Annotated in this window: 107 protein-coding genes (2 of these 107 running past the window's edge); 71 read left to right on the top strand and 36 right to left on the bottom strand. The window is 29.6% G+C overall.

Translation table 11 applies throughout. From position 1 onward, the window contains the following. From ACSIGC_RS11510 to trxA, 3 genes are all read right to left on the bottom strand, one after another. Positions 1–994, bottom strand: partial view of a ribonucleoside-diphosphate reductase subunit alpha gene (locus ACSIGC_RS11510; protein WP_442264970.1) — the beginning only. 1,397 nt of this gene lie to the left of the window's left edge; only the first 994 of its 2,391 coding nucleotides appear in the window; the start codon lies at positions 992–994; the stop codon falls past the left edge of the window. 89 nt (positions 995–1,083) lie between these two features. Next, positions 1,084–2,055 carry a ribonucleotide-diphosphate reductase subunit beta gene (locus ACSIGC_RS11515; protein WP_442264971.1) on the bottom strand — a complete coding sequence of 324 codons (972 nt, stop codon included), beginning with the start codon at positions 2,053–2,055 and terminating at the stop codon, positions 1,084–1,086. A 503-nt stretch (positions 2,056–2,558) separates the two neighbouring features. Further along, on the bottom strand, positions 2,559–2,918 hold the full coding sequence (trxA, locus tag ACSIGC_RS11520; protein WP_299672485.1) for a thioredoxin: 360 nt from the start codon (positions 2,916–2,918) through the stop codon (positions 2,559–2,561). A 146-nt stretch (positions 2,919–3,064) separates the two neighbouring features. Between trxA and ACSIGC_RS11525 the strand changes: the two genes are divergently transcribed. The 4 genes from ACSIGC_RS11525 to ACSIGC_RS11540 all read left to right on the top strand — a co-directional run bounded on the left by ACSIGC_RS11525 (position 3,065) and on the right by ACSIGC_RS11540 (position 7,588). Then, positions 3,065–5,218 carry a prolyl oligopeptidase family serine peptidase gene (locus ACSIGC_RS11525; protein ID WP_442264972.1) on the top strand — a complete coding sequence of 718 codons (2,154 nt, stop codon included), beginning with the start codon at positions 3,065–3,067 and terminating at the stop codon, positions 5,216–5,218. A 64-nt stretch (positions 5,219–5,282) separates the two neighbouring features. Next, positions 5,283–5,747, top strand: a complete 465-nt coding sequence (locus ACSIGC_RS11530) for a hypothetical protein (RefSeq protein ID WP_442264973.1) — start codon at positions 5,283–5,285, stop codon at positions 5,745–5,747. A gap of 111 nt (positions 5,748–5,858) precedes the next feature. Continuing rightward, on the top strand, positions 5,859–6,596 hold the full coding sequence (locus tag ACSIGC_RS11535; protein ID WP_442264974.1) for a DUF3667 domain-containing protein: 738 nt from the start codon (positions 5,859–5,861) through the stop codon (positions 6,594–6,596). Between the two features lie 65 nt (positions 6,597–6,661). Beyond that, positions 6,662–7,588 (top strand): ABC transporter ATP-binding protein, encoded by a 927-nt coding sequence (locus ACSIGC_RS11540; protein ID WP_442264975.1) that lies wholly within the window; start codon positions 6,662–6,664, stop codon positions 7,586–7,588. Here the strand turns inward: ACSIGC_RS11540 and ACSIGC_RS11545 are convergent. Further along, positions 7,578–8,027 (bottom strand): GreA/GreB family elongation factor, encoded by a 450-nt coding sequence (locus ACSIGC_RS11545; protein ID WP_442264976.1) that lies wholly within the window; start codon positions 8,025–8,027, stop codon positions 7,578–7,580. The genes ACSIGC_RS11540 and ACSIGC_RS11545 overlap by 11 nt on opposite strands. Next, the gene (locus tag ACSIGC_RS11550) at positions 8,024–9,130 is read right to left on the bottom strand and encodes an NAD(P)/FAD-dependent oxidoreductase (RefSeq protein ID WP_442267761.1); all 1,107 of its coding nucleotides are present in this window, start codon (positions 9,128–9,130) and stop codon (positions 8,024–8,026) included. The genes ACSIGC_RS11545 and ACSIGC_RS11550 overlap by 4 nt, the downstream gene beginning before the upstream one ends. 83 nt (positions 9,131–9,213) lie before the next feature. Between ACSIGC_RS11550 and ACSIGC_RS11555 the strand changes: the two genes are divergently transcribed. From ACSIGC_RS11555 to ACSIGC_RS11575, 5 genes are all read left to right on the top strand, one after another. After that, entirely contained in the window at positions 9,214–9,693 is a 480-nt protein-coding gene (locus ACSIGC_RS11555; protein ID WP_442264977.1) for a hypothetical protein, read from the top strand. A 105-nt stretch (positions 9,694–9,798) separates the two neighbouring features. Beyond that, entirely contained in the window at positions 9,799–10,731 is a 933-nt protein-coding gene (locus ACSIGC_RS11560) for a hypothetical protein (RefSeq protein ID WP_442264978.1), read from the top strand. A 138-nt stretch (positions 10,732–10,869) separates the two neighbouring features. After that, entirely contained in the window at positions 10,870–11,625 is a 756-nt protein-coding gene (locus ACSIGC_RS11565; RefSeq protein WP_442264979.1) for an SDR family NAD(P)-dependent oxidoreductase, read from the top strand. Then, positions 11,615–12,487 carry an aldo/keto reductase gene (locus ACSIGC_RS11570; RefSeq protein ID WP_442264980.1) on the top strand — a complete coding sequence of 291 codons (873 nt, stop codon included), beginning with the start codon at positions 11,615–11,617 and terminating at the stop codon, positions 12,485–12,487. Before ACSIGC_RS11565 ends, ACSIGC_RS11570 begins: the two co-directional genes overlap by 11 nt. Position 12,488: 1 nt before the next feature. Then, a complete protein-coding gene (locus tag ACSIGC_RS11575; protein ID WP_442264981.1) occupies positions 12,489–13,628 on the top strand; it encodes an ATP-binding protein in 1,140 nt (379 codons plus the stop codon). Here the strand turns inward: ACSIGC_RS11575 and ACSIGC_RS11580 are convergent. Both ACSIGC_RS11580 and ACSIGC_RS11585 read right to left on the bottom strand, forming a co-directional pair. Then, entirely contained in the window at positions 13,625–14,248 is a 624-nt protein-coding gene (locus tag ACSIGC_RS11580) for a DUF6973 domain-containing protein (protein WP_442264982.1), read from the bottom strand. The two genes, ACSIGC_RS11575 and ACSIGC_RS11580, sit on opposite strands and share 4 nt — an antisense overlap. Positions 14,249–14,339: 91 nt before the next feature. Next, on the bottom strand, positions 14,340–16,469 hold the full coding sequence (locus ACSIGC_RS11585; protein WP_442264983.1) for a T9SS type A sorting domain-containing protein: 2,130 nt from the start codon (positions 16,467–16,469) through the stop codon (positions 14,340–14,342). Positions 16,470–16,682: 213 nt separating this feature from the next. On the opposite strand from ACSIGC_RS11585, the gene ACSIGC_RS11590 reads away from it, so the two are divergent. From ACSIGC_RS11590 to ACSIGC_RS11605, 4 genes are read left to right on the top strand one after another with little or no spacing between them, the layout of a single operon-like run. Continuing rightward, complete coding sequence (locus ACSIGC_RS11590) at positions 16,683–17,378, top strand: response regulator transcription factor (protein ID WP_442264984.1); 696 nt, start codon at positions 16,683–16,685, stop codon at positions 17,376–17,378. A gap of 59 nt (positions 17,379–17,437) precedes the next feature. Beyond that, entirely contained in the window at positions 17,438–18,436 is a 999-nt protein-coding gene (locus tag ACSIGC_RS11595) for a sensor histidine kinase (RefSeq protein WP_442267762.1), read from the top strand. A 47-nt stretch (positions 18,437–18,483) separates the two neighbouring features. Next, complete coding sequence (gene uvrC / locus ACSIGC_RS11600) at positions 18,484–20,283, top strand: excinuclease ABC subunit UvrC (protein ID WP_442267763.1); 1,800 nt, start codon at positions 18,484–18,486, stop codon at positions 20,281–20,283. After that, a complete protein-coding gene (locus tag ACSIGC_RS11605; protein WP_442264985.1) occupies positions 20,280–22,478 on the top strand; it encodes a patatin-like phospholipase family protein in 2,199 nt (732 codons plus the stop codon). The genes uvrC and ACSIGC_RS11605 overlap by 4 nt, the downstream gene beginning before the upstream one ends. Positions 22,479–22,538: 60 nt before the next feature. Here ACSIGC_RS11605 and ACSIGC_RS11610 read toward each other — a convergent pair whose 3' ends face one another. Together ACSIGC_RS11610 and ACSIGC_RS11615 are read right to left on the bottom strand one after the other, a co-directional pair. Next, entirely contained in the window at positions 22,539–24,080 is a 1,542-nt protein-coding gene (locus ACSIGC_RS11610) for an Rne/Rng family ribonuclease (RefSeq protein WP_442264986.1), read from the bottom strand. A 282-nt stretch (positions 24,081–24,362) separates the two neighbouring features. After that, complete coding sequence (locus ACSIGC_RS11615) at positions 24,363–24,653, bottom strand: HU family DNA-binding protein (protein WP_075340504.1); 291 nt, start codon at positions 24,651–24,653, stop codon at positions 24,363–24,365. A 142-nt stretch (positions 24,654–24,795) separates the two neighbouring features. Between ACSIGC_RS11615 and mutY the strand changes: the two genes are divergently transcribed. Genes mutY through ACSIGC_RS11645 form a run of 6 tightly spaced genes read left to right on the top strand, consistent with a single transcriptional unit; the run spans position 24,796 to position 29,416 of the window. Next, positions 24,796–25,839: an A/G-specific adenine glycosylase gene (gene mutY, locus ACSIGC_RS11620; protein ID WP_442264987.1), complete on the top strand. Its 1,044-nt coding sequence runs from the start codon at positions 24,796–24,798 to the stop codon at positions 25,837–25,839. 33 nt (positions 25,840–25,872) lie between these two features. After that, the gene (locus ACSIGC_RS11625; RefSeq protein ID WP_442264988.1) at positions 25,873–26,298 is read left to right on the top strand and encodes a single-stranded DNA-binding protein; all 426 of its coding nucleotides are present in this window, start codon (positions 25,873–25,875) and stop codon (positions 26,296–26,298) included. Between the two features lie 19 nt (positions 26,299–26,317). After that, positions 26,318–27,646, top strand: a complete 1,329-nt coding sequence (gene gldE, locus ACSIGC_RS11630; RefSeq protein WP_442264989.1) for a gliding motility-associated protein GldE — start codon at positions 26,318–26,320, stop codon at positions 27,644–27,646. After that, the gene (gldD, locus tag ACSIGC_RS11635; RefSeq protein WP_442264990.1) at positions 27,639–28,199 is read left to right on the top strand and encodes a gliding motility lipoprotein GldD; all 561 of its coding nucleotides are present in this window, start codon (positions 27,639–27,641) and stop codon (positions 28,197–28,199) included. The genes gldE and gldD overlap by 8 nt, the downstream gene beginning before the upstream one ends. Positions 28,200–28,209: 10 nt before the next feature. Further along, positions 28,210–28,611: a hypothetical protein gene (locus ACSIGC_RS11640; RefSeq protein WP_442264991.1), complete on the top strand. Its 402-nt coding sequence runs from the start codon at positions 28,210–28,212 to the stop codon at positions 28,609–28,611. A gap of 16 nt (positions 28,612–28,627) precedes the next feature. After that, complete coding sequence (locus ACSIGC_RS11645) at positions 28,628–29,416, top strand: hypothetical protein (RefSeq protein WP_442264992.1); 789 nt, start codon at positions 28,628–28,630, stop codon at positions 29,414–29,416. Here ACSIGC_RS11645 and ACSIGC_RS11650 read toward each other — a convergent pair. Next, entirely contained in the window at positions 29,408–30,472 is a 1,065-nt protein-coding gene (locus ACSIGC_RS11650) for a COX15/CtaA family protein (RefSeq protein ID WP_442264993.1), read from the bottom strand. The genes ACSIGC_RS11645 and ACSIGC_RS11650 overlap by 9 nt on opposite strands. A 117-nt stretch (positions 30,473–30,589) precedes the next feature. Between ACSIGC_RS11650 and dinB the strand changes: the two genes are divergently transcribed. Next, positions 30,590–31,672: a DNA polymerase IV gene (gene dinB / locus ACSIGC_RS11655; protein ID WP_442264994.1), complete on the top strand. Its 1,083-nt coding sequence runs from the start codon at positions 30,590–30,592 to the stop codon at positions 31,670–31,672. On the opposite strand, the gene ACSIGC_RS11660 is transcribed toward dinB, so the two are convergent. The 6 genes from ACSIGC_RS11660 to ACSIGC_RS11685 form a co-directional block, all read right to left on the bottom strand. After that, positions 31,669–33,609, bottom strand: a complete 1,941-nt coding sequence (locus ACSIGC_RS11660) for a tetratricopeptide repeat-containing sensor histidine kinase (protein ID WP_442264995.1) — start codon at positions 33,607–33,609, stop codon at positions 31,669–31,671. The genes dinB and ACSIGC_RS11660 overlap by 4 nt on opposite strands. Before the next feature lies 1 nt (position 33,610). After that, a complete protein-coding gene (locus ACSIGC_RS11665; protein ID WP_442264996.1) occupies positions 33,611–34,354 on the bottom strand; it encodes a LytR/AlgR family response regulator transcription factor in 744 nt (247 codons plus the stop codon). A gap of 146 nt (positions 34,355–34,500) precedes the next feature. Continuing rightward, positions 34,501–35,283: an enoyl-CoA hydratase/isomerase family protein gene (locus tag ACSIGC_RS11670; protein WP_442264997.1), complete on the bottom strand. Its 783-nt coding sequence runs from the start codon at positions 35,281–35,283 to the stop codon at positions 34,501–34,503. A gap of 3 nt (positions 35,284–35,286) precedes the next feature. Continuing rightward, on the bottom strand, positions 35,287–36,699 hold the full coding sequence (locus tag ACSIGC_RS11675) for a sensor histidine kinase (protein WP_442264998.1): 1,413 nt from the start codon (positions 36,697–36,699) through the stop codon (positions 35,287–35,289). Between the two features lie 52 nt (positions 36,700–36,751). Next, positions 36,752–37,243 (bottom strand): hypothetical protein, encoded by a 492-nt coding sequence (locus ACSIGC_RS11680; RefSeq protein WP_442264999.1) that lies wholly within the window; start codon positions 37,241–37,243, stop codon positions 36,752–36,754. A 1-nt stretch (position 37,244) separates the two neighbouring features. Continuing rightward, a complete protein-coding gene (locus tag ACSIGC_RS11685) occupies positions 37,245–38,396 on the bottom strand; it encodes a DNA polymerase III subunit (protein WP_442265000.1) in 1,152 nt (383 codons plus the stop codon). A 126-nt stretch (positions 38,397–38,522) separates the two neighbouring features. On the opposite strand from ACSIGC_RS11685, the gene ACSIGC_RS11690 reads away from it, so the two are divergent. The 7 genes from ACSIGC_RS11690 (at position 38,523) to ACSIGC_RS11720 (ending at position 46,400) form a co-directional block, all read left to right on the top strand. Further along, complete coding sequence (locus tag ACSIGC_RS11690) at positions 38,523–38,753, top strand: FeoA family protein (protein WP_299672588.1); 231 nt, start codon at positions 38,523–38,525, stop codon at positions 38,751–38,753. Next, the gene (gene feoB, locus ACSIGC_RS11695) at positions 38,754–40,850 is read left to right on the top strand and encodes a ferrous iron transport protein B (RefSeq protein WP_442265001.1); all 2,097 of its coding nucleotides are present in this window, start codon (positions 38,754–38,756) and stop codon (positions 40,848–40,850) included. Next, positions 40,847–40,963, top strand: a complete 117-nt coding sequence (locus ACSIGC_RS11700) for a FeoB-associated Cys-rich membrane protein (protein WP_442265002.1) — start codon at positions 40,847–40,849, stop codon at positions 40,961–40,963. Before feoB ends, ACSIGC_RS11700 begins: the two co-directional genes overlap by 4 nt. A 42-nt stretch (positions 40,964–41,005) precedes the next feature. Continuing rightward, positions 41,006–41,497: a hypothetical protein gene (locus tag ACSIGC_RS11705; RefSeq protein ID WP_442265003.1), complete on the top strand. Its 492-nt coding sequence runs from the start codon at positions 41,006–41,008 to the stop codon at positions 41,495–41,497. A 220-nt stretch (positions 41,498–41,717) separates the two neighbouring features. Beyond that, positions 41,718–42,248 carry a hypothetical protein gene (locus ACSIGC_RS11710; protein WP_442265004.1) on the top strand — a complete coding sequence of 177 codons (531 nt, stop codon included), beginning with the start codon at positions 41,718–41,720 and terminating at the stop codon, positions 42,246–42,248. A gap of 212 nt (positions 42,249–42,460) precedes the next feature. Continuing rightward, entirely contained in the window at positions 42,461–45,835 is a 3,375-nt protein-coding gene (locus tag ACSIGC_RS11715) for a hypothetical protein (protein WP_442265005.1), read from the top strand. Positions 45,836–45,923: 88 nt separating this feature from the next. Then, the gene (locus ACSIGC_RS11720; protein WP_442265006.1) at positions 45,924–46,400 is read left to right on the top strand and encodes a hypothetical protein; all 477 of its coding nucleotides are present in this window, start codon (positions 45,924–45,926) and stop codon (positions 46,398–46,400) included. On the opposite strand, the gene brnQ is transcribed toward ACSIGC_RS11720, so the two are convergent. Together brnQ and ACSIGC_RS11730 are read right to left on the bottom strand one after the other, a co-directional pair. After that, positions 46,397–47,671, bottom strand: coding sequence for a branched-chain amino acid transport system II carrier protein (gene brnQ / locus ACSIGC_RS11725; RefSeq protein ID WP_442265007.1), 1,275 nt, complete (start codon positions 47,669–47,671; stop codon positions 46,397–46,399). The genes ACSIGC_RS11720 and brnQ overlap by 4 nt on opposite strands. A gap of 7 nt (positions 47,672–47,678) precedes the next feature. Next, positions 47,679–48,467, bottom strand: a complete 789-nt coding sequence (locus ACSIGC_RS11730; RefSeq protein ID WP_442265008.1) for an alpha/beta fold hydrolase — start codon at positions 48,465–48,467, stop codon at positions 47,679–47,681. Between the two features lie 45 nt (positions 48,468–48,512). Between ACSIGC_RS11730 and ACSIGC_RS11735 the strand changes: the two genes are divergently transcribed. From ACSIGC_RS11735 to ACSIGC_RS11750, 4 genes are all read left to right on the top strand, one after another. Next, positions 48,513–49,298: an alpha/beta fold hydrolase gene (locus ACSIGC_RS11735; RefSeq protein WP_442265009.1), complete on the top strand. Its 786-nt coding sequence runs from the start codon at positions 48,513–48,515 to the stop codon at positions 49,296–49,298. A 45-nt stretch (positions 49,299–49,343) separates the two neighbouring features. After that, a complete protein-coding gene (locus ACSIGC_RS11740) occupies positions 49,344–50,474 on the top strand; it encodes a helix-turn-helix domain-containing protein (protein WP_442265010.1) in 1,131 nt (376 codons plus the stop codon). 4 nt (positions 50,475–50,478) lie between these two features. Beyond that, the gene (locus ACSIGC_RS11745; protein ID WP_442265011.1) at positions 50,479–51,597 is read left to right on the top strand and encodes a helix-turn-helix domain-containing protein; all 1,119 of its coding nucleotides are present in this window, start codon (positions 50,479–50,481) and stop codon (positions 51,595–51,597) included. A gap of 132 nt (positions 51,598–51,729) precedes the next feature. Continuing rightward, positions 51,730–54,102 (top strand): TonB-dependent receptor domain-containing protein, encoded by a 2,373-nt coding sequence (locus ACSIGC_RS11750; protein ID WP_442265012.1) that lies wholly within the window; start codon positions 51,730–51,732, stop codon positions 54,100–54,102. Between the two features lie 80 nt (positions 54,103–54,182). On the opposite strand, the gene ACSIGC_RS11755 is transcribed toward ACSIGC_RS11750, so the two are convergent. Beyond that, on the bottom strand, positions 54,183–54,968 hold the full coding sequence (locus ACSIGC_RS11755) for a hypothetical protein (RefSeq protein ID WP_442265013.1): 786 nt from the start codon (positions 54,966–54,968) through the stop codon (positions 54,183–54,185). A 115-nt stretch (positions 54,969–55,083) separates the two neighbouring features. Between ACSIGC_RS11755 and upp the strand changes: the two genes are divergently transcribed. After that, complete coding sequence (gene upp, locus ACSIGC_RS11760; protein ID WP_442265014.1) at positions 55,084–55,737, top strand: uracil phosphoribosyltransferase; 654 nt, start codon at positions 55,084–55,086, stop codon at positions 55,735–55,737. On the opposite strand, the gene ACSIGC_RS11765 is transcribed toward upp, so the two are convergent. Continuing rightward, entirely contained in the window at positions 55,738–56,640 is a 903-nt protein-coding gene (locus ACSIGC_RS11765; RefSeq protein ID WP_442265015.1) for a DUF6427 family protein, read from the bottom strand. Positions 56,641–56,682: 42 nt separating this feature from the next. Here ACSIGC_RS11765 and ACSIGC_RS11770 point away from each other — a divergent pair, with 42 nt between their 5' ends. From ACSIGC_RS11770 to ACSIGC_RS11895, 26 genes are all read left to right on the top strand, one after another. Then, on the top strand, positions 56,683–56,901 hold the full coding sequence (locus tag ACSIGC_RS11770; protein WP_299672638.1) for a DUF6341 family protein: 219 nt from the start codon (positions 56,683–56,685) through the stop codon (positions 56,899–56,901). A gap of 17 nt (positions 56,902–56,918) precedes the next feature. Continuing rightward, complete coding sequence (gene trmB / locus ACSIGC_RS11775; RefSeq protein ID WP_442265016.1) at positions 56,919–57,590, top strand: tRNA (guanosine(46)-N7)-methyltransferase TrmB; 672 nt, start codon at positions 56,919–56,921, stop codon at positions 57,588–57,590. Between the two features lie 69 nt (positions 57,591–57,659). Then, a complete protein-coding gene (locus ACSIGC_RS11780; protein WP_442265017.1) occupies positions 57,660–58,271 on the top strand; it encodes a hypothetical protein in 612 nt (203 codons plus the stop codon). Between the two features lie 3 nt (positions 58,272–58,274). Next, positions 58,275–58,604 (top strand): MGMT family protein, encoded by a 330-nt coding sequence (locus ACSIGC_RS11785; RefSeq protein WP_442265018.1) that lies wholly within the window; start codon positions 58,275–58,277, stop codon positions 58,602–58,604. Between the two features lie 125 nt (positions 58,605–58,729). Then, entirely contained in the window at positions 58,730–59,860 is a 1,131-nt protein-coding gene (locus ACSIGC_RS11790) for a P-loop NTPase (RefSeq protein ID WP_442265019.1), read from the top strand. An 11-nt stretch (positions 59,861–59,871) separates the two neighbouring features. Further along, positions 59,872–60,105, top strand: coding sequence for a NifU family protein (locus ACSIGC_RS11795; RefSeq protein WP_299672661.1), 234 nt, complete (start codon positions 59,872–59,874; stop codon positions 60,103–60,105). A gap of 13 nt (positions 60,106–60,118) precedes the next feature. Next, entirely contained in the window at positions 60,119–61,174 is a 1,056-nt protein-coding gene (locus tag ACSIGC_RS11800; RefSeq protein WP_442265020.1) for an NAD(P)/FAD-dependent oxidoreductase, read from the top strand. A gap of 1 nt (position 61,175) precedes the next feature. Next, entirely contained in the window at positions 61,176–62,081 is a 906-nt protein-coding gene (locus tag ACSIGC_RS11805; RefSeq protein WP_442265021.1) for a sterol desaturase family protein, read from the top strand. A 104-nt stretch (positions 62,082–62,185) separates the two neighbouring features. Continuing rightward, positions 62,186–62,623 (top strand): hypothetical protein, encoded by a 438-nt coding sequence (locus ACSIGC_RS11810; protein ID WP_442265022.1) that lies wholly within the window; start codon positions 62,186–62,188, stop codon positions 62,621–62,623. 1 nt (position 62,624) lies between these two features. Beyond that, a complete protein-coding gene (locus ACSIGC_RS11815) occupies positions 62,625–62,960 on the top strand; it encodes a 2Fe-2S iron-sulfur cluster-binding protein (RefSeq protein ID WP_442265023.1) in 336 nt (111 codons plus the stop codon). Positions 62,961–62,996: 36 nt separating this feature from the next. Continuing rightward, positions 62,997–63,299, top strand: coding sequence for a hypothetical protein (locus ACSIGC_RS11820; RefSeq protein WP_442265024.1), 303 nt, complete (start codon positions 62,997–62,999; stop codon positions 63,297–63,299). Positions 63,300–63,395: 96 nt separating this feature from the next. After that, positions 63,396–63,902 (top strand): ferritin, encoded by a 507-nt coding sequence (locus tag ACSIGC_RS11825; RefSeq protein WP_299618465.1) that lies wholly within the window; start codon positions 63,396–63,398, stop codon positions 63,900–63,902. Between the two features lie 303 nt (positions 63,903–64,205). Further along, positions 64,206–65,363, top strand: coding sequence for a homogentisate 1,2-dioxygenase (locus tag ACSIGC_RS11830; RefSeq protein WP_442265025.1), 1,158 nt, complete (start codon positions 64,206–64,208; stop codon positions 65,361–65,363). A gap of 259 nt (positions 65,364–65,622) precedes the next feature. Next, positions 65,623–66,783, top strand: coding sequence for a 4-hydroxyphenylpyruvate dioxygenase (gene hppD / locus ACSIGC_RS11835; protein ID WP_442265026.1), 1,161 nt, complete (start codon positions 65,623–65,625; stop codon positions 66,781–66,783). A 139-nt stretch (positions 66,784–66,922) separates the two neighbouring features. Further along, on the top strand, positions 66,923–67,840 hold the full coding sequence (locus ACSIGC_RS11840; RefSeq protein ID WP_442265027.1) for a tryptophan 2,3-dioxygenase family protein: 918 nt from the start codon (positions 66,923–66,925) through the stop codon (positions 67,838–67,840). Positions 67,841–67,981: 141 nt separating this feature from the next. Then, entirely contained in the window at positions 67,982–68,635 is a 654-nt protein-coding gene (locus tag ACSIGC_RS11845) for a hypothetical protein (protein ID WP_442265028.1), read from the top strand. A gap of 94 nt (positions 68,636–68,729) precedes the next feature. Further along, positions 68,730–69,248, top strand: coding sequence for an RNA polymerase sigma factor (locus ACSIGC_RS11850; RefSeq protein WP_442265029.1), 519 nt, complete (start codon positions 68,730–68,732; stop codon positions 69,246–69,248). A 3-nt stretch (positions 69,249–69,251) separates the two neighbouring features. Then, entirely contained in the window at positions 69,252–70,181 is a 930-nt protein-coding gene (locus ACSIGC_RS11855) for a FecR family protein (RefSeq protein ID WP_442265030.1), read from the top strand. Further along, positions 70,178–72,736, top strand: a complete 2,559-nt coding sequence (locus ACSIGC_RS11860) for a TonB-dependent receptor (RefSeq protein WP_442265031.1) — start codon at positions 70,178–70,180, stop codon at positions 72,734–72,736. Before ACSIGC_RS11855 ends, ACSIGC_RS11860 begins: the two co-directional genes overlap by 4 nt. 65 nt (positions 72,737–72,801) lie before the next feature. Further along, entirely contained in the window at positions 72,802–73,581 is a 780-nt protein-coding gene (locus ACSIGC_RS11865) for a DUF3108 domain-containing protein (protein WP_442265032.1), read from the top strand. Positions 73,582–73,672: 91 nt separating this feature from the next. Beyond that, positions 73,673–74,989 (top strand): peptidoglycan DD-metalloendopeptidase family protein, encoded by a 1,317-nt coding sequence (locus ACSIGC_RS11870; RefSeq protein WP_442265033.1) that lies wholly within the window; start codon positions 73,673–73,675, stop codon positions 74,987–74,989. Between the two features lie 7 nt (positions 74,990–74,996). After that, on the top strand, positions 74,997–76,565 hold the full coding sequence (pgi, locus tag ACSIGC_RS11875; RefSeq protein ID WP_442265034.1) for a glucose-6-phosphate isomerase: 1,569 nt from the start codon (positions 74,997–74,999) through the stop codon (positions 76,563–76,565). A gap of 124 nt (positions 76,566–76,689) precedes the next feature. Then, positions 76,690–79,917 (top strand): TonB-dependent receptor, encoded by a 3,228-nt coding sequence (locus ACSIGC_RS11880; RefSeq protein ID WP_442265035.1) that lies wholly within the window; start codon positions 76,690–76,692, stop codon positions 79,915–79,917. 97 nt (positions 79,918–80,014) lie between these two features. Further along, positions 80,015–80,428, top strand: coding sequence for a hypothetical protein (locus ACSIGC_RS11885; protein WP_442267764.1), 414 nt, complete (start codon positions 80,015–80,017; stop codon positions 80,426–80,428). A 49-nt stretch (positions 80,429–80,477) separates the two neighbouring features. After that, positions 80,478–81,209 carry a lysophospholipid acyltransferase family protein gene (locus ACSIGC_RS11890; RefSeq protein ID WP_442265036.1) on the top strand — a complete coding sequence of 244 codons (732 nt, stop codon included), beginning with the start codon at positions 80,478–80,480 and terminating at the stop codon, positions 81,207–81,209. Positions 81,210–81,221: 12 nt separating this feature from the next. Beyond that, positions 81,222–82,202 (top strand): acyl-ACP desaturase, encoded by a 981-nt coding sequence (locus tag ACSIGC_RS11895; RefSeq protein WP_442265037.1) that lies wholly within the window; start codon positions 81,222–81,224, stop codon positions 82,200–82,202. 51 nt (positions 82,203–82,253) lie between these two features. Here ACSIGC_RS11895 and ACSIGC_RS11900 read toward each other — a convergent pair whose 3' ends face one another. The 4 genes from ACSIGC_RS11900 to ACSIGC_RS11915 all read right to left on the bottom strand — a co-directional run bounded on the left by ACSIGC_RS11900 (position 82,254) and on the right by ACSIGC_RS11915 (position 85,163). Continuing rightward, positions 82,254–82,793 carry a DUF4377 domain-containing protein gene (locus ACSIGC_RS11900; protein ID WP_442265038.1) on the bottom strand — a complete coding sequence of 180 codons (540 nt, stop codon included), beginning with the start codon at positions 82,791–82,793 and terminating at the stop codon, positions 82,254–82,256. 82 nt (positions 82,794–82,875) lie between these two features. After that, positions 82,876–83,709, bottom strand: coding sequence for a rhomboid family intramembrane serine protease (locus ACSIGC_RS11905; RefSeq protein WP_442265039.1), 834 nt, complete (start codon positions 83,707–83,709; stop codon positions 82,876–82,878). A gap of 56 nt (positions 83,710–83,765) precedes the next feature. Continuing rightward, a complete protein-coding gene (locus tag ACSIGC_RS11910) occupies positions 83,766–84,386 on the bottom strand; it encodes an acyloxyacyl hydrolase (protein WP_442265040.1) in 621 nt (206 codons plus the stop codon). After that, the gene (locus ACSIGC_RS11915) at positions 84,387–85,163 is read right to left on the bottom strand and encodes an amidohydrolase (RefSeq protein WP_442265041.1); all 777 of its coding nucleotides are present in this window, start codon (positions 85,161–85,163) and stop codon (positions 84,387–84,389) included. Positions 85,164–85,308: 145 nt separating this feature from the next. On the opposite strand from ACSIGC_RS11915, the gene ACSIGC_RS11920 reads away from it, so the two are divergent. Beyond that, positions 85,309–88,059, top strand: a complete 2,751-nt coding sequence (locus ACSIGC_RS11920) for a PD-(D/E)XK nuclease family protein (protein WP_442265042.1) — start codon at positions 85,309–85,311, stop codon at positions 88,057–88,059. Here ACSIGC_RS11920 and ACSIGC_RS11925 read toward each other — a convergent pair. Further along, positions 88,040–88,618 carry a hypothetical protein gene (locus ACSIGC_RS11925; RefSeq protein ID WP_442265043.1) on the bottom strand — a complete coding sequence of 193 codons (579 nt, stop codon included), beginning with the start codon at positions 88,616–88,618 and terminating at the stop codon, positions 88,040–88,042. The two genes, ACSIGC_RS11920 and ACSIGC_RS11925, sit on opposite strands and share 20 nt — an antisense overlap. A 66-nt stretch (positions 88,619–88,684) precedes the next feature. Next, positions 88,685–89,215: a GNAT family N-acetyltransferase gene (locus ACSIGC_RS11930; RefSeq protein WP_442265044.1), complete on the bottom strand. Its 531-nt coding sequence runs from the start codon at positions 89,213–89,215 to the stop codon at positions 88,685–88,687. Positions 89,216–89,352: 137 nt separating this feature from the next. Here ACSIGC_RS11930 and ACSIGC_RS11935 point away from each other — a divergent pair, with 137 nt between their 5' ends. The 4 genes from ACSIGC_RS11935 (at position 89,353) to ACSIGC_RS11950 (ending at position 92,605) form a co-directional block, all read left to right on the top strand. After that, positions 89,353–90,540 carry a phosphoglycerate kinase gene (locus tag ACSIGC_RS11935; protein WP_442265045.1) on the top strand — a complete coding sequence of 396 codons (1,188 nt, stop codon included), beginning with the start codon at positions 89,353–89,355 and terminating at the stop codon, positions 90,538–90,540. Positions 90,541–90,607: 67 nt separating this feature from the next. Beyond that, positions 90,608–91,207: a hypothetical protein gene (locus ACSIGC_RS11940; RefSeq protein WP_442265046.1), complete on the top strand. Its 600-nt coding sequence runs from the start codon at positions 90,608–90,610 to the stop codon at positions 91,205–91,207. A 2-nt stretch (positions 91,208–91,209) separates the two neighbouring features. After that, positions 91,210–92,250, top strand: coding sequence for an NADP(H)-dependent aldo-keto reductase (locus ACSIGC_RS11945; RefSeq protein ID WP_442265047.1), 1,041 nt, complete (start codon positions 91,210–91,212; stop codon positions 92,248–92,250). 4 nt (positions 92,251–92,254) lie between these two features. After that, positions 92,255–92,605 carry a c-type cytochrome gene (locus tag ACSIGC_RS11950; protein ID WP_442265048.1) on the top strand — a complete coding sequence of 117 codons (351 nt, stop codon included), beginning with the start codon at positions 92,255–92,257 and terminating at the stop codon, positions 92,603–92,605. Positions 92,606–92,687: 82 nt separating this feature from the next. Here the strand turns inward: ACSIGC_RS11950 and ACSIGC_RS11955 are convergent, their stop codons facing one another. The 5 genes from ACSIGC_RS11955 to ACSIGC_RS11975 all read right to left on the bottom strand — a co-directional run bounded on the left by ACSIGC_RS11955 (position 92,688) and on the right by ACSIGC_RS11975 (position 97,472). Then, positions 92,688–94,115 (bottom strand): S41 family peptidase, encoded by a 1,428-nt coding sequence (locus ACSIGC_RS11955; protein WP_442265049.1) that lies wholly within the window; start codon positions 94,113–94,115, stop codon positions 92,688–92,690. Between the two features lie 254 nt (positions 94,116–94,369). Then, a complete protein-coding gene (locus tag ACSIGC_RS11960) occupies positions 94,370–95,620 on the bottom strand; it encodes a hypothetical protein (protein ID WP_442265050.1) in 1,251 nt (416 codons plus the stop codon). A gap of 82 nt (positions 95,621–95,702) precedes the next feature. Further along, on the bottom strand, positions 95,703–96,671 hold the full coding sequence (gene trpS / locus ACSIGC_RS11965) for a tryptophan--tRNA ligase (protein ID WP_299672760.1): 969 nt from the start codon (positions 96,669–96,671) through the stop codon (positions 95,703–95,705). 1 nt (position 96,672) lies between these two features. Then, positions 96,673–96,852 carry a hypothetical protein gene (locus ACSIGC_RS11970; protein ID WP_442265051.1) on the bottom strand — a complete coding sequence of 60 codons (180 nt, stop codon included), beginning with the start codon at positions 96,850–96,852 and terminating at the stop codon, positions 96,673–96,675. A 143-nt stretch (positions 96,853–96,995) separates the two neighbouring features. After that, a complete protein-coding gene (locus ACSIGC_RS11975) occupies positions 96,996–97,472 on the bottom strand; it encodes a hypothetical protein (protein WP_442265052.1) in 477 nt (158 codons plus the stop codon). A 79-nt stretch (positions 97,473–97,551) separates the two neighbouring features. Here ACSIGC_RS11975 and ACSIGC_RS11980 point away from each other — a divergent pair, with 79 nt between their 5' ends. Together ACSIGC_RS11980 and trhA are read left to right on the top strand one after the other, a co-directional pair. After that, positions 97,552–98,340: a lysophospholipid acyltransferase family protein gene (locus tag ACSIGC_RS11980; RefSeq protein ID WP_442265053.1), complete on the top strand. Its 789-nt coding sequence runs from the start codon at positions 97,552–97,554 to the stop codon at positions 98,338–98,340. Beyond that, complete coding sequence (trhA, locus tag ACSIGC_RS11985) at positions 98,315–98,956, top strand: PAQR family membrane homeostasis protein TrhA (protein ID WP_442265054.1); 642 nt, start codon at positions 98,315–98,317, stop codon at positions 98,954–98,956. Before ACSIGC_RS11980 ends, trhA begins: the two co-directional genes overlap by 26 nt. Here trhA and ACSIGC_RS11990 read toward each other — a convergent pair whose 3' ends face one another. Then, a complete protein-coding gene (locus ACSIGC_RS11990; RefSeq protein WP_442265055.1) occupies positions 98,957–99,427 on the bottom strand; it encodes a CYTH domain-containing protein in 471 nt (156 codons plus the stop codon). A gap of 68 nt (positions 99,428–99,495) precedes the next feature. On the opposite strand from ACSIGC_RS11990, the gene porZ reads away from it, so the two are divergent. From porZ to ACSIGC_RS12010, 4 genes are read left to right on the top strand one after another with little or no spacing between them, the layout of a single operon-like run. Further along, on the top strand, positions 99,496–101,817 hold the full coding sequence (porZ, locus tag ACSIGC_RS11995) for a type IX secretion system anionic LPS delivery protein PorZ (protein ID WP_442265056.1): 2,322 nt from the start codon (positions 99,496–99,498) through the stop codon (positions 101,815–101,817). Further along, positions 101,817–102,539 carry a DNA repair protein RecO gene (recO, locus tag ACSIGC_RS12000; protein WP_442265057.1) on the top strand — a complete coding sequence of 241 codons (723 nt, stop codon included), beginning with the start codon at positions 101,817–101,819 and terminating at the stop codon, positions 102,537–102,539. The genes porZ and recO overlap by 1 nt, the downstream gene beginning before the upstream one ends. A gap of 3 nt (positions 102,540–102,542) precedes the next feature. Beyond that, positions 102,543–105,014: a TonB-dependent receptor gene (locus ACSIGC_RS12005; RefSeq protein ID WP_442265058.1), complete on the top strand. Its 2,472-nt coding sequence runs from the start codon at positions 102,543–102,545 to the stop codon at positions 105,012–105,014. A gap of 8 nt (positions 105,015–105,022) precedes the next feature. Then, a complete protein-coding gene (locus ACSIGC_RS12010) occupies positions 105,023–105,304 on the top strand; it encodes a DUF3817 domain-containing protein (RefSeq protein ID WP_442265059.1) in 282 nt (93 codons plus the stop codon). On the opposite strand, the gene ACSIGC_RS12015 is transcribed toward ACSIGC_RS12010, so the two are convergent. The 3 genes from ACSIGC_RS12015 to ACSIGC_RS12025 all read right to left on the bottom strand — a co-directional run bounded on the left by ACSIGC_RS12015 (position 105,301) and on the right by ACSIGC_RS12025 (position 111,734). Further along, a complete protein-coding gene (locus ACSIGC_RS12015; RefSeq protein WP_442265060.1) occupies positions 105,301–106,053 on the bottom strand; it encodes an ATP-binding cassette domain-containing protein in 753 nt (250 codons plus the stop codon). The genes ACSIGC_RS12010 and ACSIGC_RS12015 overlap by 4 nt on opposite strands. 173 nt (positions 106,054–106,226) lie before the next feature. Further along, positions 106,227–108,692: a DUF5686 and carboxypeptidase regulatory-like domain-containing protein gene (locus tag ACSIGC_RS12020; protein WP_442265061.1), complete on the bottom strand. Its 2,466-nt coding sequence runs from the start codon at positions 108,690–108,692 to the stop codon at positions 106,227–106,229. 411 nt (positions 108,693–109,103) lie between these two features. Continuing rightward, positions 109,104–111,734: an AsmA family protein gene (locus ACSIGC_RS12025; protein ID WP_442265062.1), complete on the bottom strand. Its 2,631-nt coding sequence runs from the start codon at positions 111,732–111,734 to the stop codon at positions 109,104–109,106. Between the two features lie 116 nt (positions 111,735–111,850). Between ACSIGC_RS12025 and queG the strand changes: the two genes are divergently transcribed. Next, positions 111,851–112,786, top strand: a complete 936-nt coding sequence (queG, locus tag ACSIGC_RS12030; RefSeq protein WP_442265063.1) for a tRNA epoxyqueuosine(34) reductase QueG — start codon at positions 111,851–111,853, stop codon at positions 112,784–112,786. 38 nt (positions 112,787–112,824) lie between these two features. Here the strand turns inward: queG and ACSIGC_RS12035 are convergent, their stop codons facing one another. Next, positions 112,825–113,451, bottom strand: a complete 627-nt coding sequence (locus ACSIGC_RS12035; RefSeq protein ID WP_442265064.1) for a PAS domain-containing protein — start codon at positions 113,449–113,451, stop codon at positions 112,825–112,827. Between the two features lie 134 nt (positions 113,452–113,585). Here ACSIGC_RS12035 and glpK point away from each other — a divergent pair, with 134 nt between their 5' ends. Then, positions 113,586–115,343 carry the 5' portion of a glycerol kinase GlpK gene (gene glpK / locus ACSIGC_RS12040; RefSeq protein ID WP_442265065.1) on the top strand. 1,413 nt of this gene lie beyond the right edge of the window, so the window shows 1,758 of its 3,171 coding nt (coding positions 1–1,758); its start codon is at positions 113,586–113,588; its stop codon lies beyond the right edge, outside the window.

Consider the following 115,343-nt stretch of genomic DNA (forward strand, 5'->3'; position numbering starts at 1 on the left):
ACATTGCATAGAATAAATCTCTAGCTCTCATTTCTTCTTTACCATGATTTTTCTTTAGGTCAAGAAAATCAAAAATATCAGCATGCCAAGGTTCTAAATACATTGCAAAAGAACCTTTACGCTTTCCTCCACCTTGATCTACATAACGAGCAGTGTCGTTAAATACACGTAACATTGGTACAATACCATTTGATGTTCCGTTAGTACCAGCAATATAACTACCTGTAGCACGAATGTTATGAATAGATAAACCGATACCTCCTGCAGATTGAGAAATTTTAGCAGTTTGTTTTAGGGTGTTGTAAATACCATCAATACTATCATCTTGCATTTGTAATAAGAAACAAGAAGACATTTGTGGTTTTGGTGTACCAGAGTTAAATAATGTTGGTGTAGCATGAGTAAAGTATTTTTTACTCATTAATTCGTATGTAGCAATTGCTTCGTCAATATCTTCTTTGTGGATACCTATAGAAACACGCATCAACATTTGTTGAGGACGCTCAGAAATTTGTCCGTTTAATTTTAGTAAATAAGAACGCTCTAATGTTTTAAAACCAAAGTAATCATAATTAAAATCGCGACTATAAATAATAGTAGAATCTAATTTATCAGCATTTTTCATGATGATTTCGTATACATCATCAGCTAATAAAGGAGCTTTTTTTCCTGTTCTAGGGTTAATGTAATTATACAAATCAGTCATCGTTTCAGTAAATGACTTTTTTGTATTTTTATGTAAGTTTGAAACGGCGATCCTTGCGGCTAGTTTAGCGTAATCTGGATGAGCAGTTGTCATAGTTGCTGAAACTTCAGCAGCTAAATTATCTAATTCAGAGGTTGTAACCCCGTCGTAAAGCCCTTCGATTACTCTCATGGCTACTTTAACTGGATCAACAATACTGTTTAATCCGTAACACATCTTTTTTACTCTTTCTGTGATTTTGTCAAACATCACAGGTTCTTTTCTGCCGTCTCTTTTTACTACATACATGATTGATTTTGGTTTTATATAGATTAGTCTTAGGGAGAATTTTTCCCTAAGATTTAATTGTTTTATATGTTTTTATATGATGTAAACTCTTAAAAATCAGCATCAAAGCTGATAGAGCCTGTTCCCCCAGATTTTACTCCTGCTTTTTGATATTCAGATACTCTTTTTTCAAAGAAATTGGTTTTCCCTTCTAATGAAATCATCTCCATAAAGTCAAAAGGATTTGATGTATTATACTCCTTTTCACAACCAAATTCTAATAATAAACGATCTGTTACAAACTCTAAATATTGAGTCATTAAATTAGCATTCATACCTATTAAACTAACAGGTAATGATTCTGTGATAAATTCACGTTCAATGTCTAAAGCAGAAATTATTATTTCCTTGATTCTATTTTTAGAAACTTTGTTTTGTAGATGATTATTGTGTAAGTGTACTGCAAAATCACAGTGCATTCCCTCATCTCTAGATATTAATTCGTTTGAAAATGTTAATCCTGGTAATAAACCTCTCTTTTTTAGCCAGAAAATAGAACAGAAAGATCCTGAGAAGAAAATACCTTCAACAGCAGCAAAAGCGATAAGTCTTTCCGCAAAAGAATCAGATTCAATCCATTTTAAAGCCCAATCTGCTTTTTTCTTAATAGCAGGAAAAACTTCAATAGCTTTAAATAAATTATTTTTTTCATCATCATTTTTGATATAAGTATCAATTAATAATGAATACGTTTCAGAATGGATATTTTCCATCATAATTTGAAAACCGTAGAAAAATTTAGCTTCAGAATATTGAACTTCGTTTACAAAGTTTTCTGCTAAGTTCTCATTTACGATTCCATCAGAAGCAGCAAAAAAAGCTAAGATATGCTTTATAAAATAACGTTCATCGTCTGATAATTTATTGTTCCAATCATCAAGATCTTGATGTAAATCAATTTCTTCAGCTGTCCAAAAACATGCTTGTTGTTTTTTATACCAGTCCCACAAATCATTATGTTGGATTGGAAAAATAACAAATCGATCTTTATTTTCTTGTAAAATTGGTTCTAATACGGCCATTTTTGTACGTTCAAATTTTTGTTAAAAAGTTACTGCTAGGGGGGAGAACAAAGATTCAAAATTTTGTGAGAAAAATAAAGGTATACTTATCCACAAACTCCTTGAAGTTTTTAACAAATAACTTAATTTTTGAAAAAACGACAAATAATTTTGTTTTGTTTAATGTGTTGTAAAACAGTTGTTTGGATTGTTGTTTTTTGTTCAACTCCTTGTGTTTGTTGACATTCTTATTTTGAAAAAATCACAAGAAAAAGTTGTTGTTTTTTGAAAGAAAAAAGACAATAAAAAAAGCAACGTCTGAGAAACGTTGCCTTTGATTCCATAATTCGAATAATCCCCAATATTACGATTTATGATTGTGTAAATGTTGAATACATAAAAGTACATCGCGAATATACACAGTTTACATAATCTGGAATTTGTTTTTTGTATAAATGGTTAAATTTTATGTGTATTTGGTAAGCAAAAGACGTTGGCTTTAAAAAACATACAATAAAATCACCTTATTTAGACACCTTTAAAACATCTTCAATGATTTTTTCTATCTGTTGTTTAGGTAAAGCACCATGTGCCATTTGAGGATCTTCACCTATTGGGCAGAATAACATTGAAGGGATACTTCTAATTCCAAACATGGCAGACAATTCTTGTTCAGCCTCTGTGTCAACTTTGTAAATAACCACTTTGTCTTTGTATTCTTCTCCTAGTTGTTCTAAAATAGGAGCTAACATCTTACATGGTCCACACCAATCGGCATAAAAATCTATAATTGCAGGTAATTTTCCTGAGTAATTCCATTTTTTATTTTCTTCATAGTTAAACACTTTTTCTAAAAATGTATCTTTTGATAATAATTCAGTCATTTTAATCTTGCTTAAGTTTTTAGTTTAGACGTTAAATGTAATCGAAATTACAGATATAGACTACAGATGTTAAAAAGCTCTTAAATTGTAACGTTTGATAAATTTTTTAATCTAATTTTGATAGTATTAACTAATCTATCTAAATAATGAAAAGAATATTTATACCAGTAATAACAGGGTTATTACTTGTTGGATGTCAGCAAGAAAAACCCAAAAATGTAATAGAATTGAACTATCCTGAAACAGAGAAAGTACCAGTAGTAGATACTTATTTTGAAACTCAAGTAACTGATAATTACAGATGGTTAGAAGATGATAGAAGTAAAAAAACAGAAGAATGGGTTAAAGCAGAGAACGCAGTAACTTTCGATTATCTAGACAAAATCACTTACAGAGATCAACTAAAAGAAAGGTTATCTGAGCTTTGGAACTATGAAAAGTTAGGGGTTCCATTCGAGAGAGGTGATTATACATATTTCTACAAAAATGATGGTTTACAGAATCATTATGTATTATATAGAAAAAATAAAGAAGGGAAAGATGAGGTTTTCTTAGATCCTAATTCTTTTTCAGAAGATGGAACAACTTCTTTGAGCACAGCAAGTTTTTCAAAAGATGGAAAAACATTAGCTTACGCAATTTCAGAAGGAGGTAGTGATTGGAGAAAGATCATTATTATGGATGTAGAAAGTAAAGAAATTAAAGAAGATACTTTAGTTGATGTTAAATTTTCAGGAATTTCTTGGAAAGAAAATGAGGGTTTTTATTATTCTAGTTATGACAAACCTAAAGGAAGCGAATTATCTGCTAAAACAGATCAGCATAAACTGTATTATCATAAATTAGGAACAAGTCAGAAGTCTGACAAAATTATTTTTGGGGATAAACCAGAAGAAAAACATAGGTATGTAGGAGGAAGTGTTACTGAAGATGGTAAATATCTTTTTATATACCCTAGAACTTCTACATCTGGAAATAAATTGTTAATGCAAGATTTAACAAAAAAAGATAGTCCAATAATTACTATTCTTGATGATACTGGAAGTGATACATATGTAATAGAAAATGAGGGTAGTAAATTGTTTTTAGTGACAAACTTAGATGCTCCAAATAAAAAAATAGTAACTGTGGATGCTGCTAATCCAGGTGTAAAAAACTGGAAAGATTTTATATCTGAAACAGAAAATGTATTAAGTCCGTCTACAGGTTCTGGATATTTCTTTGCTAGTTATATGGTAGACGCAGTGTCTAAAGTATTTCAATATGATTATGAAGGAAAATTAATTCGTGAAATCGAATTACCAGGCGTAGGTTCTGCTGGTGGTTTTGGAGGAAAAAAAGAAGCAAAAGAATTATATTTTTCTTTTACAAATTATAAAACTCCAGGAACATCTTATCAGTTAAATCCAAAAGATGGTACTTATAAAAAATATTGGAAACCAAATATTGCTTTTAATTCAGATGAATATGAAAGCAAGCAGGTTTTTTATACTTCTAAAGATGGAACAAAAGTTCCTATGATTATTACACACAAAAAAGGAATTGAACTTAATGGAAAGAACCCAACCATTTTATATGGTTATGGAGGATTCAATGTGAGTTTAACACCTAGTTTCAGTATAACAAATGCTGTTTGGATGGAACAAGGAGGTGTTTATGCGGTTCCAAACTTACGTGGAGGTGGTGAATACGGAAAGAAATGGCATAAAGCAGGAACTAAAATGCAAAAGCAAAATGTTTTTGATGATTTTATCGCAGCAGCTGAGTTTTTAATTAAGGAAAAATATACGTCTTCGGATTTCTTAGCAATAAGAGGAGGGTCAAATGGTGGTTTATTAGTTGGAGCAACAATGACACAACGTCCAGATTTAATGAAAGTGGCATTACCAGCAGTAGGAGTTTTAGATATGTTACGTTATCATACATTTACAGCAGGAGCAGGTTGGGCATACGATTATGGAACAGCAGAAGATAACAAAGAGATGTTCGAATATTTAAAAGGATATTCACCAGTTCATAATGTAAAGTCAGGAGTAGAATATCCAGCGACAATGGTTACAACAGGAGATCATGATGATCGTGTAGTTCCAGCTCATAGTTTCAAGTTTGCTGCTGAGTTACAAGAGAAGCAAAAAGGAACAAATCCAGTATTAATTAGAATTGAAACTAATGCAGGTCACGGCGCAGGAACTCCAGTAGCTAAAATAATTGAGCAAAGTGCAGATATTTACGGTTTTACGTTGTTTAATATGGGGTTTGAAACTTTGCCGTATTCTCCAAAAACTAAAGTTAAAGGTTAATTCCTGTAACATTTTATCTAAAAATGATTCTTATATAGCGTAAAACAAATTAATTAAATTGTTTATGGAAATTATAGAATTGAAAAAAAACAATTATTTAACTCAGAAAGAAACAACGAAAAAAGCATTTTCTAATTTAGAAAAAACTTTAGTTGCTTTAAGAAGGTTAAATTTATCAGAAGATTCTGTGATAAAAATTAATGATAAAATTCAAGAGATTAATTCTTTTAATGAAGATAGTGAAAGAAAGTTTCGACGAAAAATTTTAATTCAAAAAAGCAATATTATCAATCTAATGGTAAAAACAGAAGGTTTAATTCCAGAAAAACACTATCAAAATCAATGGTTTGTTTTAGGTATGACCACATTTGGAATTCCTATAGGTTTAGTTTTTTCTATGGCTATAGGTAGTACTGCTTTTTTAGGATTAGGTTTTCCGCTTGGAATGTTAATTGGTTCTATGATTGGAAAACAAAAAGATGAGAAAGCTAAAAAAGAAGGTAAGCAGATAAGCTTATCATTTGAGTAGTTTTTAGATAACATATAATTTATACATAAAACCGATACGAGAGTGTCGGTTTTTTATTGAAATCAAGTGTGTAGATTTCTGTATTTTTGGATGTTATTTTAATTTTTCTTCATGAATTGTAAAAATTGTAATGCAGAGGTTAATGGTAGTTTTTGTTCAAATTGTGGACAGAAAACAAACGTAGGTATAATAGATTTTAAATATCTATTATCAGAATTAAACAATTCATTTTTTCAGGTAGATCATGGTTTTTTTTATACAATAAAACAATTAGCAATAGCGCCAGGATACAGTATAAAAGATTTTATAAATGGAAAAAGAAAAAACTATTTTAAGCCTATAACTTTTGTGTTAATTTTATCAACAGTTTATGCTTTAATTGCTGGTTTTTTTGATGAAAGAACAATGCTTGGTGATTTTGTAACGGGTTGGAGTAATTATAAAAATTCTAAAGTCAGCTCTAATGACAAAATACTTGTTTTTCAATGGTTAGTTAAGAATTATGCATACGCTATGTTGTTATTTTTACCTGTGTTTTCTTTAGGTTCTTATTTGTCTTTTAGAAAGCATAAATACAATTATTTTGAACATTTAGTATTGAACTCTTTTGTGACTGGTCAACAAGCAGTTATTTATACTTTTTTTCTCATTTTAAAATCAATTACAAAAGACAGTGTTTTTATAGAGGCAATTTATATGTTATTTGTTTTAGGTTATGCTTTTTGGAGTTACTTGCAGTTTTTTAATAATTATAAAAAAATAAAAACGATTCTTCTAACAATTCTTACCTATGTGTTTTATTTAATTTTTATGAGTTTAATAGGTCTTGTTTTATCACTTTTAATATGAAATTTAGTTCAATAAGTTTATAAATCTATAGAGGTCTTTCTTAGAATAGGTTTATTTTTACACTCATGCTACAAGTAAATAATATTACATTTTCATATTCAGAGAAAAAGAAAATTCTTAAGAATATTAGCTTGAAACTTTCAGAAGGCGAACACTTAAGTGTTATGGGCGAAAGTGGATGTGGAAAATCAACATTGTTGAAGGTTATTTATGGATTGTTAGATCTTGATGAAGGAAATATTTTTTGGAAAGATCAAGAAGTTTTAGGTCCAGCTTATCATTTAGTTCCTGGAATGGAATTTTTTAAATACGTTCCTCAAAACTTCGATTTAATGCCTTACATAACAGTTGCTGAAAACATCTCAAAATTCTTATCTAGATTTTATCCAGAAGAGTCTGAAAGAAGAACAAATGAATTGTTAGATGTTATAGAAATGAAAGCGTATGCAAATGAAAAAGTAAAAAACTTAAGCGGAGGCCAGCAGCAACGTGTCGCAATAGCAAAAGCTTTAGCAAAAGAGCCAGAATTATTATTGTTAGATGAACCTTTTAGTCAGATTGATAATTTTAAAAAAAATGCTCTAAGAAGAAATCTTTTTTCGTATCTAAAAAAGAATAAAATTGCTTGTATAGTAGCAACTCACGATGGTAACGATGCTTTGTCGTTTTCAGATCAGTTAATTGTAATTCAACACAATGAAATTATAGCTTCCGGAACTCCATCTGAATTGTATCAAAAAAGAAACAACAAATATGTGGCAGCTCTATTTGATGATGTAAACGAAGTTGTAATTCATAATAAAATAAAACTGTTTTACCCACATCAAATAAAGTTTGTAGAAGATTCAGAGTTTAAAGTAACGGTACTTAAGAACTATTTTAAAGGATTTTACTGGTTGGTTGAAGTGGCTTACGATAATCAAAGTCTTTTTATTGCTAGTGAATTTGAATTAGAAGTTACATCAGAAAGGTTTATCAATTTTAAAGAATAGATTGTATTGTTATAGATTTTCCATTGAAAACTACTTCATCACCTTCCTTTTTACCTAAGAACATTTTTCCAATTGGAGAAGAACTAGAAATGATAAAGTAATCTTTATTATCGATAATTGTTTTACCTAAACTTATTGCGATAAAATAATTCATGTTTTCGGTGATTATAACACTACCTAAACGGACTAAATCGTGAGAATTTACAGTATCAACTTTAGCTAGAGTTTCTTTCATTTGATGTACGACAGCAATTTGCTGACCAGCTTTTTCCATTTCTAATTGAAGCATAGCTCGCCCAGTTTCATGCTTGTCACCAGCCGAACTTTTGGTTTCAGAAAGTAATGCTTTTTTGTTGGAGCTTATAATTTCTTGAATTGTTTGTTCTCGTTTTTCAACATAAAAAACACATTCTTGATATAGTTTTTCTTTTATACTCATAATAAATCCGCTAATTCTTGTCCGATTAAACTACCAATAGCAACACCCATTCCGCCTAATCGTATTCCGCAAAATACATTTTCAGATATTGGTTTTACAATACTTTTTTTCTGATTTCCTATTCCCATAATTCCGCTCCATCTATGATCAATTTCAAAAGCGGTATTTGGTAAAATGGTATCTTTTAAAATTTCTTCTAATTTCTTTTGAATCAATTCTGTTAGAGAAAACTCAGTAGTTTCTTCGGTTTTAAAATCTAAATTTCTACCACCTCCAAACAAAATACGATCATTAATATTTCTAAAATAATAATACCCTTTATCTAAATGAAAAGTTCCTTTAATATGAAGGTTTTTAATAGGCTTTGTAATTAAAACTTGAGCTCTAGCTGGTTTAATATCCTCATTTAATAAAGTTTTAGAAAATCCATTTGTAGCGATAAAAATTTTATTTGAATTAAAGGTTAGTAAGTTAGTTTTAATATGAACAGCGTTTTTGTGATCTTGAATTTCCTCAACAGTAATATTATTGATTATTTTAACTCCAAGTGATTGAACTTTTTTAAGAAGTTCATGCATCATTTTCCCTGTATCGATCTGACCTTCATAATTATTTATAACGTATTTCTCTTCTATTTTTTTGAAGTTAAAAGTATTGTTTGATGTTGAAAATACTGGAGTATCAAAAACACCTGAAAGTAACTTGTTAATTGTTTTTTTCTGAGATAAACATCTGTCTAAAAGTTCTTTGTTTTGAAATAATTCAAAACCTTTATTTTGTTGGAAATCAATGTTTTTATCACCTAAGTTTTTTCGTAATAATTGTAAGCCGTTCCAACGTTTTTTAACTAAGCCTAACACGTCATCTTCTGTGTGATTTTGTAAATCATCAACAAGTTCAGATAAGCTTCCAAAACATGCGAATCCGGCATTTTTAGTGCTTGCACCATGTGGTAAAATACCTTTTTCTATAATTAAAATATTTGATTTAGGAAATCGTTGTTTTAATTGTAAAGCACAATTTAATCCTACAATTCCACTACCAACTATGGTGTAATCTACATTTGTAAACCATTCTTTAATTTCCCAATAACTTAGTTGTATCATGCGTTAAAACTATAAAAAAGGTTTCATTTAAATTTGTACATTGGTATAATCCTTGAAAAAACATTTAGAAAATACATATTATGAAGATAATTAAGAACAAAAAGATAATTTTTCCACTTTTTATTTTGGTTATTGTTAGTTGCGGTAGCTATCAATTTGAAAAAAAAACACCTTTTAAGGTTTTGTCAGGAACGTATACAAGTTGGGTAGGAGGAGTACGAGGTGTCTCTGGAGTTAATATCAATATTGTATATTCTTCTGAACAAAAAATAAAGTTTGAAAATATATTTTATAGAGGAAGAAAAGCACCAGTAAGTTATAAGGAAAATGGTAATCAAACTTCAATATTAGGACAGTTTAGAAATCAATCTAATGATTTTCAATTGCATGAAGATCCTAAAAATGAATATGGTAATACTCCTCCAAAAGATGTAACAAAAGAAGATTTTCCATTTAAATTAGATGGAAATGAAGTTGTGATAAGTTATATTGAAAAAGGGGAGGTAAAGTATTTTAAATACAGTGGTTTAACTGAAGGAGAGCAGGTGTTGTATCAGTAAAAGAACACATAAAAATAGAGTAAAATGAAGTCATTCGAAAGAGTGGCTTTATTTTTTTGGCACGTATTTTGAAATTATCTCTATGTAACCGTAAAACTTAAACTTATGAAAACAGTAAAATTACTTTTAACGCTATTTGTAGCCGCCACAACTTTAACTTCTTGTGTTGTAAGAAACGACGAAATCATTGTAGATAATTTTGTGCCTACTGAAGCAATTGTTTCAGGTTATGATTTATGGTATGTAGATTTTCATAGAACACAAGGAAGTGCAGAAATTCCGTTTTTATCAAAAGCATTTACTGTTTCTTTTTTAAATGGGAATATGTATGCAAATAATAATATTGTAGATATAGGAAGAACAGGAAATGGTTTAGGAATTAATGTAGGAAGTTATAGAACTTTTGATGATGGAGTTATTGAAACTTTTCATACACAAGACGGAAATTACAGTTTTGAAGTGATAGAATTAAGTAATAATGAAATCCGATTAAATGATTTAAATAATAATGTGAGTTATTTTTTAGTAGGGTATCAGAGAAATAATTTTGATTATGATATGTTATTTTATGACAATATTGAGTTCTTTTTACAAGAATATATTGCTTGGGAAAGAATAGAAACAAGAGATGGAGTACCAAATCCATTTGATGCTGAACATTTTTTACAATTTACTCCAGAAAATAACACAACTTTTTACTCATCTCATGATGATTTTGGCACAAATGTTGCTTCTATCAATTGGGACTTTACGGGAGGTTATACAATAGATGATATAAGAGATTACAACGATGTTAAGTTTTTAACACTAAATTATGATGGAGGAGATACTGAAGAGTTCGAGTTAAGCGTTGTTAATGATGGCGAAATAGAATTATTCCATATCACTACAGAAACAACATATGTATTTAAAGGTAGAGGATATATTCAGTTCTTAAAAGGAAAAGAAGTAAAAGGTTCTCAAAAACCAGTAAGGAATAGTAATAGAAAACGTACTAAAATAAAAAGAAAAGAAATTACAAGAAAAATATTAAAATAAAGTTTGGTTAGTTGATTTTTGGTTGGTTATTTCTCAAAATAGCCAATTAGAGATGCCGCCCCTCAGAGGGCGGTTTTCTCTTTATATAATATAAGGTTTACATTAAAATCTTTATTTTTATAGTAAATAATAAAATTTATGTCAACCGTATTAATTACTGGTGCTACATCTGGAATAGGTAAAGCTTGTGCTTATTTATTTGCAAAACAGAATTATAATTTAATTTTGTGTGGCAGAAGATCAGAAAAATTAAAAAGATTAGAAGAAGATTTATCAAAACAAACCAAAGTACATACACTACAATTTGATGTTCGTTTTAGAAAAGATGTTTTTAAAGCTATTGAAAGTCTCCCTTCAGAATTTAAAGCAATAGATATTTTAATTAATAATGCAGGAAATGCACATGGCTTACATTCTATTCAAGAAGGAAGTTTAGATGATTGGGATGCAATGATTGATGGAAATGTAAAAGGTTTGTTATATGTTTCAAAAGCTATACTTCCAACAATGATAGAAAGAAATCAAGGTTTTATTGTGAATATTGGATCTATTGCTGGGAAAGAAGTGTATCCTAATGGAAATGTATATTGTGCTTCAAAATTTGCGGTTAATGCTTTAAATAAATCAATGAGATTAGATTTAAATAAATATAATATTCGTGTCAGTGGAATTCATCCTGGTTTGGTAGAAACTGAATTTTCTGATGTTCGTTTTAAAGGAGATTCTGAAAGAGCAAAACAAGTTTATAAAGGTTACAAGGCACTTCAAGCTGAAGATATTGCAGATATTATTCATTTTGTAGTAACAAGGCCGTATCATGTAAATATCGAAGATTTAATTGTTTATCCAACAGCACAAGCAAGTGCTACAATGTTAAATAAGAATGAAGACTAAACTTTCAGACATAATTATAGGGTGTATGTCTTGGGGTGTATGGGGGAAAAATTTTTCAACTAAAGAGATGGTTGATCTTATATATTTTTGTGTTGAAGAAGGAAATATCACTTTCGATCATGCAGACATCTACGGAGGTTATACTACTGAAGCAGCTTTTGGAAAAGCATTTGCTGAAAGTGGTCTAGAACGTGAACAAGTTCAATTAATATCTAAATGCGGAATACAATATATTACAGAAGAAAGAAATGAAAATAAGATAAAACATTACGATTATTCTAAAGAATATATCATTTGGAGTGTAGAACAATCGTTAAAGAATTTGAAAACAGATTATTTAGATGTTTTACTATTACACAGACCAAGTCCTTTAATGCAATCTGAAGAAATTAACGAGGCAGTTGTTAAGCTTCAGAAAGAAGGAAAAATTATTGATTTCGGGGTTTCAAACTTTAATTCTAGTCAGATGGAATTGCTAAAAAAAGATACAGCTTTAACATGTAATCAATTAGAGTTTTCATTGGTTCAAAACTCAGCAATAGATCAAGGTACTTTAGATTACCTAATTAAAGAAGATATGAAAGTGATGAGTTGGAGTCCTTTGGGAAGTTTTTTTAATTTGGAAACTGAACAAGCAAAGAGAATTAAACAGGTCTTAAAACCAATGTCCGAGAAGTATAATGCAACAAGTGATCAGTTATTATTAGCTTGGATTTTAAAACACCCATGTAATGTTGCTCCGGTTATTGGTACATCGAATAAAGAAAGAATAAAAATGTCAAATCAGGCTTTACAAATTAATCTAAATTTACAAGATTGGTTTGTTCTTTATGAAGCTAGTAGAGGGCATAAAGTAGCCTAGTATGATTAATAAAAGGTTGCTAATAAAGAATTTACTTTCTCATAATGATGAAAACAGTTTTTACGATAAAAAACAAAAACTTTCATTAGGTAGTAAAGAAGGAAAAGCAAAATTTATAAAACATATTTGTGCTTTATCTAATTCTAATCCAGAGAACAATTCGTATATCTTAATTGGTATTCGTGATGAAGACAACGAAGTTATAGGGGTCGATTTTTTTGATGATAGTAAAATTCAAAATTTAGTTAACGCCTATTTAGTAAATCCACCCAATATTCAATACGAAAACATACCTTTTCCAGGTTTACCTCGATATAAAGTTGTCGGATTAGTTACCATTCACCCTAAAGAGAAAATTTCTCATTTATCTAAGTTTGTATGGAAATATCCTAGAGGAACTGTCTTTTACAGAAGAGGAAGTAATTCGATGCCATTACTGGAAGAATTTAAATTACCCAATAGTAATAGAGAAATTGTAGAGTCTATTGAGAAAAATGCTAGAAATAATATTGAACTAACACTCGATGGAGTTTTCGATTTTTTTAATAGACATAAAGATGAATATCATCCAAAATATAAAGTTTTTAAGGAACAGTTTGTTTTATGTTGGGCAGGAAAAAAAACAATGGTAAACGAAGAAGAGTTTTATTCTAGAGTTGATATTGAATTGATCAATGAGCAAGTACAGCTTTTCTATTCAGCATTAGATGAAGTAAAAATCAAAATCAACCATCATTCTTTTATAATTATTGAATATATAACTTTAGGTTTAGAAAGAAACGAGGTAAAATTTCCGTTAGAGAAAACAATTGTTCATTTTAAAAACAATGGAAAGTTAGATATTATAAAAGAGTTTTTATTTGAGCCTCCAACTTACGACAGTAAGATTATTAATCATATTTATGAGAATAGTAATAATATAGTTAATAATATTGAAAACAATATTCCTTTATCTGTAACAGAGCATGAAGATGTATATCGTTTACCAAACAACTATTTAATCTGTTACTTAAATGGGTTTTTAGATGCTAGAGAACAATTAGAAAAAGCTAAAGATTATATTAAGAATTTAGAAGATAAAACAACATACATTAAGTATAAAGAAGTAAATAGAGTGCTTAGAAAAGTAAAGTATCATTAATTTCTTTTGTAGTCAGAATTAACCAAACATTTATTGTTTTTCCACTTGCCTTTCAAAGAATTAGGTTTAATTACTTTTCCTTCGCAAGTTAAAAATTCTCCCCTTTTGTTTTTCTTAATCATTTTCATTTTACCTTTATTAAGAGTATTAATAACTTTATAAATGAGTCCGTTTTTTGGGGTTTTGCAGTTTTTTATAGTTAAAGTAAGTCCAATTTCATTGTTGTACAAATCCATTTCAGAAGAGATTTTATCAGGCACAACACCTTCCTCTAATTTACGTTTTTTATACATTAAGTAATTTTCTTTTTCGTGTGCTTTTCCAAGAGATCTTGCCGCAGATTTTCCGATTTCCTGACGTAATCTTGCCATCCAATATGCGTGTCTAAAAGCATCTACTTGTCCACCAGCATGATCACCATCTAATAAATTAGTTTTTCGAATACTATCTGAAACTCGATTTGCTTCTTTAGAAATTTCCAAAGCTTTTTTTGCTTTAAAAGGATGAAAAATAACCCACCATTTTTTAGGAGAAGAAAGCTTTTTGAATTTTTTGTAGTTAGATTGAGAAAATCCAAAATTTACAGATAAACCAAGAATTATAAAGAAAACTTTTTTCATGATAAGAAAGATACTATGTTTTTTATAAATGAAAAAAGAGAGGTTTTTTAACCTCTCTTTTTACCAACAATATATTATAAAGTATAATTCATTATTTAATGATTAATCTTTGTGTAGCTACTTTATTAGACTCTACTACTTTTAAGATATACATTCCTGAACTAATAGATGAAACATTTACATCTTTTTTAGTTCCTGAAACAGAAGTCTCGTATACTTTTTTACCAATCATGTTAAAGATTTGAATGTCTTTTACATCAACTGAAGCAGAAGTAAGTGTGAATGTTTTGTTATTTGTAGGGTTAGGATACACTCCAAAACCATCTATTTCATTTTCTATTACTGAAGCTGTGGAATTATCTTTAGGTGTAACTTCAGCCCAAGTTTTAGCTATTCTTAATTCATCAATTTCAATAGTAGGAGTTTCATTTGTTGAATCCTGTCTTAAAATAAAAGTATTAATAGAAGATGGAGCATTAGTGTCATTTCCTCCTAAATCTGGAGTAGGTGCAGCTCCTTCAAAAGTTGCAGCATCTGGATTAATCCATAAGCTTACAACATCATTATCTAAATCGTAAGCCATTATGATAAATAATACGTCCCCTAAATTATAAGTAGATGTTGTAAAAGGTGGATTTGAACTTTCTGGTCCAAAACCAATATCAAATGTAGTTCCGCTAGTATCTGGATTCGGTCTAACCCATAATCTAGCATCATAAGATGATGTACCTGCAGCTAAACCAGCAAAATACCCACCATCTGTAGTATCAGGATTACTGCCAGTTTGGAAAGCAGAAACTTTTAATAAAAAAGAACTATATACTGTACCTGAGGATACATCAGTAAATTTAGTAAAGGATTCAGCCCCAGACCCATTAAACGTAATTTTATTCCCTTCAGAAGGCTTTAATCCACTATAAGTTAAACTACCTGTAGTAGTAACTATATCGTCTCCGGAGTTAGCACTTTCCCAGTCAGCTTGATCAGATAAAACAGAGGCATCAGCATAATCAAAGGTTTCAATAAAAGGTAAACCTTTACAAGTTGGACTTGAAATATTTCTCGTAAAATCACAACTACTATTGCTAGTATCTCCTTTAACAGTAAAAATAATATTTGTTCCTTCGGTTATTCCAGAGATAGTAATTGTTCCTGTTGCCATCATTGAAGGATTATCTCCTCCTATTGTTCCATTGTCAGTTGTTAACATATAAGTTGAGGTTCCTCCTCCTGTGAAATCAATAGAAACATTGTAAGTGTCTATACCAGAAGTTTCTGCAACACATGATGTTGTGATCGTACTGATTTGAATGTCACAAGGAAGTCCTACAGTAAAAGAAATTGTTTGATTAACAGGAGTTGATAAAGCATTTCCAGCATTATCAACTAACTCCATAAATACTTCATAAGTTGTTCCACCTGTAGTGGCAAAAGTAATGTCATCAGTATCAAATTTATCAGCTTGAGCTACACTATTTAATGTCCACTTTATATAACCGTCTCCTGTACTACCAGCAGCAATGTTGAAATTACTTACTGAAAACTTAACTGTTGCCATATCTGTAAAAGATATTGTAGATCCGTTTGAAGGAGAACTGATTGTTAATGAAGGTGTCGAAGAAGCTGTGGCTGTGTATGTTCCAACAGGAAATACAGAAGAACAGTCAGTGTTTATTCCAGAATCATCACTTTTATCACATCCATCAACAGCATTTGGTCCACTAAATGTCCATTGATTTGGATCAAAAGTAGCACTTGGTCCTTGCCCGTCTTTTCTGTATGCCCATCCATCAACATAATCCCAATCTTTACCAGTACCATCTTCGCCAATTCTTCCTAATAGATCTTCTATTGTTCCATTCTTATACAAAATCACAGTATCATCCCCATTTACGTTTATTACATTATCAACATATTGAGGAGTTATTCCTAAATATTGATTAATAAGTGTATCTTCAAAGGATAAGTAAATATATGTACCGGCTGTTACCGCATCAGCAGGAAATGTATACTCAACTCCAGCCGCAGCGGCACCATTTGTTGTGGATTCAATGCCATAAATACTTAAATCAGCAATATTATTTACTGCATATAATTCAATAGCTTTTGGAGCACCTGAAGGTAAAGGGCCATCAATAGCTCCAGTTATAATTAAGTCCTGAGAAAAAGCAGAACTAAATAAAAAAGTTAGTAAAAAAGTTAAAAAGTAATTTTTTTTCATATTATCCCGTTTTAAAAAAAATGCTCTCAAAATTAGGGAATTATCTGACTTTTTGTTAGTTTTTTTAGATTAATTTAATGTTAAGCGTTTTATATTTACTATTTACATAAAAATTATTATTAATATTAAATCAACATTAAGTTAAAGTCTCTTTAACTATTTTTGTTATTTAATCGCTACTTTTGGGTTGTTTAGCACAATAATTATAACTGTATGAATACTAACGATATTAAAATTTTATTAGTTGATGATGAACCAGATATTTTAGAGATTGTAGGATACAATCTTAGATCTGAAGGTTATCAGGTTTTTACTGCAACTAATGGGGCTGAAGGAGTTAAAATCGCTAGAAAAATCACACCTCATTTAATTTTGCTAGATATAATGATGCCTGAAATGGATGGTATTGAAGCTTGTGAAAAAATTAGAGATATTAAGCCTTTAGAAAATGTTATAATTTCTTTTTTAACCGCTAGAGGTGAAGATTACTCACAAATGGCAGGTTTTGATGCTGGTGCAGACGATTACATTACTAAACCAATAAAGCCAAAAGTATTGGTTAGTAAAATCAAATCATTATTAAGAAGACTTAAAACAGATACTGTTTCTGAAGCCACTACTAAAATTGGTGATATTTTAATTAATAGAGATGAGTATGTAGTGTTTAAAGGTGATGAAAAAATTACATTACCAAGAAAAGAATTTGAGTTATTCTCTTTATTAACATCTAAGCCAGGAAAAGTTTTTAAAAGAGAAACTATTTTAGATAGTGTTTGGGGAAACGAAGTTGTAGTAGGAGGTAGAACGATAGATGTTCATATTAGAAAATTAAGAGAAAAAATTGGAGATCATCACTTTAAAACTGTTAAAGGTGTTGGTTATAAATTTGTTTTAGAAACAGATAAATAAATTTTAATTTATTATTGAATAAGCTAAGAAAAACATATAGATACGCACTTACTTCTGCGATGTATTTAACAGTAATATCAGTTGTTATTGCTGTTTTTTCGTATTTGTCATTTTTTAAATCGTTAGGTTTAGTTGCTATTATTATCTTCGGAATACTACTGTTTACAATTTCGTTTTTTGTAATTCAGTACAGAGCAGAACATTTTATATATCAAAGGGTTAAGAAATTATATCAAGATATTTCTATTCTAGATATTCAAGATTTAAAGAGGGATAAAATTACTACAGATATTGAAGATTTTACAAAAACCGTTCAAGAATATGTAGAAGATAAAAAAGAAGAGATTGCTAATTTAACTGAAAGAGATTCATTTCGTAGAGATTTCTTAGGGAATGTTGCTCATGAATTAAAGACCCCCCTTTTTACTGTTCAAGGTTATATCTTAACTTTAATTGAAGGAGCAGCCAATGATAAAGTAATCCGAGATAAATATTTAGAAAGAGCAAATAAAGGTGTAGAGCGTTTAACTTCCATAGTGAAAGATTTGGATATGATTGCCAAATTAGAAACAGATGGAATGAAAATGAAAATAGAACCTTTTAATATTATTGAATTAATTCAAACGGTTTTTGATCTGTTCGAAATGAAAGCTAAAAAGAGAAATATTCAGTTAGTTTTCGATAAGGTTTATGATTTTCCTTTGTTTGTAAAAGGAGATGTAGAACGAATAGAACAAGTACTAATTAACTTAATTGTAAATTCTATTAAGTACGGTAAAGTTGATGGAGTTACTACTGCAAGTGTTGAATCGTATAACGAAAACAAGTTTGTAATTAAGATTTCTGATGACGGAGAAGGAATTAAACAAGAACATATTCCTAGATTGTTTGAACGTTTTTATCGTGTAGATCAGAGTAGGTCTAGAGAACAAGGAGGTTCAGGTCTCGGACTTTCTATAGTAAAGCACATCATAGAAGCACATAACGAAACAATTTTACTTAAAAGCATTTTTGGTGAAGGATCAGAATTTTCTTTTACCTTAGAAAAAGCAATCTAATTTATAACAAAAATACAATTTAATTGAATAAATTGTATTTTCGTTATATGCCAATAGACTTAGAACTACAAGTAAAAACGTTACCAAATTCACCAGGGGTTTATCAATATTTTGATAAAGAGAATACTATTATTTATGTTGGTAAGGCAAAAAATTTAAGGAAGCGAGTTTCTTCATATTTTACTAAAAATCATGAATATGGAAAGACAAGAGTCTTAGTGAAAAAGATTGTAAAAATTGAGCATATTGTTGTTGATACAGAAACAGATGCTTTATTATTAGAAAATAACTTAATTAAGAAATATCAACCAAGGTATAATGTGTTGCTAAAAGATGATAAATCGTATCCTTGGATTTGTATAAAAAAAGAACGTTTCCCTAGAATATTTATTACAAGAAGAGTTGTTAAAGACGGATCGGAATATTTCGGGCCATACACAAGTGTAAAAACTGTACATAATCTATTAGATTTAATAAAACAATTATATCCCCTTCGTACATGTAATTACGATCTTAGTGAACCAAAAATACAATCAGGAAAATACAAAGTTTGTTTAGAGTATCATCTTAAAAATTGTAAAGGACCTTGTGAAGCTTATCAAAATGAAGAATCTTACGCAAAAAATGTAAGAGAGATAAGAAATATCATCAAAGGAAATTTTAAAGAAAGCCTAGAAAGTTTACATAAAATAATGATGGGTTATGCTGCTGATATGAATTTTGAAGAAGCGCAACGTATTAAAGATAAATTAGATTCATTAAAGAATTATCAAGCAAAGTCAACCATTGTAAATCCGAGTATTAATAATGTTGATGTATTTTCAATTATCTCTGATGAAACACATGGTTATGCGAATTTCTTTAAAATAATGAATGGGGCAATTGTACAATCATATACTACAGAAATCAAGAAAAAATTAGACGAATCAGATAAGGAGTTGTTAGAGCTTTTTATCGTTGAAACTCGTCAGCGATTTAATTCATTATCAAGAGAAGTTTATGTTCCGTTTGAACTCGATTTAGGAGAGAAAATTAAGGTTACGGTTCCTAAATTAGGAGATAAAAAAAGAATTGTAGATTTGTCATTACGAAATGCTAAATATTATAGACAAGAGCAATTCAAACAAATAAAAATTGTAGATCCAGATCGCCATACAAAAAGGATTATGGCGCAAATGCAAAAGGATTTACGTTTGAGCAAAGAACCAAGACACATAGAGTGTTTTGATAATTCAAATATTCAAGGAACAAATCCTGTAGCAGCTTGTGTAGTTTTTAAAGACGGAAAGCCAAGCAAGAAAGATTATCGACATTTTAATATTAAAACAGTAGAAGGACCAGATGATTTTGCTTCTATGGAAGAAGTAGTTTTTCGAAGGTATAAAAGACTTTTAGAAGAAGATAAACCATTGCCGCAATTAATTGTTATTGATGGAGGTAAAGGTCAATTATCATCTGCTTTAAAGAGTTTAGATGTTTTAGGATTAAGAGGAAAGATAGCTATTATCGGAATCGCAAAACGCTTAGAAGAAATTTATTACCCAGGAGATAGTATTCCATTATATTTAGATAAGAAATCCGAATCTTTAAAAATCATACAATACCTTCGTAATGAAGCACACCGATTTGGAATTACGTTTCATAGAAATAAGAGGAGCAAAAGTGCAATTCAATCTGAGTTAGAACAAATTCCAGACGTAGGCAAACAAACGATAACGAATTTATTACGAAAATTTAAATCAGCAAAAAGAGTTAAAAGTGCTACTTTAGAAGAGTTAATAGAGGTGGTTGGAAACGCTAGAGCAAAAAAAGTTTTCGATTATTACCATACAAAAAAAGACAAATGAAAAAGCTAATTCTAATATTAATATTACCATTATTAATTTATGCTCAAGAGCAACCAAAAGTAGGTTTAGTTCTCAGTGGAGGTGGAGCAAAAGGTTTTGCTCATGTAGGTGTATTGAAAGAATTAGAAAAGCTTGATGTACAGATAGATTATATCGGGGGTACAAGCATGGGAGCTATAGTTGGAGGAATGTACGCTTCTGGTTATAGTCCAGATCAAATAGAACATATTATTACTGATATAGATTTTTTATCAGTAATTCAAGATAATATTTCTAGAGAAGACAAATCGTATTTCGAAAAAGCATTTTTAGAGAAAACTGCAGTTAGTCTTCCTATTAAAAACGGAAGTATAGGCTTACCTTTAGGATTGTCTAAAGGACAAAACGTTTTAAATTTTCTTACAGAACTTTTAGCTCCAGTTGATAATGTTGATGATTTTACTAAACTTCCTATACCTTTTTTTTGTATAGCTACAGATACTGAATCTGGTGAAGAAGTGATGATAGAAAAAGGTTCGCTTCCTTTGGCCTTAAGAGCTAGTGCATCTTTCCCTTCATTGTTAAATCCTGTTGAAGTTGAAAATCGATTATTGATGGATGGTGGTGTTGCCAATAATTTTCCTGTTGATAAAATGCAAGAAAAAGGTTTAGATATAATTATAGGAGTTAATGTGCAGGGAACATTGTTAAAAAGAGAAGAATTAACTTCAGTAGCATCTTTATTAAGTCAGATTGTAAATTTTCAGATGTATAAAAAATCTGATCAACAAGTAAAAAGACTAGATATTCACCTTCACCCTAATATTGAAGATTATAATGTAGTTTCATTCGATAAAAAAAGTGAGATTATTAGGGCAGGTGTAAAATCGGTAAAACCTTATTTAAAAGTTTTTAAGGAAATAGCTGAAAAACAGAAGATAAAAAGAGAAAAAAAAGAAATTGTTTATAAGGATAAGCAATTTTTAATTGATAGAATTATACTTAAAGGAAATAAATATTATACTCAAGATTACATCTTAGGTAAGTTAAGATTGAAAGAAGGAGATTCTGCTTCATATAGAGATATTTCGAAAAAAGTTAACACACTTACTGCTTCAAAAAATTTCCAAAGAATTGATTATACTTTAAAGAATTCATTTAAAGGAAAAAAATTAGAAGTTGTTGTAAAAGAGAATGATATAAAAAGTTTTTTAAGTTTAGGAGTGCATTATGATTTATTGTATAAGACAGGAGTTCTATTAAATTATAATCAGAAAAAAATACTTTCTTCTAACGACGAAATATCTTTAGATTTAGTCATTGGAGATGATGTTCGTTACGATTTTCAATATTTTATAGACAATGGTTTTTTGTTAAGTTATGGTGTTTCATCGAGATTTAATTCTTTTGAAACAGATGTGCTCTTTAATGAAAATAACTTAAATAAGATTAATGTAAACTATAGAGATTTTACAAATAGAATTTTTGCTCAAACAGTTTTAAATAAAAGAACGGCTTTTGGTTTAGGGTTAGAATTTAAAAATCTTAAAGTTTCTTCCGATACTTTTTTAACAAATGAGGAAGAAACAATTTTTGATAGCAGTAACTATTTGAGTTCCTTTGCTTTTCTGAACATAGATACTTATAACAAAAGCATGTTTCCGACAAAAGGATTTTTGGTAAATGCGAATTTTAAGTGGTTTATGTGGTCGAATAGAAATAGTAGCCTTACAGATTTCGCAAATGGTAGTGTAGGTTTTAACCAATACTCGCAAGTAGATGCATTGTTTAGTTATGCAACAACATTTTGGGAGAAATTTACATTTTTAAATTCATATCAATTTGGAGCTACTTTAGGAGAAGAAGATTCAGAAATTTTTGATTATCGTATCGGTGGGTATAATCAAAATTATATCAATAATTTTATTCCTTTTTATGGTTATGGTATTTCTTCTCTGTCAAATCAATCATTCTTAAAATCAGAATTTCATCTGCGATATCAACCTTTTAAGAAGAATTACATCAGTTTAATTGCAAACTATGGTAGAGTAGCAAAAAATGTTTTTAGAAGAGGAGAGCTTTTAAAAGACACCAAATCTGGTTATGGGATAGGTTATGGATTAGAAACTATAATTGGTCCTATAGAGTTAAAGTATACATGGTCGCCTGATCACGACGATAAGTTTTTGGTTTTTAACTTAGGTTTCTGGTTTTAAAATAAAAAACCTACCTGAAATACATCAAGTAGGTTTTGATTTCTTAATAAGAAAATTGCCTTATTTATTTTTCTTCTTGTAAGAGAAATGGTATTGTAAATACTGATACGCATCTCTAGGTATAATTTTAATCCATTTTTTATGTCTTAAAAACCAATTAAAGCGAATAGATTTTAGTAAACCTTTAGTTAAATAGGCGTAAATAAATGGATGCACATTTAACGTGATCTCTTTGTATTCTGTTTGACTATTAACTATTTTATCTAATTCTGCTTCAATTTTATCAATTAAAACAATTGGAGCTTCTACTTCTCCATTTTTGTTAGGATTAGGTTCACGTGTTTTAATTTCGAGTTCAGGTCTAACTCGCTGTCTTGTAATTTGAACAAGTCCAAACTTACTTGGAGGTAGTATTTTATGCTTTGTCCTATCCAAAGCCATAACTTCTCTAAAGTGTTGAAATAGTTTTTGTCTGTTTTCTGCAGACTTCATATCAATAAAATCAACAACTATAATTCCTCCCATATCGCGAAGTTGTAATTGTCTGGCTATCTCTGTAGCAGCAATTAAGTTCACTTCTAAAGCAGTTTCTTCTTGATTTTTTGCTTTATTTGAGCGGTTACCACTATTTACGTCAATAACATGCAGTGCTTCTGTATGTTCTATAACTAAATAGGCTCCCTTACTCATAGATACGGTTCTACCAAAGGAAGTTTTAATTTGGCGTTCTATACCGTACTTTTCAAAAATTGGAATGTTTGATCTGTGAAGTTTTACAATGTTTTCTTTTTCAGGAGATATTTCTTGTAAATACTCCTTAATTTCTAACATTAAACTTTCATCATTTGTTACAATACTTGTAAAAGAGTCATTCATAACATCTCTCAATATAGAAGATGCTCTGTCTAATTCACTTAAAACTTTTGTTGGTGTGTTTGTATTTGGAATTCTTTTACATAAAGATTTCCACCTGTTAAGTGAATTTTGTAAATCTTTATCAAGCTCTGCTACTTTTTTACCTTCAGCAACAGTACGCAAAATAAGCCCAAACCCTTTAGGTTTAATGCTTTTTGCTAGCTTTTTTAAACGCTCTTTTTCGTTATTATCAGTAATTTTCTGAGATACTGATACTCTGTTAGAAAAAGGGACTAATACTAAATATCTACCAGCGATTGATAATTCTGAACTTATCCTTGGACCTTTAGTAGATATAGGTTCTTTTACAATTTGTACTAATAAATTTTGACCTGATTTTAGTACATTGTTAATACCTCCGTCTTTGTCGATATCATCTTCAAAGCGAAAGTTTTTTAAAGTGAACTCTTTAAATTTACCCGTGCTTACTTTTTTAATAAACTTGTTTAATGATTGAACTTGCGGACCTAAATCATGATAATGTAAAAAACCATCTTTAGGATAACCAACATTTACGAATGCAGCATTTAAACCTGTCATAACTTTTCCTATCTTGGCTAGAAAAATATCACCGACAGAGAATTTGTTGTCGCTTGTTTCTTTATTCAATTCAACAAGTCTACCATCTCTTAATAAGGCAAAATCAATATCAGAAGAATTGGAACGAATAATTAATTCTGTTTTCATCTGAATAAATTTTGTGTCAACGATTAATACGAAGACTGATTAAGATTTTTAAGCAGGTATTTTGTAATACCCGTTTGAGGATTTAAACCTCAATTTCAAAGAACTTGATGCTTTTTAAAAGCAAATGAAAAAGTAAGTAGAAAACTACTTACTTTTTCTTGTGACGATTAGCTCTTGCTCTTTTCTTTCTTTTATGTGTAGAGATCTTAGCTCTCTTTCTTTTTTTACCACTAGGCATATTAAAAATGTTTTAAAACTCTTTTAAAAGAGTAGGTTAATATCTTACTTAACTGCAACTTTAGCTTTAACACCTTCTGTAAAAGTCTTAGCAGGCTTAAATGCTGGAATGTTGTGTGCAGGAATTTTAATTGTAGTGTTTTTAGAAATATTTCTACCTGTTTTTTCAGCTCTAGTTTTAATAATAAAGCTTCCAAAACCTCTTAAATATACATTATCTCCACTCTCTAAAGAATCTTTAACTTCAGACATAAATGCCTCTACAGTAGCTAAAACATCTGCCTTCTCTATCCCTGTCTTGTCTGAAATCTTCGATACGATATCTGCTTTTGTCATTGTATATATACTTTTATATTATATGTTGTGAATTTAATTTTACGAGGGTGCAAATATATGATAATTAATCAATTCGTAAAATATTTGTTCTTAAAAAAATCTAAATAAAATACAGTAATTTTGTCAATACAACTTTGGATGGATGGAATTTAATAAGGTGTTGATAGACTGGTATTTAAAAAACAGTAGAGAATTACCATGGAGAAAAACTAAAAAACCATATAATATTTGGCTAAGTGAAATCATGTTACAACAAACAAGAGTTGCGCAAGGTTTACCATATTATTTAAGATTTATAGAGGCTTTTCCTACGGTTTTTGACCTAGCAAATGCCGATGAAGAAAATGTGTTGAAACTATGGCAAGGTTTGGGGTATTATTCAAGAGCTAGAAATTTACATTTTACAGCAAAGTATATCGCAAATGATCTTAATGGGAAGTTTCCTAATACATATAAAGGTCTATTAAAATTAAAAGGAGTTGGAGATTATACAGCTTCAGCTATAGCATCTATTTGTTTTAATGAGGCAGCTGCGGTGGTAGATGGTAATGTTTATAGAGTACTTGCTAGATATTATGGTGTAGATACTGCTATTAATTCCGCAAAAGGAATTAAAGAGTTTAAAGAATTAGCTCAACAAGCAATAGATGCTGATAGAATTGGAATATACAATCAAGCAATAATGGATTTTGGAGCTATTCAATGTAAACCTAAAAGTCCAGATTGTACAGTTTGTCCGTTAAATGAAAGTTGCGTAGCTTTAGAAAAAAGTAAAGTTGATGTTCTTCCCGTAAAAGAGAAGAAATTAAAAGTAAAAAAACGTTTTTTTAATTACCTCGTTTTAAATACAAACAATAAAACCATCTTGAAAAAAAGAGAAGGTAAAGGAATTTGGGAAGGTTTGTTTGAGTTTCCTTTAATTGAAACTTCAAAAAGTATCCAGGTAGAAGAGTTAATATCAAATGAAGAATTTGTTGGTTTTTTTCCTAACGATACTAAAATTAAATTATTCAACTCAAAAGATATTGTGCACAAATTATCTCATCAGCATTTGCATACAAAATTTTGGATAGTTGAAGGTAAAACAACAAATCAACAGGTTGTGAATTGGGATAATATTGATACTTATCCAGTTCCAATATTGATCCATAATTTTTTAAATGAATACAAAACAAGCAAAAACTAAATTCGTATATTTGAAATTACACAAGTGTAAATAATGGCAGGAACAATAAATAAAGTAATACTTATTGGTCACTTAGGAGATGAAGTGAAGATGTATAGATTTGATGAAGGTAATGCGGTTGGACGTTTTCCTTTAGCTACTAATGAAACATATACAAACCGACAAACAGGTGAAAGGGTTTCTAATACCGATTGGCATAATATTGTTGTGAGGAATAAACTTGCCGAAATTTGTGAGAAATATTTAAGTAAAGGAGATAAGGTGTATCTTGAAGGTAGAATTAAAAACCGTCAATATGAAGTTGAAGGACAAAAGAGATATACTACAGAGATTCATGTTCAGGAGATGACTTTTTTAACAACTAAAAAAGAGTTAAATACTCCAGGTGAACAGCCACAACCTCCAGTGCAAAATAGTAGTCAAAGTGTTTCTAATGAAGACGATGATTTACCGTTTTAGTTTAACCAAAATTTAAGAATTGGACCCAGAACCCCATTTTTTACTTATAGCAAGTACCACTTTTTTAAATTCAATAAGTTTAATAGTTTTATTAATTCTTTTAATTTGTTCTGCATTAATTTCGGGTGCAGAAGTTGCCTTTTTTTCATTATCACAAACAGAATTAGATGAACTTTCAGAAAAAAGTAAAGGAAAAAACACCGTAGTAAAACTTTTAGAAAAGCCACAAAAGCTTTTAGGAACAATCTTAATCACTAATAACTTCATCAATATTTTGGTGGTTTTAATTTTTGCTTCTCTTGATGAGTTTATGTTTGGAAATATGAATTTTTCTTTGGATTTAATTTTCTTCATTATACCGGCTTCAGTAGTAAAAATTATAGTTCAAGTAGGGTTGGTAACATTTTTAATTTTACTGTTTGGAGAAGTTTTACCAAAGGTATACGCGAGTAGGAAATCTCTTCAGTTTGCTAGTTTTATAGCAAAACCTTTAGATGTTTTAAATGCAATTTTAAGTCCATTAAGCATTCCGCTTACAAGTGTTACAACGATAATTGAAAGAAAACTAGGAAATAAAAATAACAATTTATCTGTAGAGAGATTATCACAAGCTTTAGAGTTAACATCCGAAAACGCAACCACTAAAGATGAACAAAAAATACTAGAAGGAATTGTTACTTTCGGAAATACCGAAACGGTACAAATTATGAAACCTAGAACAGATGTTTGTGCAATATCAAAAGCAGACTCTTATGATAAAGTTTTAAGTACAATCTTAAAAAATGGATATTCAAGAAACCCTGTATACGAAGAAAATATCGATAATATTATAGGTGTTTTGTATGCAAAAGATTTATTAGCACACTTAAATAAGAAGAATTTCGATTGGTTGTCTTTATTAAGAAAACCATTCTTTGTTCCTGAGAATAAAAAGTTGGATGATTTATTAAAGGATTTTCAGGAAAGAAAAAATCATTTGGCAATAGTGGTTGATGAATATGGAGGAACAAGTGGAATTGTTACTTTAGAAGATGTAATTGAAGAAATTGTTGGAGATATAAACGATGAGTTCGATGATGATGATTTAACATATTCAAAATTAGATGCTAATAATTTTATTTTTGAAGGTAAGGTAACAATAAGAGATTTATGTAGGGTTTTAGATGAAGATGAAGATGTTTTTGAAGATGATAAAGGAGAAAGTGAAACTTTAGCCGGTTTTATTTTAGAAGTGTCTGGAAAGTTTCCTAAAGTGGGAGAAAAAATAAACTTTAAAAATTATACATTTACTATAGAAAATTTAGATAGAAAAAGAGTAAAACAGATAAAAGTAACAAAAAATGTATAGGTATTTGTGCGGTTTTTTATTGTTGATTTTGATGAGTTGTGGAGGTGAAACTTTACCAAAACCGAAAGCATATTTAAGCTTGAATTATGCAAAACCAAGTTATCAGAAAATCAATGTGGAAAGACCATATACTTTCGAGGTTTCCAATGTAGCAAAAGTAAAATCGCTACCTAAAAATTGGTTAAAAATTCAATATCCAGAATTAAAAGCCTCTGTAGATATTACTTACAGACCCGTTAATGATAATCTTAAAGAATTGTTGCTTGAAGCAGAAAAATTAGTTTTTGAACATACGGTTAAAGCTGATAATATTTCTAATACAGAAGATTATATTAATAAAGAAAAAAAAGTATACGGGAAAATGTATTTCATTTATGGAAACGCAGCTTCTCAGGTGCAATTTCATGTTACCGATAGTGTGCAGCACTTTTTAAAAGCTTCGTTATTTTTCTATTCTAAACCTAACTTTGATAGTGTTTTGCCAGCTGTAGATTATGTTAAAAAAGATATGGTTAAAATGATGGAAACTTTAGAGTGGAAAAATATTGATTAAAATGCCTGCTATGGAATTAGAAAACAACGAAAAACTCTTCAAAGTATTACATCAAATAATTTCAGATAAGCATTATGAAGGAATCATAAGTCCTACAAATTTTGAGCTCCAAAGAGCTTCAAAATCTAATAATATTAAAATTTTAGGAGTTTTAAAGGAGGATGATTTATTTGATATTAAACACGATTATGTATTTCCTACGAATTATAGTTTTAGAATTTTTCTCATAATTCTTTTAGTGGCAATTGTTGTTTTTGCTATTCAAAGTAATTGGTTTCCATTAATTCTTTTTTTTGTGTTAGGCGTGGGATTATTGATGAGTTTTAAAGTAAAAGGAGAGAAACAAAAAGAACTTTTCATAGAGCGATTTTTAGAGACCAAAAGAAGATTATTTAAAGAGGATTTTCAGTAATCAAATTCAAGCTTTTATGGTTTTTAAAATAGTATTTCATCTTTTAATAACCTTTTTACTTACCATTACAACTCAAATAGGAGGTGTAGTTTATTTATTTACGATTCTCATCTTTTTAAAGAGAAATAGAAAGTTTAAAGCAGTTGCTTTTATAAGTAGTTATAGTATTTTTTCATTTTTGATTTTACCTTATTTAACTCCTTTTTTTGGAAGAGAAAAAATTAAAAATACCGAATTAATTCAGCCCAATTCTTTTATTTATTTGCTTGCCAATCGTAATTATGTAGTGCCAGAGTTAAATCTTGTTTTAAATAAGGTAAGTGAAGAATTAAACAAGAAGCATAAAGGAATTAAATTAGTGTATTTAGATGCTAATTTTCCTTTTTTTGATGGTTTCCCTTTGTTACCTCATTTAAGTCATAATGATGGTAAAAAGATTGATGTTTCTTTGATTTATGAAAAGGATAATATTGTAACCAATAAAAAGAAATCTATTAGTGGTTATGGTGTTTTTAGTGGACCTAAAAAGAATGAGTACAATCAAATAAATATCTGTAAAAATAAAGGAAAATGGCAATACGATTTTCCTAAGTATTTAACTTTTGGTAGTATTAATAAAGATGTTCAGTTTTCAGAAAAAGGAACAAAATCATTAATAAACACAATTTTAAAACAGAAACAGATTAGTAAACTTTTTATTGAACCACATTTGAAAAACAGATTGGGGCTAACAAATAAAAAAATACGATTTCATGGATGTCAAGCTGTTCGACACGACGACCATATCCATTTTCAATTATACTAATTTCGTAGAAGTAGATTTTCTACTTTGCATCCATAAGTAAAATTGTAACCCAAATAAAATTGCTCCAGCTAATAAATGCACAGCTTGTGTTCCAATAGGGAATTCTGCGTAATACATTAAAATTCCAGTTATAGTTTCTAGGAATATTAAAAATACAATCCAGTTTACCAGTTTGTAACCTAAGTCTTTAATCTGATTCAAATAAAACATTCCGAAATTAACTAGCACAATTGCAATTGTGAAAGACCTGTGGAAGTAAAATTTAAAACTAGGATTTAGTAAACTATATTGCTTGTTATCAAAACCAAATTGTTTTACTTGCTCATCAATAAATTGTCTTACTTGAGTTCCCATAGCAATTTGAATTACTGAGAAAATTACAGAAAAGATTAAAAGTTTATTGAAAAGCGCATTGTATTTAAAAGTGTTCTTTCTTTCAGAAACAATAAAATGTAAGTACAATAATATTCCAATAATTAAAAGTCCAACAACCATATGAATGGTAATTATAGTCGGTTTTAAATTAGAATCTACTACGGTTTTTCCAAGCCAAGCTTCAAAGCCCATTAGAAATAAGGCGAAGAAAGATAAAAGAGTAATCGATTTTTTTTCTTTCCAGTATTTAATAGAGCCTAAAATTAGAAAGATAAAAACGAATCCAGAAACTACAGAAGCTAATCTGTTAATGTATTCTGTCCAAGTATGATATTTGTTAAACTTAGCGTAATCGTGTTTTGTGTATTTTTCCCAGTTACTAGCAGTGAATTCTTTTGAAGTTTTAATATCGTTTTGAGCTACAAAAAGTGTTTCATCTTTAACGATAATCATTCCTTTTTTAAACCCCTTATTCGGTTGCCAAGTGATTTGTTCTTCAGAAGTTGGAGGGATTAAATAACCAAAACATTTTGGCCAATCTGGACATCCCATGCCAGATCCGGTCATTCTTACTACAGCGCCTGCTAAGAAAATAAGATAAACAGAAATTAAAGTGATTTTAGTAATCTTAGGAAATTTTGACTTAAAGTAGTGAAGTATGTTGTTAATCTTTGCTAACATTGATCCTCGAAAAATAATTTTAACAAAGATACGGCAAAACGAAAGAAAAAGTATTTTTCTCTTTATAAGATGTTATTTTAAAATGAATTTAAATTATTCTTTTTTTAATTTTATAAAATGGAAATGGAACCACCTTTTAGAAAAATTATTCATGTAGATATGGACGCATTTTATGCATCTGTAGAGCAATTGGATAATCCTGAGCTTAGAGGTAAAGCTGTCGCTGTTGGCGGGAGTGAAGTTAGAGGTGTGGTTTCTGCTGCAAGTTATGAAGCTAGAAAATTTGGTGTTCGATCTGCAATGAGTGGTGTTTTGGCAAAAAAGAAATGTCCGCATTTAATATTTGTTAAGCCTAGATATGAAAGGTATAAGGAGATTTCAGCAAAAATCAGACAGATATTTTATGATTATACTGATTTGGTTGAACCTTTGTCTTTAGATGAGGCGTATTTAGATGTTACAGAGAATAAAAAAGGCAATCCGTCGGCTAGTTTAGTTGCGAAAGAGATTCGTAATAGGATTTGGGAAGAACTAGAATTAAGAGCTTCGGCAGGAATTTCTATAAACAAGTTTATTGCTAAAGTTGCTTCAGATATTAATAAGCCAAACGGACAAAAAACAATTAACCCTGAAGATGTAATTCCTTTTCTAGAAGAGCTTCCTGTCGGAAAATTTTATGGTGTTGGTAAGGTTACTGCGGTAAAAATGCATAATCTTGGTATTTTTAAAGGAATTGATTTAAAAAAAAGGACTTTAGAAGAGTTAACAAAGCTCTTTGGGAAATCTGGTGTGCATTATTATAATATCGTTAGAGGAATTCATAATAGTCTAGTTAAACCGAATAGAATAAGAAAATCGATAGCTGCTGAAAGAACATTTAATGAAAATTTGTCCTCTGAAATTTTTATGCTTGAAAAATTAGAACACATAGCGGAAGAATTAGAAAGGCGAATGCATAAATCTGGGACAAAAGGAAAAACGATTACGTTAAAAATTAAATACAGTGATTTTACACAGCAAACTCGAAGTAAAACCATATCGTATTTTATTTATAAGAAAAGAGAATTTTTTCCAATTGTTAAAGATTTGCTTTTGCAAGAAGAATTAAAAAATTCAGTGCGTTTATTGGGGATTTCTTTCAGTAATTTAAATACAGAAAAAAAAGATCCTGTTTGGGTTCAATTACAGTTTGAATTTTAAACTACAGGAAATTGAATAGATACTTTTGTGCCTACAGGTTCACCAAAATCATTTGTTAAATCATGATAGGTAAGTGTAAATTCTTCTTCATAGTCTTCAGCAAAAGTTTTTAATCTTTCTATTGTTAAATCGATACCAACAGATTTTCTTTTTAAAGATTTAGATCTTTTAATTTCCCCAGCAGCTTGTCTACCAATACCATTATCAATAATGTTTACAGAAACAATATCTTCTGAAATCTTATTAGCGGTTAGTGTAATTTTTTTATCCCCTTCTTTAGAAGATAAACCATGCCAAATTGCATTTTCTAAGAAAGGTTGTAAAACCAAAGGAGGAACTTTAATTGTATCTGTGTTTAAATCTGGATTTATATCTAACTTATAATCTATTTCGTTTGAGAAACGAATATTTTCAATAGTCATGTATAAATCCATTGTTGAAAGCTCTTCTTTTAAGCTAACTTCTTTTACTTTAGAAACTTCTAAGATGTTTCTGATTAATTTAGAGAATTTATTTAGGTAATAAACGGCTTGTTTCTGATCGTTATTAATCACGTAAAGCTTAATAGAGTTTAAAGCGTTAAAAATAAAATGAGGATTCATTTGAGTTTGTAACGCTTGCTGTTCCAATAGTAGTATTTTTCTGTCGTTATTAAGCAATTTTTGTCTGTAAACAGAATATAAAGCAATACTAGATAAAGCTATGGTAACCAGTGTTATAATTAAAATATTTCTATCTTGTTCGGTCCTTAAATCTTGAATTTGAAACTGTTTCTCCATATTATCTCTTTCATTAATTTTAGCCAAAACATTTTGCTTAGAGATAAGGTTGTTTACATATGAGAACGTTTTTTTAGTGAGGGTTTGTTTCTCTAATTCTACGGCTTTTTTATAAAAATCGTAGGCTTTTTGCTCGTCGTTTTTCTTTTCGTAAAATTCTGCAAGGGCAAATAAACTTCTTGTGTGACTTCTATTGAAATTATTTTCGTTAGATAGTTGAACAGATTCTGTTAGGTATTTTTTAGCTTCTTTAAGTTTATTATTTTTAAGATTTGCAATTCCGAGATTTGTTAAAGTTCTAGCCAAATAAAATTTATTGTTTTTTTCAACGGCTAAAGGATATATTTTTTGAATTATTTCTAGAGCTTTTTCAAACTCTAGTTTTTGTAAGTAGGTGGAAGCTATGCTGTTATAGCAAATAATCTGACCCCTTTCAGAGTTTAATTCTTTGTTTATTTTTAGAGATTTATAATAATTTTCGATAGCATCGTCATAAAAACCTAAATTTTCTTGACTATATCCCATGTTTTGATAATTAATAGCAAGACCGAGCCTATTATTTAATTCTTTAGAGATAGAGATTGAGCTTTCAAATTGTTCTAGAGCAAGATCATATTGTTTTAAAAGCAAATAAATGTTTCCAATATTATTTACAGAAATACTTTTATTCCTTTTATTAATTAAACTTTCTGTGTTACTGCTTCTTTTTGTTAAAGTTAGCGCGTCTTGATGGCAGTTTAAAGCGTTCTTTACATCGTTTAACCTTCTGTAACAAGATCCAAGAAGATTTAATGTGTAGGCTTTAATATCGTTGTTTTTGATGTGGTTAGCTAATTTTAAGGCTTTTATGTGGTATTCGACAGCTTTGCTGTAATTTGATTTTTGTCTTAAAATAAGTCCAATGTTATTGTAGGCATAAATCTGCCCTATCTCATATTTGTTTTTTAAACTATTATCATAAAGTTTATGGAAACTATCTTCGGAGATTAAATTTAACTTGTGATTTATATTAATAATAGAATCTAAAGAGAAATAATTTTTGTATTTATTATCTACTAAATTTTCTAGAACAGAATTAACGTTGGTTTTGCTAGTGTTCTGAGAGAAAACTAATACATTGAAAAAAAATAAAGTAAGAATTACAGACTTATTTTTCATTTTAAAACTTATCTAAGAATTCAGTTTTTCTTTGGCGCGATACAGGGATTTTGTGATTTTTTTCAAGAATTACATATCCATCAGTTTTATAATACTCTCTTACTTTGCTGAGGTTTATAATGTAGGAATTATGTATTCTAAAAAATAAAGATTCTGGTAGTAATGAGTTTACTTCTTTTAATTTTTTTGTAACTACTATTTTTTTACCATCTGTAGTGTAAATAGAACTATAATTTCCATCAGATTCAATACAAAGTATTTCAGAAGACTCTAAGAAAATTAATCGTCCATCTGCATTAATAACTACTTTTTTTTCTTCTAATTTCTGATTGAAATTGTAAAGTATTTGTTCTAGTTTTTCATTAGTATCGCTAACTGAAATTCGTTTAGTGAATTTTGTGATTTTTTTTAAACTTTGTTCTAAATCATCTGTGTCTACGGGTTTTAGCAAATAGTCAATAGCTTCTTTTTTAAGAGCTTTTATAGCATATTCATTATAAGCGGTAGTGATAACAATAGCAAAATCCTTCTTAGGAAGTTTCTCAATAAATTGAAACCCATCCATAGTGGGCATTTCTATATCTAAGAAAAGGCAATCAATTTTATTGTTAGCAATAAAATCAAGTGCTTTACCAGGGTTAGTAAATGTGTTTAATATTTCAACTTCGTCATTAAAGTTAGATAATTCCCATGATAAGCTTTTTATAGCCTTGTCCTCATCGTCGACAATGATTGCTTTTAACATGCTAAAAAAGTTTTTTTTGCAATTTATACAAAAAAAACGACCATTCATACAAAAAAAACATTTTTTTAACAAAAACTATTAATTTGCTAGGGAATAATGGTCTGATAGATAAAAAACTCGCAAATTAAAGCGAGTTTTTTGAGATATTATTTATTTGGAAAATTAGGTTTTCGTTTTTCTAGAAAAGCTGTGGTTCCTTCTTTGAAATCTTGTGTTGAAAAGCAAGCGCCAAAAGCATTTATTTCAGACTTGTATCCATCTTCTCCATCTTTAAACCCTGAGTTAACAGCTTCGATGGCTTTTCCTATAGCAACAGATGAATTTTTAATTATTTTTCCTGCAATTTTCTCTGCTAAAGGTTTTAATTCTTCTTGAGTTACAACATAATTTACTAATCCGTAAGATTTTGCTTCTTCAGCAGACATCATTCCTGCTGTCATAATTAACTCCATTGCTTTTCCTTTTCCTATAAGTTGAGGTAAACGTTGTGTTCCTCCGTATCCAGGAATTACACCTAAAGAGGTTTCAGGTAAACCCACCTTAGCATTATCAGAAGCAATTCTGAAATGACATGACATAGCTAATTCTAATCCACCACCTAAAGCAAATCCATTAACTAATGCAATTACAGGAGTTGATAAATTTTCAACAAAATCGAAAAGTAATTCTTGACCTTTTGCAGCCAATTTTCCACCTTCTTCTTCAGAAAAATGAGCAAATTCAGAAATATCAGCTCCGGCAACAAATGCTTTTTCTCCACTTCCTGTTAATAGAATGACTTTGGTGTTTACATCGTTATTTAAGTTTTTAAAAGCTTCATGCAATTCTTCAATTGTTGCCTTGTTAAGAGCGTTAAGCTTTTTAGGTCTATTAATTGTAATCGTTGCTATTTCGTTGGTGTTTTCAACCAAGATATTCTCAAAGTTCATAAATTAAGTTTTTGGTAAAGTTACAGTAAAAACAGTTCCTACGCCTAGAGTAGATGAAAAAGTTATTTTACCATTATAAGCTTCAATAATGTTTTTTATCATTGGTAAGCCTAAGCCCATTCCGCTGGTTTTAGTTGTAAATTTTGGTTCAAAAATCAGCTTTTTATTTTCTTCGGAAATTCCTTTTCCGTTATCAGATACTGTAATTACTACATTATTTTGTTCAGAAGCTACTTTTACTTCAATAGTTGGATTAGTCTCATCATCTTTCATAGCTTGAGTAGCATTTTTAACTAAGTTTGTGATAATTCTAATTAATTGAGTTTTATCTAAATGAGCAAGAAGTTCTTTTTCTTGAGGATAATAACGAATGTAGTTTTCATTAAAAATGTCTAAAGCATGCTTTACTACATCTACAACATCTAAATTTACTTTTCGTTGCGTAGGCATTTTGGCAAAATCTGAAAAAGCTGAAGCAATAGAGCTCATCACATCTATTTGTTGAATTATGGTTTCGCTGTATTCTGCTATTTTTACTCTAATATTTGGATCTGTAGGATCGAATTTTCTTAAAAAACTTTGTACAGTTAATCGCATAGGAGTTAATGGGTTTTTAATTTCATGAGCAACTTGTTTTGCCATTTCTCTCCATGCTTGTTCACGTTCGCTTTGTGCTAATTTTACAGCGCTATCTTCAAGTTGATCAATCATATTATTATACGAGTCAACTAAAGAGTTTATTTCGGAACTAGCAGCGTTTAATGTGATTTTTTCATTCTGCTTATTTAATCGAGTTTCTTTTAACTTATTTGATATTGTTTGAATTGAACGTGTGATGTAAGTTGATAAAAAATAAGCTAGAGCTATACCAGCAATTAGCATTAAAAAGTAAACAACTAAAAGTCTACTCATAAACTCTCGAAGTTCTTTTTTCTGCTCTTCGTTGTCTTGAGCTATGGTTAGTTCTAATATTCCAATACGTTTAAAACGAGTGTCGTTAATGTATGTAAAAGAAGATTGATATGTTACATCCTTTATAACTCGATCCTTTGAAATTCTATAATCAGAGTTATTGGCCAATTCATTAACTATATTTTTCGATAATGGTTTTTCATCTGTTTCTTCAAAATTGTATGGAATTGAAGATTTTAAGAGTTTACCATTCATATCGTACATACTGATGGTTAGATTATGAACGCTTGCAATTTCGTAAATTCTATCTTGAAATATTTTTGATAAATTTTCAGCAGTAACTGCGTAGGTTGTTTTTCTTCTTAACTCTATTTCAATATTATAACGAGTTGCTTTTTCTTTTCTTTCTAAACGATGAATATTATATTCTTTAGTTTGTTCTCCGTATTGATAATAGGTGACAGCAGCAATTAAAATTGAAGCCAATAATACTAAAAGTATCATTGAAATAAAAATTCTAATTCGTAGTGATATATTGTTTAAAATAGGCAATTTATTATTGTATTCTTTTAGATTTCATAATTAATTTGTCGTCTTTTTCTCCGTCATTATCCCAATCGTAGGTAACTATTCCCTTAAACTGATTTTCTTTTTGTTCAATGGTGTACCAAACCTGAACTTGTTTTCCTAAATATAAATAATCTACATATAAACTATCATTTCCATTGGTTTTCCATTTTCCAGAAGTAACACCAACTTTAGTGTTATCTGATTGTTTAAACCAAGCCGAAAAAGTTCCATTATTCAAATATTCTGATTGTGCTTTTCCTGAATTTGGTGTGCTAAAATCATCCTCAAAAATGTATGAACTATCGGCTTTTTGAAAAGTATTATATTCAATTTTAATATACTGTGTTTCCCATTTTCCAATCATAAAATCATTAAGAGATTTTTGTTGAGTTATTTCAGGTGTTTTATTTTCTTCGCTTTTACAAGCAGCAAAAATCAATCCAAAACTTATGGTAATGATAAAAAAAGTTGATTTCATATTATGCATTTATTTTTTGTTCTTTGGTGTGTAGTAAACGAGTAAGTTTTATAGATAAATCTAACAAAATGATTTTTGCATTCCCGTTTCTTTCAATATGGTATTGGGCATCATTCACTTCTTTTTCTATGGTTAAAATATTGCCACTGTGTACGAAAGGAGCAAACTTTTCTAGTTTAAAATTTGCTGTTTGAGGAATGAGATATACAAGATCAGGAGCTCCATAATTTAATAACATTGCTTGTCTGAAAAAATGTAAACAGTACTGTAAAAATTGTTTTTGCGTTTCTCTTCCAGATTTGGAAATGATTTCACTCCATTGAATTAAATCTTGAATTACAGATGCGTTTCCTTTGGCTTTAAAAGCACTACGAATCCATGTAATAAACCATTCTTCAAAAATTAAATCGTTAGAATCGTTATGATATAAATGTAAAGCCTTGTTTAAGTTTCCTTCAGATTGTTGAGCTATTCTGTTAGCATCTTGTTGATTAATATCGTGTTTTTGAGTTAAAAATGAAACGATATCATTTTCAGATAAACTAGGAAAATTTAAGGCTTGACAACGTGATTTTATTGTATTAATAATTTTTCCTTCATCTTCTGTTACTAAAAGAAATATGGTTTTAGATGGTGGTTCCTCAATTAATTTTAAGAGTTTGTTAGATGCAGCTATATTCATTTTTTCTGCCATCCATATAATCATTACTTTAAATCCACCTTCGTAAGATTTTAAGGATAGTTTTTTAACAATATCTTCAGCTTCATCTACACCAATTTGTCCCTGTTTATTTTCTACACCAATATGTCTTAACCAATCGAATAAACTACCGTAAGGAGTTTCATTAACAAAGGTTCTCCATTCTTCTAAAAACAAATCACTAGTTGGGTGTTTTTTTACTTTGTCATTAGTAGTAACTGGAAACGTAAAATGTAAATCTGGATGTTGTAATTTGTTACATTTTATATTACAAGCTTCAGCATTATTAGAAAAATTACACAGTAAAAATTGTGCATAAGCAATAGCCATTGGTAATGTTCCAGATCCTTCTTTCCCAACAAATAGTTGAGCATGAGGAATTCTTCCGTTCTCTGTTGCGGTAACTAAGTGTTTTTTAATGTGTTCTAAACCAACAATCTCTTCAAAAGTCATAAGACAAATATACCATTTCTTAAAAGAGAAGAAAACAACTTCTTTAGAACGATTCTAATTTAGTATATTTGCATTTATTCTACAATTCTTGTAACAGCAAGAATATTCGTATTAAACACATCATTTTTGAGTACAATAGCATCATTAAAAGTAGGACAAGTAGGAGTAATTTCTGAAGAAAATGAACACTCTATTCCTTTAAAATTATTAGAAATGGGTTGTTTGCCTGGAAGTACAGTTGAACTCGTTCAAATTGCACCTTTACACGATCCTATTTATATTAATGTAAATGGAAGTCATATGGCAATAAGAAAAGAGATTGCATCAAAAATAAAAGTTACCAATTTAGAATCGTAAATGGGGAAAAATAATATTCAAGTTTCGTTAATTGGTAATCCAAATACGGGAAAAACATCTTTATTCAATAAGCTTACAGGATTAAATCAGAAAGTAGGAAACTACCCAGGGATTACTGTAGATAAAAAACAAGGAGTTTGTAATTTATCTTCTAAAAATAAAGCGATAATTACAGATTTGCCGGGAACATATAGTATTAATCCAACATCATTAGATGAAAGTGTTGTATTAAAAGTGTTAGAAAATCCAACAGGAAAAAATTATCCAGATGTTATTGTTGTTGTTTCCGATGTAGAAAACTTAAAACGTAATTTATTGCTATTTACCCAAGTTCAAGATATTGGTATTCCTACAGTTTTGGCTATTAATATGGCTGACGAAATGGATAAAAAAGGTATTAGTATCGACGTTCCAGGATTAGAGAAAGCTTTAGAAACAAAAGTTGTTCTTATTTCAGCTAAGAAAAATACAGGTATTCAGGAATTAAAAAGTGTTTTAGAAAATTATGAAGTTTTAAAACCAGTTACTAATTTTTCTGAAATAGCTAAGAGAATAGATGTGTCATTTTTTGATGCATTACAAAAAGTGAATCCAGAAAAATCATTATATCATTTATGGTTGAGTGCTACACAACAATCTTTTAGAGATGTAAATAAAGAAGATCTTTCTGATTTTTTAGATGATATTTCTAAATTGAAAAAATACCAGCATAAAGAAACGATATACAGGTATCAAAAAATTAATAAAGCTTTAAAAGAGTATTATGTTTTAGATAGAAATAAGGCGAAAGACATAAGAGCAAAATTAGATAAAGTTTTTACTCATAAGATTTTTGGTTATGCGATCTTTTTCGGAATTCTATTTTTAATTTTTCAATCTATTTTTAGTTGGGCATCGATACCAATGGATCTTATTGATGAAACCTTTGGAAGTCTTTCAGAGAAAGTAAAAGAGTATATGTCTGATGGAATTCTTTCAGATCTAATAACAGATGGAATAATTCCAGGTATTGGAGGTGTTTTAATTTTTATTCCACAAATAGCCATTTTGTTTTTCTTGATAGCAGTTTTAGAAGAAACAGGTTACATGAGTAGAGTGGTTTTTTTAATGGATAAAATTATGAGGCGTTTTGGACTTAGTGGAAAAAGCGTAATTCCATTAATTTCAGGAACAGCATGTGCAATTCCTGCTGTTATGGCAACACGAACAATTTCTGGATGGAAAGAACGATTAATAACAATTTTAATTACACCATTTACAACTTGCTCTGCTCGTTTACCAGTATATGCAATTTTAATAGCGATTATTATACCAGAAAATAAAGTTTTAGGTTTCTTTAATTTACAAGGATTAACACTTTTGGCCTTATATCTTTTAGGTTTTTCAACAGCCTTATTAGCAGCTTTTATTTTGCACAAAACACTAAAGGTTAAGAGTAAATCATTCTTCGTGATTGAGATGCCAGATTATAAAATTCCATCGTTAAAAAATGTTTTTATTACTGTTGTAGAAAAAACAAAAAGCTTTGTAATTGAGGCAGGAAAAATAATTTTACCAATTTCAATAGTGTTGTGGTTTTTAGCAACTCATGGACCTTCATCATTTCACAAAGTAGAAGAAGAAGTGAAGAAAGAAGTAAGTTTAAGTAACTTATCAGAAGAAGAAATTGCACAAAAAATAGCTTCAAAAAAACTAGAGAAATCTTACATTGGCATTGCAGGAAAAACTATAGAACCTGTAGTAAAGCCTTTAGGTTACGATTGGAAAATAGGAATTGGTTTAATTACCTCTTTTGCAGCGCGAGAAGTTTTTGTAGGAACTTTAGCCACAATTTATAGTATAGAAGGAGTTGAAGATGAAGGAACAATAAAAGAACGTATGGAGGCAGAAATAAATCCAGATACAGGTAAAAAACGTTTTAATTTTGCAACAGGTATGTCGTTACTTATCTTCTATGCATTTGCAATGCAGTGTATGGCTACTTTAGCTATTGTAAAACGAGAAACTAAAAGTTGGAAATGGCCTTTAGTACAACTTTTTGGTATGGGGATTTTGGCATACGTTTCTGCATTAATAACATTTCAAATTTTACGATGATTCAAGAAATTATCACATATAGTATTATTGCATTAGCTATTCTTTTTTTAGGAAGAAAATTTATTTTTAAATCTAAAAATAATGATTGCGATCCTGGTTGCGGATGTAGTTAAATGACTTTTTCTTTTATTTTAAGATTTACAAATGAAAAATCTATGAGATTATTAGTAATTTTAATTGTACTTTTTTGTGTTTCTTGTTCTTCAAATAGGTATACCGTAGAAATAAAAAATAATCCCTCAACAGAAATTCTTAATAGAATTAATTTTATAGAAAAGCAATGGTTAAATTTTAATAATGGTAAAAAAGCTAATTTTTCTTTAGTTGAAGATATTGTAAATTTATCAGGTATCTCTACTGAGAAGTGGGATGGTAGTTGGATAGGTATACAATATACTCCCTCTAAGAAAGAAATTTTAAAGTGGAGGGAATGGTATAATCTTAATAAGGGTAGGTTTTATTATCAGGTTTTTACAAAAGTTAATAAAGGTAATTATTATTATAAAATATCTGATGGTAAAAATAAAACTGATTTTATTTTAGATAGACCAATTGTTAACCTTAAAAGTGAATCAGGAAAAATATCTTCTAGTGTAAAATTAAGAAATCCATTTACAATTGTTGATAATGTTAGTGTGGCAAAATAAGCCATTCAAAGGACAAGTTAAAATAGGTTTGTTAATTGTTTTTAGTAACAATTATAATATTTGGTTATTACTTTAAAGTCTTAATGATGTTGGTATAATAATCAAGAGTAATTAATAACAATAATTAAGTATACTAACCACAACATTTTTATAAGTGTTGTGTTTTTTTACTAGTAACAAGGAATCGAAGTCCTTTTAACACAAAACCAATCATGTGATTATGGAAATATTTAAAGATTTCAAAAATCAGAAAGTAGAAAGATTATATCTTGTAGTTTGGCCTCCATTAGGAGAGGAAAAAGAATTAGATATTGATATATCTTGTGGCTTAGTATTCTCCAAATACCCAGATCGTTTAAATGTTATTACTACAGATAAAGAGGATATGTGGACACCTCATCTTCAAACTCAGAAGATACCTCTAAAAATATACCCTTGGTCATCATTTAGATTAAGAATGGATGCTTGGATGAATTTAGAATGTGAAGATGTTTTAGAAACGGAGTATTATGAGGTAACAAATGTTTCGGAATTTTATAATATAGTTGATTCTAGAATAGAGTCTCTTGAATTAATAGGATTAAAGAATAATTCTGAACCATTTGGGATAAAAGTGAAATTTAAAAATGATTATATTTTATCTACTCCGATATCAGATGGAAATACAATTGAGACTTCTTTGTTTAATAAGAATAATAATCTTTCTAATTTTGAGAGTTTAGGAAGTATAGAATCTAAGGTAATATATTAAAAAGGGTGGTTTTGTCTACCCCGCTAGCGCCGGAATCCTTTCGGGTGCCAAGCAAGAGTAATCAAGAACAATAATTGAATATACTAACCACAACATTTTCATAAGTGTTGTGTTTTTTTACTAGTAGTAAGGAATCGAAGTCCTTTTAACACAAAACCAAATTGAATTTTGAGAGAATAAACTATTTTTGACATCTATTCGTTGTACAACATATGATCAAAAAACTATTTATTTTTTTTCTGTTAATTGCCACTGCTGGATTTAGTCAGAGAAATCTTAAAGAATTTCGATCAAAAAAAATCAATGTTAAAACCGATACCATACAAATAGATTCGGTAAGTATCAATCCAACTTTTTTTAAGTTACTCAATAGCAAAGGAGATTCCATTCCTAAGCATAAATATCAAGTAGATTTTCCGAAAGCAAAATTGATTATCAATGCAAAAGAATATCGAAAAATTACTATAGAATATTTACGATTTCCAGATTTTTTGACCAAAGTATACGCGCCTCTAGATGAAAAACTCATAGTTCCGAATACAAATAGAACAGATAAATTATACAGTTTAACAACGAATAAAAAGAAGCAAGATTTTAAGCTTTTTGACGGATTAAAAACTCAGGGTTTTATCTCACGAGGAATCACAACAGGAAACAATCAAAATGCTGTTACAAACGCTTCCTTAGATTTAACATTAGAAGGAAAACTATCCAAAGAAGTTGGTATTCGAGCTAATATTTTTGACACCAATTTACCACTTCAGCAAAATGGATATTCGCAAAGTTTAACCGATTTCGATCGTATTTTTATTGAGTTATTTAGTAAAAACTGGAAAGTAAAAGGAGGAGATGTTTCGTTAAATAATAAAGACAGTTATTTCCTGAATTTCGATAAACAGGTTTCAGGAATACAAGTGGATGCAAATTTAAGTGAGCATTTTAATGTTGGAGCTTCAGGAGCCATTGTTCGTGGTCGGTTTTCTGCATTTAATTTTGTTGGAGTAGAAGGAAATCAAGGTCCGTATAAAATTTTTGGTCCAAATAACGAAGCGAATATTGTAATTGTAGCTGGAAGTGATGCTGTTTTTATTAACGGAGTTCAGTTAGAACGTGGAGAAAATAAAGATTATATTATCGATTATAATTTGGCTGAGATTCGTTTTAATACGACCTATCCAATTACCAACGATATGAGAATTCGAGTAGAGTTTCAATTTTCAGATCAAAATTATACACGCTTTATTACCTACGAAAAAGCGCAATATAAAAACGATAAATTTTCAATTTCTGGATTCTTCTACAACGAAAACGATGCTAAGAATCAGCCGATTCAACAGAGTTTAACAAACGATCAAAAACAGATTTTAGCAAATGCCGGAAACGATATAACTCAAATGGTATCACAAAGTGCTTTTGAAGACGAATTTTCAGAAAATAGAATTCAATATCGTAAAGTAATTGTTGGCGGAATCGAAACCTTTGAATTTTCTACAGATGAAACAGCCGATTTATTTACGGTAACTTTTTCTAATGTAGGTGTAAATCGAGGAAGTTATGTTGTAGACAGCGCAATTGCTACCGGAACAATTTACAGGTATGTTGGTGCAAATTTAGGAAACTTCGATCCGGTTGTTCGTTTGATTGCGCCAACGAGTTTACAAGTTGTAGTGGTGAATTCTGAATATAATCCTACAGAGAAAACAAAGATTCAAGCAGAATTGGCATATAGTGATAACGATCAGAATTTATTTTCTTCTATAGATGATGAAAAAAATCAGCAAGTCGCTTCAAAATTAAAGTGGGATCAGTTAATTTTTGATACTACATGGAAGTTAAAAAGTACAATCGATTATGAGTTTGTACAAGAAAATTTTAGAACCGTACAACGTTTTAGAAGTGTTGAGTTTAATAGAGATTGGAATGTGCGACAACAATTAGGAAATCAAAATCAATTATCAACACGATTGTGGTTAGAAAAAGACGAAAACAACTTTCTTTCGTATCGTTTTAATCACTTGAATTTTTCTGAAAGTTTTAATGGAAACAAACATGAGATTCAATCTAAAATCAACAGGGAAAAGCTATCATTTCAAATAAAAAGTAGTTTGTTGTCTAACACTTCAAATACAGAAAAAGATAATTTTTTCCGATTGTATGCCAAAGGAATTTACAGTTTAGGAAAATCATGGTTGGGTGGTTTTATTGGAGCAGAAACGAATGAAATTCAAAATAGAAACACGAACGATTTTAATACATTAAGTCATCAATTTCAAGAATATGAAGGTTTCTACGGAATTGGAGATTCTACAAAAGTATTTGCTAAAATCGGATTGAATTACAGAGTAAACGATAGTATAAAAAGCAATCGTTTTACTCAAATCAATAATCGAAACACGTTGTATTTAGACAGCAGATTAATTCAGAACGAAAACACAAATTTATCGTTGTATGCAAACTATCGATTTACAGATAATAAGTTCGAACCTAACGCACAATCTCTAAATTCAAGATTAATATACAATCAGCAATTCTTTAAACGTTTTTTAAATCTAGGAACTGTGTATGAAACGTCGTCAGGAAATGTAGCTCAACAAGATTTTGTATATGTAAAAACAGAACCTGGTCAAGGTTTTTATACTTGGAACGATTACAATAATGACGGAATTCAACAGTTTGAAGAATTTGAAATAGCCGAGTTTCAAGATCAAGCAGAATATTTACGTGTGCCTTTACCTAATATTCGATTTTTACCAACGGAAAAAGCAGCTTTAAAACAATCGATTACGCTAAATCCTACACAATGGAAAACACAAAAAGGATGGAAAAAATGGATGAGTCATTTTTATAATCAAACGTTTTTAACCATTAATAACGAGAGAAAAAGAGAAGGAGACGGCTTTAATTTTAATCCGTTTAATTTGGAGGAAGAAGGTTTGTTGAGTTTGCAGTTTAATATTAGAAATTCATTTTATTACAATAGAAATTTGCAGCGATACAGTTGGATTTATACTTACGGAACATCCAAAAATAAGCAACAGTTTTCCATAGGAAATCAAGAGAATAATGCTTTAATACATCAATTAGAATTTCAGCATAAATTGTCTTCATTTTGGTTATTAGAAGTCGCTTCTTCTTACGGAGAAAATAAGTTGGATACCGAAAATTTTGCCAATAGAAATTATAGTTTAATCAATAAAGAATTAAATCCAAAACTGAGTTATCTGTTTAATAGAGATCATCGCTTTTCAGTATTTTATCATTTAAAAGATAAAAAAAATACAGTTGCAGGTTTAGAAACTTTAAATCAGCATAAGGTAGGTGTAAATTATTTTTACTTAACCAAAAAGAAGAATCAGATTTCAGCAGATTTTTCTATGTTTTTAAACAATTTTAAAGGAAGTGCAAATTCACCTGTTGGATATCAAATGTTAGAAGGTTTACAAGAAGGTAGAAACTTTACTTGGAATGCTTTATTCAATCAAGAAATAAATTCATTTTTAAATTTAAGTTTGAATTACTTCGGAAGAAAAAGTGAAAATTCTAAAGCTATTCATTCAGGAACGGTTCAGTTAAAAGCGATTTTTTAATACTATTTTTCAAAAAAATATGAGTCAAACTTTAAGTTTTGTATAGTTTTTGATTGTATCTTGAAACATATAAATAATGAGGTATACCATGAAAAAACTAGTGTTAATTTTAACAATTTTAGGAGCTAATTTTTTACAAGCACAACAAGAAGTAAGTATCGATTTAGCCGATGCTTTAGTGATAAAAACATTAGAAGTTACTTACGAACATTATATTGGAGAACAGTCTTCTATTGGTGCATCTGCACTTTTTAATTTTGAAGGAGAAAACTCAGATTTTAGATATAATGAAGACAATATGATTACTCCATTTTTCCGTCATTATTTTACTACAGCAAGAAACTGGAATCATTTCGGAGAAATATTCATGGGAATCAATTCAGGGAAAAATGATAGTGGAGTTTCTTATACTGATGGTGCATTAGGTATTTCCGTAGGAACAAAATATGTATCTAATGGAGGTTTAGTAATTAGTGTTCATGGTGGTTTAGGAAGAAACTTTTTTACAGATTTATCTCCTTCGGTAGTGCCAAGAATCGGATTAAATGTGGGATACCGTTTTTAAGCTTTCTTTTTGCTTAAGAAAAAAGTTATCGTAAAAGTTAGCAACGCTGGTAACACCCAACCTAAATTATAATTAGCTAAAGGAATATAACTTTGAATGTTTGTAATGGTATCGTTTTTAGCGATAGATTGTATAAAATCTGGTGTGCTAAAAACTAGTGTTGCAATTACCACAGCTTTAAAAACAGTGGCTGTAGCAACTTTCTCAGATAAAAGATTAAGCAAAATTAATACAATAGTTATTGGGTAAATAAACATTAATGCAGGAATAGCAAAGTGAATAATATGATGTACATCAAATTGTCCCATAACCACGCCTAAGAAACAGCTTACGAGGGCAGTAGTAGTGTATGCTTTTTGTGAATTTTGGAATAAACCTTTAAAATAATCAGATGTTCCAGTAATAATTCCAACAGCAGTTGTAAAACATGCTAATGACACCAAAACATTTAAAAATAAAGTCCCTATGTTTCCTAAGGTTTTGGTGCTTAATCCGGTTAAAACTTCTGTTCTAGTTACTTCTTTTTCAAAAGTTCCGCCAAACAAGGCACCATTATAAATCAATCCGGCATAAATAACTAAAAGACCTAAACCAGCAATTAATCCTGCTTTACTAATTAATTCTTTTTTCTCATGAAAACTAGCATCTTTTTTAAAGTTCATAGAGATTACCAAAACACCACCAATAACGACAGCTCCAATGGCATCAAAAGTTTGATAACCTTCAAGAATTCCGTCAACTAAAGGTGTATTGAAAATTGTAGCTCCAGTAATCGTATTGTCAGAAAAAATACCAATAAAAATTATAGATAGTAAGATGATAATGATTAAAGGGGTTAAAAAACGCCCAATAAGATTTAATACTTTACTTCTATTCATTACAAAAATAAATACAAGAATGAAGTAAATACTACTGGTTAATAATGAACTTGTTTCAAAATATGGAGCAATTGCCATTTCGTGTGTTACAGATGCTGTCCTTGGTGCAGGAAGTGCGATGGAAATAGCATAAACAATTAAACAATAGATTAAACTAAATGATGGAGAAACTTTTTTTCCAAAATCGTACATAGTTCCTTGTAAACGGGCATGAGCTAAAATTCCTAGAATAGGAATAAAAACAGTAGTAATAAAAAAACCTAAAGTTACCCAGTGCCAATTATCTGCAGCATTTTTTCCTAGAAATGGAGGAAGAATTAAATTTCCGGCACCGAAAAACATTGAAAATAGAGCAAATCCAACAATAAGGATTTCTTTTTTAGGACTTTTCATTGATTGTTTATTTTGAATTTAACGAAGAGATAAAATCTATAGTTTTGGCGTTAAAAATAGTTGGTTGTTCTATATTAACGACATGACCACATTTTTTTATAATAAATAAAGAAGAATTTACATGATGTTGTACCACACTTTTTATAGATGGTAAAAACAAGTGGTCTTCTTCTCCCATAATATATAAAGTAGGAATCTTAATATCTTTACTTCTAAAAAAACGTAATAAAGGATTAATTTCTGAAGTAAGTTTAAACCATTTTAAAAACTCTTTTTGATATAGTTTTTTTGCTTCATTAATAAATAAAAGTCTAGAGTTTTTATGGTTTTTTCTAGGCATAATAATAAAAGCAAACAACTTGTAAAGTAACATATAGGGAACAATAGATTTAAAAATATTACCTAATTTCATAAGCAGTTGCGATCTAAAATTCAGTTTTAAAATTGCACCACCTAAAATCATGCTTTTTACTAATTCAGGTTTTTTTTCAGCAAGATTTCTAATTAAAATAGATCCTAAAGAAATTCCAATAAAATGAGATTTCTTAATTTTAATATGGGTTAATACTTCAATGATGTCTTTTGTAACTACATCAAAATTATATTCACTTTTAAAAAGCTTGCCTAATGTTGGTTTACTTCTTCCATGCCCTCTTAAGTCAAGAATAAGTACATTAAAATGTTTTTTAAACTCTCTAACTTGTTTAAACCAAATAGTGCTACTTCCACCAGCTCCGTGAACAAAAGTAACCCATTCTGTAGAGGTTTTATGTAAATATGTATTGTGATATAACAAGTCTTGTTTTACGTTTTAATCTTGAAAGATACATATTTTTGCGCCATGGTAAATTCTATACTATATAAAAATGCTAAAGTTGCATACCAGATTTTTGGAACAGGAAAGCAAAAAATAGTCTTGTTACATGGTTTTTTAGAAAGCTCTAAAATGTGGAATTTTTTAATTCAGAAAATACAAAATGATTTTCAAATTATAACTATAGACTTGCTCGGTCATGGAGCTTCGGAATGTTTAGGTTATGTACATACCATGGAAGAAATTGCCGAAACCATTTGTCGAGTATTTGAAAAAGAGAAAATTACTAAAGTAACTCTTATTGGTCATTCAATGGGAGGTTATGTGGCTCTAGCTTTAACTGAAAAATATCCAGATTATGTGGAACGATTATGTTTGTTGAACTCAACATCTTCTCCAGATTCAGAAGAACGTAAACAAATACGAGATAGAGCAATTAAAATGGCTAAGACAAATTATAAAACATTAGTCGCAATGTCTGTCGGAAATCTATTTGCAAGAGAAACTCATGAAAAGTTTGGAGATAAAATAGAAGTTTGTAAGCAGGAAGCTTTAAAAACAACTGTACAAGGTTATATTGCTTGTTCTGAGGGAATGAAATTGAGAAAAAATAGATCAGATGTTTTGCAAAATGGTACGTTTAAAAAATTGATAATTGGAGGAGAAAAAGATCCTGTTTTAGATATAAAAGCGATAGAAATTGAAGCTAATAATACAAAAACTCCACTACGAATTTTATCTAACGGACATATGAGTCATATTGAAAATGAGGAAGAACTAGTAGTTGTATTAAAAGATTTTTGCTTGTTGTAAGTGCATCAAAGAATATTCATTTATATTTGAATTGAAGCCAAAAAAATGAATGATCTAGATTTAAGGGTTTACATTGGAATCCTCGCTACTTTTATTACCTTATTATTTGCTGTTTTTATTTTCACTGTTAAATCTGAAAATAAATTAAGCAATCGTTTGTTTGGTATGTTTTTATTACTGAGTTCTATTGAAATGAGTGGTTTTTTTATTCATGATTTTGTAGTGACTTCATTACGTGTTTTAATGTTTAAAAACACAATTTATTACCTTATAACACCAGTTTTTTATTTTTACGTTTGTTCGGTGTGTTTTTCTGATTTCAAATTTCAAAAGAAACACCTATGGCATTTGTTACCTTTTTTAATCGGAAACATAATTATGATTCCAAGATTTTATATAGGAGGAAGTGAGCAAATGGCAACTATTTCTTTAGATATAATTGGTACTTTTGAAGTGGTTTTTATGCATATTTCAATGCATTTACAATCAATTTACTATTATGTAATGAGTTTAGTTGTTTTAAAACAAGCTAAAAATATATTTTACGAAAACCATTCAGGGAATAGAATTCAAGCCTATAAATGGTTGTATCAAATTGTAGTGTTTTGGATTGTAATTTTCAGTATAGCTGCTATTAAAAATGTTTTAAAATATTCTAATGTTCAAGATACAATTTTTTCTTCTTCACAAGTTGTTTTAATTTTTTCAATATTAGTAGTAACGTGTTGGTATATTTTAAAAGCCTTAAACAATCCCGAGTTATTTAAAGGAGTAGATTCTCAAACAAAACTCACAAAGGATTTATTAAATGAAGCTGAAGAGAAGGGAGAAAATGATGAAATTATAGAAAGATTAAGATTGTTTATGGATACAGAAAAACCATACCTGAATCCGTCTTTATCTATTCGAAATTTGGCACAACAAATGAAAATTCCTTCAAGAGAATTGTCTATAGCTATTAATCACGATTTAAAACAGCATTTCTTTGATTTTGTAAATGAATACAGAATTAAAAATGCAATGCAATTGTTAACCGATAAAAATCAGCCGAAATTAACAGTTTTAGAAATTTTATATGAAGTTGGATTTAATTCAAAATCATCTTTCAATACAGCGTTTAAAAAGTATACGAATTTAACTCCAACTCAATACCGAAAAAAAGAGCGTAACTCATAAATACATGGAAAAAGTTTCTGTAATAGCAGTTTTAGGATTTATAATTTTCTTGTTGTTCTTGTTTTTTGCAGGCTTCTTACTTACTGTAAAAACCAATAAGAAATTAGGAAACCGATTATTGGCTTTTTTCTTAATAGTTACAGCTTTAGATATTAGCGTGTTTTTTTATTCCATGTTTGTAACGCCAAATTTGAATTTAGAAATGTTACGGATCAAATTATCTGCTTTTAAAGATCCATTATTGTTCTTGTACGTGCTTTCGGTCATCTATTCTAATTTTAAGCTAAAGAGAATTCACGTATTACATAGTTTATTTTGGTTGATAAGTATAGTGATATTACTACCTAATTTTTTTCTTGTAGATGCTTCAGCAAAAGAAGCTTTTTTAAATAATTATGATGATAATTGGGAGATTCAATTTTTAGATTTTGCAGGACATTTTGTTTCTTTAGGTTATTTCTTAGCAACATTGTATTACGTGTTGCGATATCGAAAATTGATTCTTGAGAATTACACAAATTCTGATGTTTTAAAAAATTATAATTGGTTAAAACAATTACTAATTTTAATTACTATCGGACATCTGTTAACGTTAATTAAAGGATATGCTAGAGATACGATTGAAAATGATGAAGTAACTCAGGTTTTAAGAATTGTAGTGTTACTTTTTGGTGTCTTTTTTATCTTTTGGTTATTCTTAAAAGCATTACACTCTCCAAAATTATTTAGAGGAATAGATGTTCATCTTTCTACATCAAAAGAAATAGAAAAAGAAGTAGATGAAAACAATACGAAGGTAGAAGATTTAAAAAACTACATGATTACAAAAGAGCCGTTTTTAAATCCAGATTTAACAATTCGGAAACTTGCTGAAAATATGCAAATGCCTATGCGAGATTTATCGGTGTTAATTAATCAAAATTTGAATCAACATTTCTTCGATTTTATAAATGGATATCGAATAGAAAAAGCTAAAAAAATACTCTCAGATACATCAAAATCTAAAGTTACTGTTTTAGAAATCTTGTATGAAGTTGGTTTTAATTCAAAATCATCTTTTAATACTGCATTTAAAAAACATACTGGGAAAACACCTACACAGTACAGAAAATCAGTTGATTAACGTAAAATCGAACGTTTTAAAAAAATAGTCGAACCAATTTTTAGAAGAGAAAAAGGTTCGACTTTATGTTGTCGGTCGCACAACATAGGAATCTAAAGCACTTTTGTGTCATCAAAACAAAAAACACAAAATATGAAACGTTTAGCTTTAGTAACACTATTGTTTTTATCAGTATTAGTTTACGCACAACAAGTAAAAGGAAAAGTTGTAGATGCTTTAGGAAATATTGCATTTGCAGATGTAGTTTTAAAAGATACTACAGGGAAAGTTATTGCAGGAACAAACTCTAACGATGATGGAATTTTTTCACTTAAAAGTCAGAAAGGAAACTATGAAATTACAATTTCTTTTTTAGGGTATAAAGATTGGAAAAAACAGATTTCGATAACGAATACTATCGATTTGGGAACAATTACATTATTAGAAGACAGTGAAAATTTAGAAGAGGTAGTTATAAAATCAAAAACAAGAGTGATTCAGCAAAAAGTAGATCGATTAGTTTTTGATGTAGAAAAAAGTGTTGTTGCAGAAGGAGGAAATGGTATTGATATTTTAAATGTTGCACCAAGAGTTCAAGTACAAAATGGAACTTTAGAAATTTTAGGAAAAGGACCTTCTAGAGTTTTAATTAATGGTCGTTTATCACCTTTAGAAGGAGAGGAGTTAACAGCTTTTTTACAAGGTTTAAATGCGAACGACATAAAAACAATTGAAGTTATCACAAACCCACCAGCAAAATATGAAGTTTCTGGTAGAGGAGGTTTAATCAATGTCATTTTAAAGAAATCGAAACAAAATTCTTGGAATAATACTGTTAGAGCTGTTTACAATCAAAACAAATATAATTTCGGTTCTCTTCGAAACAACTTTTCTTACAATAAGAATAATTTATCTGTAGTTGCAAGTATAAATGCTACAAAGGGACATTATAGACATACTGAGGATTTACAAATTCAGTATCCACAAAACTTTTGGGATATTGCTATTGAATCTAAAGAAAGAACAGATAATTTCTCAGGAAGATTTCAATTAGATTATCAAGTTTCAGACCATACATCTTTAGGAATTCAATATTTAGGAAATGCTAGAAAACCAGGAGGGTTTACTACGGTAACATCAACAATTTTTGATGAGAATAAACAGTTAGATCGATTTATTGAAAACAAGGGAGATAATAGTATTAATAGAAAAAATAACACCTTAAATTTTCATGCGGAAACGAAACTAGATTCTTTGGGAAGATCAATTTCTGTTGATGCTGATTACTTTAATTACAATTCTAAAAACGACAGAGATTTTACAACTGAAGTGTTTGATAATATAGGAAATTCAGTGGGAATATCATCGGCTGCATTAAATATTTCTGATCAAGATATTCAAAACTATAGTTCAAAAATAGATGTGAATTACCCAATAAATAAAGTTCAATTATCGTTTGGAGGAAAGGCAAGTTTTACAACTACAAAAAGTAATATTTTATTCTTTGATACACTTTCTGGAAATCCAGTTTTAGATCCAACAAGATCGAATAATTTCGAATATCAAGAAGATAATTTGGCAGCTTACATATCAGCAAGTACAAACTTAAATTCAAAATTAGAGTTAAAATTAGGATTACGTTTAGAGAATACAAATACAAAAGGAATTAGCGAGCAAACAAATCAAGAGATAGAAAATGAATTTACAAAGTTGTTTCCAACGTTATATGTATCGTATAGAAAAAATGATCATCATGCTTTTTCTTTCTCTTACGGAAAACGAATTGATAGACCAAGATTTTCAGATTTAAACCCATTTAGATATTATATTAATGATAATAGTTTCGGAGAAGGAAATCCTTTTTTACAGTCATCATTCACAGATAGTTTTGAGTTGTCACATTCTTATAAAAGAAATTTAAATACAAGTGTATTTTTAAATGTTACTACAGATGGTTTCGGAGTAATTTTTACTTCAGATCCTGTTGCAGAAACTCAAATAGTAACTCGTGATAACTATATCACACAATATAATTATGGAATTTCTGAGAACTATAGTTTTAAAGCAAATTCATGGTGGCAAAGTCAGAATAGCATCAATATTTTAGGATATTATTCAACATTTCAAAAAGAAATAGGAGCAAAGCCAAGAAATGGAGTGCAAGCAAGAATAGCTTCAAATAATACATTTTCATTGTCAGAAAAATCAAAATTCTTAGTGAACTCATGGTATAGTTCTGCGTATAGTGGAGGTTTATTTAGTGTTGGAGAAATGTATAGCGTGTCTTTAGGATATCAACACGATTTTAAAAACAACATAAAACTCTCTGTTTTTGCTAATGATATTTTTAATACAAGTGCCTTAAATAATTTAACATCTGTAGTGGATGGCGTTGAACAAGTATACGGACAGAATGAAAGTAATAGAAATTTCAGAATTTCTTTAGCGTATAGTTTCGGAAATAAAAAGATAAAAGTAAAAGACAGAAATTTCGGTAACGACGAAGAACGAAGAAGAAGTAATTAAAACAAGTTTTGTTTTGATAAAATGCTATGCAAAATGAAGTGTATTTTAAGATTCCTGCTTATGCAGGAATCTTTTTTAATTTAAAAAGTATATTCCAACCCAAATACCAATCCAGATACAGTTTCACTACCTAATTTATAGTTGTGATATCCTGTATAAAGAGCTGTTTTTTTTATGTGATATTTAGCTTGAGCTTTAAATACATTTACAGAATTATCGTTAATAAAACTTTGTTTCCAACCTAAGTGTAAGCTAATTGGTTTGGCAGGATAAATATCTGTGCCAAAATTATAAGAAACTCCAGCAGTATTTACACCATTTCCAACATAAGTAACTCCTAATCCCCACCACATAGATATGTTACGATTTCTTATTCTGTAATAATTTAAGTTTACAGATGTAATATTTAAAGATTCCGAGTTTAATAATGTGTTTTCAGAAAAGTTAATGTGAGAAAGTTCAACTCCCACTAAATAAACAGGTTTGTATACAGCGTTAAACTCAATTCCTCGTACACGATTAAATAAATAGTTTGTGCCTAATTTTAGGCTTTGTTTTTTAAGGTTTCCATCTAAGCTAATAGAATATTCACCTTCTTTATCATTGTAATAAGGATAAGGATTCATTGCTGTTTCTGTGGGTTCTCCAATGAAAATTCCAAGACTTGCATAATAAAAGACATCTAAGAAAATTTCTCCGAAAAAAGCGAAAAAAAAATTATCATCATCATTGTCTGAATCATCATTTGAATTACTGCTAGATGATGTACTAGAGCTACTGCTTAAACTTTGTTTAGCTTTACTTAAAGTACTTTGACTGCATAAAAAAAAGGGAATAAACACTAATAATAGTAGTTTTCGTTTCATAGTAGTTTCGTTTCAGTTTTGTCATTTTTTACCAAATTTTGTACCGTAAATTTTGATATCTGAAAGCTATGTTTAACTTTATGGTTTAATTAACGTTTATTAGCACTCCTGAAAAATGAAGGTATTCCATTTAGCGCAAGAGAATTCAGTTCTTAATAAATTTCTAAGTGAAATTAGAGATGAAAATATTCAGAAAGATAGCATGCGATTCCGAAGGAATATCGAAAGAATTGGAGAAGTTTTAGGTTATGAATTAAGTAAAAGACTTAATTATAGTACTAAAAAAGTACACACGCCTTTAGGGGTTAAAGAAATTAATTTACAAGACAACGAAGTGATTTTGTGTTCAATTTTACGAGCAGGTTTACCTCTTCATGACGGACTTTTAAATTATTTTGATGATGCTGAAAACGCTTTTATTTCAGCGTATAGACATCATCTTAATAATTCAGAAGATTTTGAAATCATAGTTGAATATTTTGCTTCACCACCTATTGATAATAAAACCGTTTTACTTATCGATCCAATGTTGGCTACAGGTAGATCTTTAGTTTCTGTCTATGCTGCTCTAAAAAATTATGGAATTCCAAAAGAAATCCATATTGTTTCTGTAATTGGATCATTAGATGGAATAGATTATATCAAAAATCATTTTCCTTTAAATACATCATTATGGATTGCAGATATAGATAATGAATTAAACGAAAAAGGTTATATTATTCCTGGTTTAGGAGATGCAGGAGATTTAGCTTTTGGACAAAAAATGTAATTACGAAAGATAAGTAAATAGTGAAATAGAGAGTATTGCGAAAAGAATAAGGTCAGAATACCATTTCTTTTGAAATAACTCAAAACCATTAGCAATAATAAGAGCAGAAGGAAAAATAAGATAAAGTATTTCACTACCATTTCTATCTCTTATAATTAATAACAAAAGTAATGAGAAGAAAAAGTGAAAACAGATTAAAATCCAACTTTTTCTAAACATGTTTTTTACACGTAAAGTTTTTGGAGTTTTTAAAATTAAAGATATAGTAATTAGTAATAATAATAAGCTTAATATAATAAGGTATCTAGATGTGTTGTAAAAATTGAAATCAAAATTTGTATACCAATTTAAAAGAGTGTAAAAACGTTCTAGTTCAGCATACCAAAAACAATAAGTGAAGTATAAAATAATAGGAACAGAAAACCCAATTATTGGAGTGGCAATTCGTCTAATATCAATGTGTTGGTGAATAAAAATCCCAATAAAAGTAAAAAGAAAAAAGATTAAGGTAAACGGTTCTATTAAAAAAGAAATAGCAATCCAAAAACCACTGTCAAATAATTTTTTAATAATGTTTTTTGAAGATTGAAAACTGTATACTCTCCTTATATATATGGTTAAAATCAGATTAGAATAAAAATAAGTATTAACCTTAAAAGTTTCAGGAAAAAAACTAAGAAGGATAATAAAGAAAAGAAAAAAGTAAGAATTGTCGAAAGTTAAATTGTTTCTCGAGTTTACAAAATTTACGATGGCAAAAAGTGTTAAAAACCACAAGAAAAGAGGAATGTTAATAAGGTTTACATGGTTTGTAAAAAAACCAGCAACGACATAACAAATAAACAATCCTATGATAAACATAGAATTTACTGGTTTAGTTGTACTGAAAAAGTTGGTTAACATTTTTTCTTTTTATATTTTTGCAGGCGTAAAGATAATCAAGATATGTTAGGATTAAATATTTTTAGATTCATAGGTGAGATATTTCAAGTATTATTCATTCCATTCGAATGGATTCGTTTAAGTCTTGCTAAAGGTAGTGCAGGATGGTGGACGTCTAATACTATCAATTGGATTTTCTTATTAGTACTTATCGTCTTACTTTCTTATTGGATTTCTCAAGCTCTTAAATTTAAGAGAGAAGGAACTGAAGATAGAGCCTAAGCTTAAGCTGTTTTATATTGGGAAGTAAAAACAAACTCAAACGTTTCAGAGAAAACGAAACTTTTGCTAATGTTATTCAACCTACAAGAGAAGAAGTTGTAAACGATTTTTCTTTAAAAGGTAAATGGAATACATTTTTTAAAAACGACAATCCTATTGTTTTAGAATTAGGTTGTGGTAAAGGAGAATATACAATTGCATTAGCTGAAAAAAATCCAGAATTCAATTTCATAGGAATAGATATTAAGGGTGCACGTTTTTGGAGAGGAGCAAAAACTGCTCTAGAAAATGACATGAATAATGTTGCGTTTATCAGAACGCAAATAGAATTAATTGATTTTATTTTTGCTAAGAATGAAGTGCATGAAATTTGGATTACTTTTCCAGATCCTCAAATAAAATATAAGAGAACTAAACATCGTATGACGAATACTAGTTTTCTTAAAAAATACCATCAAGTTTTAAAAGAAGATGGTGTTATAAATCTTAAAACAGATAGTGAGTTTATGCATGGTTATACATTAGGGCTTTTACATGGTGAAGGTCATGAAGTATTACATGCAAATCACGATGTGTATAAAAATCACTATTCTCCTGAAGAAGTTACAGGTACACAAACTTTTTACGAGAAGCAATATCTAGAAAAAGGTAAACCAATTACTTATATAAAATTCAGGTTAAATTACTAAGCTTTTTTAATTGTAAAGAAAGTTTTTTTCTATATGAGCGTCTAAAGTTACTCATCAATAATTTTTAGAATGCTGTTTCATTTTATTCTTGGTTTTGTAACCTCTTATCTTGGATTTATAGCTCCAAGTATGCTTAATTTAACTGTGGGTAAAATTTTTATTGATGAAAATAAAAAATCAGCAAGACATTTCATTTTAGGAGCAGCAATTGTAGTTTTCTTTCAATTTTTGTTAAGTTTAATAGTGATTCGATTAATTCACAAATTTCCCCACACATTATTTTGGATTAAAAATGTAGCGGTTTTTGTTTTTATGTATTTATCCTTTTTCTATCTGAATAAAGAATTTTCGTCTAGGCAAAAAGTACAGCAGATTTGCAATCAAAAAACATGTTTTTCTTACGGAATCAAACTTTCTTTTATAAATATGTTTGCAATTCCTTTTTTCATATTAACATATTCATTCTTCATATCTAAAGGTTGGTTATCTGAAGAATATAACTATTTGTTGTCTTTTGGAATCGGAATTTCATTAGGTGTAATCTCAGTTCTTTCTAGTTATATTTTACTTGTAAAAAAAATGGAAACCAAAGTGGCTAAAGTAATGGTGTTTTTTAATCCGTTAATGAGTATAATTACAGGTTTTTTAGCAATATTAACATTAATAAAGTTGTACTTTTAAAGTATGGAAGATTCTAAAAATTTTTTCGATAAAGTATATGAAGTAGCAAGGTTAATTCCTCATGGAAGAGTAACAAGTTACGGAGCAATTGCAAAATATTTAGGAGCAGCTCGTTCTGCAAGAATGGTAGGTTGGGCAATGAATAATTCAGGCGGTAAAGAAGTGCCAGCACATAGAGTTGTAAATAGAAAAGGTATTCTTACAGGAAAACATCATTTCGATGGAACAAATTTAATGCAGCAACTATTAGAAAGTGAAGGAATAGAAGTTATCGAAAATCAAATACAAGATTTAGAAAAAGTATTTTGGGATCCAATGAAGGAGTTATACTAAAGTAAACGTGTAAAATACTTTTTATTAAAAATCCTTATAAAGCTATAAACAATCGTAATTACACGGCTTTAATATCTGAAGCTTAAATGGTATCTTTGTAATTTAGAATTAATATAAAAAACATAATGAGCTTTAAAAAGCAAGATATATACAATGCATTAGAAACAATAACTGCACCTGGAGAAGGGAAAAGTTTAGTTGAAAATGAGAATGTAAAGAATGTGGTTACTTTTGGAAATGAAGTAATTGTTGATGTTGTAATTGGAAACCCAACTTTACAAGCTAAAAAAAAGATGGAAACTGAAATTAAAAAAGCAATCCATCAAAATGTAAGTGACAGCGTTGAAGTTAAAGTCAATGTAAAAGCTGAAGTTAAACCAAAAGAAGAGTTGAACCAAATTCGAGGAAAAGAAATTCCAAATATCAAAAATATAATCGCAATTGCTTCTGGTAAAGGTGGTGTAGGTAAATCTACAGTTACAGCTAATGTTGCAATTAGTTTAGCAAAAATGGGATTTAATGTAGGTGTTCTTGATGCTGATGTTTACGGCCCATCTCAACATATTATGTTCGATGTTGAACGTGAAAGACCATTATCAGTTAAAGTTGATGGACGTTCTAAAATGAAACCTGTTGAAAATTACGGAGTAAAATTATTATCATTAGGTTTCTTTACAAATCCAAATCAAGCTGTAATCTGGAGAGGACCAATGGCTTCTAAAGCTTTAAATCAATTAATTTTTGATGCAGATTGGGGAGAAATCGATTTCTTATTAATCGATTTACCTCCAGGAACAGGAGATGTTCATTTATCAATAGTTCAAGCTTTACCAATTACAGGAGCTGTAGTTGTAAGTACTCCTCAAAATATTGCTTTAGCAGATGCGAAAAAAGGTGTAGCAATGTTCCAACAAGAAGCTATTAATGTTCCTGTTTTAGGAATTGTTGAAAACATGGCATATTTTACACCAGCAGAATTACCAGAGAATAAATACTACATTTTTGGTCAAAATGGAGCTAAAAATTTAGCAGAAGATTTAGAAACAAAATTCTTAGGTGAAATTCCAATCGTTCAAAGTATAAGAGAGGCAGGAGATGTTGGTCATCCTGTAGCTTTACAAAATGGAACAAAACTTGAAGAATCATTCAAAGAAATAACACAAGAAATAGTTTCACAGTTATTAAAAAGAAATGAAAACCTACCTCCAACAGAAGTAGTACGAATTACTACTATGAGTGGTTGTAGTACAAAATAAGTCAGTAAGATATGTCAGTAGAAACACAAGATAAAGTAGAAAAAGCATTAGAAGAAATTCGTCCGTTTTTAATTAGTGACGGAGGAAATATTAAGCTTTTATCCGTAGAAAATAACATTGTAAAAGTACAGTTAGAAGGAGCTTGCAGTGGTTGTTCTGTAAACCAAATGACACTTAAAAATGGTGTAGAAGCAACAATTAAAAGACATGCTCCAGAGATTGAAGAAGTGATTAATGTAGCTTAATAATTTTACTTTTATGATTAAAACCGATATACTTATTATAGGTGCCGGTCCAACAGGTCTGTTTACAGTTTTTGAAGCAGGTTTATTAAAGTTACGTTGCCATTTAATTGATGCGTTACCACAACCGGGTGGACAATGTTCTGAGATTTATCCTAAAAAACCTATTTACGATATTCCTGCGTATCCAGAGATTTTAGCTGGTGATTTAACAGATAAATTAATGGAGCAAATTAAACAATTTGAACCAGGATTTACCTTAGGAGAACGCGCAGATACTGTTGAGAAACAAGAAGACGGAACATTTATCGTAACAACAAATAAAGGTACTAAACATCACGCTCCGGTAGTTGCTATTGCTGGTGGATTAGGAAGTTTTGAGCCTAGAAAACCACCTATTAGTAATATAGCAGATTACGAAGGAAAAGGAGTAGAGTATATTATTAAAGAACCAGAAATGTACCGTGGTAAAGATGTGGTTATTGCTGGTGGTGGAGATTCTGCTTTAGATTGGTCTATTTTCTTGGCTGACGTTGCTAATTCTGTTACGTTAATTCACAGACGAAACGAATTTAGAGGTCATTTAGATTCTGTAGATCAAGTACAGGAATTAAAAAATCAAGGTAAAATTAACTTAATTACTCCAGCAGAAGTTAAAGCTATTGTTGGTGATGGTAAGGTAGAAGGAGTAGAAGTTCACAAGAAAGATGAAGAGCCTTTTGTAATTAATACAGATCATTTTATTCCTCTATTTGGCTTATCTCCAAAACTAGGACCTATTGCTGACTGGGGGCTAGAAATTGAGAAAAATGCAATTAAGGTGAATAATGCATTAGATTACCAAACTAATATTCCAGGAATTTATGCTATTGGAGATGTTAATACATATCCTGGTAAGTTAAAATTAATTTTATGTGGATTCCATGAGGCTACTTTAATGTGTCAAAGTGCTTTCAAAAGAATTTTTCCAGATAAAAAATATGTAATGAAATACACAACAGTTGGTGGTGTTCAAGGTTTCGATGGAACCAAAAAAGAAGCACCTAAAGCTGTAGTAAAAGCTATAAAATAAATTGACGTTAACAGAATATATTCAACAATTATCACAAGATAAACTCTTGTATTTTGCATTACCAGTGTTTTTTATATCAATGCTGGTAGAGTACCAATTTGCTAAAGATAAATACCATGGTAAAGACACTACAGTTTCTTTATTAATGATGGTGTTTTCTGCTGTAATTGAGTTTGTTCCAAAAGTATTGGCGTTTGTTGTGTTTTTCTATTTACATGAATTAAGTCCTTTAAAAGATATAGTTGGCCGCCAATGGTGGGCTTGGTTGTTATTGTTTTTTGCTGATGATATTTCATATTATTGGTTCCATCGTTTAAATCATGAAGTTCGTTTGTTTTGGGCAGGCCATGTTCCACATCATTCGTCTATCTACATGAATTTAGGAACAGCATTACGTCAAGGAGTAGGAGAACGTATTCATAAATTTTTCTTTTGGTTATGGATTCCATTATTAGGGTTCGATCCATTAATGATGTTCACCATGATGGGAGTAAGTTTAATTTATCAGTTTTTTGTGCATACAGAACTGGTAGATAAATTGCCAAAGCCAATTGAGTTTATTTTCAATACACCTTCTCATCACAGAGTTCACCATGCATCCAATATCAGATATTTAGATTGTAACCATGCTGGAATTTTAATTATCTGGGATCGTATTTTCGGTACGTTTTCAGAAGAATTAAAACAAATTGATCAACCTGTATATGGATTAACAGTAAATATTGAAACCTTTCATCCAGTAAAAGTTGCTACACACGAATATGCTGCAATATGGAAAGATGTAAAACGAGCGGATAAATGGTCCGATAAACTGAACTATATTTTTAATTCACCAGGTTGGAGTCACGATGGAGAAGATAAAAGAGCTAAGGTGCTTCGAAAGAAATTAAAAGAAGAAGAATTATGATGATAAAGTTAAATTTAGTTCCAACTTATTTTTTCGATAAGGTTTTAAATACGAGAACCTTATTGCTTTTTACTTTAATATCAATAGTTCTAATAGCTGTTCTTATGAAGTATTATAATTTTTTAGAAAGGAAAGATTGGAATAAAAACAAGCACTATTCAGATTACTCTAAAATTCTTTTTAAAGCAGCGAATTTTATTTCTCTATTAATTATTACTAGTGTAATTAATTCGTTTGAAACCATATCTGAACATATAGGTTTGTTGATATTACCAACTTTGATTTTATCTATTTTTTATTTTAATTATTACAGAGGAGTAAATTTTAAAGTGAAAAAGAAATTAAATTTTTTTTTTCAAGGTAAATCAATATACGATTCTAATAAGAATGTGTTTTTAATCGAAAGTATTGAGTACTCATCGAATAATATTAAAACTGAGCAAAACCTGTCTTCTTTTAGTGAATTACTTTTATTCACTTTCATCATCATTATTATTGCGACTCCGATATATAAGTTATTAGGAATAGATTATTTTATTTAACATGCAAGATCAAGATATTACAATAAAAATTACAGACAGAGAAGGTGTAACTCACGAAGTACAAGCACCAACAGATATGAACATGAATTTGATGGAAGTAATTCGTTCTTATGAATTAGCTCCAGAAGGAACAGTTGGTATTTGCGGAGGTATGGCAATGTGCGCTTCTTGTCAGTGTTATGTGAAATCAGATCATGAACTTCCAGAAATGTCTGATGATGAAGATGCAATGCTTGCAGAAGCCTTTTATGTTGAAGATAATAGTCGTTTAGGATGTCAAATTCATATGACTCCAGAACTTGATGGACTAGAAGTTGAGATAGCTCCTGAAAGTTAATTTTAATTTATTCTAAATAAGTGTTACATTTGCAATATGAATGTAGATGCAATTGTTGAATACGAGATCGATCTTAAAGAGATCACATTTTGTAAATACGAATTAAAAACAGTTAATAAAAGAATCCTTTTGTCATTTCCTCAATTATTACAATTGAGAAAAAATGTATATAATCTTACAAAACCAGAAGCTTTATACGATATCATTGATTCAGAGAATTTTGTACTGCTTTTTGTTGCAGATAAACAACATTTAATCTATTTAGATATTCCTCAAATCTTAAACTTAAGAAACACAATAGATTCGTTTTTTTACAGTTTTAAATCAGTTTCAATCTAAATAATATCCTTATTTAGACTTCCTTTAAATTTTGATTGCCAGTTTTTTACAGCGATGTATTATCGTATTTTTGTAATAAGTAAAAATTAGAATATCATGAAAACAGCAATAAGAAAACAAATGACGATAAATCCTGTAGTTATGGATTTATTAAACAGTCAAATAGCATTAGAAATGAAAGCCTCTGCATCTTATTTAGCTATGGCTTCATGGTGCGATCAAAGAGAATTATTAAACAGTAAATCATTTTTCTATAAGCAGGCTGAAGAAGAAAGAGAGCATGCAATGAAAATATTTGCGTTTATAAACGATAATGGTGGAGCAGCAATCTCTCCAAGTGTAGAAAATGTAAATAACGATTTTGAAAGCCTTAGAGCGATTTACGAAACTTCTTTAGAACAAGAAATAAACGTAACAGAATCAATCTTTAAAATCTTTAAAACAGCTAGAAAAGAAGATGATTTTGTAACAGAAGTATTTTTACAGTGGTTTATTTCAGAACAATCTGAAGAAGAAGATACAATGAGAAGCATTATCGATGTATTTGATTTAATGGAAGGAATGCCATTAAAAATGATCGATGAAAGATTACCAAAAGAGTAATTTGATTTATAACAATATTTAAAAATCCGAAGTTAATAACTTCGGATTTTTTGTTGTATCAAATCATGATAAGAGTGATTTTTATCAGTCTGTAATCCACATTCTTTTTATTATATTTGTAGAACAAACAACTAAATCGTTAAAAATGTTCTGGTTAGGATTACTAGCACACTTAAAATTTTTAATTAAACGAAACCCTGAGTGATAGGTTAATGAATCAATTTATCTATTTGAAAATGTAATGCTTAATCATTTTTTATATTAGACATACATATAGTCATTAACAAATAAAACTATCGGCATATGCCTTTTTATCATAAATTAGGAAAAATTCCACACAAGCGTCATACACAATTCCGTAAAGAAGACGGAAGTTTATATTATGAACAGTTATTTGGTACCATAGGATTTGATGGGATGTCATCAAATTTATATCATGAGCACAGACCAACTCAGGTAAAAGAAATTAGAAAACAATATTCTGTAGCCCCTAAAATTGCAAAGAAAAATAATATTCAATCATATCGTTTTAGAGGTTTTCAAGTGCCTCAGGTCGAAGACTATTTAGAAAGTAGAAAAATAGTTCTAACAAATTCAGATTGTAATATTATTCTTTCAGCACCAAAATCATCTACAAACGACTATTTCTATAAAAATACAGATGCAGATGAAGTAATTTTTGTGCACCGAGGAACAGGTAAATTAAGAACACATATGGGAAATATTAATTTCAAATATGGAGATTACTTAGTGATTCCTCGTGGTATGATTTACAAGTTAGATTTTGATACAGAAGATAATCGTTTATTTATTGTTGAATCATATAGGCCTGTATATACGCCAAAACGTTACAGAAACTGGTTTGGTCAATTATTAGAACACGCACCGTTTTGCGAAAGAGATATTCGTCAACCTGAAGAGTTAGAAACACATAATGAAAAAGGTGATTTTTTAATAAAAATTAAAAAACAAGACGAAATCATAGAAATGGTATATGCTACACATCCTTTTGATGTTGTTGGTTACGATGGGTTTAACTATCCATATGCGTTCTCAATCCATGATTTTGAACCAATTACAGGTAGGGTGCATCAACCGCCACCTGTACATCAAACTTTCGAGACAGATGCATTTGTGATTTGTAGTTTCGTGCCAAGATTATACGATTATCATCCACAAGCAATTCCAGCTCCATATAATCATAGTAATATCGATTCTGATGAAGTTTTATATTACGTTGATGGAGATTTTATGAGTAGGAATGATATAGACGCAGGGCATATTTCTTTACATCCTGCAGGAATTCCTCACGGACCACATCCTGGAGCAACGGAAAGAAGTATTGGAGAAACCGTAACAGAAGAGTTAGCAGTAATGGTGGATACATTTAAGCCATTAATGGTAACCGAAGAAGCAATGAAAATTGCTGATGATACATATTATCAGTCTTGGTTAGAGTAATTAAAAAGAACAAATAAAATAGAGAAAAGATACAATTATCTTAAAATCTGAATCTATAATATAGTTTTTGAACTTACTAATTGAGTTAGAAATTCAGTTAATTATTGCTCATGAAAGAAATTATATAACACAATAAGAATTAAAATATATATAGAAGAAAAATTGACAGAATTTCAAAAATAGACAATAGATCATTTAAAATAAACTGTTAAAGTTTAAATTCTAGTCTCTTTATTTTCTATTCAAAAAAGAATAAATAATGTCAAAAGATATAAAATCAGTAAACTACGGTTTAGAAAAAATATTTGAAGGAGCACAAGATTTCCTTCCGCTTTTAGGAACAGATTATGTTGAGTTTTATGTAGGTAACGCAAAACAAGCTGCGCACTTTTACAAAACAGCATTCGGTTTTCAATCTTTAGCTTACAAAGGATTAGAAACAGGATCTCAAGATGAAGTAAGTTATGTACTTGTACAAGATAAAATCCGTTTGGTATTAACAACTCCGCTAAACAGTAAATCTCCAATTAATAACCATATCGTTAAACATGGAGATGGAGTTAAAGTTGTTGCGCTTTGGGTTGAAGATGCTCGTTCTGCCTGGGAAGAAACTACAAAAAGAGGCGCTAAATCGTATATGGAACCTACTGTAGAAACAGATGAGCATGGGGAAGTAGTGCGTTCAGGAATTTATACTTACGGAGAGACAGTTCATATGTTTGTAGAGCGTAAGAATTATTCAGGAACATTTATGCCTGGATTCATGGAATGGAAATCTGATTATAACCCACCATCAGCAGGATTAAAATATATCGACCACATGGTAGGAAATGTTGGTTGGGGTCAAATGAATAAATGGGTAAAATGGTACGAAGATGTAATGGGATTTGAAAATTTCTTATCATTTGATGACAAACAAATCCATACAGAATACTCTGCTTTAATGAGTAAAGTAATGAGTAACGGAAATGGCCGTGTGAAATTTCCAATTAATGAACCAGCTAAAGCAGCTAAAAGATCTCAGATAGAAGAATATTTAGATTTCTATGAAGGTGAAGGTGTACAGCATATTGCAGTAGCTACTGATGATATTATTAAAACAGTATCGCAATTGAAAGCTAATGGAGTTGAATTTTTACCACCACCACCTCAAGCATATTACGATATGATTCCTGAGCGTTTAGGAGTTCATAGAGATATGATGAAAGAAGATATTTCTAAATTACAAGAATTGTCAATTTTAGTAGATGCAGATGAAGAAGGATATTTACTTCAAATTTTCACAAAACCAGTAGAGGATAGGCCAACTTTATTCTTTGAAATTATACAAAGAATGGGAGCAAGAGGTTTTGGAGCAGGAAACTTTAAAGCACTTTTCGAGTCAATCGAAAGAGAACAACAAAGAAGAGGAACTCTATAAATATATAGAATTGAGGAATTGAACCAAGAAAAGCAATTATCTTTCTTGGTTCTTTTTTTAATATTAAAATAAAATAGAAGCTCTAAAAGTATACAAAGTCTTGTATCTTGGCTTCTTTTATTCTTTAGTCTAAAAACAAATGAGTCGAGAAGAATTACTGAAAGCAATAGAAGAAAAGTATGAAAAATTAGGAGTGCCTGTTGAAGCAATGTTAGAAGGATTGCTTTGGAGTAAACCAATTACATACTGGGATTATATTCAAACAGATGCATTATTAGGTTTACAAATTCCTAGAACTACAGAGCCAGATGAAATGGTGTTTATCATGTATCATCAGGTAAACGAATTATTATTCAAAATGATTCTTTGGGAAATTGATCAAGTAGCAAAAAGTGTTACAATTTCAGCAGATAAATTTTCAAAGCATTTAATGAGGATTAGTAGATATTTTGATGTTTTGAGTAGCTCATTTAATGTTATGGGAGATGGAATGGATGTTGAACAATATTTAAAATTTAGAAATACTTTAACTCCTGCGAGTGGATTTCAAAGTGCTCAGTATAGAAAAATTGAGTTTGCTTCTACAGAATTAATCAACTTAATAGATGTTCGTTTTAGAGACACAATTGATCGTAATTCTTCATTTAAAAACGCTTATGAGCATTTATATTGGCAAGCCGCTGGAAAAAACTATTCCACGGGTCAAAAAACAACATTATTAAAGTTGTTTGAAAAAAAATATATGGGAGAATTTATAGAGTTTATGGAAGATTATAATGACATAAATCTTTCTAAAAAATTTAAACAACTTCCAGAAGATATTCAAAAAGACGAAACTTTGATTAAAGCAATGCGTCATTATGATTATACGGTAAATGTAAAGTGGGTAATGGCACATTATAATGCTGCAGGAAAATATTTAGGAGGAAATGATAAAGATTTAGAAGCTACAGGAGGTAGTAGTTGGAGAAAATATTTACACCCGAAATATCAAAAAAGAGTTTTCTTCCCTTATTTATGGAGTAAAGAAGAGTTAGAAAGTTGGGGAACTTTTTAAAAAATAATACAAAGTATATAAAAAAAGATCAGTTGAAATAACTGATCTTTTTTTTGTTTTTTAAAAAAATAATTAAGAAAGAGAGGGTAAAAAAAAAGTTAGTTGTATTACATACACATAACATTAAAAATAATTTATAAAATGAAAAAAGTAAATGTATTACTAGTTTTAGTAAGTTTAGCCCTTTTTTTTAGCTGTTCAGATACAAGTTTAGAACCTATTGAAAGTGAAGAAAAGATTGTGTTTTTATTTGATTTTGAAGATGACTCAGAAGGGTTTATTGGGCATAGTACTATAACAGGTCATCCAACAAATGCCCCAGTAACAGACGCAAAGGATGATATGGGTTCTAGATGTTCAAGATTATATAGAGCCCAAAAAGAAGATTTTTCTCCATGGAAAGGGTACGATTTTAATGGAAACTCAACATTTTTTATGGGGATAGATAAAGGAGCTTGTGAAGATCCTTTTAAAGGTATTGTTGCAACAAATTTTAAATTAGAATCTGACTTAATTAAAGAGAAAAGTAGAGTAGAGTTTAAATATTATATGCCAGATGAAACTACAGGATTAAATTTGGAAACAAACAGGTTGGATGTGATCTTAGAAAGAATTGACCCGAATGTTCCTTCATTTCCAGAAAGAACGATTAGGTTTAGACCAGCAGTAAATTCTGAAGGTTGGATTCAGTTTTCTGAAAACTTACCAAAAGATTTAATTGCAGGAAACTATAGATTGGTGGTATTAATGGCAGGAGTAGTAGCTATTGATGATATAAGTTTAATTATTAAATAGTTTTTAACTTCTTCTGGTAAAAGAACAGAGTTTAAATAAGTACAAATACTCTGTTCTTATTTTTTTTGATGTAAAAGGAGTTATTTTAGCATTAATGGAAGTAGAGGATAAATCATTGTGTAATTCGAAAGTGTTCGAACAAGTATACAAAACTAATGCAACGGCATTACGCAATTTTGTGTACTATAAGTGTGGAGATATAGATGTGGCTGAAGATATTATTCAAGATTGTTTTATGACAATCTGGAAAAAATGTTCTACGATAGTATTTAAATCTGTAAAATCGTTATTGTTTACCATGGCTTCTAATGCTTTTTTAAATATGGTAAAACACAAAAAAATAGTTTTAGAACATCAAAAACTAAATAAAAACACTAACGATAGAACTAACGAGAATCCAGAGTTTTTATTAGAAGAACAAGAGTTTTTAAAAAAACTAGAATCCGCAATTGCAGATTTACCAGATAATGAAAGAGAAGTGTTTCTTTTAAATAGGATAGATAAAAAGAAATACAGAGAGATAGCAGACTTACTTAATATTTCTATTAAGACAGTTGAGAAGAGAATGAGTAAAGCATTGAAGCAGTTGAGAAATCAAATAGAAGGTATTTAAGAAATGGAAAATCAAGAATTTGAAATATTATTAAATAAGTTTATAGAAGGAAACATTTCTTCCGAAGAACTTAATGTTTTAGAGAATTCATCAGAATTTTCTACTTATAAAAAGATATTAGAAAGTTCATCGGGATTTTCTACTCCTTATGTAGATAATGATAAGTCATTTAATGCCTTCATGGAGAAAACCAAGTTTAATGAAAAAGAGCAAAAACCAGTGCGAAAATTAAATAGATATTATTTAGTTAGCGGTGTTGCAGCTTCTTTAATATTTTTATTTGGTTTATTTCAAATATTTAACACTAACGAAACATACGCTACAGATTTCGGTGAGCAATTAGCTGTTTTATTACCAGATAGTTCAGAGGTAGTTTTAAATTCAGATTCTTTTTTAGAATTCAATAAAAAAGATTGGAAAAAAAATAGAAGGTTAAATCTTAAAGGAGAAGCATATTTCAAGGTTAAAAAAGGAAGTAAATTCGAAGTAGTAACTTCTGAAGGATCAGTAGCAGTATTAGGAACTCAATTTAATGTAAATCAACATAAAAACTTTTTAGAGGTACATTGTTTTGAAGGTAAAGTCCGTGTAGTTAGAAATAAAGAAAAGTTTATTTTAACTCAAGGAGATGCAGTTCGTCAGATAGGAAATGCTGCATTTGAAAGCTGGAATTTTTCTGAAGTTTCACCAACTTGGAAAAATTTTGAAAGCAGTTTTAAAAACACACCATTACGATTTGTAGTGCAAAGTTTAATTAAAACTTATGGAGCTACTGTAATTTCAGATAATGTCGATTTAGACAAACGTTTCTCTGGAAGTTTTCCAACAAATGATCTAGAAATTGCATTAAAAACAATTACTACTTCTATGAATTTAAATTACGATTTAGAAGAAGGTAAAAAAGTAACACTTCGATCTAAAGGGCAGAAATGATAAGAGTACGATTATCCCTAATTTTTATCGTGTTTTATACTTTTCTTTTTGCTCAAAAAGAGAAGCAGGTGCCCTTGTTAGAGGTGTTAAACACGATTGAAAAAACGTATAATATAAAGTTTTCTTTTTCTGAAGATATTATCAAAAACAAATCAATAAAGGTTGATAATAGAGATAGTTTATTAGCTGTTTTAATTCAGCAAATAGAGAAGAAAACAGGATTAAAAATTAAAAAGATTAACGATCGTTATTATACAATAGCTTCTAATACAGATAACATTAAGATTTCGGGTTATATTTTCGATGGAAATTCAAAAATTCCATTACTAGATGCTGCAGTTTTTACAAAAGAGAAAGGTGTAGGAACAGATGAAAAAGGCTATTTTGAGTTGAAAGGTTTACATGAAAAAGATACTGTTACTTTTTCCTTTGTTGGTTACGAAAATATAGAAAAAACAGTAACTGAATTGAAAAAAGAAAATAATATAAAAGTGTACTTAAAAGAATCGTCTCAAACACTTAACGAGATTATAATTTCCAGTTATTTAACCACGGGAATTGCAAAAAACACAGATGGTTCAATTTTGTTAACACCAAGAAAACAGGGAATTTTACCAGGTTTAACAGAAGCAGATGTTTTATTAAGCACACAGCAATTACCAGGTATTCAAAGTCCTATTGAAAGTGCTTCAGGAATTCATATTAGAGGAGGAACACCAGATCAGAATTTAATTCTTTTTGATGGAATAAAATTATATAATACTTCTCATTTCTTTGGGTCTATTTCTGCTTTCAACCCTTATGTTGTTGATAATGTTTTTGTTTATAAAAACGCTTCCAATGCAAAGTATGGAAATCATATTGCAGGGGTTATTGATATTAAAACAATGAATAAAGTTCCTGAAAAGTTTTCAGCAGGAGCAGGATTTAATTTCACTAGTGCAGATGTAAATACTACAATTCCTTTAGGTGATAAATTAGGGGTGCAATTTTCATTTAGAAGATCAATTGCAGATGTGTTTAATACACCAACATTTGATAAGTTATCTCAAAAAGTATTTCAGAATACAATCATTTCCGATGGAAGTAGAATGGTTGAAGAACGTTCTTTTATAGAAGATAAGAATGAGTTTAGTTTTATCGATTTTAATACAAAAGTTGTTTATCAACCTAATGAAAACAATACATTTTCATTTCAGCAAATAAGTATCAAAAATGATTTAAGCTACATTTTAGATAATAAAAATGAACGCGAAGTTCGTTCAGATTTTATCGATATAGAAAATGATGGTTATGGTTTTACTTGGAAGAAAAAGTGGAGTGAAACAGTAGAATCAATGTTTCAAATATATTATTCAAAGTACAAGTTGTTTTACGATGGAAATAAAACTCAAGACGATTCAGTTTTCGATTTTACTTTAAAAAAGAATGACATTGAAGAAGTTGATTTTTACACTCAGGTTAGCAAAAAGATAGGAGATTTCAGTACGATAAAATTAGGTTATCAATTTACACATAGCGATATTACTTACAGTTTACAGCAAGAAAATACAGCTGTTCCAACTAGTGTTCAAGATTCAGATGATAATATAAACAATCAACAAACTGTATTGTTAGAATATATTCTTAAAAAAGGAAAAAGAATAAATATAAGTGCAGGTTTAAGAGCTAGTTATATGCCTTTGCTGAATGAAACTTTTTTTGAACCTAGAATTTATGGAAGAGTACAAGTAGATTCTGGTTTATGGTTAAATGCTTCTGCAGAGTTAAAGAAACAATATACGAGCCGAATAAATGAATTTTTCACTACTGAATTTGGTTTAGAAAATCAACTTTGGACTATTTCTAATGGTAGAGAAGTTCCTCTTTTAGAAAGCCAACAATTCACGGCAGGATTGTTATTTAATAAAGGTAGTTGGTTAATAGATTTCGAAGCGTATTATAAAAACATAAACGGAATTACTTCTTTAGTAACAGGTTTTAATAATGAAGAAGGAGAAACTGTGTTTAATGGAAAGGCTCAAGTTTTAGGAGCAGAAATTTTAGTGAAAAAAGAATGGTCACCGTATACAAATACATTGTTAACTTACACTTTTGGTGATAATAAGTCTACATTTTCGGGAGTGAATGAAGGAAGTACTTTCGATGGTGCTTTTAGTATTTCTAATGCTATTTATGTAGCTCAACAAGTCACTCTTGGAAAATGGAATTTTTCTTTAGGATGGAATATAAGAGCAGGTTTGCCTTTTGACGAAATAATTGCAGGAGATCCAGATGAACAACAATTTGTAATAGACGAACTAGGAAAGAGAAACGGGAAGTTTTTACCAGTATATCATCGCTTAGATACTTCTGTTACTTATGATTTTTTTTGGGATAAAAAACAAAATATAAAATCCAAAATAGGAATTTCTTTTATCAATTTATATGATAGAAGAAATATATTGAGAAGAACTTTTGAAAAATCAAGAAGTACATTTATGGATGGTTATGATACAGTTGATACTTTTTCTTTAGGCTTTACTCCAAATGTAGTTTTTAGAGTTCAGTTTTAGTTATTAAATTACTAATTAATTTTTTGGAACAATAATTGTCATTCTTTTTTTATAAGTTTGAAAGTATGAGAAAAACGATATTTTTTTTAGTTTTTTTATTAGGACTGTGTGAAGTTTTTTCACAAGAATCAATACCATCTGCTTTTAAAGGAGGTGAATGGTTACAATACCGAATGAGCTATAGCGGTTTTTTAAAAGCAGGTACAGCAACATTATCTTTGCAAGAAACTGAACTTGAAGGAGAAAAAGTACTTCATGCTACAGGAGAAGGGAAAACTTCAACAGTAGTCGGTTGGTTTTTTAAAGTAGAAGATAAATATGAGAGTTATTTTAAAATTCCAGAGGTAAAACCTATTTTATTTAAGAGGAAAATAGATGAAGGCGGTTATAAAAAAGATAAACAAATAACTTTCGATCACAACAAAAATACAGCAAGAGTTCAAGATTTTCTTAAGAAAAAAGATAGTGTATTTTCTGTTAAAGGACCTCAAGATATGATTTCTACATTTTACTTTCTCAGAAGCCATGACACTAAAAACCTTAAAAAAGGTGATGAAATTGACGTCTCTATGTTTTTTGATGAAAAATCGTATCCTTTTAAACTACATTGTTTAGGATACGAAACCATAAATACAAAATTCGGAAAACTTAAGACTCAGAAATTTAGGCCTCTAGTACAAGCGGGAAGAGTTTTTAAAGCAGAAGAGAGCGTGACGATTTGGATCACAGCAGACGACAATAAAATTCCAATTAAAATGAAAGCTTCTTTAGCTGTAGGTTCGCTTAGAGCAGAATTAGAATCATACAAAGGTTTAGCAAATCCTTTTGAGGTTATTTATGACTAAATCGTTTTAGTTATTTACATTGTGTTAAAGTAGCTTTAACGAAAGCAATTATTTGTACATTTGTTTCTTAAGAGGAGCAAAAAACAAAGAGGTGAAGGCTAGTTACTATTCGTGTATTTTTTTAATCATTATTATTTTATCAATTTCTTGTAAGCAAGAAAAAATAGAAGAAACACCAGAAGAGGTTATAGAAATAAAAGAACCAGAACCAGTCATAGAGTATGGTTTTAATATTGATAATTATATTGTTATTAATGATACAATAAAAAGTGGAGAAAGTTTTGGGATTATTCTAGATCGGCATCATGTGTTTTATCCAAAAATTAATGCAATTTCTACAACAATAAAAGATACGTTTGATGTTAGGAAAGTTAGGGCTGGTAAACCTTACACCATTTTAGCATCAAAAGATACAGCTCAAGTAGCCCAAGTTTTTATTTATAAACACAATAGAATAGAATCTACAGTAATTAATTTTAAAGATTCTATCGTTGAAGCGTATACATACAAAGAGCCTGTCAAAATTGTAGAAAGAGAAGTTTCAGGAAAAATTATAGATAATTTTTCTCAAGCGATAGATACTTTAGGTTATGGAGCTACCTTGGCTAATGAAGTAGCTGATATTTATTCTTGGACTGTAGATTTTTACAGGCTTCAAAAGGATGATACTTTTAAATTAATATTCGAGCAAAAATTTATAAATGATACAGTTCCTGTTGGGTATGGAAAAATAAAAGCAGCTGTGTTTAATCACAAAGGAACCGATTTGTATGCATATCGTTATGTAGCAGATTCTATTAAAGGAGATGTAGATTATTATGATGATGAGGCTGGATTACTAAGAAGGCAATTTTTAAAATCACCAATAAAATTTCAATACCGAATTTCTTCAAGATACAATCTAAGAAGGCGTATTGCGTTATATGGCAATAAAGTGAGACCACATAAAGGAACAGATTTTGCAGCAGCTTACGGAACTCCAATTATGACTACTGCAAGTGGAACTGTTGTAGAATCTGCAAGAAGAGGAGGGAATGGGAATTATGTTAAAGTGAAACACAATAGCACATATACTACTCAATATTTACACATGAAACGACGTAAAGTTCGTGTTGGAGATTATGTAAAACAAGGAGATATTATAGGATGGGTAGGGATGACAGGTAATACTAGTGGACCACACGTATGTTATCGATTCTGGAAAAATGGGAAGCAAGTAGATCCTTTCAGACAAAAATTACCTACTGCTAAACCAATGGTAGATAGTCTTAAACCAAAATACTTTGAGTTTATAAGTCCCTTAAAAGAACAACTAAATAAAATTCCTTTGCCTGTAATTGAAGATGATATTTTAGAAACAGAAGAGTTAGAAAAAACAGAAGAGGATAAAACTATCGTTAAAAATTAATCAATCTATGGCTTTGAAAAACTATAATCCAACTCAAACAGAAGCTTGGAAAAAATTAACAGATCATTTTGAAGCATCTAAAAGCTTAAACTTAAAAGAATTATTTAGGTTAGATGAAAATAGAAAAGAAAATTTCTCTGTAACAGTTAATGATTTAGAAGTTGATTTCTCAAAAAATAGAATCACTAGAGAAACTTTAGATTTATTAGTTGAATTAGCTAATGAGGTAGAGTTAAAAGATGCCATAGAGAAATATTTTACAGGAGAAACGATAAATGTTACTGAAGGTAGAGCTGTATTACACACTGCCTTAAGAAGTACTTCTGAAGAGCCAGTTTTAGTCGACGGAAAAGATATCAAACCAAAAGTTCAAACCGCACTAAGAAAAATTAGAGCTTTTAGTAATAAAGTAATTTCTGGAAAATGGAAAGGGTATTCGGGAAAATCTATTACTGATGTTGTAAATATTGGAATAGGAGGATCAGATTTAGGTCCAGATATGATTGTTGAAGGACTAAAGTTTTACAAGAATAAATTAAATACACATTTTGTTTCTAATGTAGATGGAGATCATGTTTCTGAAGTATTAAAGAATTTAAATCCTGAAACAACACTTTTTGTAATTGTATCAAAAACATTTACAACTCAAGAAACAATTAGTAATGCCAATACAATCAAAAATTGGTTTTTAAAATCTGGATCAATTTTCGATGTAGCAAAACATTTTGTTGCAGTTTCTACAAACTTAGATGCAGTTTACGATTTTGGTATCGATAAAAATAATGTATTCCCAATGTGGAATTGGGTTGGAGGAAGATTCTCTTTATGGTCTGCAGTAGGTTTGTCAATAAGTTTAGCTGTAGGATTCGATAATTTTAGAGAATTATTAAACGGAGCAGAAGAAATGGACATCCATTTCAGAACTTCAGAGTTTGATGAAAATATACCTGTTATTTTAGCTTTATTAAGTATTTGGTATAATAATTTCTATGGAGCAGAAACAGAAGCAATTTTACCATATACACAATACTTATCAAAACTTCCAGATTATCTTCAACAGGCTGTTATGGAAAGTAACGGAAAAGGAGTTGATAGAGATGGAAATGAAATTACTTATCAAACAGGAACAATTGTTTGGGGAAGCACAGGAACAAACATGCAACACGCATTTATGCAGTTAGTTCATCAAGGTACAAAGCTAATACCAACAGATTTTATAGGTTACAAAGTATCGTTACACGGTTTGGAAGATCACCACAATAAATTATTGGCAAACTATAATGCCCAAATGGAGGCACTTGCTTTCGGTAAAACCAAAGAAGAAGTACATTTAGAGTTAAAAACTTCTGGGGAAATGGAGAAAATTAACTCATTACTTCCTTATAAAGTATTTACAGGTAATAGACCAAGTAATGGGATTTTATTTGATGAATTGACACCTAAATCTTTAGGGAAACTAATTTCATTATATGAGCACAAAATTTTTGTGCAGGGAATCATTTGGAATATATATTCTTATGACCAGTTTGGAGTTGAGTTAGGGAAGGAATTAGCTAAAAAAATCTTAAAAAATTAGTCCTGAAAATTAAAACGAAGAGAATATTCTTAAAGGATCGTTAAAAAAGTTAACATTTATTTAATATTGGAAATATTAAAAAGAGTGAATTTTGCTTCGTTTTAATTACATTATATAAAGGACAATGAAAAATTTCAAAAATTTACTACTAGTATCTTTACTGTTTGTTGTAACAACAGTATTAGGTCAGGGGGTAACTTCTTCTTCTGCTTCTGGAAAAATCACAGATAACACAGGGGAACCGTTACCAGGTGCTAATGTACTTTTAGTACATACACCTTCAGGAACTAAGTATGGTGCTTCTACAGATCTTGATGGATTCTTTAGAATTTCTAACATGAGAACAGGTGGGCCATATAAGTTAACTATTTCTTTTGTTGGTTTCCAAACAATTGAAAATAGTGGGATCTATTTAACATTAGGTCAGTCTAAAAAATTCAACCTTACTCTTAAAGAAGATTCTAATCAACTTGAAGAGGTTGTAATTAATGCGCAAAGAGATGGATTAATCGATGGTAATAAAACTGGTTCTGAAACTACTATCGGAAAAAGAGAATTAGCTACGTTAGCTTCTGCTTCACGTTCTGTTGCAGATTTCGTAAGATTAACTCCTCAAACTCAAATTAGTGAAGGAGATGATGGATTCTCAATTTCTATTAGTGGACAGAATAACAGATATAACTCTATTTATATTGATGGAGCTGTAAACAATGATGTGTTCGGTTTAGCAGGTTCTGGAACAAACGGAGGACAAACAGGTGTTAGTCCTTTTTCTATTGATGCAATCGAGCAATTTCAAGTAAATATTGCTCCATTTGATGTAAGACAATCTGGATTTACAGGAGGTGCAATTAATGCTATTACAAGATCAGGAACTAATAAGTTTGAAGGATCTGCCTATTTCTTTACAAGAAATGAAGATTTAGCTGGAAAAACTCCAGTTGATTTAGTAGGTTCTGAAGGAAGACAAAAATTAGGAGAATTTACTGCTAATACTTATGGTGTAAGAATTGGAGGTCCTATTATTGAAGATAAATTATTCTTCTTCGTAAATTATGAAAGACAAGATGATGAATTACCACAACCATTTGCAATTGAAAATTATGACGGTGATTCTGATGCTGCTGATATTACTAGATTAAGAAACCATGTGTTAAATACTTATGGTTACGATATCGGAAGCTTCGAGAATGCATTAAGAACTTTACAAAGTGATAAGATTACTGCAAAAATCGATTGGAATATTGATGATAGAAATAAACTTTTATTAAAACACACTTATGTAAGTGCAGAAAATTTAGAAACTAGAAGTTCTGGTTCTAGAAGTTTAGGTTTTTCTAATGGTTCTGAGTTTTTCATCAGTAACACAAACTCTTCTTCTTTAGAGTGGAATTATCAAGGAGATAAAATAGCAAACAGTTTATTAGTTGGTTATACAAGAGTAAGAGACGATAGATCTCCATTTGGTAACCCATTCCCAACTGTAGTAATTGGAGATGGTATTAATACTTTTGGTTTTGATGGTATTCAGTTTGGTGCTGAACGTTTTTCAACAGCTAACTTGTTAAACACAGATGTTTTAACTGTAACAAACAACTTTAATATTTACTATGGTAAGCATACTGTAACTTTAGGAACTCATAACGAATTTACAGATGTTAAGAATTTATTCTTTGCTTCTAACTATGGTACATATGTATACGATTCTGTTGATGATTTTATCAATAACACGAATTTAATTGATTTTGAAAGAAACTACTCATTAATTTCTAATAGTGTAGGAGATGATTCTTCTGGTGCTGCAGAATTCGGAACTAAACAATTTGGTTTCTATGTTCAAGATGAAGTAGATTTTTCAGATAACTTAAAACTTACTGCAGGTTTACGTTTCGACGTTCCAGTATGGGAAGATGGAGCAGTAAATAATGATTTTAATACAAGAACTGTTGCTTTGTTAGAAGCTGCAGGAAAAGATTTAAAAGGAGCTAGAGTTGGTCGAGGAGTTAACTCAAGATTATATATTTCTCCTAGATTAGGATTTAACTGGGATGTTGATGGAAAATCGACTACTCAAATTCGTGGAGGTATGGGTATCTTCGTTTCTAGATTACCATTAGTATGGCCAGGAGGAACATATAACAATAATGGTGTTACTCAAGGAAACTTTGAAGATGCTACAGGTTTAACTTTTAACCCAGATGTTAATACTCAGCCAATTGGTGTTGCTCCAGGTTCTGGATTCACAGGAGGAAATGTAGATTTATTTACTCCAGATTTCCAATTACCACAAGTAGTAAAATATAACATTGCTGTTGATAGAAAGTTACCAGCAGGTTTCTCTGTTTCTGCTGATTTTGTTTATAACGATAATTTATCAGCAATTTTCTATGAAAACTTAAATATTCCTGATGCAGTAGGAAATTTAATTGGAGCAGATAACAGACCATTCTATAACAGAAGAGGTTCTATAGATAATACATATGGAAGAATTATTTTAGCATCTAATACAAATGTTGGTAGTTCTTGGAATACATCTTTCACAGCTAGAAACACATTTAAGAGTTCTTTAATTGATGTATATTCTACTGCTACTTATTCTTACGGATCTTCTACAAGTATCTTCGATGGTACTTCATCTCAAAACAGTTCTCAGTGGAGAGGAATCGTTACTGTTAATGGTAAAAACGGAAATCCTCAATTAGGTAGATCAGGTTTTGATCAAGGAAGTAGAGTTTTCGCTAATGTAAGTGCAGATTTCAAATGGAACGAAAACTTAAAAACAACAATTGGTTTATTTTATAATGGAGCAGAAGGAAGACCATTCTCTTATGTATATGGAGGACGTGATTTATTAAATGATGATTCAAGAGATAATGCATTAATCTATGTACCAGCTAATGCTTCTGAAATTAACTTAGTTGATTTTACAAGTAACGGTACTACAGTAACAGCTGCTGAGCAGTGGGCAGCATTAGATGCTTATATAGAAAATGATGATTATTTAAGAACAAGAAGAGGTACTTATGCAGAAAGAAATGGAGATAGAGCTAGATTTTCTCATGTTGTAGATTTAAAGTTCTTACAAGATTTCACAGTTAAAGCTTTCGGTCAAAAGCATACATTACAGTTAAGTGCAGATATTTTTAACTTCACAAACTTATTAAATAAAGATTGGGGTAAAACATATTTCGCTAGTGATGTAAGTCTTATTAATGTTACAAGAGGAGGTACTGATAATCCAGAGTTTACTTTCGATCCAAATAGAAGACCAACTATCAATCAAATTGATGATAGAGGAATTCAATCTTCTAGATGGCAAGCACAAATTGGTCTTAGATATATCTTTAACTAAGATATTCACCATATTTTTTAAAACCACCTCATTTGAGGTGGTTTTTTTATGCATAAAATTCAGTACTTTTACCATATAAATAAACTAACTAATTATGATGAAAACAGTTCACTCTTATTGGGCTTACATTGCATTAGCAGTATTACTTTTTGCTGTTGTAAATGCTGTAATAGGATTAGTACAGAAAAAAGAATTTACACATAAAGATTTCCGCTTAGGATTGTTTACTTTAATCACTGCTCACATTCAGTTATTGATAGGTTTAGGATGGTACTTTATGTCTCCTTGGTATAAATCTATGAAAGCTAATGGAATAGATGCTACAAACAGGTTGTTGGCTGTAGAGCACCCAATAATGATGATTTTAGCAATTACTTTAATCACAATAGGATGGTCTAAGCATAAGAAACAAGTGAAAAGTGAATCTAAATTTAAAACCTTTACTATTTTTTATGGAATAGCCTTACTGTTTGTTTTGTCAAGAATTCCTTGGTCTAATTGGTTATCTTAAAACTAAAAACATAATTCCCGCAATTAGCGGGAATCTTATTTTTTAAAAAATGAAGTTAATAAGTTATTTTTTATCCTCAATTTTTGCAATTGTATTTTTCTTGCTACTTCTAATTTTTCACCCAATTCAATGGTTAGGTTTAAAATTAGGTGGTCAAAAAGGGCATCAAAAAGTAGTGAATATTATGAACTGGTTTTTAGTAAAATCATTACTAATTTTAGGAGTGCCAGTTCGTGTAGAAAACAAATATGAAATTCCAGAAAACCAAACGATTATTTTTGTGTCTAATCATCAAAGTATGTTTGATATTCCTCCAATTATTTGGTATTTCAGAAAACATTATCCAAAATTTGTTTCTAAAAAAGAATTAGGAAAAGGAATTCCAAGTATTTCTTTCAATTTAAAACATGGAGGAGCTGCCTTAATCGATAGAAAAGATAGAAAACAAGCTATAACAGAAATGATCGATTTCGCTAAAAGAATTCATAAAAATAACTGGTCCGCAACTATTTTTCCTGAAGGAACAAGAAGTAGAAATGGACAACCTAAAAGCTTTGCATCTAATGGACTTAAGATGCTTGTAAAATACAATCCAGATAGTTATGTAGTTCCATTAACAATAAACAATTCTTGGAAAGTATTTAAGTATGGAAAATTTCCTTTAGGAATTGGAAGTCCGATAAAAATTACAACACACGAACCAATAAAGATAAACAGTTTACCATTTGATGATTTATTAGCTAAAGTAGAAGCTGATATTAAGGGTGCTGTAGTAGAATAAACAACTAGATTAATGTCGATAAACAATATAAGAAAAGAAGTAATGAAAACCTTGGAAAGTAAAATCCATGGTTTTGTAGAAGATTTTTTAATACCAATTGAAAAAATTTGGCAACCAACTGATTTTTTGCCTAATTCTCAGAGTGATAACTTTATAGAAGAGGTTAAAGAGATACAAGAAATTTCTAAAGAATTAGGAGATGATTTTTGGGCTGTTTTAGTAGGTGATACAATTACCGAAGAAGCTTTGCCAACTTATGAATCTTGGTTAATGGAGTTAGATGGAGTGAAACAAGATCCTGATAACGGTTGGGCTAAATGGGTAAGAGCTTGGACAGCGGAAGAAAATCGTCACGGTGATGTATTAAACAAATACTTATACCTTTCTGGAAGAGTGAATATGCGTGAAGTAGAAATTTCTACACAGCATTTAATAGCAGATGGGTTTGATATTGGAACTTCAACAGATCCGTATAAGAATTTTGTATATACCAGTTTTCAAGAACTAGCAACATATATTTCGCATAATAATGTTGCAAAAATAGCACGTAAAAAAGGGCATAAATTATTAGCAAGAATGTCTAAAATTATTGCAGGAGATGAAATGAGACATCATAAAGCTTATACAGCATTTGTAAAAGAAATTTTTACAATAGATCCTAGTGAAATGATGTTAGCTTTTGAAAAAATGATGAAACATAAAATTGTGATGCCAGCAATGCATTTACGTGAATCTTTTAATGAGAAAGGAAGCTTATTTGATGATTTTTCAACAGTAGCACAACGAATTGGAGTATATACAGGTTTCGATTATGTAGATATTCTTAGAAAATTAAATGCAGCTTGGGAAATTGATAAAATTACAGGTTTAACCGCTGAAGCTGAAAAGGCAAGAGATTACTTAATGAAATTGCCAGATAGAATGTATCGAATTACAGAAAGAATTGTAATTCCAGATACAGATTTTAAATTTAAATGGATGATACCAGCATAAACAAAAAAGCAACCAATTCGGTTGCTTTTTTTATTTATGGACAAATTTGATTTAATTTAAATCAACTAATTTTAACTTATTTTCATTTATATGCTTAAAAGTACCAGTTACATTGTTTTCGGTTAATAGTTTGTTTTCTAATTCTTGACATAAATCTCCACAATCAATTGTTATTGTATTTAGAATTAAAAAATTTGAAGAAGAAACATTTACAAAGCTATTTCCGTCAAGTTTAAGAGAAAGATTAAAAGAAGTATCGTCACTAACTTTTTCTTTAGATATCACTTTTTGAAGAGTATATTTTAAAGAACTAGCATCCTGTGGCGGGTTAGAAACAACTTCTTTTTTTACAGACAAGGCATAAGTATAACCAGGTTCGTAGGTGAATCCTTCAATTGTAGAAAAGAAATTAAACCAAGTGTCAGTGTTTAAAACATTTCCTTCTTGAACTAAAAGTGTAAACTGTGGAGCTAAACCTATAGCAGTGTTTTTGTAATGATTTACACGAATGTCAACAATTTGACTTTCATTGTCTTCTTCACAAGAGGTTAATAATCCAATAAAAGTAAATAATAAAATAAGTTTTTTCATTTCTAAATCTTTTTAATTTATACTAGATAGATAATGAATGTTTAATTTGGTTGCTTAAGAAAAGAACTTATTTTTAATCTTATTATTTAGAAAGCTCATCTAATCTTTCTTTTTCCTTTTGAGTAAGATTATTGTATCCTTTTTGATTTATCTTATCTAAGATAGAATCAATTTCTTGTTGTTTAGCTACTTTTATTTCATTGAATTTATCATCAATAGTAACGTTTTTAGGTGCGCTTTTAAACGGATCATTCAATAAAAGAATATGGGGTTTAATAATAAGTAAAAACAAGAATATAGAAGTTGGAATTAATGCTAGCGCAATAGTTAAAAAATTAGTATTAATAACTTCTGGTTTAATAGCAATAGCGGTTAATAAACCTATGATTGCACCACCTAAATGAGCTTCGTGCCCAATATTATCTTTTTTACTTGTAATTCCGTAAATAGAGTATAAAACGTATCCTATAGCATATAACCAAGCAGGAAATTTAAAAGGAAGAATGATAAAACCAATTTCCATACCAGGAGACAATCCAATAGCAGCAAAAACGATTCCACTAACAGCTCCAGAAGCACCAACAGCTCTATAATCGGAATGGTTTTTATGAATGTATAAAGCAAACAGATTTCCACCGATTAAACTGATGAGATAAATTAGGAAGAAAAGAAATGCACCAATAGAATCCTCTAAATTAGATCCGAAAAGATATAGGGTAATCATATTAAATGCAAAGTGTTTCCAATCTACATGAAGAAAACCTGATGAAATTAGTCGGATATATTCTTTGTTGATGAATACTTTATCAACATGAAATAAGAATTTGTCTTGAAAAGTAAATTCCTTTAAACCTTTGTTAGTAATAAAAGCTGTTACACCGATAAGAAGTAAAGTGAACAGTTGTACTTTTTCCATATAAATATTGAATATTTTTTAACTCGTTAGTAAAAATAGGAATAAAAACGATTCATTTAAAGTTGAAAAGAAATTCCAGATTCAATACCAAAACTATTATGTCCTTTATTAGGGGAAGCAAAATTTAAATTAGAATTGTGTCGTAAGGTCAATCGAAAATCAAATAGTATTCTTTTTTGTTTCCAAGAAAACCCTAAACCTAAAATATCAGAAAAAGCAAATCCTCTTTTTAAACGTTCTGTGTCTTCATTAGAAATCATAGGACCTACACTACCAAGTAAATACGAACTAAAATTTGAAAACACATTATAGCGAACTAAAATTCCAATGTTTAAAGCATATTCTTCAAAAGCTCTCCTTTTGGTAAATTTTTCTCGTAACTCTAAATAGTTTTCTGTGGTTGGTAAAACAAATTGTTCGTTTAATAATTGATGATTAGCAAAGTATATACTTGGCTCAATTAAAAGTTCAAAATTAAAGTTCTCCTTTAGTGTTAGCGGATAATTGATCTGAACTTTTAAATACTGATTATCATAACTGTAATCTGGATCATTTAATGGAAAGCTATTCTGTGTTGCTCTACCATAATTTAAACCCAAGTAAATTTTGCGTTCTTGAGAAAAAAGTGTTATTACCGTTAGATTGAATAAAAAAAATAAGAAAATTGATTTTTTCATTTATAGCAAACTAAATTTATCTCGGTCTTTTAAAAAGCCAAGTTTTTCTCGAACTGTATCTTGTTCATTTTTCTGAAGTTTCAATGTAATTGTATTTTCTAGTTCATTATTTTCTTCAGACAAACAATTCCCTAAGCAATCATAAACAGCAGAATGACCAACGTATTCATAATCATTTCCATCTAAACCAATTCTGTTTACACCAATGGTAAAACTCATATTTTCAATTGCTCTAGCTTTTAATAAAGCATCCCAAGCGTTAATTCGTTTTTTAGGCCAACTTGCAGTATATAAAAGTAAATCATAATCTTCTACGTTTCTAGCCCAAACAGGAAAACGTAAATCGTAACAAATAAGCGGACAAATTTTCCATCCTTTGTATTCCACAATTAACTTTTGAGTTCCCGAAGTATACGTTTCGTGTTCTTTAGCTAAAGTAAACGTATGTTTTTTATCGTAATACTGAATTTCACCTGACGGAAAAACAAATAACAAACGATTAAAATACGCATCATTTTCTTCAATAATAATACTTCCAAGTATAGCGGCATTTTTTGCTACTGCTGTTTTTTGCATCCATTGTACAGAAACACCATCCATTTTTTCAGCCAAATTTCTAGCATTCATGGAAAAACCGGTGGTGAACATTTCTGGTAACACGATAAGATCTACAGCATCAGAAATATGATTTATTTTCTTTGTGAAGTTTTCTAAATTTTTAGTCGGGTTTTCCCAAACTAAATCAGATTGTAATGCAGCAACAGAAAGTGTATTCATTTGTATTTAGTTGAAATCAAAAATAACATAATTATCGTATTTTAGAAATCTATCCAGTTATCATGTTATCTCTTTATTCTTAAGAATAACATTATTGACTTAACTTTGTATTCTCAATTTAAAGATTCAAACAGAAATAAAATAAATGCAAACATTTATTCAGGAAACAATTCAAGACATCTTAAAAACGACGCAATCTTTTCAAGATGTAACTTTTGTATTGCCATCGAATCGTGCTGGAGTTTTTGTAAAGCAAGCACTAAAAGATGCGCAAGTAAAAGGTTTTTTCCCTGAAATATTGAACATTGAAGAGTTTACAGAAGAAGTATCTGGAATTCGTAAAGTAGATTCAATTCAGTTATTGTTTTATTTCTATCAGATTTATAAAAAGGTTGAAGAAAAACCAGATACGTTTGATGTTTTTGCTTCTTGGGCATTTACAGTGTTACAAGACTTTAATGAGATCGATCAGCATTTAGTAAATACGAAAGAAGTGTTCGTTTACATTCGAGACGTAGAACGTTTAAAAAAATGGTCAGTAAAAGGTACTTTTCAAGAAACTGAATTAATAAAAGATCACTTTGCATTCACTGAAAAACTAAACGAATATTATAATTTTTTCTATGAATATCTGATTGAAAATAAAATCGGATATCAAGGATGTCTGTACAGAGAAGCGACCGAAAAATTAGAAGGATTTTTACAACAATCTGGAGATAGAAAGTTCTTTTTTATTGGATTTAATGCTTTAAACAAAGCAGAAGAATTCATGATAAAACAAATGTTGTTGGAAGGAAATACTGAAGTGTATTGGGATATTGATGAAACGTTTTTGTATTCAAATCATCAAGCAGGTGCATTTATTAGAAAGTATAAAACCAGGTGGAAATATTATCAAACAAATGAAATAAAAACGGTTGGAAATTGGTTTTCGCAACCTAAGAATATCGAATTAATCGGAGCTTCTAAAAATGTAACACAAATGAAGTATGCAGGAGAATTGTTATCGCAATTCTCTAGTCATGAAAATACAGCTTTAGTTTTAGCCGAAGAATCACAATTACCAATTACCTTAAATTCGTTACCGCTGAATGTAAATTCAGTGAATATTACGATGGGATATCCGTTAAAAGATATGCCGTCAACAAGTTTGTTTTTGTCGTTGTTTCAACTGTTCATTACACAAGAAAGACTTCAGAAAAAAGATGCGCAACAATTTTATTACAAAGAAGTAGTAAAATTATTGAAAGAACCTTTTGTTTATAAAATACTAACTACAGAAACCGAAGTTGTTTCTGAGCAAATTATAGGTGCAATTTTTACTGAAAACAGAACTTTTGTTTCTAAAACTTACATCGAAAGTTATCTTAAAAATTTAGATGAAGTAAAACGAGATTTGATTTCCGATTTATTTTCAGAGTTTAAAACAGTAGATGCTTTTTTACAAAGAATAGTTCGATTTATAGAGCATTTAAAAGATAAAGTTGAAGGATTAGAAAAAGAGTTTTTATTTCGATACTACACAGCTTTTAATCAGTTACAAAATTTACAATTAGAGTTTGGTTATTTTTCCGATTTAAAAGTTTTATATCAGTTCTTTAAACAGCTTATTTCTTCTGAAAGTTTATCCTTCCAAGGAGAACCTTTACAAGGTTTACAGTTGATGGGAATGTTAGAAACACGTCTGTTAGATTTTAAAAATGTAATTATTACTTCGGTAAATGAAGGTGTTTTTCCAGCATCTAGTAAACAAACGTCATTTATTCCTTTTGATGCAAAAGTGCATTACGGTTTGCCTAGTTATAAAGAAAAAGATGCAATTTTCTCGTATCACTTTTTCAGACTGATTCAAAGAGCAGAAAATATTTATTTGATTTATAATACGGAAAGTGATTCGTATGGAGGAGGAGAGAAGAGTCGTTTTTTAACACAATTAGAGTTGTTAAAAGATAATGTAAAGCACACATTTATAAGTCCGAAAGTAACACAGCAAACCAAAGAACAATTAGAAGTTCATAAAAATAAAGCGATTCTTGAACGATTAAAAGAATTAGCTACTAAAGGAATTTCTCCTTCTGCATTAACCAATTATTTGTATAATCCGGTTGCTTTTTATCAGCAAAAAGTTTTAAAAATTAGAGAGTTTGACGATATCGAAGAAGAAGTTGCATTTAATACTTTAGGAACTGTTGTGCACGAAACGTTACGTGTTTTATACGAACCTTTTGTCGGAAAGTTTATCGTGAAAAATGATGTATCTGTGATGAAGAAGAAGGTTTCTGAATTGGTAGAACATTTCTTCGCAGAGTATTTTAAAAATGGAGATATTACTACTGGAAAAAACAGATTGATTTTTGAAGTTGCTGTTCGTTTTGTACAAAACTTTTTAGATCAAGAAATCACATTGCTTTCAGATGAGAATAATGCCTTAAAAATTGTTGAAGTAGAAAAAGATTATGAAGCATTTTTTAATGTAGACGGAATCGATTATCCGATTAAAATACACGGACAAGTAGATCGTGTAGATCAACTTAACGGAGTAACTCGTATTATTGATTACAAAACAGGAGTTGTTAATGCTTCAGATTTAAAAATTTCGGATATAACAGCCGTTGTAGATTTTAAATATAGCAAAGCCATTCAGGTATTGTTGTATGCGTTTATGTATACACAAAATAATCCTACGGCAGAACTTGAAATAGAAGCTGGAATCATTTCTTTTAAAAGATTGAAATCTGGATTTATGAAGTTAAACTTCTCTGAAAAGTATCGTGGGCAAGACAACAATGTTTCTTTAGATAGAATAGATTCGTTTATCGATCAAGTTAAAAAGTTAATTCAAGAGATTTACAATCCAGAAATATCATTTTTAGAACCTACAGATTTGCCTTTTTAGTTTTTCTTCCAATAAATAAACCAGTGATAAAAATTAATACTCCCAAAAGTGGTAATTTCCAGTTAATTTGAAAATTACTTAATTTAACCTCGTTTGGAAATAATTTATTGAGTTTAAAATAATCACTATCTTCAGGTTCATTAACAAATTCGTATTCTCTGTTTCTAGCACAAAGCCATGTAGTATGTCTTGAAATTTCATTTTCAGTATTAAAAAACTTAAAAACTTCTTCTTTTTTAGTGTATACCAAATAATGTCTATTTAGTGAGTTAAAATCAAAATCACAACTAGTTGAAGGTTGATATACTTTAATATATTTTTTATTTGAACCTTTCCATTTTTTTGTTATTTCAAATTTTGCATACCATAGTCTAGTATATCTTTCTTCGGGGTCATCTAAACTTGTTTCATATTTCACTTCTTTAATTTCAATTAAACGACCAATGAAAATTTCATCGGCCCATTCAACAGCTTTTTCAAATGGAATATCATTACAGCTACATGCATAGTTGTAAATAGATAATGATATAAAAAATAGTGATAGTATATATTTTTTCATAGCATAAGATTTTATAGGATTTTTTTGTATCAAAGATTATTCCATTGTGTTATCAAAACTAATAGATCAAATATTCATAACAACTACTTTCCATAATTGTTGTCCAGCTTCATAAGTACAAAGATCGGAAAACCCAATAGTTTCATGTGCTTTTAAAGATCGAGTATTATTAGCGTCAATTTCTGTGATAATACTTGTAAACTCACCAGAAAAAGTTGTGGCCATTGTATCATACAAACCTCTAAAAATTCCTTTTCCTCTATATGCTTTATCAACACAAACTTGTCCCATTACAATAAAATTCGGGTTAATATTAAGTTTGTCTATTTCATTAAACATAGGAATTAAAACAGGAATTTCATTTTTAAATGAAGTTGACATCGATAGTGCATAGCCAACAACATTATCATTGTCTTTTGCAATAATATGAGGATGAAGATCATGCATTTTAGAAAGTATTTCTAAATCATGTTCAACAGTAACAAAACCCTGAGTTTTCTTTTCTTCTTCAGTAAGTTTCTTGGGTAAGTTGCGTTGTTGTAATTCTAAAATTTGAGTTAGTTCAGAAACATTAGAAGTTTTTGTAAAAGTGATCATAAATAAGTAGAAGGTTTACAGTAAACGTTTTCGTTATAAATTTAAAGAAATAAGCTTTTTTATTCGTGTTTTTTCTAATTTAGAATAATTATTTTTGTTGGAATCAACAAAAGAGCAAACTTCTAAAAAAACAAAAAATGAAGACAATCAATGATTTTAATTTTGAAGATAAAAAAGCATTAATCCGTGTAGATTTTAACGTGCCACTAAACGACGAATTTCAGGTAACAGATGATACTAGAATTCAGTCAGCTAAATCAACAATCATTAAAATTTTAGAAGACGGAGGAAGTTGTGTGTTAATGTCGCATTTAGGTCGTCCAAAAGGAGTAGATGAAAAATTTTCTTTAAAGCATATTGTTGATAAAGTAAGTGAAGTAATCGGAGTGCAAGTAAAGTTTGTTGAAGATTGCGTTGGAGAAGCCGCAGAAGCTGCTGTTACTGAATTAAAAAGCGGTGAAATTTTATTGTTAGAAAACTTACGTTTTCATGGCGAAGAAAAAGCAGGAGATATTGCTTTTGCAGAACAATTATCAAAATTAGGAGATGTTTATGTAAACGATGCTTTTGGTACAGCGCATAGAGCGCATGCTTCTACAGCAGTAATTGCACAATTTTTTCCTGAAAGAAAATGTTTCGGGTCTCTGTTAGCGAAAGAAATAGAAAGTATAGATAAAGTTTTAAATAATTCAGAGAAACCAGTAACAGCAATTCTAGGAGGAGCTAAAGTATCGTCTAAAATTGGTGTAATTGAAAATATTATTGAAAAAGTAGATCATATTATTGTTGGTGGAGGAATGACGTTCACATTTGTAAAAGCTTTAGGCGGATCAATTGGGAACTCTTTAGTTGAAGAAGATAAGTTACAATTAGCTTTAGATATTTTAAAAATTGCAAAAGAGAAAAATACAGAAATTCACTTGCCTGTAGATGCTGTTATTGCAGATAATTTTGCAAACGACGCAAATACTCAAACAGTGAATACTAATGAAATTCCTGATGGTTGGATGGGATTAGATGTTGGGCCAGAAACATCTAAAAAGTTTGCAGAAGTTTTAGCGAATTCTAAAACTATTTTATGGAACGGACCTTTAGGAGTTTTTGAAATGGAAAACTTCGCAAAAGGTACTATTGAATTAGGAAATGCAATTGATGCAGCTACTAAAAACGGAGCGTTCTCTTTAGTTGGAGGAGGAGATTCTGTTGCAGCAGTAAAACAATTCGGATTTGCAGATAAGGTAAGTTATGTATCTACTGGCGGTGGTGCAATGTTAGAAAGTTTAGAAGGTAGAGTTTTACCAGGAATTGACGCGATTTTAAGTTAAGTATGAAAACAAAAAGCGCAATTATTGAATTTCAATCTTTGATTGCGCTAAATTTGAGTGAAAAAGAATGAAATATTGGTTGCTAGGAGAAAATAAAAATTATTTAATAGTAATAAATGAAAAGTTAATTTGCTTTGGAAGTTTGAAAAAACTTATCAAATCTGAAATAATATCAGAGTTAAATAAAGGGAATATTCCAAATCAGTTGTTTAGTATTCCTTTTTCTTATATTAAAAAGATTGTAAATCCTGAGAATAAAAAAGAGATTACAATTTTCTACGGTAATAGTAATAGTGAAGAAAGTATCAATTTTAATGATCATAGAGCAAAAGAGGAAGTTTTTAAAGTCTTAAAAGAAAGGTTATTCAGTTTTGAATATTTAAAAAAGAAACCTTCTATAATTAATCATTTAAAACCTCAATTATTTGCGCTGTTGTTCTCTTCAGGTATTTTTACTTGGATTTATTATTTAGCAAATCAGCTTGAAAAAGGATATGAATACGAAATTGTAGGGAGAAAAGAAGGTTTAACAGGTGTGATTTTAGGATTAGCACATTTTGGTACATTAAAAGTTACTCTAGGGTATTTGATGATTTTAGCCGTTGTGTTATATTCTCTAATGAAAAAAATGAAATCACGAACAATTACTCAATATCTAAAGAGATAAAAATGAAATATACAACGTTACCAAATACCGATGTTAAAGTTTCTAAGATTTGTTTAGGAACAATGACTTGGGGAAATCAGAATACAGAAGCAGAAGGATTTGAGCAAATGGATTATGCCTTAGAACAAGGTGTGAACTTTTTTGATACTGCTGAGTTATATTCTGTACCTGCAACTCCAGAAACTTATGGAGCTACAGAAAAGATCATCGGAAACTGGTTTAAGAAAACAGGAAATAGAGATAAAGTTGTTTTAGCTTCTAAAATAGCTGGGGGTGGAGATTATACAGCGCACATTCGATCTGGAGGTTTAACAGGAAAGAATATCATTGAAGCTGTTGAAGGTAGTTTACAACGTTTACAAACAGATTATATCGATTTATATCAGTTACACTGGCCAAATCGTGGAGTAAACTGTTTCGGTGTGCGTGATTATCCGTACAAAACATCAGCAAAAGAAGCAGAAAATCATATTGAAATTTTAGAAACACTTCAAGGTTTAATTAAAGAAGGAAAGATAAAACATGTAGGTTTATCTAACGAAACCCCTTGGGGAACAATGAAGTATTTACAAGCTGCTGAACAGTATGATTTACCTAGAATGGTAACCATTCAAAATTCATATTCATTAATTCATCGAGGTTACGAATACGGAATGTCTGAAGTTTCGATGCGTGAAGATATCGGACTTTTAGCATATTCTCCTTTAGCACAAGGAGTACTTTCAGGAAAGTATTTAAATGGAGGAAAGCCAGAAGGAGCTAGAGGAACTTTATTTCCACGTTTTATTGCGCGTTATATGGGAGACGGATCTCAAAATGCAGTACAAGCATATTTAGCAATTGCAGAAAAACACGGCTTAACATTGTCTGAATTAGCTTTAGCTTATATTAATCAGTTACCATTTGTAACAAGTAATATTATTGGAGCTACAAGAATGGATCAATTAAAAGAAAATATTAATTCAATTCATGTTGAATTAACTGAAGAAATTTTAAAAGAAATAGAAGCGGTACACGCAGTAATGCCGAATCCAGCACCTTAGTTTCTTGAGTTTAAAAAACAAAATATTTGCATCATATTTGGTCGTATTCATTACGATCATGATGATGCTTTTTTCTTCTGTGTTATTTTCTGAAACAGCAGAAGAAGAGCCAAGATTTTTTTGTGGAACTGTAGATACAATTACTGAAGAAAAGAGAGCTGGAAGAAAGCTTTTTAATGCAAATTGTGCTTCTTGTCATAAGTTAGACAAACATATTACAGGCCCTGCTTTACGAGGTGTAAAATTTGATTCACTTTCTTTACATGAATATTTGAGTTCTAAAAAACATCAACCTACTTTTCCACAGTTAAGTATCGAGCAAGTCAATGAAATTCTAAAGTATACTAAAGATTAAAAGTAGCTGTCTAAAAAACAATGACATTCTGAATTTTTTTCAGAATCTCACTATGCTAATTTTAAACAGCTTTTTTTTCAGTTTATTCCTTCAAAAGTTCAATAGTTTGATCTACCCAACTTTTTTGATTGTTTAAATAGAAATTAGGAGCAATACCAATTACTTCATAAGTACGTTGCTTTTTGTATCGACTAGATGTACATGTTAATGTAAAATTGTAACAAGGAGTTGTTACAGCGCCAACTTCACCATAACCAACATAACCACCAGAATTTTCTCCAACTAAAATTGTTTTCTTACTTTGTTTTGCCCAGAATAAAAGAGTTTCACAAGAGCTAGCACAATTTTTATTATATATAATAGCAACCTTTTTTACAGCATTAGGTTTAAAATTTCTACTCATTCGTCCTCCTTTCGATACAGAAATGTAGGAGTCTAACTTTGCTTCTTTCATTCGTTCTACCCTTTTCTTAAACCATTTTACTCGATCTTTATCAAAGTTTACAGTATCGCTTTTTGCATCTTCATACCAGCTTTCCCAAATTTTAATATTGTCTTTAGTAATGTATAAATCAACTTTATCGGTTTTAATTTTATTTGTGTACATGAATTCTAAAAGTGGATTTACATTATCATCACTTCCACCACCATTATTACGAACATCAATAATTAAATAAGGTTGCTTTTTAATTTTATTAAAGGAAGCTTTGTATAACGAATCTATTTTAGCAGTTCTTTTACCAGAAAAGGTAGGAATTCGTAAATAAGAAATACTATCGTTAATTATTTTAAAATCGTAAGTAGATGGAACATCAATTGCATGGTTCACATAAGAATTTAAAGAGGTTTTAAACCAATAATCTCCTAGCACACCTTCTTTTAAAGAGAACCGACTTTCGTATTTTATAGCATGATTTTTTAAATAACTAATTGCCAAAAACTCATTTGGAGAGGCTGTTTTTTTAAGTTCAAACTTTACTTGTCCTTTTTTCCAAAGTTTTGTTTTCGCATCTAAAATTACACCAACATAATCTCTCAGCTTAGTTTTACTCGGAATTACAGCAACGGTATATGCATTTTTGATTTCATAAATTCCAAGAATATTATCTATTGGATATTGTTTTTGATCTACTTTTTCTAATGGAATCGTTTCTCTTGAAGTATAAGTTTCTGAAGTTAAAAATTGTTGCAATTCTTCTTCATTATTTTCATCAATATTTTGACTTCTCATGTAAATTGAAGAATGATTGTCTCTAAAAAACTCTACATATTGTAATGTTAATTTATAACAATCGTTTTTCGTGCTGACTTTATTTGCTTCTTCAATTAAATTGGTTTTTAAGGAAGTGTATGTTGCTTTTGTTTTAGAAGTAACATTGTCTTTAAATCCGGGAAGATTATTTTCATAATAAGTAATTACAAAATCTAAATCTTTAGAACATTTACATTGTTTTTGAGCGAAAGAAAGATGTGTTAAAAGTAGTAGTGAAAGTGTAAGTAAGTTTCTCATGTTTGATTTTTTAGTTGTCTTAAAAAGACATTTAAAATGTATAGTTGTTACACTAAAGTTTTTGGCTAATAGAGTTCTTTACAAATCAAATTATGAATTTTTAAATAGAGAAATTGATTTATTTTCCCAACAGTAAATTATTTTTTCTGAATAGAATGATTAATTGTAATTAACAAATAATTTAAAAAAAACAAAAGCTCCTAAGAAATACTCTTAGAAGCTTAATTAAATATATCGTTAAAATTATAAGGAGATTAAAACAAAGTATATCCTAATGTAATTGCAGTTGTTGATGAAGAAGAATTCCAGAAAGGAATATTTTTCATAATATTTCTATTAGTATAATGTTCAAATTCTATACTAAACTTATCATATTTATACCCAAAGTTTAAATGGAAAGCTGTCGAACTATCTTCTAAATTCAATTCTCCTGAACTAGTACTTGTCACAGATCCATTTAAAGTACTCTCAAATGAAAAGTTTAATTTAGAATCTAAAGGAAAATCAATTAAATATCCAGCTCCTATAAATAATTTAGATTTTTTATTTAGGTACATATAATGTTTTACGCCAATAGGTATTTCTATAGAAGAGTAATCAATTTCAGTATTAATGGTATTAACAATTATACCTTGTGAAGAATTTTCTTCACTTTTTCCAGTGAAAGTTTGATATGTTGTTTTTAAAAAAAGTCCCCATTTGTTATTGTTAATTGGTAAAATATATTCAAATTCTAAACCAGGGCGAAAATTAGATATGCTACTAAATTCTACATTTTTTATAGGAAGTATATTGTTTTCAATATTTAAAGAAGAAAAACTAGCACCTGCTTTTACTGATACATTAAATTTACCAGGTGTTTTTTCTTTCTTAACTTTATATTCTGGTTTGCTACCATTACATAGGTTATATTCACTAAAAAATGCTGTTAAATCACTTTCATTATATTTTATAGATTCTACTCTTTTTAGGGTTATTTCCTTACATTTTAATTTTGTGAATAACTCTTGTTTGTAACTCTGGTTTTCTCTTATTTTATCACTGCCAATCTTATATTTCTTATATACAAGTTGTTTTGGGGTAGTGTTGTTTAAGTTGTAGAAGTAACGAATTAAGGTACCATCTTGAAATTGGAATAAGTTAGCTTTACCTTTTTGTAAGACTTTTAGGTATAAAATCTCTTCTTTAAATTGAGGAAAACGCTCTTCTGTTAGAAAATTAACTTTATTACTAGATCTATCTATTTTTACTGCTGATTTTATATATGTAACATGGTTATAAATACCAAATTCTTTAGCATTGTCAGAAGTGCTTATATTTTCAGTATTATTTTGTTTGTATTTAAATGATTTTGGGTTGTTTTGCCAACCTTCGTCTTTAATCAAACACTCTACTCTTTTGTTGGAGTTTGTTACAAAATAACCTTTTTTGAATGTGTTTTGAGATGTTAGTTTAAATGCATTTAAGCATATTAGCGTGATACACGCAAAGAATAATTTTTTCATAGTTTTTTCGTAATTAAAAGCAGGCAAAAGTATACTTTTAATTACGAAAAAAACTAAACTTATATGTTAAATTTGGTTGTGTTTAGTAACCTACTTTTGCACGTACACGTTGTAAAACATCTTGAGCTACTTTTCTAGCTTTTTCAGCACCAATTGCTAGCGCTTCATCGATTTCATTTTTGTTCTCCATGTAGTGGTTGTATTTTGAACGTACATCAGCAAACTTATCAATAATCAATTCATATAAAGCTTGTTTCGCATGTCCATAACCATAATTTCCACCTTCATAATTTGCACGCATCTCAGCAATTTGCTCGTCAGAAGCTAATAATTTATACAAAGCAAAAACATTATCTCCATCAGGGTTTTTAGGCTCTTCTAAAGGAGTGCTATCCGTTTGAATTTTCATGATTTGCTTGCGTAACTTTTTGTCTGGTAAAAAGATATTAATTACGTTATCACGAGATTTACTCATTTTTTCACCATCAACTCCAGGAACTAATTGTGTGTGTTCTTGAATTTTTGCTTGTGGCGGAACTAACGTTTCTCCAACAACATTATTTAATCTTTCGGCAACATCTCTTGTCATTTCTAAATGCTGTAATTGATCTTTTCCTACAGGAACAATTTCAGCATCATACAATAAAATATCAGCAGCCATTAACATCGGGTAAGTAAATAATCCAGCATTAACATCTTCTAATCGATCTGCTTTATCTTTAAAACTATGCGCAAGTTTTAATCTGTTGTATGGAAAGAAACAATTTAAATACCAAGTTAATTCAGTTACTTCAGGAATATCACTTTGACGATAAAATACAGTTTTATTCACATCAATACCACAAGCTAACCAAGTAGCAGCTGTGCTGTAAGTGTTTTCACGTAATTGATTTCCGTCTTTAATTTGAGTTAATGAGTGCATATCTGCAATAAATAAAAACGACTCGTTTTCTGGCTGATTAGCCATTTCAATTGCTGGTAAAATTGCACCTAATAAATTTCCTAAATGTGGCGTACCAGTACTTTGTACACCAGTTAAAATTCTAGACATTTTATTTTGTTTCTTTTAATATTAAAAAGTCAAACCCATATCCATGATGTAATAATGGTTCTTCATATATGGTTTCACTTATTTTGTCAAATTTTATATTTGGTTTGCGTTCTTTTGCCAAAATTACAACATCATACTCATCTTTAGGCTTTTTATTAGGATCATTTGTGATCCATCCCATAGATATTTCATGACCAGTTCCTACATGACCAATAATAATCTCAATATTATTTGCTCTATAAACGCGAGTAGAACTTAAATAATAGGCTTTTAAATTATCGGTAAATGTAGCACTTCTTTTAAACTCTTGAAAAGCATTAAGACTTATAGGGTGGTTTTTGATTTATAAATTAAATAATCCTTCTTCTTTTTAATATTGTTTTCTAAAGTAAGCATGTTACATTTCTTCTGAAAGTCGCAAAAAGAAATATATTCAGGATTAAATAATGTGATATTTTTATTTTGTGAGACTACGCTTTTTAATTTTTTCTGAAAGACTTCAGTTAATTCCTTAAGATAATGTTCCGCTTCAATTACGATTTTTTCAGCTTTATCCTTTGAAATCAGTTGTCCATTTAAATTGTACGTGGAAACATAATATTCCATATTCCATCCAATTTCAGGACCTCTAAACTCGGCTGTGTTATCCAAAAAATCTGTTCTATGAATATTTACAGTTAAAGTGATAATATTTTGATTTTGAATTCCAATAGGAAATATTTTATATTGATAAGCAGAATTACAAGCATTAGCGAGTAATGAATGTAATATCAAAAACAGAGATATATAATAAAATTTCATTAGCAAACTTTTTAAAAATAAGTAAAACAAAAATAAGCTTTAAACTTTCCAAACAAAAGAAATTACTACATTAGCAACTATGAAATACATAAAGATTCCCTTTCTATTATTATGGCGTGCATGGTTTTATGTATTAATGTTTATAGGTATTGTTTTATTGTCGCCATTACTAATCATTTTATCTTCTAGTGAAAAGTTATACCCGTACTTTTGGAAGTTGGTAAGGGTTTTTTCTTACTTTTTAATTTACGGAATGGGATGTCGTATCGACATAGAAAAAGAAGAAGAAATTGATAGAAATAAAAGCTATGTATTTTGTGCTAACCATACCTCTTTTTTTGATATTTGGTTAATGATTATTATGAGTAAAAATCCAATTGTTTTTGTAGGAAAAAAAGAACTGGTTAAAATTCCTGTTTTTGGTTTTTTTTATAAGAGAGTGGTTATTATGGTAGATAGAGGAAATGCTGAAAGTAGAAGGAAGGTTTATGGTTTGGCAAAAAAAAGATTAAGCAATGGTACAAGTGTTGCGATTTATCCTGAAGGCTTAGTTCCTGAAGAAGATGTAATATTAGCTCCTTTTAAAAATGGGGCATTTAGTTTGGCTATAGAGTTCAAAATTCCTGTTGTTCCACAAGTATATTTTGATTGTAAAAGATCTTTTTCTTGGAATATATTTAAAGGAGGGCCAACGAAATTACGCGTAAAACAATATAAATTTATACCAACAGATTCTTTACAAATTGAAGACAGACATCGAATAAAAGAAAAACTTTTTGAATTAATGTATACAGCACTATCTAGAGATAAACAATACATGAAAGACACTAATAAAGCATTACATGCAAAACAGAAAGAACGTAAGTGAGTATAGTAAAGAAGAAGAGTATTTAAATGTACTCACACATGCAATTGGTTTATTCGCGAGTTGTGTTGCATTTCCTTTTTTGATATTTAAAGCATATTGCTATGTTAATGTTTGGTACCAAATAAGTTTTATTATTTACGGAATAAGTTTAATAACATTGTATGCAGCATCTACATTTTATCATAAAGCAACAGATTCAGTTAAAAGGAAACGACTAAAAGTTTTCGATCATGCAGCAATTTTTATGCTTATAGCAGGAAGTTATACTCCTTTTTGTTTGGTTGCTTTAAAATCCGATTTAGGTTTACGAATGTTTTTAATTGTTTGGACTTTCGCTTTGGTAGGAATAATTTTCAAATTGTTTTTTACAGGGAAGTTAAAACACGTATCTACAGTAATGTATGTATTAATGGGGTGGTTGGTAGTATTTTTTATTCAACCATTAATGGAAAGTTTATCTGAAGAAGGAGCTAATTATTTAATAGCTGGTGGAGTTTTTTATACTATTGGAGCTATTTTGTATTCAATAAAGAAAATACCTTTTAACCACGCGATTTTTCATGTTTTTGTATTATTAGGAAGTCTTTGTCACTTTTGGGCCATTTATAACTTATAATTACCAATCTTTATAAGGAAATTTACTAATGTTAGAATTGTAATATTTAGTTTCACCAGTTACTTCTCTATCTAACCAATCTGGTTTTACGAAGTTTTCGTTTTCACTTGAAAGTTCTATCTCAGCAATAATTAAACCTAAGTTATCACCTAAAAATTCATCTACTTCATAAGTGTGATTATCTATTACAACAAGATATCTGTATTTTTCAATAATTCCTTTTTCACATAAATTGAATAAACTCTCAGCTTCTGTTTTAGGTATTTCTTTTTCCCATTCAAATCTCGTAGTTCCAGAAGAATTTGATTTTCCTTTAATAGTTAAAAAACCTTGATCATCTTTTAAACGTACTCTAACTACACGTTCTTTATCAGAATTTAAAAATCCTTGTTTGATATACACTTTTTTCGAAGCTTCGTTTATAAATCTATTATCTTTTACTAAGAATTTGCGTTCTATTTCAACACTCATAAGATCAAGTTCTATTTTGTACGAATGTATCGCTTTTATCGTTATTATTAAATATCTTTGAAGCAATTATGAAGAAAATCTGTACACTAATAGCCTTATGTTTTTTGTTGTTATCTAATGCACAAAATGATTTTAGTGATCGTTGGGAAGATTTTTTTTCATACAATAATGTAAGAGACTTTGTTATTAATGGTGAAAATGTCTTTGCATTAACAGATAATGCGGTTTTTTCATACAATATAACTTCAGAAGAATTAAAGAAATTGTCTTCTGTCAATGGTTTATCTGGAGAAACGACTTCAGCAATTCATTATAATGAAGCTTTTGATAGAATTGTTATCGGATATGACACTGGTTTAATAGAGGTAATTAGTGATGATGGTACAGTTACGGTTTCTCCTGATATCGTAAATTTTAATCAATCTGGTTTAAAACGAATTAATGATATTTTTGAGCATAACGGCCAATTATTTATAGCAACTTCATTTGCAATAGTTGTATATGATATTGAACGATTAGAATTTGGAGATACTTATTTTATTGGTTCTGGATCAACCAGTATAAATGTAAATCAAATTACAGTTTTAAATAATGAAATTTACGCAGCTACAGATAATGGAATATTTGTTGCAGATATTACAAACCCTAACTTAATCGATGCTGCAAATTGGGAACAAAGATTCACAGGGAGCTTCCAAAAAATCACATCTTTTTCAGGAAATATTTATGCAGTGTCTAATCGTAATTTGGTTAGGTTAAACGGGGTAACACAACAAAACGTACTTTCTTTTCCTGAAAACATTAACGATATAAAAAGTTCTGCTACAAATTTAGTAGTATCACTATCTAGTTCAGCTAATGTTTATAACACTTCTCTAGTTTTACAAGGAACGAATACAAGTTCAACTACGTTTAATTTTTCATTAAATACAGCTTTCGTTAACGGTGATTCAATATTATTAGGAACCTCAGAATTTGGTTTATTAATGGCTCCTTTAGCTACACGATCTTATACAGAGATTCATCCAGATGGACCATTATCTAATCAAGTTTTTTCTATTGAAGCTTTTAATAATAATCTTTGGGTATTGTATGGAGGATACGATGTAACATTTACACCTTCTCAGGTACGTCAAGGTTATTCAAGATTCAACGGTGAAACATGGTTAAATACACCTTTCAATCCAGCTAATCCGTTTGGAGATTTAGTAAGTATTACTATAGATAAAAATAGTGATAATAGAGTTTTTATAAGTTCTTTTGGAGATACTGGAGCTGTAAATACGCCATTAACTGGTGGCTTATTTGAAGTTGTGGATGATAACATTTCAAATTTTTATAATCATTTAAATAGCCCTTTAGAAGATATTGTTCCAACAAATCCTTCTCGAGTTACTATCCGTATTGGTGGAACAGCGCTAGATAGAGAAGGAAACTTATGGGTGACGAATATTTTAGGTTCATCAAGATTGAAGAAGTTATCACCTGCTGGAAATTGGACAAGTTTTAATATTAATGAGTTATATGTTCAAAATAGGCCTGGTATGGGAGAGATAGCAATCGACAATACAAATACAATTTGGATTACTACCAGAAGTAATGGTTTGTTTGCATACAACGAAAATGGAGATAGAAAGAGAGCATTAACAACAGAACCTACAAAAGGAAATTTACCAAATAGAAATACCAGAACAGTAGCGATTGATAAAAATAATAGATTGTGGATTGGAACTTTGTCTGGTTTAGTGGTGTATAATAATCCAGCTTCTATTTTTGATGCAAATGTTTTCGATGCAGAGCCAATTATTATTTTAGATGATGGTATTGCTAAAAAATTATTGGGAGATCAAACCATAAATGCTATAAAAGTTGATGGAGCTAATAATAAATGGTTTGGAACAGATAATGGAGGTGTTTTATATACAAACCCAAATGGTCAAAATACTTTAGCGAATTTTAATAAAGATAACTCACCACTACCTTCAAATAAAATTTTAAAAATTACTGTAGATGAGTTTACAGGAAAAGTATTTTTTGCGACAGACAAAGGTATAGTCGCTTATAACAGTAATGTTGCTCCTTTTGGTGATGAGTTAAGTGAGGTATATGCATATCCGAATCCTGTTTTAAGTAATAACGATCAAGTTACTATAGCTGGTAGAAATGGGACTAATATTCCTAAAGGAACCAATGTAAAAATATTAGATGCTTCTGGAAATTTAGTGTATGAAACAAATGTTGTTGAAGGTCAGCAAGTACAAGGAGGAAAAGTAGTTTGGAATAAAAGAAATTTAGCAGGGCAAAAAGTTGCTTCTGGAATTTATATTGTATTATTAACTACTGAAGAAGGAGAGGAATCTGCTACAACCAAAATTGCAATTGTAAACTAATGGCAGTAGTTTCTACAAAAGCAATTGTTTTTAGTGCTATAAAATACGGAGACTCTAGCTTAATTGTAAAATGTTTTACTGAAGAAGATGGAGTTAAAACTTATATGATAAGAGGTGTTTTAAAGTCAAAAAAAGGAAAACTAAAAGCTGCATATTTTCAACCGTTAACTTTACTGCAATTAACTGCAAGTCATAATAATAAAGGGAATTTAAACTCTATTAAAGAAGCGCAGGTTTTACCAATGTATGAAACGATATATATGTCGGTTGTTAAGCAAACTATAGTGCTATTTATATCAGAAATCTTATCTAATATTATTCAGGAAGAAGAGAAAAACGAAATGCTGTATAACTACATTGAAACAGCCTTGATTTGGTTAGATACTCATGATTCAATTTCTAATTTTCATTTGTTGTTTTTACTTAATTTATCACGTTTTTTAGGATTTTATCCAGATACTACTCATACAGAAAGTTTAGGGTTTAATTTATTGGAAGGAAGTTTCACAAATTCACTTTATGAGAAAACAACAATAACGGGTAACGATTTTATTTTATTTAAAAAGCTGTTAGGCATAAATTTTGATGCAATTCATACAATTTCATTTAATAAAAAAGAAAGACAGAGCGTGCTAAAGCTAATAATTCGATATTTTGAGTTACATTTGGAAGGTTTTAAAAAACCAAAATCTTTAGACGTTTTAGAATCAGTGTTTAGTTAACTCATGAAGTGGATATTTTTACTTTTTTTATGTGTTTCTACTACTTTATTTTCTCAGGAAGTTACTGTATACGATACAGAAACAGGTAAAGTTATAGAAGCGGTAGCAGTTTTTAATAAAGACAAGAGTAAATCTGGTGTAACAGATGAAAATGGTAAAGTAGACCTCACACTTTTTTCAAACGAAATGATTTACTTTTCTCATGTTTCTTATGCAGAATTTTCAAGTAAAAAATCAATTATACTTCTTAATAACAAAGAAGTTTTTCTTTCTAAAGAGTCTGAACAACTCGATGAGGTTGTAGTTTCTGTATTTAAGAATAAAGCAAAGACGAAAAGAATTGCAGAGCAAATAGAAGTAATTAAAGCCAGAGAAATACAAAAAATTGTAGCTCAAAGTTCAGCTGATGTATTAGCAAATGTACCAGGAATTCGAGTTCAGAGATCTCAATTTGGAGGAGGTAGTCCTGTTTTGAGAGGGATGGAAAGTAATCGTGTGCTTTTAGTTGTTGATGGTGTTCGAATGAATAATGCAATTTATAGAAAAGGGCACTTGCAGAATTCAATTACTGTCGCGCCAAGTATGTTAGATAGAACTGAGATTGTTTTTGGCCCAACTTCAGTTACTTATGGTTCAGATGCTTTAGGAGGTGTTATCCATTATTATACTAAAACGCCAAAATTATCTAAGAATAAAGAAGTTAAAAGTAACTTTTTCTCACGTTTTTCTACTGTTAATAACGAAATTACAAATCAGGCTTCTGTAGAGTTACGATTTCCAAAATGGGGAAGTTTTACAAGTGTATCACATAGTGATTTTGGTGATTTAAAAATGGGAGAGAATAGATCACATGGATTTGAAAATTGGGGTAAAATTAATTACTTTTCAGAAAATGTTGGAAACAATTTTAAATTAACACCAACATTAAACTCAGATCCAAATCTTCAAAGAAATACAGGTTACAATCAAACTGATATTCTACAAAAATTTTATGTGCCGCTTTCTAAAAGTACAGATCTTAAAATAAATATTCAGTATTCTACATCTTCTGATGTTCCTCGATTTGACAGACTAACAGAGCTTAAAGATGAAACAGATCCATCTACTTTAAAGTTTGCAGAATGGTATTATGGACCACAAGATCGATTATTAATATCTCCTCAATTAGAAATTAATCCAAAGAAAAAATGGATGAAAAGAGGAGTTTTTACTTTAGCTTATCAGAATATTAAAGAAAGTAGAATTCAAAGAAAATTTGGTAGTTTACAAAGATCATACAGAGAAGAAGATGTTGATATTTTTAGTTTGAATGGAGATTTTTCAGTTCCATTAGCTAAGTATAGAAATTTAGGATATGGATTTGAAGTTGCTTACAACGATGTGAATTCAAATTCTTTTGGAAAAGAGCTTAGTGTAGTTAATAATGAAATTGTAGGGTTTAATGGCGATTTTGCCGTGCAATCTCGTTACGCAGATGGAGGAAGCAGTTATTTAAGCTCAGCATTATATGTAGATTACAGACAAGATATATCTAAAAACTCAACATTAAATTCTGGTATTCGTTTAACAAATACTCAACTTAGAGCTAAATGGATTGATGATACTTTTATTACTCTACCAGATAGTGATATTAGTTTAAGTAATACCGCAGTAACGTTTAGTGTGGGTTATGTACATAAACCTACTAAAAATTGGAAATTAAATGCTGTAATTTCTTCTGGATTTAGATCTCCTAATATCGATGACGTTGGAAAGGTAAGAGAAAAAGGAGGAAACGTAACTGTGCCAAATGTGAATTTAAGGCCAGAACATGCCTACAGTGGTGAAATAGGATTAGAAAAGTATTTTAATGATAGAAAATTTAAGATTGGAGCTAATGTGTATTATACTTTATTAGCAAATTATATTTACAGAGAAGACTTTATTTTAAATGGTCAGTCTACAATTAGATTCGATGGTGTAGATGGTAACAATATTGTAGCAAATGTAAATAGAGATAATGCTTATGTAACTGGTTTTACAGTAAATTATCAGGGGAAGCTTTTCAAAAATTGGACAACTACTGGTTCTATCACTTATACAAAAGGAAAAACTTTTGATACAGATCAACCAATGTCTTCAATTCCACCATTATTTGGAAATTTTGATGTGAATTATGTTACAAAAAAAGTAGAAGCTGGAGTTAATTTCCGTTTCAATGCTAAAAAAGATATTACAGATTTTAATATTGACGAAGGAATAGATAATCATGAGCAAACTCCAATTGTAGATATAAATGCAACAGAGGAAACGGAAAAATATTTTGGTTCTCCAAGCTGGAATACATTAAGTGCTTTTGCTAGATATAATTTAAGTAATAATTTCAGTTTACAAGCAAGAGTAGATAATATTTTCGATGAACATTATCGCGAATTTGCATCTGGAGTTTCCGCACCTGGAAGAAACCTTTCAGTGAGTTTATTTGCTAATTTTTAATACTAATTATGATCAACATATTTAAAATAGTAAGTTTTTTAGAGGGGATTTCGTATATCCTTTTACTATTTATAGCTTCTCCTATAAAGTATATTTATGACAATGAAACCTATGTAAAAATGTTAGGAATGCCACATGGAATTCTATTTATAGGGTATATAGCATTGGCAGTTTTACTGAAGGTTGAATTTAAATGGGCTAACAAAGAGTTTGTAAAAGTTTGTTTGTTAGCAATAATTCCTTTCGGAACTTTTTTTGTTGGAAAGTATTTGACTAAAAAAGAAGATTAATCGGGTAAATAACCATATTCAATTAAATCTTTTTTTTGAGAGATTCTTCTTAAGTTTCCGTTATCTAATAATTGTATTTCACTAGATATTTCTATAATACTAGAGTAATCATGATCTGTAACAATGATACCTTTATTTTTAGAGTTTTCTTGAATTAATTCTTTAATGAAGTCTCTATTGATAGGAGATACTCCTTTAAAAGGCTCATCCAGTAAAACGAATTTCGAATTAGAATTAAAAACCATAAAAACTTCAATGATTTTTTGTTCTCCTCCAGATAAGTTTCCAGCTTTAGTGGCTAATAACTTTTTTAAAAAAGTATTTTCTTCTGCTTTTTTGATTCCTCTTTTACCAGCGAAAATATGTAGTAATGTTTTTATTGTATATTCTTTTGGAAGCATGGTTTCTTGTGGTAAATAGCTTATGTACTTAGTGATCTCTTTTGAAGATTTAAGGATGCAGTCATTTACTTTTAAAAATTTAAAATTAGCTTTCACGGTACCAAAAATTATCTTTAATAAAGTTGATTTTCCAGAACCGTTTCTTCCAAGTAAACCTATGATATCACCTGTTTTACATTCTAAAAAAACATTATTAAGTATCTGATGATTACCAAAAGTTTTGATCGTGCTATCTAAATGAAGTTTGTCCATATTAAATTTAAGATTAATACAAGAAAACCAGCAATATTGTAGAAAACCAAAGAGTTGATTTATCAATTCCTTGATTAAGATAAAAATAATACTCATTTTTTGATTTTACTTCATATATAGAAATGATTAAAAACACTGATTAACAGATGACTAATTCCAAAGTGCAATCCTGAAAAACTAAATAGAAAAGCAATAGGGAAACTAATTTTTATAATTTTCCACTGAAATAAAAATATTGACCTGCTAAAGGTGAATTTCATTGAATGTTATTAATCAAACAGACTAATTCCGAAAAGGAAACGATTTTCTTTAACTCCATTAAAGTTAGATTGTACAAAATCAAATCGTAAAAAACGCCATTTTCCCCATCCGATATTGTTTAAACCAATAGAGTACTCAGAATAAGGTTTTCTACCACCAGAAAAGTATCCTTTAGCTCCTACTACAGTATGGAAATTTAGTTTGTTAATCAAAGGAATTTTATTTAGTAAAAAGCCTTTAAAGTTATGTTGTATATGCATTTCAGCATAACTATCATTAGTGCTAAAATCATAATAAGGCATGATAAAAAAGCTACTTAAACGATCAGAAGGAGTTAAATCTATTTCGTTTGCTAAAGGATGATAGAAATCCATAAAAGGAATATTTTTCTGTTCTAAAAACATTCCAGCTCTAAGACTGTAATCGAAATCACCAATATTGCCTAAAGAAATATATTGTTCTAACCTTGAGAAAAGTAAATCAGAATGGAATTCAGAATTTTCTGATCCAAACGTCTTTCTATATCCTAAAGTTAATGTTGGAAACGTATTGCTTCTTACTGTAAATCGAGAATCTGGGTAACTAATATATTTACTTCCAAAGTTTATAGTTGTTGCTATTTGTGCTTTAATAATACGATGCTTTGTAAACGAAACAGTATTAGAAGTCGGATCGATAGGATTATTTGTTTCAAAAGTTCTATCTCTTTTAAAGAAAGAATAATCTGAAGTATTTACTACGGGTCTTCTATCAGCAAATTCGGCACTCGAAAAGAATTGAACTCCAGGGTATAATTCCTTAGAAAAGGCTACGGAAGCAAATGATTTTGAAAAAAACTTAGCAAAGTTTTCTTTAAACATTAAAGAATAAAAACCATTGTTTAAACTGCTGATAGGATCTCTTTCGTCAAACTGACTTAATTTATTTCCTGCAGAAATAGAAAGTCGAGGCTTATCTATGTTGTTCCATTTTTTATAAAAGCTAACAACAGGACGGAATTTTTTATCTGAAAATCCATAATTTAAAGATCCGCTTAATCTCCATATATTACCTTTATCATTTATCCTTTTATAATATGAAACTTCTGGATTAAAGTTAAATCCTTGTACTGTATTAAAACGAATATTATCAATAAATCCATTATAACTTAAAGACCATTTATCGTAACTATTACGATATGTATATCCTAATACAGGAGAAAGCAATGTGATTTTATTGCTTTTTGTATCCATTGAATCTAAATATTTTTTAGAATTACGAACAACTTTAATACTGTCTTTTACAAGGTAATCTTTTTGCTCTTCTTTGGTTAGTGGAACACTTCTTAATTCATTCCAATAAACTGAATCTTTCTTAGTGGCATTATTTTCAAAAGATAAAATTTCTTTACTGAAAGTTTCAGTGTTAAATTCTGGAGAAAAATTATAATTCGAATAAGAAGCAGAAAAGCGTCCGTCAATATTAAAACCTAAAAAACCAACTTTAAAATCTATAGTTTGTAAAATTAAAGCCCAAATTCCAGAATTAGATTCATAGTTATAGTTTTGTTTAATATGTAAAATATCTATTGCAGGATTGTTAATTTGTGCTCCAGTAATAGTTAAATCAGCTCCATAAACAGCCCAGTCATCTTCTACAATATAAATGTGTCCACCAAAAACACGATCATTTTTTCTTTTAGGAATGATTTTAATTTTATTAATTAACTTTCCATTTTCATCATAAAAAGTACCTACTAATTTAAATTTATAGTAGCTAAAAGTATAGTTAGAAATAGGAGAGAAAATATCTGTGTCGGCGACAGGAACTAAATTTTTATATAGATTGAAATTTACATCGGCAGCTCTGTTGAAAGAGATTCCATTGTCTTGGCCACTTACTTTAGATGCGACAATAACTTCTTTAAAGTTTTTAGGTTTTTTCTGGTACCAAATTTTCGAAATTGTTTCAGAAAGATAAATTATTCCACTACGTGTAGAATCTAATCCACCACCTAAATCACCAATTTCTTGACCTAATATTTTTTTAGGAGCATTTTTAATTTTAAACAATCCTCTAGAGTAAAAATCTGCTTTATACTTTCCAGATTTATTAGTATTTTTTTCTTTACTAGCAATAACATTTCTTATAATAGTATTTGCAGGATTCTCCGTAGAAGAAACAGTTACTTCTTCTAGTAACTCTTCTTCTTCGGCCATTTTAATGTTTAATTCAAAAGGAAATTGATTAATAGTAATCTCTTTCTTTACTGTTTTAAAACCTAAGAATTGAAATACAACTGTTTGCTTTCCTTTTTTAGAAGTTGATAATTCGTAAAAACCATTATCATTAGTTGTTGTGCCTTTTAGGGAATTTTCTAAATAAATACTTACAAAGGGTAAAGGTTCGTTGTTTTTGTTTATTACTTTACCTTTAATTTGAGCCGAGCTAATTAAAGAAGTTAAAAGAAAAAGAATAAAAGTAAAGTTTTTCATAATCAATAGTTTGGTTTTTCAAGGGCAAACATAATTGAATTATTTATGAAATATTATTTACGAAATGTTAAAGAATGTTTTTACTGTAAAATGAGTACAACAGTAATATAAATAATTAACTATTGTACTCAATTATACAAGGGACTATTAATACAACTATTTACTGCTAGCTTTTTATAATAACGAAATATCGTTAACTATTAATTGAATTCTTTAGAAGTACATACAAATAACATTTTTCTGTTATTGTGTGTATAATTATTTTAAGTTAAAAAAAGAACTTAAAAGAATAAGAGAACTTCATGGAGCGAAATAAAGGTTTCATAATAGGGGATATTAAGCTTTAAAGTTAAAACTAAGATTGTATAATTCAAATATAAAAATAAAATACTAAAAATCAATGATTTATATTTAGTTTTTTTTGTTGTCTTCTTTCTTCTTTTTTTTCTTTTTACCAAATAAACCACCTAAGACATCTTTTACAGCATTTACTGTATTATCCTTTTTATTATCGGTAGCAGAAGCTTTATTGTTTTTATTTCCTAATAAACCACCTACAGCTTTATCTAATAGTTTGTTTTTTTGTTTTTGAACCAATTGAGTAGTTAAGTTGCTAACAGCAGATTTTAAATCAGTTTTTACTGATGGGTTAGAAAAGCTTCCAGAGAAGTTAGCTGTAACAGGAACTTTCACGTTTTGATCTTTACTGTCTAGTTTACCAAGTAAATTACTAACTTCACTTCCTAAGTATTTTGCAGGAACATTAAAGGTAGCGTTATAATCCATTAATTGATCAAAACCATGGCTACCTCCAACTTGAATGTCAATATCTTTATACTTTAGGTTGAAAGGTTTTACATTCACTTTTCCATTATCAAAAGATAAATTAGTTTTAATGTCTTTTAAATTCAGTTGTTTTAAATCTACGAATCCTAAGTTTTGATCTAATAAGCTTAAAGCTTTGGAGTTTTTAGGTTCTACATTTGTTGCTAATACTTCCGCTAAAGCTTTACCAGTCATAGAAGTTAAATTAGGTGTAAAATCATCATTAAGATTTCCAGATAAATTTAAATTGGTGTTTAATTTCCCTTGTAAAACATCGGCAATTGGGGAAAGCATTTTAAATAGTTCAATGTTTTTAAATGATTCACTGATGTTAAAAGACTTAATTCCCATATCCATATCAAATACAGGCTGTTCTTTTTGAGTATTTACAGCTCCGTTTAAGGCTATAGTTCCACCAAACATATTTCCATTTACATTTTGTAATGTAGCTTTTTCATCTTTTATAATTAACTTTCCTTGAACATTAGAAAGTTTTAAATTATCGTAATGAACTTCTTTTGCAGAAGCGTTTACAACACAATCTAAAAATGCTGGAATTTTAAGTTTTTCTTTAGGTTGTCCTTCTTTGCTTTCAGGAGTTTTTTCTTTAGGAATTTCACTGGTTTCGGTTTCAGCAACCATAAAATCACTAACCTTAAAAGAGTTAGAGTTTAAGTTAAAGTTTCCTTGTAAATTTTTATCTGAAAGTAAAAAACCTAGTAAATTATTAATTGTACCAGTAGCATTTAAATCACTTGTACCTGTAACGGCATTAAATTTTGTTAATGATATTTTTTTTGGAGCAAAATCTACTTTTGCTGCATTAATTTGTATTGGATTAGCAACTTGTTCTCCGCTAAATAAAAAGTCTTTAATTTCTAAATTACCACTGTTTTTTATGCGTTGGTATTTATTATTTTGAACAGCATCAATATCAAAGCTAGAAGTTAAATTTGCTGTTATAATTCCGCTTAAGTCGTTTTTAAGCTCTAAAGGATATACTTTATCAATATGACTTAAATCAATTTTTCCATTAACAGTAGAGTTGATATAAGGATTTTTAGTCAAATTACTAATTTTAGCATTTCCACTGAACTCATTTTCGTCAATTTTAAAGGCTAACTTTTGAAGATTAACATAAGTATCATCTACATTTCCAGTAGTATTTTTAATTTGAGTATTAATACGAATGTTTTTTACGCTTTTTGGTAAACTAGGATATTTGAATGAAGCGTTGTTAGAGGCAATGGTTACATCTATTTTTGGGATAGTTGTTTCTGTAACTTTTCCGTCTACTTTACCAACAATACTAAAATCACCAGTAGTTTTTACATCAGAAATATTCTTAGCATATTCTTCTGGAATTAAAGCTAAAAAGTTTTTAAAGTCAGAAGATGGAGTTTTAAAATTCACATGAACTTCTTGGCTGTTATCTTTATTTAATTGAACAAATCCATCAAAAATTAAAGGAAGTTGGTTAATATGTGCTTCGTTTTTTAAAAATGAATATTTTCCGCTTTCTAAGTCTAGAGCTAAAACTGCATTCAGATCTAAATGTTGATTTTTAACTAATGCTTTACCATCTTTTTCAAAAAGGATGTTAGTTGTTGTTTTTGTATCAAGCTCTGTTGTTTTTTGAGAAAAATCCCCACTTCCAGAATGGTTGAAATCAGATAAAACTACATCCATTTTTCCTTTGTCGTCGTGGTATCTTAAAGTAGCATTAGTAATTGCATATTCTTTTAATGATAAACTAAAGTTACTGCTTTCTCCGGTAGCTTCTTCAGTTTTTTCTTCTACTGCTTTAGATGCGTCTTTTTTTGCAATGTCATAATTTGCATTTCCTTGTTCATCAATATGGATTTTTACTAAAGAATTATCAATAGTGAACGAGTTTATATTTAACTGACTGTTAGAGGATTTAAAAACCTCAGTAAGTTTAAGTTTAATTTTTACAGATTCGCTGTAAAGCAATGTGTCACCTTCAAAAGGCTTAAAATTGGTAACCAAAACATCTTTTAATTCTACAGAAGCTTTAGGGAAGTTTTTAAGTAAACTCAAATTAGCATCCGCGAATTCAACTTTAGCATTTACGTTATTGTTAATTGTTTCTTTTATAAGAGCAACAATTTTATCTTGAAACATGAAAGGAATTGCCGCTAGCGCAACAATGACTACTACTAATGTTATGGCTATAATTTTGACAATTTTTTTCATGATACTTATTTTTTATGACAACGATTTATATTGGGGTTTATTGGATTTACATTTAGTAAATAAATAACAAAGTTAAAAGTTATGAGTAATTTTGTAGTTAATAAAAAGTTTAATTTTTGAAAAAAACTGCAGAATATTCTCAATTCATAAAAAATGAAGCTAAAAGACTGGGCTTCATGTCTTGTGGTATTGCGAAGGCAGATTTTTTAGAGGAAGAAGCTTCGCGATTAGAAACTTGGTTAAAAAATGGTTTTCATGGAGAAATGCATTACATGGAAAATCATTTCGATAAACGTTTAGATCCTAGGCTTTTGGTAGAAGGAGCGAAATCAGTAATTTCACTGTCTTATAATTATTTTCCAGAGGAAGTTCAGAATTCTGATTCCTATAAATTGGCAAAATATGCTTATGGGGAAGATTATCATCATGTTATTAAAAATAAACTTTTTGAATTATTAGAATCTTTACGAGACGAAATAGGGGAGGTTAATGGTCGCTGTTTCGTTGATTCTGCTCCTGTAATGGAACGTTCTTGGGCGGAAAAAGCAGGTTTAGGTTGGAATGGAAAACATACTTTATTAATTCAAAAACAACAAGGATCTTTTTTCTTTTTAGCAGAGTTAATTATTGATTTAGAATTGGCGTATGATCACCCTTTCGAAACAGATCATTGCGGAAAATGTACACGATGTATAGATGCTTGTCCGACGGAAGCAATATTGCCAAATAATCAAATAGATGGTAGTAAATGTATTTCTTACTTAACCATTGAGTTGCGTGATAATATTCCGAGTCAGTTTAAAGAAAATATGGAAGATTGGATGTTTGGTTGTGATGTTTGTCAAGATGTTTGTCCGTGGAATCGTTTTTCAAAACCTCATAACGAACCATTATTCAATCCAAAAGAAAATTTATTAGGATTAAAAAAAAGAGATTGGGAAGAGTTAACACAAGAAACATTTAGCAAGGTTTTTAAAAAATCGGCAGTTAAGAGGGCTAAATTTAAAGGTTTAACAAGTACAATTGATTTTATTAAAAAAACTACACCTTAAAAAGATTTATTTAAGGTGTAGTTCACACAAATCAACAATCAACTCATTTCATATTCTGTAACAAAAAACCAGTTGAGCCCTTTTTTAAATATATTTTCTCTTTTTGCTATAGCGTTTTTTTTCTTTTGTTTAGCAACTTCTTCTTCAAATAAATCAAGAACAAATTCATCATAACTTTTGCCTATTTCTTCATTTAAATATGCATTAAAGTATAGTTCGCTTGCCTTTTCTCCTTTTAATTTTTCTATTTCTACTAGTGTTTTATAAATAGGTTCTATTTTTTTGATAACACTATTTGGAACAGCTTTTCTTCTACCGGTATAACCTGTAATTTCATTTTTATCATTTCTGTCTATAATGAAATCTGTGATTACCCAATAGTATTTTCCAGATTTAGTTCTATTTTTTACAATAGCGTGAAAGTTTTTTCCATCTTTTAAAGCTTTCCATAAAATTTTAAAAGCAACTTTAGGCATATCTGGATGTCGTATAATGTTATGAGGTTCACCAATAAGTTCTACTTTACTGTATTCTGAAGCTTCACTAAATACATCATTTACATATAGTATGGTTCCGAATGCATCGGTTTTACTAACAATAGTTTTTTCTTTGTTCCATTGTATTTCTTCATCAACTATTTGTTGAGTCGGGGGGATGTGATTCATAGTATTAGTATTTAAGTTTAATCACAAAAATCTTAAGATAAACGATGTTAAAGAATGATATTTGTCATGTTTCTTTTATAATAATTCATTTTAACTATTTTAGAAGAAATTAATTTGAATCTGAATTTACAGATATGCACAAGAAATATATAGCAGCTTTCGATCAAGGTACTACAAGTACAAGAACTATAATTTTTAATACTGATGGAGAAATTGTTGGTATTGCTCAAAAAGAATTAACACAACATTATCCAGAATCTGGCTGGGTAGAACATAATCCGATTGATATTTATAACGATCAATTAGAAACATTTAAAGAGGCGGTAAGAAAGGCAGATATAAAACCTACAGAACTTGTTGCGGTTGGAATTACAAACCAAAGAGAAACAACTGTGGTTTGGGATAAAGAAACAGGAGAGCCTGTTTATAATGCAATTGTTTGGTTAGATAAAAGAACTAAAGCGATTTGCGAAGAATTAAAAACCAAAGGTCTTTCATCTTATATTCAAGAAAATACGGGATTGATTATCGATTCTTATTTTTCAGGAACAAAACTGAAATGGATCTTAGATAATGTAGAAGGTGTAAGAGAGAAAGCAGATCAAGGTAAATTATGTTTTGGTACGATCGATAGTTGGTTGATCTATAAGTTTACCAACGGTGAAAAACACTTAACAGACCATACCAATGCATCTCGAACAATGTTGTATAATATCAAGGATTTGTCTTGGGATGAAACTATTTTAAATGCTTTAGATATTCCGAAATCATTATTACCAAGTGTTCAGCAGTCTTCTTCTGATTTTGGTTGTATTAATTTTGAAGGTGAACAAATTCCTATTTATGGAGTTGCTGGAGATCAACAAGCTTCATTATTTGGTCAAGGTGGATTTAAATCTGGTATTGCAAAAAACACCTATGGAACCGGTTGTTTTATTCTGTTAAATATCGGAAGAAAACAAGTTGTTTCTAATAATGGACTATTAACGACTCTAACTTGTACTTTAGAAAATGAACCTACGAAATATGCTTTAGAAGGAAGTGTATTTGTTGGTGGCGCTTCTATTCAGTGGTTAAGAGATCGTATGAAAATTATAGATAAAGCTTCCGATACAGAAGCGATTTGTAATAGTATTCCATCGTTAAAAGGTATCTATGTGGTTCCTGCGTTTGCTGGACTTGGAGCTCCGTATTGGGATCAAGAAGCGAAAGGAAGTATTTATGGAATGACCTTAGATACTGGTAGAGATGAAATTATAAAAGCAACTGTTGAATCTTTAGCTTATCAAACGAAAGATGTAATTAATGCAATGATTACCGATAGTAGTAAAGAAATGATTACGCTAAAAGTTGATGGTGGAGCAAGTGCGAATAATTATTTAATGCAATTTCAATCTGATATTTTAAATGTTGAAGTAGATCGACCAAAAATGATTGAAGTTACTGCTTTTGGAGCTGCTTTATTAGCTGGAATTAAATCTGGGGTTTGGACATTAAATGATGTCGATACTATACGAAAAATTGATACGGTTTTTCAAACAAAAATGACTCCGAAAGCCAGAAAAAAGAAATACAAAGGATGGCTTAAAGCAATTGAAAAAACACAAACAAAAGGGAAAAATAAAAAGCAAAAACCAATTCGATTTTCAGTTTTAGATAGAGAACGACAGCTAAAAAAAATGAAATCCACAGTTTTTGATTTAATCATTATTGGTGGAGGAGTCACTGGAGCTGGAATCGCTTTAGATGCTTCATCCAGAGGTATGAAAGTGTGTTTGATTGAAAAGAATGATTTTGCTTCAGGTACAAGTAATAAATCAACAAAACTGATTCATGGCGGTTTACGTTATTTAAAACAGCTAGAAATTGGTTTAGTTAGAGAATCGGGTACA

It is taken from the genome of Tenacibaculum aquaeponti (assembly GCF_052084715.1).
Classification (GTDB): domain Bacteria; phylum Bacteroidota; class Bacteroidia; order Flavobacteriales; family Flavobacteriaceae; genus Polaribacter.

Excerpts from the sequence above, each read along its gene's own strand:
- ACSIGC_RS11515 (WP_442264971.1), bottom strand. The coding sequence starts at position 2,055 with ATGGCCGTATTAGAACCAATTTTACAAGAAAATAAAGATCGATTTGTT.
- trxA (WP_299672485.1), bottom strand. The coding sequence starts at position 2,918 with ATGACTGAATTATTATCAAAAGATACATTTTTAGAAAAAGTGTTTAAC.
- ACSIGC_RS11525 (WP_442264972.1), top strand. The coding sequence starts at position 3,065 with ATGAAAAGAATATTTATACCAGTAATAACAGGGTTATTACTTGTTGGA.
- ACSIGC_RS11530 (WP_442264973.1), top strand. The coding sequence starts at position 5,283 with ATGGAAATTATAGAATTGAAAAAAAACAATTATTTAACTCAGAAAGAA.
- ACSIGC_RS11535 (WP_442264974.1), top strand. The coding sequence starts at position 5,859 with ATGAATTGTAAAAATTGTAATGCAGAGGTTAATGGTAGTTTTTGTTCA.
- ACSIGC_RS11540 (WP_442264975.1), top strand. The coding sequence starts at position 6,662 with ATGCTACAAGTAAATAATATTACATTTTCATATTCAGAGAAAAAGAAA.
- ACSIGC_RS11545 (WP_442264976.1), bottom strand. The coding sequence starts at position 8,027 with ATGAGTATAAAAGAAAAACTATATCAAGAATGTGTTTTTTATGTTGAA.
- ACSIGC_RS11555 (WP_442264977.1), top strand. The coding sequence starts at position 9,214 with ATGAAGATAATTAAGAACAAAAAGATAATTTTTCCACTTTTTATTTTG.
- ACSIGC_RS11560 (WP_442264978.1), top strand. The coding sequence starts at position 9,799 with ATGAAAACAGTAAAATTACTTTTAACGCTATTTGTAGCCGCCACAACT.
- ACSIGC_RS11565 (WP_442264979.1), top strand. The coding sequence starts at position 10,870 with ATGTCAACCGTATTAATTACTGGTGCTACATCTGGAATAGGTAAAGCT.
- ACSIGC_RS11570 (WP_442264980.1), top strand. The coding sequence starts at position 11,615 with ATGAAGACTAAACTTTCAGACATAATTATAGGGTGTATGTCTTGGGGT.
- ACSIGC_RS11575 (WP_442264981.1), top strand. The coding sequence starts at position 12,489 with ATGATTAATAAAAGGTTGCTAATAAAGAATTTACTTTCTCATAATGAT.
- ACSIGC_RS11580 (WP_442264982.1), bottom strand. The coding sequence starts at position 14,248 with ATGAAAAAAGTTTTCTTTATAATTCTTGGTTTATCTGTAAATTTTGGA.
- ACSIGC_RS11585 (WP_442264983.1), bottom strand. The coding sequence starts at position 16,469 with ATGAAAAAAAATTACTTTTTAACTTTTTTACTAACTTTTTTATTTAGT.
- ACSIGC_RS11590 (WP_442264984.1), top strand. The coding sequence starts at position 16,683 with ATGAATACTAACGATATTAAAATTTTATTAGTTGATGATGAACCAGAT.
- ACSIGC_RS11595 (WP_442267762.1), top strand. The coding sequence starts at position 17,438 with ATGTATTTAACAGTAATATCAGTTGTTATTGCTGTTTTTTCGTATTTG.
- uvrC (WP_442267763.1), top strand. The coding sequence starts at position 18,484 with ATGCCAATAGACTTAGAACTACAAGTAAAAACGTTACCAAATTCACCA.
- ACSIGC_RS11605 (WP_442264985.1), top strand. The coding sequence starts at position 20,280 with ATGAAAAAGCTAATTCTAATATTAATATTACCATTATTAATTTATGCT.
- ACSIGC_RS11610 (WP_442264986.1), bottom strand. The coding sequence starts at position 24,080 with ATGAAAACAGAATTAATTATTCGTTCCAATTCTTCTGATATTGATTTT.
- ACSIGC_RS11615 (WP_075340504.1), bottom strand. The coding sequence starts at position 24,653 with ATGACAAAAGCAGATATCGTATCGAAGATTTCAGACAAGACAGGGATA.
- mutY (WP_442264987.1), top strand. The coding sequence starts at position 24,796 with ATGGAATTTAATAAGGTGTTGATAGACTGGTATTTAAAAAACAGTAGA.
- ACSIGC_RS11625 (WP_442264988.1), top strand. The coding sequence starts at position 25,873 with ATGGCAGGAACAATAAATAAAGTAATACTTATTGGTCACTTAGGAGAT.
- gldD (WP_442264990.1), top strand. The coding sequence starts at position 27,639 with ATGTATAGGTATTTGTGCGGTTTTTTATTGTTGATTTTGATGAGTTGT.
- ACSIGC_RS11640 (WP_442264991.1), top strand. The coding sequence starts at position 28,210 with ATGGAATTAGAAAACAACGAAAAACTCTTCAAAGTATTACATCAAATA.
- ACSIGC_RS11645 (WP_442264992.1), top strand. The coding sequence starts at position 28,628 with ATGGTTTTTAAAATAGTATTTCATCTTTTAATAACCTTTTTACTTACC.
- ACSIGC_RS11650 (WP_442264993.1), bottom strand. The coding sequence starts at position 30,472 with ATGTTAGCAAAGATTAACAACATACTTCACTACTTTAAGTCAAAATTT.
- dinB (WP_442264994.1), top strand. The coding sequence starts at position 30,590 with ATGGAAATGGAACCACCTTTTAGAAAAATTATTCATGTAGATATGGAC.
- ACSIGC_RS11660 (WP_442264995.1), bottom strand. The coding sequence starts at position 33,609 with ATGAAAAATAAGTCTGTAATTCTTACTTTATTTTTTTTCAATGTATTA.
- ACSIGC_RS11665 (WP_442264996.1), bottom strand. The coding sequence starts at position 34,354 with ATGTTAAAAGCAATCATTGTCGACGATGAGGACAAGGCTATAAAAAGC.
- ACSIGC_RS11670 (WP_442264997.1), bottom strand. The coding sequence starts at position 35,283 with ATGAACTTTGAGAATATCTTGGTTGAAAACACCAACGAAATAGCAACG.
- ACSIGC_RS11675 (WP_442264998.1), bottom strand. The coding sequence starts at position 36,699 with ATGATACTTTTAGTATTATTGGCTTCAATTTTAATTGCTGCTGTCACC.
- ACSIGC_RS11680 (WP_442264999.1), bottom strand. The coding sequence starts at position 37,243 with ATGAAATCAACTTTTTTTATCATTACCATAAGTTTTGGATTGATTTTT.
- ACSIGC_RS11685 (WP_442265000.1), bottom strand. The coding sequence starts at position 38,396 with ATGACTTTTGAAGAGATTGTTGGTTTAGAACACATTAAAAAACACTTA.
- feoB (WP_442265001.1), top strand. The coding sequence starts at position 38,754 with ATGGGGAAAAATAATATTCAAGTTTCGTTAATTGGTAATCCAAATACG.
- ACSIGC_RS11700 (WP_442265002.1), top strand. The coding sequence starts at position 40,847 with ATGATTCAAGAAATTATCACATATAGTATTATTGCATTAGCTATTCTT.
- ACSIGC_RS11705 (WP_442265003.1), top strand. The coding sequence starts at position 41,006 with ATGAGATTATTAGTAATTTTAATTGTACTTTTTTGTGTTTCTTGTTCT.
- ACSIGC_RS11710 (WP_442265004.1), top strand. The coding sequence starts at position 41,718 with ATGGAAATATTTAAAGATTTCAAAAATCAGAAAGTAGAAAGATTATAT.
- ACSIGC_RS11715 (WP_442265005.1), top strand. The coding sequence starts at position 42,461 with ATGATCAAAAAACTATTTATTTTTTTTCTGTTAATTGCCACTGCTGGA.
- ACSIGC_RS11720 (WP_442265006.1), top strand. The coding sequence starts at position 45,924 with ATGAAAAAACTAGTGTTAATTTTAACAATTTTAGGAGCTAATTTTTTA.
- brnQ (WP_442265007.1), bottom strand. The coding sequence starts at position 47,671 with ATGAAAAGTCCTAAAAAAGAAATCCTTATTGTTGGATTTGCTCTATTT.
- ACSIGC_RS11735 (WP_442265009.1), top strand. The coding sequence starts at position 48,513 with ATGGTAAATTCTATACTATATAAAAATGCTAAAGTTGCATACCAGATT.
- ACSIGC_RS11740 (WP_442265010.1), top strand. The coding sequence starts at position 49,344 with ATGAATGATCTAGATTTAAGGGTTTACATTGGAATCCTCGCTACTTTT.
- ACSIGC_RS11745 (WP_442265011.1), top strand. The coding sequence starts at position 50,479 with ATGGAAAAAGTTTCTGTAATAGCAGTTTTAGGATTTATAATTTTCTTG.
- ACSIGC_RS11750 (WP_442265012.1), top strand. The coding sequence starts at position 51,730 with ATGAAACGTTTAGCTTTAGTAACACTATTGTTTTTATCAGTATTAGTT.
- ACSIGC_RS11755 (WP_442265013.1), bottom strand. The coding sequence starts at position 54,968 with ATGAAACGAAAACTACTATTATTAGTGTTTATTCCCTTTTTTTTATGC.
- upp (WP_442265014.1), top strand. The coding sequence starts at position 55,084 with ATGAAGGTATTCCATTTAGCGCAAGAGAATTCAGTTCTTAATAAATTT.
- ACSIGC_RS11765 (WP_442265015.1), bottom strand. The coding sequence starts at position 56,640 with ATGTTAACCAACTTTTTCAGTACAACTAAACCAGTAAATTCTATGTTT.
- ACSIGC_RS11770 (WP_299672638.1), top strand. The coding sequence starts at position 56,683 with ATGTTAGGATTAAATATTTTTAGATTCATAGGTGAGATATTTCAAGTA.
- ACSIGC_RS11780 (WP_442265017.1), top strand. The coding sequence starts at position 57,660 with ATGCTGTTTCATTTTATTCTTGGTTTTGTAACCTCTTATCTTGGATTT.
- ACSIGC_RS11785 (WP_442265018.1), top strand. The coding sequence starts at position 58,275 with ATGGAAGATTCTAAAAATTTTTTCGATAAAGTATATGAAGTAGCAAGG.
- ACSIGC_RS11790 (WP_442265019.1), top strand. The coding sequence starts at position 58,730 with ATGAGCTTTAAAAAGCAAGATATATACAATGCATTAGAAACAATAACT.
- ACSIGC_RS11795 (WP_299672661.1), top strand. The coding sequence starts at position 59,872 with ATGTCAGTAGAAACACAAGATAAAGTAGAAAAAGCATTAGAAGAAATT.
- ACSIGC_RS11800 (WP_442265020.1), top strand. The coding sequence starts at position 60,119 with ATGATTAAAACCGATATACTTATTATAGGTGCCGGTCCAACAGGTCTG.
- ACSIGC_RS11810 (WP_442265022.1), top strand. The coding sequence starts at position 62,186 with ATGAAGTATTATAATTTTTTAGAAAGGAAAGATTGGAATAAAAACAAG.
- ACSIGC_RS11815 (WP_442265023.1), top strand. The coding sequence starts at position 62,625 with ATGCAAGATCAAGATATTACAATAAAAATTACAGACAGAGAAGGTGTA.
- ACSIGC_RS11820 (WP_442265024.1), top strand. The coding sequence starts at position 62,997 with ATGAATGTAGATGCAATTGTTGAATACGAGATCGATCTTAAAGAGATC.
- ACSIGC_RS11825 (WP_299618465.1), top strand. The coding sequence starts at position 63,396 with ATGAAAACAGCAATAAGAAAACAAATGACGATAAATCCTGTAGTTATG.
- ACSIGC_RS11830 (WP_442265025.1), top strand. The coding sequence starts at position 64,206 with ATGCCTTTTTATCATAAATTAGGAAAAATTCCACACAAGCGTCATACA.
- hppD (WP_442265026.1), top strand. The coding sequence starts at position 65,623 with ATGTCAAAAGATATAAAATCAGTAAACTACGGTTTAGAAAAAATATTT.
- ACSIGC_RS11840 (WP_442265027.1), top strand. The coding sequence starts at position 66,923 with ATGAGTCGAGAAGAATTACTGAAAGCAATAGAAGAAAAGTATGAAAAA.
- ACSIGC_RS11845 (WP_442265028.1), top strand. The coding sequence starts at position 67,982 with ATGAAAAAAGTAAATGTATTACTAGTTTTAGTAAGTTTAGCCCTTTTT.
- ACSIGC_RS11850 (WP_442265029.1), top strand. The coding sequence starts at position 68,730 with ATGGAAGTAGAGGATAAATCATTGTGTAATTCGAAAGTGTTCGAACAA.
- ACSIGC_RS11855 (WP_442265030.1), top strand. The coding sequence starts at position 69,252 with ATGGAAAATCAAGAATTTGAAATATTATTAAATAAGTTTATAGAAGGA.
- ACSIGC_RS11860 (WP_442265031.1), top strand. The coding sequence starts at position 70,178 with ATGATAAGAGTACGATTATCCCTAATTTTTATCGTGTTTTATACTTTT.
- ACSIGC_RS11865 (WP_442265032.1), top strand. The coding sequence starts at position 72,802 with ATGAGAAAAACGATATTTTTTTTAGTTTTTTTATTAGGACTGTGTGAA.
- pgi (WP_442265034.1), top strand. The coding sequence starts at position 74,997 with ATGGCTTTGAAAAACTATAATCCAACTCAAACAGAAGCTTGGAAAAAA.
- ACSIGC_RS11880 (WP_442265035.1), top strand. The coding sequence starts at position 76,690 with ATGAAAAATTTCAAAAATTTACTACTAGTATCTTTACTGTTTGTTGTA.
- ACSIGC_RS11885 (WP_442267764.1), top strand. The coding sequence starts at position 80,015 with ATGAAAACAGTTCACTCTTATTGGGCTTACATTGCATTAGCAGTATTA.
- ACSIGC_RS11890 (WP_442265036.1), top strand. The coding sequence starts at position 80,478 with ATGAAGTTAATAAGTTATTTTTTATCCTCAATTTTTGCAATTGTATTT.
- ACSIGC_RS11895 (WP_442265037.1), top strand. The coding sequence starts at position 81,222 with ATGTCGATAAACAATATAAGAAAAGAAGTAATGAAAACCTTGGAAAGT.
- ACSIGC_RS11900 (WP_442265038.1), bottom strand. The coding sequence starts at position 82,793 with ATGAAAAAACTTATTTTATTATTTACTTTTATTGGATTATTAACCTCT.
- ACSIGC_RS11905 (WP_442265039.1), bottom strand. The coding sequence starts at position 83,709 with ATGGAAAAAGTACAACTGTTCACTTTACTTCTTATCGGTGTAACAGCT.
- ACSIGC_RS11910 (WP_442265040.1), bottom strand. The coding sequence starts at position 84,386 with ATGAAAAAATCAATTTTCTTATTTTTTTTATTCAATCTAACGGTAATA.
- ACSIGC_RS11915 (WP_442265041.1), bottom strand. The coding sequence starts at position 85,163 with ATGAATACACTTTCTGTTGCTGCATTACAATCTGATTTAGTTTGGGAA.
- ACSIGC_RS11920 (WP_442265042.1), top strand. The coding sequence starts at position 85,309 with ATGCAAACATTTATTCAGGAAACAATTCAAGACATCTTAAAAACGACG.
- ACSIGC_RS11925 (WP_442265043.1), bottom strand. The coding sequence starts at position 88,618 with ATGAAAAAATATATACTATCACTATTTTTTATATCATTATCTATTTAC.
- ACSIGC_RS11930 (WP_442265044.1), bottom strand. The coding sequence starts at position 89,215 with ATGATCACTTTTACAAAAACTTCTAATGTTTCTGAACTAACTCAAATT.
- ACSIGC_RS11935 (WP_442265045.1), top strand. The coding sequence starts at position 89,353 with ATGAAGACAATCAATGATTTTAATTTTGAAGATAAAAAAGCATTAATC.
- ACSIGC_RS11940 (WP_442265046.1), top strand. The coding sequence starts at position 90,608 with ATGAAATATTGGTTGCTAGGAGAAAATAAAAATTATTTAATAGTAATA.
- ACSIGC_RS11945 (WP_442265047.1), top strand. The coding sequence starts at position 91,210 with ATGAAATATACAACGTTACCAAATACCGATGTTAAAGTTTCTAAGATT.
- ACSIGC_RS11955 (WP_442265049.1), bottom strand. The coding sequence starts at position 94,115 with ATGAGAAACTTACTTACACTTTCACTACTACTTTTAACACATCTTTCT.
- ACSIGC_RS11960 (WP_442265050.1), bottom strand. The coding sequence starts at position 95,620 with ATGAAAAAATTATTCTTTGCGTGTATCACGCTAATATGCTTAAATGCA.
- trpS (WP_299672760.1), bottom strand. The coding sequence starts at position 96,671 with ATGTCTAGAATTTTAACTGGTGTACAAAGTACTGGTACGCCACATTTA.
- ACSIGC_RS11970 (WP_442265051.1), bottom strand. The coding sequence starts at position 96,852 with ATGGGATGGATCACAAATGATCCTAATAAAAAGCCTAAAGATGAGTAT.
- ACSIGC_RS11975 (WP_442265052.1), bottom strand. The coding sequence starts at position 97,472 with ATGAAATTTTATTATATATCTCTGTTTTTGATATTACATTCATTACTC.
- ACSIGC_RS11980 (WP_442265053.1), top strand. The coding sequence starts at position 97,552 with ATGAAATACATAAAGATTCCCTTTCTATTATTATGGCGTGCATGGTTT.
- trhA (WP_442265054.1), top strand. The coding sequence starts at position 98,315 with ATGCAAAACAGAAAGAACGTAAGTGAGTATAGTAAAGAAGAAGAGTAT.
- ACSIGC_RS11990 (WP_442265055.1), bottom strand. The coding sequence starts at position 99,427 with ATGAGTGTTGAAATAGAACGCAAATTCTTAGTAAAAGATAATAGATTT.
- porZ (WP_442265056.1), top strand. The coding sequence starts at position 99,496 with ATGAAGAAAATCTGTACACTAATAGCCTTATGTTTTTTGTTGTTATCT.
- recO (WP_442265057.1), top strand. The coding sequence starts at position 101,817 with ATGGCAGTAGTTTCTACAAAAGCAATTGTTTTTAGTGCTATAAAATAC.
- ACSIGC_RS12005 (WP_442265058.1), top strand. The coding sequence starts at position 102,543 with ATGAAGTGGATATTTTTACTTTTTTTATGTGTTTCTACTACTTTATTT.
- ACSIGC_RS12010 (WP_442265059.1), top strand. The coding sequence starts at position 105,023 with ATGATCAACATATTTAAAATAGTAAGTTTTTTAGAGGGGATTTCGTAT.
- ACSIGC_RS12015 (WP_442265060.1), bottom strand. The coding sequence starts at position 106,053 with ATGAGTATTATTTTTATCTTAATCAAGGAATTGATAAATCAACTCTTT.
- ACSIGC_RS12020 (WP_442265061.1), bottom strand. The coding sequence starts at position 108,692 with ATGAAAAACTTTACTTTTATTCTTTTTCTTTTAACTTCTTTAATTAGC.
- ACSIGC_RS12025 (WP_442265062.1), bottom strand. The coding sequence starts at position 111,734 with ATGAAAAAAATTGTCAAAATTATAGCCATAACATTAGTAGTAGTCATT.
- ACSIGC_RS12035 (WP_442265064.1), bottom strand. The coding sequence starts at position 113,451 with ATGAATCACATCCCCCCGACTCAACAAATAGTTGATGAAGAAATACAA.